The 114,153-nt window shown below is 66.3% G+C and carries 106 protein-coding genes, 1 tRNA gene and 2 riboswitches (1 of these 109 only partly in view); of the genes, 66 read left to right on the top strand and 41 right to left on the bottom strand.

The window, feature by feature from the left end:
- The 6 genes from IEX43_RS14670 to IEX43_RS14645 form a co-directional block, all read left to right on the top strand.
- Window positions 1-441 carry the 3' portion of an IclR family transcriptional regulator gene (locus tag IEX43_RS14670; protein ID WP_066279747.1) on the top strand. The gene continues 360 nt to the left of window position 1, outside the view, so only the last 441 of its 801 coding nucleotides appear in the window; its start codon lies off the left edge, out of view; the stop codon is at window positions 439-441.
- A gap of 144 nt (window positions 442-585) precedes the next feature.
- A complete protein-coding gene (locus IEX43_RS14665) occupies window positions 586-1,935 on the top strand; it encodes an MFS transporter (protein ID WP_188812093.1) in 1,350 nt (449 codons plus the stop codon).
- Window positions 1,936-2,032: 97 nt separating this feature from the next.
- A complete protein-coding gene (locus IEX43_RS14660) occupies window positions 2,033-3,016 on the top strand; it encodes an NAD(P)-dependent oxidoreductase (RefSeq protein ID WP_188812091.1) in 984 nt (327 codons plus the stop codon).
- Window positions 3,013-3,783 carry an SDR family oxidoreductase gene (locus IEX43_RS14655; RefSeq protein WP_188812089.1) on the top strand — a complete coding sequence of 257 codons (771 nt, stop codon included), beginning with the start codon at window positions 3,013-3,015 and terminating at the stop codon, window positions 3,781-3,783. Before IEX43_RS14660 ends, IEX43_RS14655 begins: the two co-directional genes overlap by 4 nt.
- The gene (locus IEX43_RS14650) at window positions 3,783-4,895 is read left to right on the top strand and encodes an L-idonate 5-dehydrogenase (RefSeq protein ID WP_188812087.1); all 1,113 of its coding nucleotides are present in this window, start codon (window positions 3,783-3,785) and stop codon (window positions 4,893-4,895) included. Before IEX43_RS14655 ends, IEX43_RS14650 begins: the two co-directional genes overlap by 1 nt.
- A 163-nt stretch (window positions 4,896-5,058) precedes the next feature.
- Window positions 5,059-6,468: an aldehyde dehydrogenase family protein gene (locus IEX43_RS14645; protein ID WP_188812085.1), complete on the top strand. Its 1,410-nt coding sequence runs from the start codon at window positions 5,059-5,061 to the stop codon at window positions 6,466-6,468.
- A 113-nt stretch (window positions 6,469-6,581) separates the two neighbouring features.
- Here the strand turns inward: IEX43_RS14645 and IEX43_RS14640 are convergent, their stop codons facing one another.
- Entirely contained in the window at window positions 6,582-6,839 is a 258-nt protein-coding gene (locus IEX43_RS14640) for a metal-sensitive transcriptional regulator (RefSeq protein WP_066279770.1), read from the bottom strand.
- A gap of 120 nt (window positions 6,840-6,959) precedes the next feature.
- Between IEX43_RS14640 and IEX43_RS14635 the strand changes: the two genes are divergently transcribed.
- The 6 genes from IEX43_RS14635 (at window position 6,960) to IEX43_RS14610 (ending at window position 12,144) form a co-directional block, all read left to right on the top strand.
- Complete coding sequence (locus IEX43_RS14635) at window positions 6,960-7,583, top strand: rhodanese-like domain-containing protein (protein WP_188731086.1); 624 nt, start codon at window positions 6,960-6,962, stop codon at window positions 7,581-7,583.
- A complete protein-coding gene (locus IEX43_RS14630; protein WP_188812083.1) occupies window positions 7,580-8,479 on the top strand; it encodes a sulfite exporter TauE/SafE family protein in 900 nt (299 codons plus the stop codon). The genes IEX43_RS14635 and IEX43_RS14630 overlap by 4 nt, the downstream gene beginning before the upstream one ends.
- A gap of 21 nt (window positions 8,480-8,500) precedes the next feature.
- Window positions 8,501-8,797: a rhodanese-like domain-containing protein gene (locus IEX43_RS14625; protein ID WP_188812082.1), complete on the top strand. Its 297-nt coding sequence runs from the start codon at window positions 8,501-8,503 to the stop codon at window positions 8,795-8,797.
- A 57-nt stretch (window positions 8,798-8,854) separates the two neighbouring features.
- A complete protein-coding gene (gene trxA, locus IEX43_RS14620) occupies window positions 8,855-9,217 on the top strand; it encodes a thioredoxin (protein WP_188812080.1) in 363 nt (120 codons plus the stop codon).
- Between the two features lie 109 nt (window positions 9,218-9,326).
- Window positions 9,327-10,739, top strand: a complete 1,413-nt coding sequence (locus tag IEX43_RS14615) for an MBL fold metallo-hydrolase (RefSeq protein ID WP_188812078.1) — start codon at window positions 9,327-9,329, stop codon at window positions 10,737-10,739.
- Between the two features lie 124 nt (window positions 10,740-10,863).
- Window positions 10,864-12,144 (top strand): MFS transporter, encoded by a 1,281-nt coding sequence (locus IEX43_RS14610; protein ID WP_188812076.1) that lies wholly within the window; start codon window positions 10,864-10,866, stop codon window positions 12,142-12,144.
- Window positions 12,145-12,172: 28 nt separating this feature from the next.
- Here the strand turns inward: IEX43_RS14610 and IEX43_RS14605 are convergent, their stop codons facing one another.
- Complete coding sequence (locus IEX43_RS14605) at window positions 12,173-12,523, bottom strand: ArsR/SmtB family transcription factor (RefSeq protein ID WP_229666476.1); 351 nt, start codon at window positions 12,521-12,523, stop codon at window positions 12,173-12,175.
- Between the two features lie 99 nt (window positions 12,524-12,622).
- Here IEX43_RS14605 and arsB point away from each other — a divergent pair, with 99 nt between their 5' ends.
- The 5 genes from arsB (at window position 12,623) to IEX43_RS14580 (ending at window position 17,287) form a co-directional block, all read left to right on the top strand.
- Window positions 12,623-13,717, top strand: coding sequence for an ACR3 family arsenite efflux transporter (arsB, locus tag IEX43_RS14600; RefSeq protein WP_188812075.1), 1,095 nt, complete (start codon window positions 12,623-12,625; stop codon window positions 13,715-13,717).
- 26 nt (window positions 13,718-13,743) lie between these two features.
- Window positions 13,744-14,166: an arsenate reductase ArsC gene (locus IEX43_RS14595; protein ID WP_188812073.1), complete on the top strand. Its 423-nt coding sequence runs from the start codon at window positions 13,744-13,746 to the stop codon at window positions 14,164-14,166.
- 68 nt (window positions 14,167-14,234) lie between these two features.
- Window positions 14,235-15,212: a thioredoxin-disulfide reductase gene (gene trxB / locus IEX43_RS14590; protein WP_188812182.1), complete on the top strand. Its 978-nt coding sequence runs from the start codon at window positions 14,235-14,237 to the stop codon at window positions 15,210-15,212.
- A 226-nt stretch (window positions 15,213-15,438) separates the two neighbouring features.
- Window positions 15,439-16,815: an FAD-dependent oxidoreductase gene (locus tag IEX43_RS14585; RefSeq protein WP_188812071.1), complete on the top strand. Its 1,377-nt coding sequence runs from the start codon at window positions 15,439-15,441 to the stop codon at window positions 16,813-16,815.
- Window positions 16,816-16,846: 31 nt separating this feature from the next.
- Window positions 16,847-17,287 (top strand): arsenate-mycothiol transferase ArsC, encoded by a 441-nt coding sequence (locus tag IEX43_RS14580; RefSeq protein ID WP_188812069.1) that lies wholly within the window; start codon window positions 16,847-16,849, stop codon window positions 17,285-17,287.
- A 67-nt stretch (window positions 17,288-17,354) separates the two neighbouring features.
- On the opposite strand, the gene IEX43_RS14575 is transcribed toward IEX43_RS14580, so the two are convergent.
- The 12 genes from IEX43_RS14575 to IEX43_RS14520 all read right to left on the bottom strand — a co-directional run bounded on the left by IEX43_RS14575 (window position 17,355) and on the right by IEX43_RS14520 (window position 29,915).
- On the bottom strand, window positions 17,355-17,741 hold the full coding sequence (locus IEX43_RS14575; protein WP_188812180.1) for a hypothetical protein: 387 nt from the start codon (window positions 17,739-17,741) through the stop codon (window positions 17,355-17,357).
- A 183-nt stretch (window positions 17,742-17,924) separates the two neighbouring features.
- Window positions 17,925-18,617: an urea ABC transporter ATP-binding subunit UrtE gene (urtE, locus tag IEX43_RS14570; RefSeq protein WP_188812067.1), complete on the bottom strand. Its 693-nt coding sequence runs from the start codon at window positions 18,615-18,617 to the stop codon at window positions 17,925-17,927.
- Window positions 18,610-19,419 (bottom strand): urea ABC transporter ATP-binding protein UrtD, encoded by an 810-nt coding sequence (gene urtD, locus IEX43_RS14565; protein ID WP_188812065.1) that lies wholly within the window; start codon window positions 19,417-19,419, stop codon window positions 18,610-18,612. Before urtD ends, urtE begins: the two co-directional genes overlap by 8 nt.
- On the bottom strand, window positions 19,416-20,576 hold the full coding sequence (gene urtC / locus IEX43_RS14560) for an urea ABC transporter permease subunit UrtC (protein WP_188812063.1): 1,161 nt from the start codon (window positions 20,574-20,576) through the stop codon (window positions 19,416-19,418). Before urtC ends, urtD begins: the two co-directional genes overlap by 4 nt.
- Entirely contained in the window at window positions 20,573-21,457 is an 885-nt protein-coding gene (urtB, locus tag IEX43_RS14555) for an urea ABC transporter permease subunit UrtB (protein WP_188731060.1), read from the bottom strand. Before urtB ends, urtC begins: the two co-directional genes overlap by 4 nt.
- 34 nt (window positions 21,458-21,491) lie before the next feature.
- Window positions 21,492-22,757, bottom strand: coding sequence for an urea ABC transporter substrate-binding protein (urtA, locus tag IEX43_RS14550; protein ID WP_188812061.1), 1,266 nt, complete (start codon window positions 22,755-22,757; stop codon window positions 21,492-21,494).
- 318 nt (window positions 22,758-23,075) lie between these two features.
- On the bottom strand, window positions 23,076-23,501 hold the full coding sequence (locus tag IEX43_RS14545; RefSeq protein ID WP_188812059.1) for a heat shock protein transcriptional repressor HspR: 426 nt from the start codon (window positions 23,499-23,501) through the stop codon (window positions 23,076-23,078).
- Window positions 23,502-23,516: 15 nt separating this feature from the next.
- Window positions 23,517-24,488, bottom strand: a complete 972-nt coding sequence (locus IEX43_RS14540; protein WP_188812057.1) for a DnaJ C-terminal domain-containing protein — start codon at window positions 24,486-24,488, stop codon at window positions 23,517-23,519.
- Window positions 24,489-24,566: 78 nt separating this feature from the next.
- Window positions 24,567-25,271 carry a nucleotide exchange factor GrpE gene (locus tag IEX43_RS14535; RefSeq protein WP_188812055.1) on the bottom strand — a complete coding sequence of 235 codons (705 nt, stop codon included), beginning with the start codon at window positions 25,269-25,271 and terminating at the stop codon, window positions 24,567-24,569.
- Window positions 25,272-25,273: 2 nt separating this feature from the next.
- Entirely contained in the window at window positions 25,274-27,163 is a 1,890-nt protein-coding gene (dnaK, locus tag IEX43_RS14530) for a molecular chaperone DnaK (RefSeq protein ID WP_188812054.1), read from the bottom strand.
- Between the two features lie 250 nt (window positions 27,164-27,413).
- Complete coding sequence (locus tag IEX43_RS14525; protein ID WP_188812053.1) at window positions 27,414-27,674, bottom strand: hypothetical protein; 261 nt, start codon at window positions 27,672-27,674, stop codon at window positions 27,414-27,416.
- 48 nt (window positions 27,675-27,722) lie between these two features.
- Window positions 27,723-29,915, bottom strand: a complete 2,193-nt coding sequence (locus tag IEX43_RS14520; RefSeq protein ID WP_188812052.1) for an MMPL family transporter — start codon at window positions 29,913-29,915, stop codon at window positions 27,723-27,725.
- A gap of 197 nt (window positions 29,916-30,112) precedes the next feature.
- On the opposite strand from IEX43_RS14520, the gene IEX43_RS14515 reads away from it, so the two are divergent.
- The 8 genes from IEX43_RS14515 (at window position 30,113) to pabB (ending at window position 36,296) form a co-directional block, all read left to right on the top strand.
- The gene (locus IEX43_RS14515; protein ID WP_229666475.1) at window positions 30,113-30,643 is read left to right on the top strand and encodes a MarR family winged helix-turn-helix transcriptional regulator; all 531 of its coding nucleotides are present in this window, start codon (window positions 30,113-30,115) and stop codon (window positions 30,641-30,643) included.
- A gap of 9 nt (window positions 30,644-30,652) precedes the next feature.
- Window positions 30,653-31,471, top strand: coding sequence for a methyltransferase domain-containing protein (locus tag IEX43_RS14510; RefSeq protein ID WP_188812051.1), 819 nt, complete (start codon window positions 30,653-30,655; stop codon window positions 31,469-31,471).
- Window positions 31,472-31,574: 103 nt separating this feature from the next.
- Window positions 31,575-32,198 carry a LysE family transporter gene (locus tag IEX43_RS14505; protein WP_188812050.1) on the top strand — a complete coding sequence of 208 codons (624 nt, stop codon included), beginning with the start codon at window positions 31,575-31,577 and terminating at the stop codon, window positions 32,196-32,198.
- Between the two features lie 114 nt (window positions 32,199-32,312).
- A complete protein-coding gene (locus tag IEX43_RS14500; protein WP_188812049.1) occupies window positions 32,313-32,852 on the top strand; it encodes a low molecular weight protein-tyrosine-phosphatase in 540 nt (179 codons plus the stop codon).
- Window positions 32,853-32,919: 67 nt separating this feature from the next.
- On the top strand, window positions 32,920-33,675 hold the full coding sequence (locus IEX43_RS14495; protein WP_229666474.1) for a CobW family GTP-binding protein: 756 nt from the start codon (window positions 32,920-32,922) through the stop codon (window positions 33,673-33,675).
- Complete coding sequence (locus IEX43_RS20320; protein ID WP_229666473.1) at window positions 33,672-34,049, top strand: GTP-binding protein; 378 nt, start codon at window positions 33,672-33,674, stop codon at window positions 34,047-34,049. The genes IEX43_RS14495 and IEX43_RS20320 overlap by 4 nt, the downstream gene beginning before the upstream one ends.
- A 53-nt stretch (window positions 34,050-34,102) precedes the next feature.
- Window positions 34,103-34,225: a type B 50S ribosomal protein L36 gene (gene ykgO / locus IEX43_RS14490; RefSeq protein ID WP_011693081.1), complete on the top strand. Its 123-nt coding sequence runs from the start codon at window positions 34,103-34,105 to the stop codon at window positions 34,223-34,225.
- A gap of 16 nt (window positions 34,226-34,241) precedes the next feature.
- Window positions 34,242-36,296, top strand: coding sequence for an aminodeoxychorismate synthase component I (pabB, locus tag IEX43_RS14485; protein WP_188812047.1), 2,055 nt, complete (start codon window positions 34,242-34,244; stop codon window positions 36,294-36,296).
- A 76-nt stretch (window positions 36,297-36,372) separates the two neighbouring features.
- Here the strand turns inward: pabB and cls are convergent, their stop codons facing one another.
- Window positions 36,373-37,845: a cardiolipin synthase gene (cls, locus tag IEX43_RS14480; RefSeq protein ID WP_188812176.1), complete on the bottom strand. Its 1,473-nt coding sequence runs from the start codon at window positions 37,843-37,845 to the stop codon at window positions 36,373-36,375.
- Window positions 37,846-37,944: 99 nt separating this feature from the next.
- Between cls and IEX43_RS14475 the strand changes: the two genes are divergently transcribed.
- From IEX43_RS14475 to IEX43_RS14460, 4 genes are all read left to right on the top strand, one after another.
- The gene (locus IEX43_RS14475) at window positions 37,945-38,886 is read left to right on the top strand and encodes an aminodeoxychorismate lyase (protein ID WP_188812045.1); all 942 of its coding nucleotides are present in this window, start codon (window positions 37,945-37,947) and stop codon (window positions 38,884-38,886) included.
- A gap of 66 nt (window positions 38,887-38,952) precedes the next feature.
- Complete coding sequence (locus IEX43_RS14470) at window positions 38,953-39,417, top strand: pyridoxamine 5'-phosphate oxidase family protein (RefSeq protein WP_104188559.1); 465 nt, start codon at window positions 38,953-38,955, stop codon at window positions 39,415-39,417.
- A gap of 242 nt (window positions 39,418-39,659) precedes the next feature.
- Complete coding sequence (locus tag IEX43_RS14465) at window positions 39,660-39,917, top strand: hypothetical protein (protein ID WP_188812043.1); 258 nt, start codon at window positions 39,660-39,662, stop codon at window positions 39,915-39,917.
- A gap of 166 nt (window positions 39,918-40,083) precedes the next feature.
- Window positions 40,084-40,674 carry a GNAT family N-acetyltransferase gene (locus IEX43_RS14460; protein ID WP_188812041.1) on the top strand — a complete coding sequence of 197 codons (591 nt, stop codon included), beginning with the start codon at window positions 40,084-40,086 and terminating at the stop codon, window positions 40,672-40,674.
- A 55-nt stretch (window positions 40,675-40,729) separates the two neighbouring features.
- Here the strand turns inward: IEX43_RS14460 and opgC are convergent, their stop codons facing one another.
- Window positions 40,730-43,138 (bottom strand): OpgC domain-containing protein, encoded by a 2,409-nt coding sequence (gene opgC / locus IEX43_RS14455; protein ID WP_188812039.1) that lies wholly within the window; start codon window positions 43,136-43,138, stop codon window positions 40,730-40,732.
- Between the two features lie 310 nt (window positions 43,139-43,448).
- Window positions 43,449-43,562: riboswitch (SAM riboswitch) on the top strand.
- A 13-nt stretch (window positions 43,563-43,575) separates the two neighbouring features.
- On the opposite strand from opgC, the gene IEX43_RS14450 reads away from it, so the two are divergent.
- From IEX43_RS14450 to IEX43_RS20570, 4 genes are read left to right on the top strand one after another with little or no spacing between them, the layout of a single operon-like run.
- Complete coding sequence (locus IEX43_RS14450) at window positions 43,576-43,854, top strand: DUF1737 domain-containing protein (protein ID WP_188812037.1); 279 nt, start codon at window positions 43,576-43,578, stop codon at window positions 43,852-43,854.
- Window positions 43,851-44,261 (top strand): rhodanese-like domain-containing protein, encoded by a 411-nt coding sequence (locus IEX43_RS14445; protein ID WP_188812035.1) that lies wholly within the window; start codon window positions 43,851-43,853, stop codon window positions 44,259-44,261. Before IEX43_RS14450 ends, IEX43_RS14445 begins: the two co-directional genes overlap by 4 nt.
- Window positions 44,262-45,470 (top strand): O-succinylhomoserine sulfhydrylase, encoded by a 1,209-nt coding sequence (locus IEX43_RS14440; RefSeq protein ID WP_188812034.1) that lies wholly within the window; start codon window positions 44,262-44,264, stop codon window positions 45,468-45,470. It abuts the gene before it with no gap.
- Between the two features lie 23 nt (window positions 45,471-45,493).
- Window positions 45,494-46,057, top strand: coding sequence for a methyltransferase family protein (locus tag IEX43_RS20570; RefSeq protein ID WP_188812032.1), 564 nt, complete (start codon window positions 45,494-45,496; stop codon window positions 46,055-46,057).
- Here the strand turns inward: IEX43_RS20570 and IEX43_RS14430 are convergent.
- Window positions 46,008-46,310, bottom strand: a complete 303-nt coding sequence (locus IEX43_RS14430; protein ID WP_188812030.1) for a DUF1905 domain-containing protein — start codon at window positions 46,308-46,310, stop codon at window positions 46,008-46,010. The genes IEX43_RS20570 and IEX43_RS14430 overlap by 50 nt on opposite strands.
- A 122-nt stretch (window positions 46,311-46,432) precedes the next feature.
- Between IEX43_RS14430 and IEX43_RS14425 the strand changes: the two genes are divergently transcribed.
- Entirely contained in the window at window positions 46,433-48,178 is a 1,746-nt protein-coding gene (locus IEX43_RS14425) for an HNH endonuclease signature motif containing protein (RefSeq protein WP_188812029.1), read from the top strand.
- Between the two features lie 163 nt (window positions 48,179-48,341).
- Here IEX43_RS14425 and IEX43_RS14420 read toward each other — a convergent pair whose 3' ends face one another.
- Both IEX43_RS14420 and IEX43_RS14415 read right to left on the bottom strand, forming a co-directional pair.
- Window positions 48,342-49,568, bottom strand: a complete 1,227-nt coding sequence (locus tag IEX43_RS14420) for a glutamate--cysteine ligase 2 (RefSeq protein WP_188812028.1) — start codon at window positions 49,566-49,568, stop codon at window positions 48,342-48,344.
- Between the two features lie 67 nt (window positions 49,569-49,635).
- A complete protein-coding gene (locus IEX43_RS14415; protein WP_188812027.1) occupies window positions 49,636-51,159 on the bottom strand; it encodes a UDP-N-acetylglucosamine 1-carboxyvinyltransferase in 1,524 nt (507 codons plus the stop codon).
- Window positions 51,160-51,443: 284 nt separating this feature from the next.
- Here IEX43_RS14415 and IEX43_RS14410 point away from each other — a divergent pair, with 284 nt between their 5' ends.
- Window positions 51,444-52,232 (top strand): glycoside hydrolase family 25 domain-containing protein, encoded by a 789-nt coding sequence (locus IEX43_RS14410; protein ID WP_409372350.1) that lies wholly within the window; start codon window positions 51,444-51,446, stop codon window positions 52,230-52,232.
- A gap of 13 nt (window positions 52,233-52,245) precedes the next feature.
- On the opposite strand, the gene IEX43_RS14405 is transcribed toward IEX43_RS14410, so the two are convergent.
- The 3 genes from IEX43_RS14405 to IEX43_RS14395 are packed head-to-tail and all read right to left on the bottom strand — an operon-like array spanning window position 52,246 to window position 55,222.
- Window positions 52,246-53,046, bottom strand: a complete 801-nt coding sequence (locus tag IEX43_RS14405) for an energy-coupling factor transporter transmembrane component T family protein (protein WP_188812026.1) — start codon at window positions 53,044-53,046, stop codon at window positions 52,246-52,248.
- Window positions 53,043-54,599 (bottom strand): ABC transporter ATP-binding protein, encoded by a 1,557-nt coding sequence (locus IEX43_RS14400; protein ID WP_188812025.1) that lies wholly within the window; start codon window positions 54,597-54,599, stop codon window positions 53,043-53,045. The genes IEX43_RS14405 and IEX43_RS14400 overlap by 4 nt, the downstream gene beginning before the upstream one ends.
- Window positions 54,599-55,222, bottom strand: coding sequence for an ECF transporter S component (locus IEX43_RS14395; RefSeq protein ID WP_188812024.1), 624 nt, complete (start codon window positions 55,220-55,222; stop codon window positions 54,599-54,601). The genes IEX43_RS14400 and IEX43_RS14395 overlap by 1 nt, the downstream gene beginning before the upstream one ends.
- A 64-nt stretch (window positions 55,223-55,286) precedes the next feature.
- Window positions 55,287-55,426, bottom strand: a riboswitch (TPP riboswitch).
- 73 nt (window positions 55,427-55,499) lie between these two features.
- Between IEX43_RS14395 and IEX43_RS14390 the strand changes: the two genes are divergently transcribed.
- The 6 genes from IEX43_RS14390 (at window position 55,500) to IEX43_RS14365 (ending at window position 58,613) form a co-directional block, all read left to right on the top strand.
- Complete coding sequence (locus IEX43_RS14390) at window positions 55,500-56,042, top strand: heme-degrading domain-containing protein (protein WP_188812022.1); 543 nt, start codon at window positions 55,500-55,502, stop codon at window positions 56,040-56,042.
- Window positions 56,043-56,064: 22 nt separating this feature from the next.
- Window positions 56,065-56,214, top strand: a complete 150-nt coding sequence (locus IEX43_RS14385; protein WP_188812020.1) for a hypothetical protein — start codon at window positions 56,065-56,067, stop codon at window positions 56,212-56,214.
- A 98-nt stretch (window positions 56,215-56,312) separates the two neighbouring features.
- On the top strand, window positions 56,313-56,828 hold the full coding sequence (locus IEX43_RS14380; RefSeq protein WP_188812017.1) for a DUF4383 domain-containing protein: 516 nt from the start codon (window positions 56,313-56,315) through the stop codon (window positions 56,826-56,828).
- Window positions 56,829-56,899: 71 nt separating this feature from the next.
- On the top strand, window positions 56,900-57,955 hold the full coding sequence (locus IEX43_RS14375) for an iron-containing redox enzyme family protein (protein ID WP_188812014.1): 1,056 nt from the start codon (window positions 56,900-56,902) through the stop codon (window positions 57,953-57,955).
- A 10-nt stretch (window positions 57,956-57,965) separates the two neighbouring features.
- A complete protein-coding gene (locus IEX43_RS14370; RefSeq protein ID WP_229666471.1) occupies window positions 57,966-58,259 on the top strand; it encodes a CDGSH iron-sulfur domain-containing protein in 294 nt (97 codons plus the stop codon).
- 90 nt (window positions 58,260-58,349) lie between these two features.
- On the top strand, window positions 58,350-58,613 hold the full coding sequence (locus IEX43_RS14365; protein ID WP_188812012.1) for a DUF4235 domain-containing protein: 264 nt from the start codon (window positions 58,350-58,352) through the stop codon (window positions 58,611-58,613).
- Window positions 58,614-58,688: 75 nt separating this feature from the next.
- Here the strand turns inward: IEX43_RS14365 and mnhG are convergent, their stop codons facing one another.
- From mnhG to IEX43_RS14335, 6 genes are read right to left on the bottom strand one after another with little or no spacing between them, the layout of a single operon-like run.
- Window positions 58,689-59,090 (bottom strand): monovalent cation/H(+) antiporter subunit G, encoded by a 402-nt coding sequence (gene mnhG, locus IEX43_RS14360; RefSeq protein WP_188812010.1) that lies wholly within the window; start codon window positions 59,088-59,090, stop codon window positions 58,689-58,691.
- Entirely contained in the window at window positions 59,080-59,358 is a 279-nt protein-coding gene (locus tag IEX43_RS14355; protein WP_104188512.1) for a monovalent cation/H+ antiporter complex subunit F, read from the bottom strand. The genes mnhG and IEX43_RS14355 overlap by 11 nt, the downstream gene beginning before the upstream one ends.
- Entirely contained in the window at window positions 59,355-59,900 is a 546-nt protein-coding gene (locus tag IEX43_RS14350) for a Na+/H+ antiporter subunit E (RefSeq protein ID WP_188812008.1), read from the bottom strand. The genes IEX43_RS14355 and IEX43_RS14350 overlap by 4 nt, the downstream gene beginning before the upstream one ends.
- On the bottom strand, window positions 59,897-61,501 hold the full coding sequence (locus IEX43_RS14345) for a Na+/H+ antiporter subunit D (protein ID WP_104188508.1): 1,605 nt from the start codon (window positions 61,499-61,501) through the stop codon (window positions 59,897-59,899). Before IEX43_RS14345 ends, IEX43_RS14350 begins: the two co-directional genes overlap by 4 nt.
- Window positions 61,498-62,130, bottom strand: coding sequence for a Na(+)/H(+) antiporter subunit C (locus tag IEX43_RS14340; protein ID WP_188812006.1), 633 nt, complete (start codon window positions 62,128-62,130; stop codon window positions 61,498-61,500). Before IEX43_RS14340 ends, IEX43_RS14345 begins: the two co-directional genes overlap by 4 nt.
- Window positions 62,127-65,198, bottom strand: coding sequence for a Na+/H+ antiporter subunit A (locus IEX43_RS14335; protein ID WP_188812004.1), 3,072 nt, complete (start codon window positions 65,196-65,198; stop codon window positions 62,127-62,129). Before IEX43_RS14335 ends, IEX43_RS14340 begins: the two co-directional genes overlap by 4 nt.
- A 195-nt stretch (window positions 65,199-65,393) precedes the next feature.
- Between IEX43_RS14335 and IEX43_RS14330 the strand changes: the two genes are divergently transcribed.
- The 7 genes from IEX43_RS14330 (at window position 65,394) to IEX43_RS14300 (ending at window position 72,452) form a co-directional block, all read left to right on the top strand.
- Window positions 65,394-66,797, top strand: coding sequence for an MFS transporter (locus IEX43_RS14330; protein WP_188812002.1), 1,404 nt, complete (start codon window positions 65,394-65,396; stop codon window positions 66,795-66,797).
- 108 nt (window positions 66,798-66,905) lie between these two features.
- Window positions 66,906-68,006, top strand: a complete 1,101-nt coding sequence (locus IEX43_RS14325; protein ID WP_188812000.1) for a Gfo/Idh/MocA family protein — start codon at window positions 66,906-66,908, stop codon at window positions 68,004-68,006.
- Entirely contained in the window at window positions 68,003-68,974 is a 972-nt protein-coding gene (locus tag IEX43_RS14320) for a DUF6807 domain-containing protein (RefSeq protein WP_188811997.1), read from the top strand. The genes IEX43_RS14325 and IEX43_RS14320 overlap by 4 nt, the downstream gene beginning before the upstream one ends.
- A gap of 23 nt (window positions 68,975-68,997) precedes the next feature.
- Window positions 68,998-69,732, top strand: coding sequence for a cupin domain-containing protein (locus tag IEX43_RS14315; protein ID WP_188811995.1), 735 nt, complete (start codon window positions 68,998-69,000; stop codon window positions 69,730-69,732).
- Window positions 69,729-70,775 carry a LacI family DNA-binding transcriptional regulator gene (locus IEX43_RS14310; protein WP_188811993.1) on the top strand — a complete coding sequence of 349 codons (1,047 nt, stop codon included), beginning with the start codon at window positions 69,729-69,731 and terminating at the stop codon, window positions 70,773-70,775. The genes IEX43_RS14315 and IEX43_RS14310 overlap by 4 nt, the downstream gene beginning before the upstream one ends.
- Before the next feature lie 9 nt (window positions 70,776-70,784).
- Window positions 70,785-71,267, top strand: coding sequence for a cation:proton antiporter regulatory subunit (locus tag IEX43_RS14305; protein WP_188811991.1), 483 nt, complete (start codon window positions 70,785-70,787; stop codon window positions 71,265-71,267).
- Between the two features lie 6 nt (window positions 71,268-71,273).
- Window positions 71,274-72,452, top strand: a complete 1,179-nt coding sequence (locus tag IEX43_RS14300) for a cation:proton antiporter (protein WP_188811989.1) — start codon at window positions 71,274-71,276, stop codon at window positions 72,450-72,452.
- Between the two features lie 49 nt (window positions 72,453-72,501).
- Here IEX43_RS14300 and dcd read toward each other — a convergent pair whose 3' ends face one another.
- On the bottom strand, window positions 72,502-73,077 hold the full coding sequence (gene dcd, locus IEX43_RS14295; RefSeq protein WP_188811987.1) for a dCTP deaminase: 576 nt from the start codon (window positions 73,075-73,077) through the stop codon (window positions 72,502-72,504).
- 248 nt (window positions 73,078-73,325) lie between these two features.
- Here dcd and IEX43_RS14290 point away from each other — a divergent pair, with 248 nt between their 5' ends.
- Window positions 73,326-74,984, top strand: a complete 1,659-nt coding sequence (locus IEX43_RS14290) for a CAP domain-containing protein (protein WP_229666470.1) — start codon at window positions 73,326-73,328, stop codon at window positions 74,982-74,984.
- A gap of 30 nt (window positions 74,985-75,014) precedes the next feature.
- On the opposite strand, the gene IEX43_RS14285 is transcribed toward IEX43_RS14290, so the two are convergent.
- The gene (locus tag IEX43_RS14285; protein ID WP_188811982.1) at window positions 75,015-75,494 is read right to left on the bottom strand and encodes an SRPBCC family protein; all 480 of its coding nucleotides are present in this window, start codon (window positions 75,492-75,494) and stop codon (window positions 75,015-75,017) included.
- A 241-nt stretch (window positions 75,495-75,735) separates the two neighbouring features.
- Here IEX43_RS14285 and IEX43_RS14280 point away from each other — a divergent pair.
- The 3 genes from IEX43_RS14280 to IEX43_RS14270 all read left to right on the top strand — a co-directional run bounded on the left by IEX43_RS14280 (window position 75,736) and on the right by IEX43_RS14270 (window position 77,205).
- A tRNA-Gly gene (locus tag IEX43_RS14280) sits at window positions 75,736-75,809 on the top strand.
- Between the two features lie 104 nt (window positions 75,810-75,913).
- On the top strand, window positions 75,914-76,054 hold the full coding sequence (locus IEX43_RS14275; protein WP_172801468.1) for a hypothetical protein: 141 nt from the start codon (window positions 75,914-75,916) through the stop codon (window positions 76,052-76,054).
- On the top strand, window positions 76,051-77,205 hold the full coding sequence (locus tag IEX43_RS14270; protein WP_188811980.1) for a N(5)-(carboxyethyl)ornithine synthase: 1,155 nt from the start codon (window positions 76,051-76,053) through the stop codon (window positions 77,203-77,205). Before IEX43_RS14275 ends, IEX43_RS14270 begins: the two co-directional genes overlap by 4 nt.
- A gap of 6 nt (window positions 77,206-77,211) precedes the next feature.
- Here IEX43_RS14270 and IEX43_RS14265 read toward each other — a convergent pair whose 3' ends face one another.
- Window positions 77,212-78,591 (bottom strand): MFS transporter, encoded by a 1,380-nt coding sequence (locus IEX43_RS14265; RefSeq protein WP_188811979.1) that lies wholly within the window; start codon window positions 78,589-78,591, stop codon window positions 77,212-77,214.
- A 143-nt stretch (window positions 78,592-78,734) separates the two neighbouring features.
- Between IEX43_RS14265 and IEX43_RS14260 the strand changes: the two genes are divergently transcribed.
- Together IEX43_RS14260 and IEX43_RS14255 are read left to right on the top strand one after the other, a co-directional pair.
- Window positions 78,735-79,589, top strand: coding sequence for a LysR family transcriptional regulator (locus tag IEX43_RS14260; protein ID WP_104188476.1), 855 nt, complete (start codon window positions 78,735-78,737; stop codon window positions 79,587-79,589).
- Window positions 79,590-79,746: 157 nt separating this feature from the next.
- Window positions 79,747-80,064, top strand: coding sequence for a hypothetical protein (locus IEX43_RS14255; protein WP_188811978.1), 318 nt, complete (start codon window positions 79,747-79,749; stop codon window positions 80,062-80,064).
- A gap of 112 nt (window positions 80,065-80,176) precedes the next feature.
- On the opposite strand, the gene IEX43_RS14250 is transcribed toward IEX43_RS14255, so the two are convergent.
- Together IEX43_RS14250 and IEX43_RS14245 are read right to left on the bottom strand one after the other, a co-directional pair.
- Window positions 80,177-83,683: a bifunctional proline dehydrogenase/L-glutamate gamma-semialdehyde dehydrogenase gene (locus tag IEX43_RS14250; RefSeq protein ID WP_188811976.1), complete on the bottom strand. Its 3,507-nt coding sequence runs from the start codon at window positions 83,681-83,683 to the stop codon at window positions 80,177-80,179.
- Between the two features lie 322 nt (window positions 83,684-84,005).
- Complete coding sequence (locus IEX43_RS14245) at window positions 84,006-85,469, bottom strand: amino acid permease (RefSeq protein ID WP_188730975.1); 1,464 nt, start codon at window positions 85,467-85,469, stop codon at window positions 84,006-84,008.
- A 155-nt stretch (window positions 85,470-85,624) separates the two neighbouring features.
- Here IEX43_RS14245 and IEX43_RS14240 point away from each other — a divergent pair, with 155 nt between their 5' ends.
- The 4 genes from IEX43_RS14240 (at window position 85,625) to IEX43_RS14225 (ending at window position 89,201) form a co-directional block, all read left to right on the top strand.
- Window positions 85,625-86,539: a LysR substrate-binding domain-containing protein gene (locus IEX43_RS14240; RefSeq protein ID WP_104188472.1), complete on the top strand. Its 915-nt coding sequence runs from the start codon at window positions 85,625-85,627 to the stop codon at window positions 86,537-86,539.
- Between the two features lie 108 nt (window positions 86,540-86,647).
- Window positions 86,648-87,073, top strand: a complete 426-nt coding sequence (gene panD / locus IEX43_RS14235; RefSeq protein WP_172801470.1) for an aspartate 1-decarboxylase — start codon at window positions 86,648-86,650, stop codon at window positions 87,071-87,073.
- Window positions 87,074-87,124: 51 nt separating this feature from the next.
- Window positions 87,125-88,051: an AEC family transporter gene (locus tag IEX43_RS14230; RefSeq protein ID WP_188811974.1), complete on the top strand. Its 927-nt coding sequence runs from the start codon at window positions 87,125-87,127 to the stop codon at window positions 88,049-88,051.
- Window positions 88,052-88,064: 13 nt separating this feature from the next.
- The gene (locus IEX43_RS14225; protein ID WP_188811973.1) at window positions 88,065-89,201 is read left to right on the top strand and encodes an FAD-dependent oxidoreductase; all 1,137 of its coding nucleotides are present in this window, start codon (window positions 88,065-88,067) and stop codon (window positions 89,199-89,201) included.
- A 78-nt stretch (window positions 89,202-89,279) separates the two neighbouring features.
- On the opposite strand, the gene IEX43_RS14220 is transcribed toward IEX43_RS14225, so the two are convergent.
- The 3 genes from IEX43_RS14220 to IEX43_RS14210 all read right to left on the bottom strand — a co-directional run bounded on the left by IEX43_RS14220 (window position 89,280) and on the right by IEX43_RS14210 (window position 94,662).
- Entirely contained in the window at window positions 89,280-90,764 is a 1,485-nt protein-coding gene (locus IEX43_RS14220) for an MFS transporter (protein WP_188811971.1), read from the bottom strand.
- A gap of 62 nt (window positions 90,765-90,826) precedes the next feature.
- Entirely contained in the window at window positions 90,827-93,457 is a 2,631-nt protein-coding gene (locus IEX43_RS14215; RefSeq protein ID WP_188811969.1) for a trehalase-like domain-containing protein, read from the bottom strand.
- Window positions 93,458-93,672: 215 nt separating this feature from the next.
- A complete protein-coding gene (locus tag IEX43_RS14210; RefSeq protein ID WP_188811967.1) occupies window positions 93,673-94,662 on the bottom strand; it encodes an LLM class flavin-dependent oxidoreductase in 990 nt (329 codons plus the stop codon).
- A 142-nt stretch (window positions 94,663-94,804) separates the two neighbouring features.
- Between IEX43_RS14210 and IEX43_RS14205 the strand changes: the two genes are divergently transcribed.
- A complete protein-coding gene (locus tag IEX43_RS14205) occupies window positions 94,805-95,677 on the top strand; it encodes an aldo/keto reductase (protein ID WP_188811965.1) in 873 nt (290 codons plus the stop codon).
- A 57-nt stretch (window positions 95,678-95,734) separates the two neighbouring features.
- Window positions 95,735-96,433: a type 1 glutamine amidotransferase domain-containing protein gene (locus IEX43_RS14200; RefSeq protein ID WP_188811963.1), complete on the top strand. Its 699-nt coding sequence runs from the start codon at window positions 95,735-95,737 to the stop codon at window positions 96,431-96,433.
- A gap of 101 nt (window positions 96,434-96,534) precedes the next feature.
- Here IEX43_RS14200 and IEX43_RS14195 read toward each other — a convergent pair whose 3' ends face one another.
- Window positions 96,535-98,868: a coiled-coil domain-containing protein gene (locus IEX43_RS14195; RefSeq protein WP_188811961.1), complete on the bottom strand. Its 2,334-nt coding sequence runs from the start codon at window positions 98,866-98,868 to the stop codon at window positions 96,535-96,537.
- A 219-nt stretch (window positions 98,869-99,087) separates the two neighbouring features.
- Here IEX43_RS14195 and IEX43_RS14190 point away from each other — a divergent pair, with 219 nt between their 5' ends.
- The 6 genes from IEX43_RS14190 to IEX43_RS14165 all read left to right on the top strand — a co-directional run bounded on the left by IEX43_RS14190 (window position 99,088) and on the right by IEX43_RS14165 (window position 107,795).
- Entirely contained in the window at window positions 99,088-99,684 is a 597-nt protein-coding gene (locus IEX43_RS14190; RefSeq protein ID WP_188811959.1) for a TetR/AcrR family transcriptional regulator, read from the top strand.
- 360 nt (window positions 99,685-100,044) lie between these two features.
- Window positions 100,045-101,541: an aldehyde dehydrogenase family protein gene (locus IEX43_RS14185; RefSeq protein ID WP_188811957.1), complete on the top strand. Its 1,497-nt coding sequence runs from the start codon at window positions 100,045-100,047 to the stop codon at window positions 101,539-101,541.
- The gene (locus IEX43_RS14180; RefSeq protein ID WP_188811955.1) at window positions 101,542-103,197 is read left to right on the top strand and encodes a GMC family oxidoreductase; all 1,656 of its coding nucleotides are present in this window, start codon (window positions 101,542-101,544) and stop codon (window positions 103,195-103,197) included.
- Between the two features lie 77 nt (window positions 103,198-103,274).
- Window positions 103,275-104,876 carry an APC family permease gene (locus IEX43_RS14175; protein ID WP_188811953.1) on the top strand — a complete coding sequence of 534 codons (1,602 nt, stop codon included), beginning with the start codon at window positions 103,275-103,277 and terminating at the stop codon, window positions 104,874-104,876.
- A 153-nt stretch (window positions 104,877-105,029) separates the two neighbouring features.
- Window positions 105,030-106,733 (top strand): helicase HerA-like domain-containing protein, encoded by a 1,704-nt coding sequence (locus IEX43_RS14170; RefSeq protein WP_188811951.1) that lies wholly within the window; start codon window positions 105,030-105,032, stop codon window positions 106,731-106,733.
- 69 nt (window positions 106,734-106,802) lie between these two features.
- The gene (locus IEX43_RS14165; RefSeq protein WP_188811950.1) at window positions 106,803-107,795 is read left to right on the top strand and encodes a hypothetical protein; all 993 of its coding nucleotides are present in this window, start codon (window positions 106,803-106,805) and stop codon (window positions 107,793-107,795) included.
- Window positions 107,796-107,842: 47 nt separating this feature from the next.
- On the opposite strand, the gene IEX43_RS14160 is transcribed toward IEX43_RS14165, so the two are convergent.
- From IEX43_RS14160 to IEX43_RS14145, 4 genes are all read right to left on the bottom strand, one after another.
- Window positions 107,843-108,724 (bottom strand): type IV toxin-antitoxin system AbiEi family antitoxin domain-containing protein, encoded by an 882-nt coding sequence (locus IEX43_RS14160; RefSeq protein ID WP_188811948.1) that lies wholly within the window; start codon window positions 108,722-108,724, stop codon window positions 107,843-107,845.
- Window positions 108,725-108,894: 170 nt separating this feature from the next.
- A complete protein-coding gene (locus IEX43_RS14155; RefSeq protein ID WP_188811946.1) occupies window positions 108,895-110,919 on the bottom strand; it encodes an NHL domain-containing thioredoxin family protein in 2,025 nt (674 codons plus the stop codon).
- Window positions 110,919-113,093: a cytochrome c oxidase assembly protein gene (locus tag IEX43_RS14150; RefSeq protein ID WP_188811944.1), complete on the bottom strand. Its 2,175-nt coding sequence runs from the start codon at window positions 113,091-113,093 to the stop codon at window positions 110,919-110,921. Before IEX43_RS14150 ends, IEX43_RS14155 begins: the two co-directional genes overlap by 1 nt.
- Window positions 113,094-113,209: 116 nt before the next feature.
- On the bottom strand, window positions 113,210-113,497 hold the full coding sequence (locus tag IEX43_RS14145) for an HU family DNA-binding protein (RefSeq protein ID WP_009358243.1): 288 nt from the start codon (window positions 113,495-113,497) through the stop codon (window positions 113,210-113,212).
- Between the last annotated feature and the right edge of the window lie 656 nt (window positions 113,498-114,153).

Genomic DNA, 114,153 nt, shown 5'->3' with positions numbered 1-114,153 from the left:
GACGGCCTGAACGTCATCTACCTCGCCCGCTACGAGGGCCATCCTGCCGTACGCCTGACATCGAACATCGGCGACAAAATGCCGGTTTCACTCTGTGCGGTGGGCAAAGCGCTGATAGCAAGGCTTCACGACCATGACATCGAGGAGCTTTTCCCTGATGATGCCGAGCTGCCGGTGCTGACGCCGAAGTCGCTGCGCACAGGTGCCGAATTCAAGGCGCAGCTGCAGACCATCCGCGAACAGGGCTACGCCTTTGAGGATGAGGAATCCACCACGGGCGTGGTCTGCCTGGCCGTTGCCGTACCAACCCGAGGAGCCCACGGCCCCAGCCTGGGACTTTCCGTGACAGCCCTCAAAGCCACATACACGCCCGAGCAGGGTGCCCAGATGGTCAAGGAACTCCAGGAGCTCGCCCACTCACTGGGCAACCCCATGGGGTAGCGGCGGCGCCTCCTTCACAAACGCACCCCCCCTTGCCGTCTGTTCAACTTGCTGTATTGTGTTCAGCATAGTGATCGACGCAACAGGTGTCGTTGCTATCCCACCAGGCCAACGAGGGTCTGGAGTGCGTTTAAGGGAGTTACTGTGACAACTCGTACTAAATCACCGCAGACTGACAGGAACGGCGATGTCGTCGAACCGGAGCAGCTGCGAAGGGCAACGCTTGCCAGCTCTGTAGGGTCAGCCCTCGAGTACTACGACTTTTACATTTATGGCCTCGCGTCAGCACTGATCTTTGGTCCACTGTTCTTTTCCCCCTTGGGTGAAAGCGGCGCAGTCATCGCCTCGTTTGCCACCTACGGCGTCGGCTTTGCCGCAAGGCCCTTCGGCGGGGTGGTCTTTGGCTACATCGGAGACCGCTTCGGCCGGAAAATGGTGCTGATCCTCACCATCGGCCTGATGGGCATGGCGAGCTTCGCCATTGGCCTCCTGCCCACCTTTGAACAGGCAGGAATGCTCGGGGCCGTTCTGTTGGTGGCCCTCCGCATCCTCCAGGGCCTCGGCGCCGGCGCCGAGCAGGCTGGGGCAACCACGCTGATTTCCGAGGTTGCTCCGCGACGCCGCCGCGGGTTCTTCGCCTCCTTGCCCTTCGTGGGCATCCAGCTGGGCACCCTGCTCGGAGCGGGCACCTTCGCCCTGATGGCCCTCGCGGACAGGGATGTGCTGCTGGGCTGGCTGTGGCGGGTACCCTTCCTCGCCAGCGTCATCCTTATTGTCATTGCCGTCTTTATCCGGCTCCGGCTGAAGGAAACCCCCGTCTTCCAGGAACTTGAAAAGCATAAAGCCGTGGTCAAGAACCCGGTGGGCCAAATCTGGAAGCACTCCAAGAAGAATGTGCTCGTCGGGATCGGCCTGCGCATGGGCGAGAACGGCAACTCGTCGGTTTACTCCGCGCTTCTGGTCTCATTCATCAGCCTTCCGGCCGGCGTCTTTCCGGGCGACAAGTTCATTGGCCCAACAGGCCTGCTGATCGCCGCAGGCTGCGCAGCAGTCATGGTGGTCGTCTTCGGCGCCCTGTCCGACCGGTTCGGCCGGGTTCCCGTGTACCGCTACGGGGCACTATTCCAGGCCCTCATCGCACTGCCCGCGTTCTACCTGGTTACGCTGGGCAACGTCACGCTGGTCTGGGCAGTGATGGCGGTGGGCATCGCCCTGGGCGTGCAGTCCATGCTCGGCCCGCAATGCGCCATGCTGCCCGAACTCTTCGGCTCGCAGCACCGGTTCACAGGCGTGGCCCTGAGCCGTGAACTCTCGGCAGTCCTCGCCGGCGGGTTCGCACCCATGATCGGCGTTGCGCTGCTCGCTGCGACCAACCACTCCTGGCTGGTTCCCGCGCTGTACTCACTGGTCCTGGCGGCAATCTCCTTTGTCACCACATTCTTTACTCCCGAAACCAATGGCCGCGACCTGGCGCTCGTGGAGGACGCTAAATAGAAGTCCCTTAACCCTGGGGGCGGCCCCTGCGGGGGCCGCCCCCAGGGTTCGTCAGCAGCCAAGCACCCCCAGCCCGTCCGGTCACCAAAGGTTGAACATGAACAACGCCACCACCTCCACCACTCCCCATTCCCGCGCCGAACGAACCCGTCCGCGTGCCGGGTTTGTCGGGCTGGGGCTGATGGGCGCACCCATGGCCGCCAACCTGCTGCGCGCGGGGTGGTCCGTCACGGGATGGAACCGCTCCCCCGCCGCTGTTGAAGACCTGCTGCGGCTGGGCGGGAGCGGCGCCGCCACGGTGGCAGACTTGAGGGACGAGCCGGTCATCATCTTTATGCTCCCCGATCTTTCCTTCATTGAAGATGCCGCGGCAGGGCTCCTCGACGCATGGCGGTCCTCGCCGCCTGAACCGGGAACGCTCATTGTGGTCATGAGCAGCGTTTCACCCGTGGGCGTCCAGGACTTCGGCCGCGCGGTTATCGAGGCAAGCGGCGGGAACGCCACAGTGCTGGATGCGCCCGTCAGCGGCGGCACGCACGGCGCACAGCAAGGAACCCTGGCCATCATGGCAGGCGGCCCGGAAGAGGACTTCGCGCGGATCCTGCCGGTACTGCAGGCCATGGGTGCAACGGTCCGGCGGCTCGGCGGCCTCGGGGCGGGCTCCCTGGCCAAAGCATGCAACCAGTTGGTTGTTGGCACCACGACGGCGGCACTCGCCGAAGCAGCCGAGCTTGCGGAACGCTCCGGCCTGGACGTCACGGCCCTCTTCGACGTGCTCTCCGGCGGGCTCGCTGCAAGCCGCGTGCTCGAAATCGTAGGCCCCCGCCTGGCAACAAAGGACTACACGCCCACAGGACCGGCCAAGTTCATGCACAAGGACCTGTCTTTTGTTGTGGAGAGCGCACGAAACGTCGGTGCCGCTGCGCCGATGGCGTCCGCCGGGAGAGAACTCTATGCGCAGTTGCTCACCCAAGGCCTGGGGGACCTCGACCTGGCTGTGGTGCGTCAGACCATTGCGAACCTCAGCACCACAAGCGCTTCCCACAGCGGAACCGAAACGGCCAAGGAGACTGCACCATGACTTCACTTTTCGACCTGACCGGGCGTACGGCCCTCATTACCGGCTCCAGCCGGGGAATCGGCAACGCCCTTGCCCGGGCCTTGGCGGATGCCGGTGCAACGGTGGTGTTGAACGGGATGGATGCGGACCGCCTCAAGGCTGCAGAAACGTCCATGTCCGCCGATTTCCCATCCGGCCGTATCCACAGCTGCGCATTCGACGTGACCAAGGACGCAGAAGTGGGCCGTGGGGTGGCGTGGGTGGAGGAGAACGTCGGTCCGCTGGAGATCCTGGTCAACAATGCCGGAATCCAGCACCGGGTGGCCATGCTTGACCTGGACGTCGAGGACTGGGAAAGGGTCATCACCACGGACCTCACCAGTGCTTTCCTCGTGGGCCGGGCGGCCGCGCGCTTCATGATCCCCCGCGGCCGCGGCAAGATCATCAACATATGCTCCGTCCAGGCCGACCTGGCCCGGCCCACTATCGCGCCCTACATTGCCGCCAAGGGCGGCCTGCGAAACCTCACCCGCGCCATGACGGCGGAATGGGCGGCTTCGGGCCTGCAGGTCAATGCCATCGCCCCTGGGTACATCCATACCGAAATGACCCAGAACCTGGTGGATGATGAGCAGTTCAACTCCTGGATCCTGGGGAGAACCCCCGCGCACCGCTGGGGCACCGTCCGCGACCTCGCCGGACCCGCAGTCTGGCTGGCCTCCAGCGGTTCGGACTTCGTGAACGGACAGACAATCTTCATTGATGGCGGAATGACGGTGGTGGTCTGATGCACGCCGTTCCTGATGCTCCTGCAGCCGGCCGGCGCTACCCGTCCGGACTTCCCGCGGCCAGTCCCGCCGTCGTCGCCCACGCGGCAGGCGACCTTCGCATTGACAACATTCCGCTCCCTTCACCCGCTCCGGACCAGGCCGTCGTCGAGATTGCCTACGGCGGCATCTGCGGCTCCGACCTGCACTACTGGCTGCACGGCGCCGCCGGAGAATCCGTCCTGAAGGCACCGATGGTGCTGGGACACGAGATTGTTGGCGTGGTGGTACGCGCGGCAGCGGACGGTGCAGGTCCACCTGAGGGGGCAGCTGTCGCCGTGCATCCGGCCACACCTGGCCCGGGAGCCGGTCCGGACCCTGCCAGGTATCCCCACGACAGGCCGAACCTGTCCCCCGACTGCACCTACCTGGGCAGCGCCGCAAGGTACCCGCATACGGACGGTGCCTTCAGCCGCTACGCCATCTTGCCATCGCGGATGCTGCGGGCCCTGCCCCCTGGCCTGGATCTGAAGACAGCGGCGTTGATTGAACCGGCCAGCGTTGCCTGGCACGCCGTTTCACGCGCCGGTGATATCAGGGGCAAGACCGCCTTGGTGGTGGGGTGCGGTCCCATCGGGGCGCTGGCCGTCGCCGTGCTTAAGCGCGCTGGTGCAGCCCGTATCGTGGCCACAGACCTGCACCGCAAACCCCTGGAGATAGCACAGGCAGTTGGCGCTGACGAAGTCCTGGAAGCAACAGACAGCGAAGCACTGGCAGAGGTCCAGGCCGATGTGGTGATCGAGTCCTCCGGCTCCCACCATGGACTGGCTACGGCCATCAAGGGAACGGTCCGTGGGGGCAAAGTGGTGATGGTGGGGCTGTTGCCGTCCGGTCCCCAGCCTGTACTTATTTCACTGGCCATCACACGGGAACTCGAACTTCTGGGATCATTCAGGTTCAACGACGAGATCGATGACGTCATTTCCGCGCTGGGCGACGGGTCACTTTTCGTGGACCCGGTCATCACGCACGTCTTCCCGCTGGAACGCGGGCTCGAGGCCTTTGAGACCGCCAGGAACTCGGCAGGGTCAGGCAAGGTCCTGCTGGACTTCGCTCCCGGCCGCCCCTCCTGACAGGGGCAGGGGCGAGGAGCTGACACTGGCTCCAGGCTGTTCCCTCCACGTCAAGGGCGCTGCGCCCAAAGACAAGAGGCCAGGACCGGGCGTCCAGCACACTGGAAAGCAACCCGCCAGGCCAACCGGCCGGCGTCCTTGCCTACTCGAAGTGGAGTACACCATGGAAACCTACGATGCGCTTCTGGCGTCCGTTTCTGCCGAACTCGGTACCGGCCGGACCATCCTGGACCCCGCCACGGGAGAGCCCGTAGGCGAAGCCCCCGTCCACAGCCTCGAGTACCTCGAGGCGGCAGTCTCCGCCGCACAGGAAGCGCAGCCGGCGTGGGCGGCGCTGGGCCACAGCGCGAGGTCGGCCGCGCTCCTCAAAGCAGCCGACGCCGTCGAACGTTCCGCCGAGGAACTCGCCCAGCTGCTCTCCCGCGAGCAGGGCAAGCCCCTGAACGGCCCCAACGCCCGGTTCGAAGTGGGTGCCTGCGTGGCCTGGCTGCGCGCCACAGCCAACCTGCCGCTTGAGCCCGAAACGATCGTGGACGACGGCCAGATCCGCGCCGAACTCCACTACAAGCCCATCGGGGTCGTCGCGGCCATCGGCCCGTGGAACTGGCCCATGATGATCGCCATCTGGCAGATCGCCCCCGCCCTGCGCATGGGCAACGCCGTGGTGGTCAAGCCCTCCGGCAACACCCCGCTCTCCGTCCTGGCGCTGGCCACCGTCCTGAACGAGGAACTCCCGGAAGGCATCCTCTCAGTGGTCTCCTGCGGCCGGGAAGTAGGAGCCCGGCTCACGGACCACCCCGCCATCGGCAAGATCATGTTCACCGGCTCCACCGCTGCCGGCCGCGCCATCATCAAATCCTCCGCCGACACCGTCAAGCGCCTCACCCTGGAACTGGGCGGGAACGACGCCGGCATCGTCCTGCCCGACGCCGACCCCAAGGCCATCGCCGAAGATGTTTTCTGGGGCGCCTTCCTGAACACCGGCCAGACCTGCGCGGCCCTCAAGCGCCTTTACGTCCACACCGACATCTACGATGCCGTCTGCGAAGAACTCACCGCCGTCGCCGCCGCAATGCCCATGGGCAACGGCCTCGACGAGGACAACGTCCTGGGTCCCCTGCAGAACAAGGCACAGTACGACGTCGTTGCAGGCCTCGTGGAGGCAGCAAAGGCTTCCGGCGCACGCGTCCTGCTGGGCGGAAATCCGGAGCCGGACCAGCCCGGCTACTTCTACCCCACCACCTTGGTCGCGGACATCGACAACGACAACCCGCTCGTTGCCGAGGAACAGTTCGGCCCCGCACTGCCCATCATCCGCTACAGCACCATCGACGAAGCGGTGGAAAAGGCCAACGCCCTGGAGGTCGGACTCGGCGCCTCCGTCTGGTCTTCGGATGTTTCAGCAGCCCGCGGGGTCGCAAGCCGGATCCAGGCCGGCACCGTCTGGATCAACAGGCACGGCGCCGTGGACCCGCGGATCCCCTTTGGCGGCGCGAAGCAGTCCGGGTACGGACTGGAGTTCGGCGTCGAGGGCCTCAAAGCCCTCGGTGTACCGCAGGTCATCAACGGCTGAAACCTGACACGGCAAGAGGGGCACTGCACGCCGACGCGTGCAGTGCCCCTCTTGCGTTTGCCCGCGGTGGCGGGGATCAGCCAGCCTAAAGGCCCGGGCCGGGGCCAGTGTGGTTACGCCAGGGAAAGGAAGAGCTTCTCCAACTCTTTCCTGTCCATGGTGCTGTCCTCGCGGACAATGCACTGCTCCAGGCCGCTGGCGATGATCGCGAAGCCAGCCCTGTCCAGCGCCTTGGATACGGCGGCGAGCTGCGTGACGATGTCCTTGCAGTCCCTGCCCTCCTCCAGCATCCGCGTCACAGCGGCGAGCTGGCCCTGGGCGCGCTTGAGGCGGTTGACCACTGGGGCCAGTTCAGTCGAGTCGAGTTCCATGAGGTCTCCGTAGGTGGGTTCGTGCCTCCAACTATATACCCCTCGGGGTGTTTTGACTACCCCCCGGGGTATCTGTAATACTCGGTGGGGTATTCACCTTCCCCCAACGAGAGGCCAGCAATGACTTCCCCTTCCACCGCACCTGCCGTTACCGCACTCGCCCCTGAAACCCTCCAGTCCTGGTTCAAAGAGCACCAGGACCTCGTGGTGATCGACGTGCGTTCGGCTGCGGAGTTCGAGTCCATGCATATCCGCGGCTCTTACAACGTGCCGCTGCCGTTGCTGTCCGAGCACACGGATGAGCTCGCCGCCCGGCTGGGGTCCCGCGTGGTCCTGGTCTGCCAGTCCGGCGTGCGCGCCGAGCAGGCCCGCCAGCGCCTTGCCAAGGCCGGAATCGATACCGCCTACGTCCTGACCGGCGGCGCACCCGGCTTCGCCGCTGCCGGCGGTGACGTGGTCAAGGGCAAGGACCGCTGGGACCTGGAGCGGCAGGTCCGCCTTGTGGCCGGCTCCCTGGTGGTCCTGGGCCTGGCCGGCGGCAAGTTCGTTTCCCCGAAGATCCGGACGCTTGCCGGGGTCATCGGCACGGGCCTGACCTTCTCCGCAGCCACCAACACCTGCGCCATGGGCCAGGCCATCTCGGCCATGCCGTGGAATAAGGCCGCCAAGGAGCCCACCCGCGAAAGCGCCATCCTTGCCCTGCCCGTCAACACCGAGGTGAATGCCGAGGCCAAGGCATCATGACCCTCACCCTCATCCTGGTCCTGGCCCTCTCGGTGGTCATCGGACTCTCGCTCGGTGTCCTGGGCGGCGGCGGATCGATACTGACAGTCCCGATCCTGGTGTACGTGGCCGGGTTCGAGGCCAAGGAAGCCATCGCAGCCTCGCTGTTCGTCGTCGGCGTCACCTCCGCGGTGAGCGTGTTCAGCCACGCCCGCGGCGGCAGGGTGATGTGGCGGACCGGACTGATCTTCGGCGCGGCCGGCATGGCCGGCGCGTTCGTGGGCGGCCTCCTGGGCGGGCACATCCCCGGCCAGATCCTGCTCATCGCCTTCGCGGTGATGATGGTGGCCACCTCCGTGGCCATGCTCCGCGGCCGGAAGAAGAAGTCCGACGACGGCGCGCCGCCGGTCAAGCACGAACTGCCCCTGGGCAGGGTGCTGCTGGACGGCGCCGTGGTCGGGCTCGTCACCGGCCTGGTGGGCGCGGGCGGCGGGTTCCTGGTGGTCCCGGCCCTTGCACTCCTGGGCGGCCTGCCGATGTCCGTTGCCGTGGGCACCTCCCTGGTGGTCATCGCCATGAAGTCCTTCGCCGGGCTCGCCGGATACCTCACCACGGTCCAGCTCGACTGGGGCATCACCCTCGGCGTGACCGCCGCCGCCATCGTTGGCAGCCTGGCCGGCTCCAAACTTGCCGGCCGCATCCCCGAAGCCGCCCTGCGCAAGGCGTTCGGCTGGTTCGTCCTGGTCATGGGAACCTTCGTCCTCATCCAGCAGGCCCCTGCCGACCTGCGGTGGTTCATCGCCGCCGGAGTCGCAGCCCTGACGGCAGCAACCGCGGGCGTCTGCTGGTTCTTCATCAGCTCGTGCCCCCTGCGCAACCGCACCGGCCGGCGCAGCAACGTCCCCTCACCCGCCTGACCCCGCCAAAGGAGAAACACCATGGCTGAAATCACCATCACCGAAGCAGAACAGCGTCGCTCCACCGCCCGCATCCTCGATGTCCGCGAGGACTTCGAGGTCGAGGAAGGCATGATCCCCGGCGCCCTGCACATCCCCATGGGCCAGCTGCAGACGCGCCTGTCCGAACTGGACCCCGCCGTCCCCGTCATTGCGGTCTGCCGCAGCGGCAACCGTTCAGCCCGCGTGGCCGACGCCCTCAACGGAGCTGGCTTCACCGCGGACACCATGGCCGGCGGAATGATCGCCTGGACCCGCGCCGGCCTCCCCACCACCTGACCCCTGCAGTTCCGTCAACCTTCACCCCAAACAACGCCCGAAAGGACACGAAAGACGATGGCAACCATCGACCTCACGGAACATAGCTTCGCCCAGACCCTGGAGAACAACGAGATCGTCTTCGTTGACTTCTGGGCGGCCTGGTGCGGCCCCTGCCGCATGTTCGCCCCCACCTACGGGAAGGCCGCCGAACGGCACCCGGACATCACCTTCGCCAAGGTTGACACGGAAGCCGAACAGGCGCTTGCCGCAGCAGCGAAGATCACCTCCATCCCCACGCTGATGGCCTTCAAGGACAAGACACTGGTCTTCTCCCAGCCTGGAGCCCTCAACGCCACCGGCCTGGAAGAAGTCATCCAGGCCGTCAAGAACTTGGACATGGACAAACTCCGGGCTGATGCAGCCCAGCAGCCCGCCTGACCCTGGCACGGATTGCCCGCGCACATCCGTCGTTGCGGTATACCCCCAGGGGTATTACACTTGAATCAACACCTCCCCCAAACACCTACTCCACGAAGGAGAGCACCAGATGCTTATCGAGCGTATTTACGATGAAGACCTCGCCCAGGCCAGCTACCTGATTGGCTGCCAGGCCAAGGGTGAAGCCATCGTGGTGGACGGCCGCCGCGACATCGCGGTGTACCAGGATCTTGCAGCAAAGAACGGCATGAAGATCGTGGCCGTCACCGAAACCCACATCCACGCCGACTACCTTTCCGGCACCCGTGAACTGGCCGCCGCCACCGGCGCGAAGATCTATGTCTCCGGCGAGGGCGGGCCGGACTGGCAGTACGAATTCGACGGCGAACGCCTCTACGACGGCGACGCCATCACCCTGGGCAATATCACCATCAAGGCCCTCCACACCCCCGGCCACACCCCCGAGCACCTGTCCTTCCTGGTGACCGACGGCGCCTTCAGCGACCAGCCTGGCTACCTGCTCTCGGGCGACTTCGTCTTCTCCGGCGACCTGGGCCGCCCGGACCTGCTGGACGAGGCAGCCGGCGGCATCGACACCCGCTTCGAAGGGGCCAAGCAGCTCTTCGCCAGCCTGCGGGACAAGTTCCTCACCCTCCCCGACTACGTCCAGGTCCACCCCGCCCACGGCGCCGGCAGCGCCTGCGGCAAGGCCCTGGGCGCCATCCCCTCCTCCACCGTGGGCTACGAGCGCCTCTACGCCTGGTGGGGCCCATACCTCGCCGCCAACGACGAACAGGGCTTCATCAACGAACTCCTCGACGGCCAGCCCGACGCCCACGCCTACTTCGGCCGGATGAAGCGCGAGAACCGTGAAGGCCCGGCCATCATGGGCGAACGCACCCCGCTGCCCGAGCTCGCGCCCGGCATCGTCGCTGCAGGCCTGGCGGAGGACACCCTGACCTTCATCGACACCCGTTCCAACAGCGAGGTCCACGAAGGCACGGTAGCCCGCTCCCTGAACGTGCCGGCAGGCAAATCCGTGGCCAGCTACGGCGCCTGGGTGGTCAACCCCGAGGCGGACAAGAACCCGCTGGTACTGCTGGCACCGGCCCAGGAAGCCGCCATGGACATGTGGGACCACCTGGTCCGCGTCGGCATCGACAATGTCGCAGGCTACCTCACCAGCATCGACGGGCTCCCCACGGCAACCCCCAAGCTCATCCAGCCGGAGGAACTCGACGGCTTTGACGCCGCCATGGTCCTGGACGTCCGCAACAAAACCGAGCACACCGCCGGGCACATCCCCGGCTCCCACCAGCTCAGCGGCGGCCGCGTCATGTGGCACCTGGACGAACTGCCGGCCAACGGAACAATCGTCACCTACTGCCAGTCCGGCGTCCGGAACTCCGTGGCAGCCAGCGCCCTGCGCCGGGCCGGGTACGACGTCGTCGAACTCGACGGCAGCTACGCCGCCTGGAACGCCTGGCAGCAGACGCGACAGAACGCCGTCTCAGCTAAGTAACCCCTAAGACCGCCCGGGCTGGTCCCCCCTCCGGCCCGGGCAGCCCGGGTGCGCGCCCCCGCGCGCACCCGGGCAACCTTATGTCCCCCCGAATTCTGTCCCCACGACGAACGGAGCACTCCGCATGGAGGGCAGCATCCTCCCGCGCCATGACCGGGGATCGGCCGGTACCGTGCTGGGCCTACGGCAAAACCTGGCCCAGTTCATGCTCCTGGTGGCAGTCAACGCCCTGGTGGGCGGCACGCTGGGCCAAGAGCGCACTGTGCTGCCGCTGCTTGCAGACCAGGTCTTTGGCCTGGGCCAGTACACGGCAGCCCTGACGTACATCGTTGCGTTCGGTGTGGCCAAAGCTGCCACCAACTACTTCGCCGGAACACTCTCGGACCGCTACGGCCGGAAACCTGTGCTTGTGGCGGGCTGGCTCATTGCGCTCCCGGTCCCGCTCCTGCTGATCTTTGGTGATTCCTGGGGCCTGATCGTCGCGGCCAACGTGGTGCTGGGCATCAGCCAGGGCCTCACGTGGTCCACCACGGTGATGATGAAGATGGACCTTGTGGGCCCCGAACGCCGGGGACTGGCCATGGGACTCAACGAAGCCGCCGGCTACCTCGGCGTTGCCGGCACGGCGCTGGCCACCGGCTACATCGCCTCAAGCTTCGGCCTGCGGCCCTGGCCGTTCCTGCTTGGCGCAGCCTTCATCGCCATAGGCTTGGGGCTGTCCGTACTGACAGTGCGCGAGACACACCACCACGCCAAGGCCGAAGCCGCGGGCCATGTCTCCATCCATGCGGAAGCAGGGGCCGGCCTGGGCACCCGGGAAGTCTTTACGCTCACCAGCTTCCGGGACAGGTCCTTGTCCTCCATCAGCCAGGCCGGCCTGGTGAACAACCTCAACGACGGCCTGGCCTGGGGGCTGTTTCCTGTCCTCTTCGCCGCGGCGGGACTCGGTATTGAACACATCGGCATCCTCGCCGCGGCCTACCCGGCCGTGTGGGGTGCGGGGCAAATGGTCACGGGCCCCCTCTCGGACCGCATCGGCCGCAAACCGCTCATCGCCGGAGGCATGCTGGTCCAGGCCGCAGCACTGGCCATGGTCGCCGTCGGACAGGATTTCGGAACCTGGCTGGCCGCGCTGGTCCTGCTCGGCGCGGGCACGGCCATGGTCTATTCCACGCTCCTCGCGGCGATTGGCGACGTCGCCCATCCACTCTGGCGGGCACGTTCCGTGGGAATCTACCGGCTGTGGCGTGACGGCGGTTTCGCTGTGGGGGCCCTGCTTTCCGGGGTGCTTGCCGATGCTTACGGCATCCCGGCGGCTGTGCTTGCGGTTGCTGCCATCACCGCAGCATCCGGCCTCCTGGTGGCCGTGCGGATGCGCCGGACGGACCACCACCGGCGCGGCTGAGTTCAGCGCAGTGCATCCGGAGGCGCCGTTACAGCGCCGAAAGGATGCCGGCGATGTCGTCCATAACGCCGGGCACCAGCGAGTAGTAGGCCCAGGTGCCGCGTTTTTCCCGGTGCAGGATCCCGGCTTCCACCAGGATTTTCAGGTGGTGCGAAACTGTGGGCTGCCCCAGGTCCAGGGGCTCCGTCAGATCGCAGACGCAGGACTCCCCCGATGCCTCCGCCTTGACGATGGACAGCAAACGCAGGCGGTTGGGATCGGCCAGGGCCTTGAAGACCAGGGCTTTCTGCTGGGCCTCTTCGCTGCCCAGCACCGGCTTGTCCGAGGGAACGCAGCATGAAGCGTCGACGGCGGGAGCAGCAGGGTGGAGGAGGTTCATGACACCCATTATGCACATAGATTGACATTCATCGATATAGCTGGCAATACTTCCTATATCGACTTTCATCAATCTATTACCGAGCAGCGCAGGAGACCCGTGAGCACCCGGACCGAGATACCGCCCACCCAAGGGGAAGAGGCCGTCGTCGGCAAACTCTCCACCCTTGACCGCTTCCTCCCCGTGTGGATCATTGCCGCAATGGCCCTCGGCCTCCTGCTCGGAAACCTGGTCCCCGGCCTCAACATAGCCCTGGAAGCGGTGAAGGTGGGCGAAGTGTCGCTGCCCATCGCCGCAGGCCTGCTGGTCATGATGTACCCGGTCCTGGCGAAGGTCCGCTACGACCAGACCCGCCGCGTGATCGGTGACCGGAAGCTCATGATCTCCTCACTGGTGATCAACTGGCTCCTGGCCCCGGCGTTCATGTTCGTCCTGGCCTGGGTGTTCCTCGCGGACCTCCCCGAGTACCGGACCGGTTTGATCATCGTGGGCCTGGCCCGGTGCATCGCCATGGTGATGATCTGGAACGACCTCGCCTGCGGGGACAGGGAATCCGCCGCGGTCCTGGTGGCCATCAACTCCGTTTTCCAGGTGGTGGCCTTCGGTGCACTCGGCTGGTTCTACCTGCAGCTCCTGCCATCCTGGCTTGGCCTGCCCACCACCAGCGCGGATTTCTCGTTCTGGGCCATCACCCTCTCGGTGCTGATCTTCCTGGGCATCCCGCTGCTCGCCGGGTTCCTCACCCGCACCCTCGGCGAAAAAGCCAAGGGCCGCGACTGGTACGAGGGCACCTTCCTTCCCAAGCTCGGCCCGTGGGCGCTCTACGGACTGCTGTTCACCATCACCCTCCTCTTCGCCCTGCAGGGCGAAACCATCACCGCCCGCCCGCTGGACGTTGCCCGGATCGCCCTTCCGCTGCTGGTCTACTTCGTGGTGGTGTTCGGTGCCGGCATGCTGATCGGCAAATGGCTGGACCTCGGCTACGCCAAAACCACCACGCTCGCCTTCACTGCCGCGGGAAACAACTTCGAGCTGGCCATCGCCGTGGCGATTGGCACCTTCGGCGTGACGTCCGGGCAAGCCCTGGCCGGCGTCGTCGGCCCCTTGATTGAAGTGCCGGCACTTGTTGCACTTGTATACGCCGCACTGTGGGCGCGAAAGCGTTTCTTCACCCCCGCCACCGCTTCCCTCTGACCACCGCCACACCCCGGGAGAACACCATGACCACCGAAACCGCCAAGAAGCCCTCCGTCCTGTTCGTCTGCGTCCACAACGCAGGCCGCTCCCAGATGGCCGCCGCCTTCCTCACCAGCCTCTCCAAGGGCGCCATCGAGGTACGCTCCGCAGGCTCCCAGCCTGCGGAGCAGATCAACCCCTCCGCCGTCGAGGCGATGGCGGAGGTGGGCATCGACATGTCCGCGGAGGTCCCCAAAGTCCTGACCACCGAGGCCGTGAAGGAATCCGACGTCGTCATCACCATGGGCTGCGGCGACGAATGCCTGTACTTCCCGGGCAAGCGCTACGAGGACTGGGTCCTGGAGGACCCGGCCGGCAAGGGCGTGGAGTCCGTCCGCCCCATCCGCGACGAGATCAGGGGCCGGATCGAGGACCTGATCGCTTCCCTGACCCCCGCCGCCAAATAACTTCCCAAGAGCATCAGGAGATTCCCGTGAGCGAGACCGCGAACGCAGAGAGCGTCAAGGCAGAGACCGTGACCACAGAACAGCTGATCATCATCGGTTCCGGCCCTGCCGGCTACACCGCCGCCATCTACGCCGCCCGCGCCGGGCTGGAGCCCCTGGTCCTGGCCGGCTCGGTCACCGCCGGCGGGGCACTGATGAACACCACGGAAGTAGAGAACTTCCCCGGCTTCCCGGGCGGCATCCAGGGCCCCGAACTGATGGACGGGCTGCAGCAGCAGGCGGAAAAGTTCGGCGCAAAGGTAGTGTTCGACGACGTCACGGAGGTTGCGCTGTCAGGCCACCTCAAGCGCGTGGTCACCGGCGGCGGCGACGTGCACGAGGCGCCCGCCGTCATCCTCGCCACGGGTTCCGCCTACAAGGAGCTCGGACTGCCCGAGGAGAAGAAGCTCAGCGGCCACGGTGTGTCCTGGTGCGCCACCTGCGACGGGTTCTTCTTCCGCGAGCAGGACATCATTGTGGTGGGCGGCGGGGATTCGGCCATGGAGGAGGCGATGTTCCTGACCCGGTTCGGCAAGTCCGTCACCGTCGTGGTCCGCAAGGGTGAACTGCGCGCCTCCCGCATCATGGCGCAGCGGGCCAAGGACAACCCCAAGATCAGCTTCGCATGGAACTCGGCCATCACCGCCATCCACGGTGACAGCAAGGTCACCGGCGTCACGCTCACCGACACCCGCACCGGGGAAACCCGGGAACAGGCCGCCACGGGCATTTTCGTTGCGATAGGCCACGTCCCGCGCACCGAACTGGTGGCCGGGCAGGTGGACCTGGACGAGGAGGGCTACATCAAGGTGGACGCCCCCACCACCGTCACCAACCTCTCAGGCGTCTTTGCGTGCGGGGACGCCGTGGACCACCGCTACCGGCAGGCCATCACCGCCGCCGGCACCGGCTGCGCCGCAGCCCTCGACGCGGAACGCTACCTCGCAGCGCTCGAGGACGCGGACAGTATCGCCACCGCCCTGGTGGAAGAACCTACTCACGCCTAGAAACACTCTCAGGGGAGGGGGTGAGCTGAATGAGAACAGGATGCTGCGGCGACTCCGGTTGCTGCGACGACGATTCCTGCACTGACCAGGACTGCTGCTAAACCCAGCACGCCCCCTCCCCCAACTAGGTAGCAGCAGGTGTCGTTATGAGCCCTCAAAACGACACTTACTGCTACCTAGTTGGGCCGCCCCCCCGCGCAAACCTACGGATGAAACAGAGGACACCATGGACGCAGCACAGAACCTTCCCGTAGCCGTGATCGGCGCCGGACCCGTGGGGCTGGCCGCGGCGGCCCACCTGCTGGAGCGCGGCCTTGAGCCGCTCATCCTCGAGGCAGGCACGACGGCGGGAGCGGCCATTGACCAGTGGCGGCACATCCGCCTGTTCTCGCCGTGGCGGTTCAACCTTGACGCCGCGGCTGTGCGCCTGCTGGAATCCTCCGGATGGGAGGCCCCCCGCCCCACCGCGCTGCCGTACGGCGGGGAACTCGTGGACAATTATCTGGCACCGCTGGCTGCGCTGCCGGAGATTGCATCCCGGCTGCAGACCGGAGCCCGCGTGGTCGCCGTGACCCGGGCGGGGATGGACAAGACCCACACCCGCAACCGGGACACCACCCCCTTTACCGTCCGGGTGGAGCACGCGGACGGTGAAACCCGGGACCACACCGTTGCCGCCGTCATCGACGCGTCCGGAACCTGGTCCCGCCGCAACCCGTTGGGCACCTCCGGCCTTCCCGCCATCGGCGAGGACACTGCAGCGGACCGCATCTCCGCTCCGCTGCCGGACGTTACAGGCCGGGACCGGGCGGCGTTCGCCGGACGCCGCGTCCTGGTGGTGGGCGCCGGCCACTCCGCCGCCAATACGCTGACCAGCCTCGCCGACCTCGCCAGGGAAGAGCCGGAGACCCGGATCCTCTGGGCCGTCCGCAGCGACTCGGCGGCGAAAGTCTACGGCGGCGGCGACGCCGACGGCCTTCCTGCCCGTGGACAGCTCGGCGGCCGCGTCCGGCGCCTGGTGGAGGCAGGAAAAATCGAACTCCACACCGGCTTCGGCACCAGCTCACTGAAGTCCCTCGACTCCCATGTGACGGTGGAAGCCGCAGATGGCCGGACCCTTGATGCCGACGTCGTGGTCCCCTGCACCGGGTTCCGCCCCGACCTGGACATCCTCCGCGAAATCCGGCTGGAACTTGACCCCGCCGTCGAGGCTCCCCGTGAGCTGGGCCCGCTGATCGACCCGGAATTCCACTCCTGCGGCACCGTCCCTCCGCACGGTGCCAGGATCCTCGCCCACCCGGACAAGGACTTCTATATCGTGGGCATGAAGTCCTACGGCCGGGCACCCACCTTCCTCCTCGCCACCGGGTACGAGCAGGTCCGCTCGGTGGTGGCCGCCCTGGCCGGGGACCGCGAGGCCGCCGACATAGTCCAGCTGGAACTTCCCGAGACCGGCGTCTGCTCCACGGACGCGGGCAGCAGCTGCGACGTCCCGGCCGCAGCAACAGCAGCCGGGCCAGATGCCGGCTGCTGCGCAGCCCCCGAGCCCGTCCTGGTGGGCTTTCCCACCGGGCTTTCCCACGGCCGCTCCGGCGGCAACTAGATCCCTGAACATCGACCTCCGGAGCAGCGCCATGTCCAACCCGAGCCACCAGGCACCCACGTCCAACAAACCCGCCGTCCTCTTTGTCTGCAGCAAGAACGGCGGCAAATCCCAGCTCGCCGCCGGCCTGATGAACCAGGTGGCCAACGGGAAAGTCACCGTGTACTCGGCCGGCACCAAGCCGGGAAAGTCCCTGAACCCCCAGGCCGTGGAGTCGCTCACCGAGCTGGGCATCGACATCAGCGGCGAACACCCCAAGCCTGTTACCGAGGACGTCCTGGACGCTGTGGACGCCGTGATCGTGCTGGGGACGGAAGCGAAACTGGAGCCCCGCGAGGGAACGCGTTTCGAGGTGTGGGAAACCGACGAGCCGTCGGAGCGCGGCATCGAGGGTATGGAGCGCATGCGCCTGGTGCGCGACGACATCAGGTCGCGCGTTCGTGACCTCTATGAAGAGCTGACTGCCGGCTAGCAGCAGAACGTTCCCCGGCAGCGGGGCGCCCGGCCGCTGCGGCCACCGTGCGGTACCTGCGGCCGGTTTACCCCATCGCGGGGGCGGCGGCGGTCCGTCCGGCAAACTGGCGGCGTGCCCAGCGGGCCAGCTTCTTGCCCTTGCCCTTCCACCAGTTGTCCTCGTCCTTGTCGTGGTGCAGGCGGAAGATGATGGCCACCAGCACGAACATGCCCATAACCACATCGATCCAGGACCACAGCACCAGGGCGATGAGCACCGTCAGTCCGTTCACGATGATGGACGGGACGGCCAGGGTGCGGAAGACCGTGCTGGCCAGGTAGCGCCGATGGGACCTCGGGACGGACAGTGCGCGCACCATATCAAAGCAGACACACACCACCACCACCGTCTGACCGATGGCCAGCAGCATCTGGCCGGGAAGCGAGCCGCTGAACGCTGCCACCGACTCCATCCCCGGGCTCATCGGTGCCCCTCAACGGCAGGGCGGCAAGAAGCGAAACCACACATGGAAAACCCCCAGAAACCTTGGAACCACTGCTGCTGATCCAGCAGTGGTTCCATTGAAGTTTCCGGGGGCTCCTGCGGTCACGAGTAGTGGGTACTCTATTTCCGGCCGGCTCACAGTTCCCGGTACTTAAATGAGCATTGCTTTCCGAACGTCAGCCGCGGATCCGGCGCCGCCGGCCCCTGATGACGAAACCCTTCCGGCTGAGAGGACGCAGTAGCTGTCCGCGGCCTGCAGTGCAAAGCCAATGTGCTGCTCCACCAGGAGGATACTCATTCCGTTGCGTTGGGACAGCTGGATAATGGTCGCTTCGATCTCGGCCACGATGTTCGGCTGGATGCCCTCGGTGGGCTCATCAAGGATCAGCAGGCGCGGATCCGTGATGAGTGCCCGGGCGATGGCAAGCTGCTGCCGCTGACCGCCCGAGAGCAGCCCCGCCCGCCGTGCCAGCAGTGGCCGCAGCGCCGGAAACATGTCCAGCGCCTCAGCCACGCGCTCGGCGCCGTTCCTGCGCCCGTCTGCTACGAGCTGCAGGTTTTCCATGACGGACAACTGCCCGAACGACTGCTGGCCCTGCGGCACATAGGCCATTCCACGGTCCACCCGCCGGTGCGGGGGAAGAGCCGAGATGTCCTCGCCGTCAAGGCAGATGCGCCCCGCCATGGGTTTGAGAAGCCCGACGACGGCGCGCATCAGCGTTGTCTTGCCGGCGCCGTTGTGCCCCAGGACAGAGACAACGGCTCCGTCCGGGACGGTCAGGCTGACCCCGGAGATTACCTGGGTGCGGCCGTACCCGGTCTGCAGATTTTCAATATCAAGCACCGGCGGCCTCCACTCCAGAGGACCCCAGGTAAACGTCCTGCACCTTTTTGTCAGCCTGCACCTGCGCCACGCTTCCTTCACTGAGGACCTTGCCCGCTGCGAGGACAGTGACCGACGTTGCGTACTCCCTGACGAAGTCCATGTCGTGTTCAACCACTACGGTGATTCGGCTGGCGGCGATCCGGCGCAGCAGCTCCCCGGTTTCCCCGCGCTCATCCTGGCTCATCCCCGCGATTGGCTCGTCCAGCAGGAGGACGTCCGAATTCTGGACCAGAAGCATCCCGATCTCCAGCCACTGCTTTTGTCCGTGGGCGAGGATACCCGCCATTTTCCCCGTCGCACCTTCGAGTCCAATGATCTCCAGCGCTTCTTCCACGGCCGGATCCACGGTCTTGCGGCGCCGGAGCATTCGAAGCGGCCCGCGGCCGGCGCCAGCAGCGATGTCAAGGTTTTGGAGTACGGAAAGATTCTCGAAAACACTGGCCGTTTGGAACGTGCGCCCCACGCCCAGCCGGGCGACCTGATGCACCTTGCGGCCAAGAATCTCCGTGCCGGTGTGGTTCACCGACCCCGTGGCAGGGACCAGCCCGGTGATCGCATCGATCACGGTGGTCTTCCCGGCGCCGTTCGGACCGATCAAGAACCGCAGGTCGCCCTGGACCACATCGAGGTTGACGTTGTCCACGGCGAGGAACCCGTCAAAGGAAACGGACAGACCGCGGACTTCCAGGTACTTCGGCCGGCCATGGCGAAGCCCTCCGGCGCGCGGCTCACCGTCAGGGAGCAGGGTGGGCGTGGTCATCTGCGGGCCTCCTCAGGCATGGCGGCTTCCTCTTCGGGTTTAAGCAGTGCTGCCGGGGACGCAGGTGCCGGGGCAACCGGCAGCGCCGGCGTTGATGCTGCCGTGCGGAACTTGCCCCGCCTGCCGATCAGAGACGGCAAAGAGGCCAGCCCGCCCGGCATGAAGCCGATGACCAGGATGAACAGCAGTCCCTGGAAGTACACCCAGAAGGAGGGAAAGGTAGAGGACAGGGCGGACTGGGCGGCGGCGACGCTCACGGCACCAAGCACCGGTCCGAGGAGCGTGGCCCGGCCGCCGATTGCCACGCCGATAAGGAATGCGATGGAAGGGATCACGCCTACATCCGCCGGGGAGATGATGCCGACGAGCGGTACGAACAACGCACCTGCAATGCCCGCCAGGACAGCGGCAACCACGTACGTGACCGTTTTGATGGTGGCCGGGTCATAGCCCAGGAAGCGGACACGTTCCTCCTGGTCCCGGACTGCAACGAGCAGCTCCCCGAACCTGCTGTGCATGAGCTGCCGTGCAAGGGCAATGGACAGCAGGAGCACTACTGCCGCGATCAGGTACAGCATTACCTTGTTGTTGGGGTCCTTCAGGTCAAAGCCGAAAAACGACCGGAACCCGCTGAGCCCGTTCGAACCACCGGTGGTGGCCTGTTGGCCGATCAGGAACACCGCGAAAGCGGCTGCCAGGGCCTGGCTGAGGATTGCGAAGTAGGCGCCTTTGACGCGGCGCTTGAAGACTGCAAGGCCCAGGACGAGGGCTACCAGCCCCGGTATCAGCACCACCGCCAGCAGCGTCACAACGGGGCTCCGGAACGGTTCCCACCAGCCCGGCACCTCGCCGCTGCCGTACAGGGACATGAAGTCCGGCACTCCGGACCCTCCGAAGAGCGAGGCGTCCGCCAGCTTCATGTGCATGGCCATGATGTAGGCGCCAAGCCCGAAAAACACCCCCTGGCCCAGTGTCAGCATCCCGCCCCGTCCCCACGCCAGGCCTATCCCCACTGCCACGATCGCGAAACAGAGGAACTTCCCCAGCAGGCCCAGGCTGAACACCGGAAGCACCGCGGGGGCAACTCCCAGCAACAGGAGCGCGCCGAGAGTGAATCCGGCCGCGGTACCCAACCGTCCGCGCAGCAGGCCCATCATGCCAGGCTCCTCGTCTTGAGGCTGAAGATGCCCTGCGGCCGAAGCTGGAGGAACACCACGATCACTATCAGGATGAGGACCTTGCCAATGCTTGCTGTCGTCGAATATTCGAAGACGGACTGCAGCACTCCCAGGGCGAACGCCGCGATGACAGCCCCCTTGACCTGGCCTATGCCGCCGGCTACTACCACCAGGAAGGCATCCACAATGTAGCTGGTGCCGAGGTAGGGGCTCGTTGAACCTATGAGGGTAACGGCCACGCCGGCTACTCCGGCCAGGCCGGAGCCGATGAAGAACGTCAACTGGTCGCTGCGCCGGGTTGAAATGCCGCTGGTTTCTGCCAGGTCCCTGTTCAGCACAACAGCCCGGATGCGGCGGCCTAGCGGCGTTCCCCTGAGGAGGAGGACCAGGCCGGCCAGGCACAACAATGAGAGCGCCAGGATAAAGAGCCGGGTCAGCGGGATCGGCGCGCCCAGCACCTCGATGTTTCCCTGCAGCCAGGCTGGTGCGCGCACATCAACGCTGGGTGCGCCGAAGATGTCCCGTGCTGCCTGCTGCAGGACGAGCGCCACCCCGAAGGTGACCAGGAGCGTGTCCAGGGGTCGGTGATACATGCGGCGCAACAGCACCGCTTCCAGAACCAGCCCCAGGACACCGCCCACCAGGAAACCCGCGGGAATTGAAACCAGCAGTGAAACGCCGGCGTCCGCGATGGCCTGCTGGACCACGAAGGCCGTGTAGGCCCCGGCCATCATGAACTCGCCGTGGGCCATGTTGATGACCCCCATCTGGCCGAACGTCAGCGACAGTCCCAGTGCCGCGAGGAGCAGCACGGAACCGAGGCTGAGCCCGGCGAACATCTGCCCTATCAGGAGTTCCATTCCAGCAGGCCTTTCTTCGCTATGTTCCCGGCTGCTACTTGGCCAGGTCCTTGGCCCAGTCATAGGTGGCCAGGAACGGGTCCGGTTCAACTGCCTCGGGCGAGGACCAGACCGTGTCGATGAGGCCCTCAGAATTGATCTTTCCGAGCCGGGGGGTCTTGGTGATGTGGTTGTTCTCCCCGTTTACCGTCACAAGGCCTTCGGGTGCTTCGAAAGTGACGCCGTCAGCAGCGGCCTGCACCTGGTCCACCTCAAATGACCCGGCCTTCTCCACCATGGCTTTCCAGAGGAACAGCGAGGTGTAAGCAGCCTCCATGGGGTCGCTCGTCACCCGCTCAGCGCCGAACTTCGCTTTGAAGGCGGCGACGAATTTTTTGTTGGCCGGGGTGTCCAGGGTCTGGTAGTAGTCCCATGCGGTCAACTGCCCTTCCACATTGTCCAGGCCGACCCCGGGGACTTCCTCCTCGGCAATGGAAACCGAGACGACGGGCATGGTGTCCGCTGTCAGGCCAACGCTTTTGTACTGGCGGAAGAACGCCACGTTGCTGTCGCCATTGAGGGTATTGAAGACTGCATCGGCCTTCGAATCCCGGACTTTGTTGACAATGGTGGAGAATTCCGTGGAGCCAAGGGGGGTGTACTCTTCCCCAAGGATTTCGATGCCCTTGGCGGCGGCGTAGGCCTGGATGATCTTGTTGGCGGTCCGCGGGAAGACGTAATCGCTGCCTACCAGGAAAAGCGACGTAGTTCCCTGCTCGGCCAGGTAGTCAAGGGCCGGAATAATCTGCTGGTTGGTGGTGGCCCCGGTGTAGAAGATGTTCTTCGATGACTCCAGGCCTTCATACTGCACCGGATAGAACAGCAGTGCGTCGTTGGCTTCGAAGACGGGAAGCATGGCCTTGCGGCTTGACGAGGTCCAGCCGCCGAATACGGCCGCGGTGCAATCCTGCTGGATCAGTTTTCCGGCGCGCTCGGCGAACTTCGTCGGTTCGCTGGCGCCGTCCTCACTGACCACTTGGAGCTGTTTGCCCAGGACGCCGCCGGATGCGTTTATTTCCTCGGCAGCCAGGGTCAGGGAGTCGAACACTGTGCTTTCGCTGATGGCCATGGTGCCGGACAAGGAATTGATGAAGCCCACTTTGATGCTGTCGCCCGAGGTGTCCACACAGGACGTACCGGTGCTGGCCGTGGAGCCCGCGGATGCCGGATCCGCAATTTGACTGCCGCAGCCCGCCAAAGCTGTGGCCACGGCTGCCGCCGCAAGGGGAAGGAAAGCGCGCTTGTGAACCGAAACCTTCATGTGTACCTGCTTCTCACTCCGCCGCTGCCTGGGGCAGCGGCTCGCCTCCGAGGTCCCGGGAAGAGACCACTTGCGATGAATGTAGGAGCGGATTGTTTCGGTTTCGCGGCGGTTGGTTTCTGAACCGTTTCGTCCCGGTTCATGGTGGCTGCCCAGATGCAGGTGTCCGCGGGAAAAGCGGCCTGATGGCACGGAATGGATGGAATGAAAGTTAACGTGGGGAAACGTTCCGGGCCGTAATCTTGGCTCGTTGGGCGGACATAAACCAGGGCACCGTTGATGGCCAGGGTCCACCGGCGGTTCCTTCAGGCGCAGTACCTACCTGCCGATGGCACGCGGCCGCCACAGCACCACGGCCTGCGACCGCGGGCGCGGGCGCTGGCCGCGCGCCAGGCTCACTACGTCGCCGGCAGCGCCCGCCGCGAAGATCCGGGCGTCCAGCGGCTGCCGGCGCCGGCCAAGTTCCTCGGTCAGTTCCGAAACCCTGCCCTGCAGGGCGGCCACCTGGTTCTCCAGTTCCAGGATCCGCTTGATCCCTTCCAGCGAGACGCCTTCCTGCGACAACCGCTGCACTTCACGGAGCATGTTGATATCCCGCTGCGAGTAGCGGCGGGACTTGCCGGGCGCACGGCTGGGCGAGACGATGCCCAGCCGGTCGTACTGCCGGAGCGTCTGGGGGTGCATGTCCGCGAGTTCAGCCGCGACCGAAATCACGAAGATAGGCTGGTCAGCACTGACGTCCACAGCACACCTCCCCTGTTACAACCGGGCCTTGGCGGCCAGGCCCTCACGGACATCGGCTCCGGCCGTGGCCTCGGCAAACGCCTTGACCGCGGCTTCGGCTTCCTTGTTCAGGTTCTTGGGAACGGCGACGTCGATGGTCACCAGCAGGTCGCCGGTTCCCTTGGACGTCTTCACGCCTTTGCCCTTGACCCGCAGGGTGCGGCCCGACGGCGTACCGGCCGGCACACGGACCCGCACCTTTTCGCCGTCGATGGTGGGCACCTCGATGTCCGCTCCCAAAGCAGCCTCTGGGAAGGTGACGGGGACGTGGATGCGGAGGTTGTCGCCGTCGCGCGTGTAGAACGCATGCGGCTGGACGGCGACGGACACCATCAGGTCCCCGTAACCGGCTGCGCCAGGCTGGCCCTTCCCCCGGACGCGGACCTTCTGGCCGTCCTTGATACCGGCGGGCACCCGGACGTCGATCACTTCGCCGCTGGGTTCCCGCAGGCCAATGGTGGTGCCGCGGATGGCCCCGGCGAAGGAAATGCTCGTGGAGGCCGTGCGGTCCGCACCCTTCTGCGGGGTCCGCTGGAATCCGGTCTGGCCGAAGCCGCCGCCGAAGAGGTCAGCGAACTCCGGCGGGATGCCGCCCGCGGACGGGTTGAACCCGCCAGCGTGCCGGCCGGTGTTGCCCGTAAACAGGCCACCGAACATGTCCTCGAACCCGGCGCTGCCCGCCCCGGTTCCGCCCGGCGCAAACCGCGCGCCGCCGCCCATGGCCCGGATGGCGTCATACTGCTGGCGCTCATCGGGATCCGAGAGCACGGAATAGGCCTCGGAGATGTCCTTGAACTTCTTCTCCGACGCAGCGTTGCCCGCATTGGTGTCCGGGTGGTGCTGCCTGGCGAGCTTCCGGTATGCCTTCTTGATGTCGGCGTCGGAAGCGTCCTTGGCGATACCAAGGATCGCGTAAAAGTCCTTGTCCACCCAATCCTGGCTAGCCAATGGCGTTTCCTTTCAAAAAGTTATGGGTCGGTGGTTGAGCCAACCGGAAACTGGCCGGCTCAACCACCGAAAGTAATGCTACGCAGGTACTGCGACGATGACCTGTGCTGCGCGGAGGACGCGTTCGCCTGACTTGTAGCCTGAGCGGAGCACCTGGCTGACGGTGTCAACCTCGATGTCCTCGCCGGGCTGCTGGATCAGGGCCTCGTGGATCGTGGGATCGAACTCCACGCCGGTCTCGTCGATGCGGACCAGGCCGTACGTCTTCAGTGCGTTCTCCAGCTTGGTGGCGATCGCGGCAAACGGTCCGTCGGCCAGGTCGCCGTGCTGGCGGGCTGCGTCGACGTCGTCCAGGACCGGAAGCAGGGAGTTCAGGACGCCGATGACGGCCATTTCCCCTGCCACGGCGCGGTCGCGTTCAACGCGCTTGCGGTAGTTGACGTACTCGGCCTGCAGCCGGAGGAGGTCGTTCCGCAGCTCGGCCGCCTCAGCGTTGGCCGAACCCGTTCCAGCGGAACCCTGCGCCACGGATTCTTCTGCCGGCACCTCGACGCCGTTGAGGATCTCCTCAGCCTGGGCCAGGGCGTCGCCGTCGGAATCCGTGCCGGAAGCCGAACCTGCACCGTGGGAGCTGCTGCCCCCTTCAGGGTGCCGGGCCTGCCCCGTCACCGGGTCAACCTTGCGGTTGTCCCGGATGACCGGCTCATGGCTGTCACCCTTCTGGCCCGCGCGATCGTGGTCGGTGGAAGTGTTGTGTTCTTCCTCGTTACCGTGATGGGGCATGGCTACTTCTTCGCTTCGTCTTCGTCGATGATCTCGGCGTCAACGATGTCCTCATCGCCCGCGGCTGAACCCGTCTTGTCACCGGCAGCGGACCCCGCAGCGCCTTCAGCACCTGCAGCGCCGGTGGCACCGTCCGGTGAACCGGCCTGGGCGTAGATGGCCTCGCCCAGCTTGCCCTGGGAAGCCTGGAGCTTCTCGAAGGCGGCCTTCACGGCGGCGTCGTCGGTGCCTTCGAGTGCCTTCTTGAGGTCGTCGACGTCGGCCTGGACCTCGGTCTTGACCTCTTCGGGCAGCTTGTCGGCGTTGTCCGCGATCAGCTTGTCCACGGAATAGGCGAGCTGCTCGGCGGTGTTGCGGGTGTCGGTTGCCTCGCGGCGGGCCTTGTCCTCGGCTGCGTGCTCCTCGGCATCCTTGACCATGCGGTCGATGTCTTCCTTGGAGAGGCTGGAACCGCCCGTGATGGTCATGGACTGTTCCTTGCCCGTGCCCTTGTCCTTCGCAGACACGTGGACAATGCCGTTGGCGTCGATGTCGAAGGTGACCTCAACCTGCGGAACGCCGCGCGGAGCCGGAGCAATACCGGTCAGCTCGAACGTGCCCAGCGGCTTGTTGTCGCGGGTGAAATCGCGCTCGCCCTGGAAGACCTGGATGGCAACGGACGGCTGGTTGTCGTCAGCCGTGGTGAAGGTCTCGGACCGCTTGGTGGGGATGGCCGTGTTGCGCTCGATCAGGTGCGTCATCACACCGCCCTTGGTTTCGATGCCGAGGGACAGCGGGGTGACGTCGATCAGGAGGACGTCCTTGCGCTCGCCCTTCAGGACACCGGCCTGCAGGGCTGCGCCAACAGCCACAACCTCGTCCGGGTTCACACCCTTGTTCGGCTCCTTGCCGCCGGCCAGTTCCTTGACCAGCTCGGAGACAGCGGGCATACGGGTGGAACCGCCGACCAGCACGATGTGGTCGATGTCGGAGAGCTTGATGCCGGCTTCCTTGATGACGTCGTGGAACGGCTTCTTGGTGCGCTCCAGCAGGTCCTTGGTGAGGTCCTGGAACTTGGCGCGGGTCAGCTGCTCGTCCAGGTGGACCGGGCCGTCGGGGGTGACGGACAGGTACTGGAGGGAGACGTTGGTGCTGGTGGAGGAAGAGAGTTCCTTCTTGGCCTGCTCGGCGGCTTCGCGGAGGCGCTGGAGGGCGATCTTGTCCTTGGAGAGGTCGATGCCCTTGACCTTGAGCTGGTTGAGCAGGTAGTCAACGACGCGCTGGTCCCAGTCGTCCCCGCCCAGGCGGTTGTCACCGGCGGTGGCGCGGACCTGGATGGTGGAGAAGTTGTCTTCGTCCTTGCCCACTTCCAGCAGCGAGACGTCGAAGGTACCGCCGCCGAGGTCGAAGACCAGGATGAGTTCGTCTTCCTTGCCCTTGTCCAGGCCGTAGGCCAGGGCTGCCGCGGTGGGCTCGTTGACGATGCGCAGGACGTTCAGGCCTGCAATCTCGCCTGCTTCCTTGGTTGCCTGGCGCTCGGCGTCGTTGAAGTACGCCGGGACGGTGATCACGGCGTCGGTGACCTTTTCACCGAGGTAGGACTCGGCGTCGTTCTTCAGCTTCATGAGCGTGCGCGCAGAGATTTCCTGCGCTGTGTACTTCTTGTCGTCAATGGCGACGGTCCAGGGGGTGCCCATGTGGCGCTTCACCGAGGCGATGGTGCGATCGATGTTGTTGACGGCCTGGCGCTTGGCGATTTCGCCCACCAGGACTTCGCCGGACTTGGAGAATGCAACGACGGACGGCGTGGTGCGGCCACCCTCAGCGTTGGCAATAACGGTGGGCTCGCCACCTTCGAGAACGGAGACGACGGAGTTGGTGGTTCCGAGGTCGATACCTACTGCACGTGACATGTGTTGCTTCCTTCTTTCCTTGGAAACTGGTTGGCGCCCGCTATTGAGCGTTCTGCACTCAACTTTACTCAGGGCATTTTTGATGTCAACACCGAGTTGAGTGAGGTACGCTCAACTTTGCGCCTTAGCTGCCCCATGGATCAGCTCTCACGCCAGCATTGGCGCGCCTAACAGCATTTAAACGCGGACGACGGCGGCTCTCCGATTTCGCTGTTGGAGAACCGCCGCCGTCCTGCTTTGTGTTGAGGTGCTACCGCTCGCTGTCGCGCCGGTCGTGCAGGGGGTCCCGCTCTTCCCGGACTGCATCGGCTTCGCGGGCTGTACCGGAAGTGCCGGCGTCACCGTAGTCCCCGTCCGGGTACTCGCCGTCCTCAAGGTTCCCGGCGGGCTCTCCCACCGCCCCGGCATCACCGTAGTCGCCGTCCACGTACTGCCCGCCCTCGCCTTCCAGCCCGGGGGCGGTGCTTCCCTTGCGGGGCTGCTCGGCCGGGGATTCCTGGTTCTCGGTCATGGTGCATCTCTCCTTTGAGTTCCGCGTCCATGCGGGCGCAAGTGCAGTCTATCCAGCAGGCGTTTTGGCCAACAGGGCTTCATCCCGGTCCGGCCGCTCCGCAACCTCCTGCCGCCCCAGCTTGCTGGGCCACCAGATGCGGGGGCCGATGTCGTACGCCAGGGCGGGCACCAGCAGGGACCTCACCAGCACGGTGTCCAGCAGCACCCCGAAGGCCACAATGAACGCCAGCTGCACCAGGAACATGATGGGGATGACACCCAGGGCGGCGAAGGTGGCAGCCAGGACCACTCCGGCGGAAGTGATGACCCCGCCGGTGACGCCCAGGCCGCGAAGGATGCCGGGGCGGGTGCCGTGCTTCAGCGATTCCTCACGGACCCGGCTCATCAGGAAGATGTTGTAGTCCACCCCGAGGGCCACCAGGAACACGAAACCGAACAGCGGAACGGTGGCATCTGCGCCCGGAAAACCCAGGATGTTGTTGAAGACGAAAGCCGAAACGCCCATGGCTGCCGCGTAGGACAGCACCACCGAGAGCACCAGCAGCACCGGCGCCAGGACGGAGCGGAGCAGCAGCATCAGGATGAAGAGGATGACCACCAGGACCACGGGGATGATAATCACCAGGTCACGCTGGGCGGTGGTGTTGGTATCCAGCGCCGTCGCGGTCACGCCGCCCACCAGGGCGTCCGGGTCCACGGCCTTGACGTCCTCGCGCAGGGCTTTCACCGCTTCCTCGGCTTCCAGGGAGTCTGCGGCGGAGTTCAGGGTGGCGTTGATGAGCACCTTGCCGTCGCGGACATCGGGGGCGCTGGGAGCGCCGGGGGCCCCGGTGATGGGTACGCTGCCCTGGGCCAGCAGATAGGCGTCCCCTACGCCGTCGGCCGCCTTGACTGTGTCAAGAACCTCCTGCGCCTTGCCCTGGTCCGCAACCACGACGGCGGGGCTGCCGCTGCCGGCGTCGAAGTGGCGCGCCAGGGCGTCCTGGCCGTCCACGGCGTTGGAGGCGGTGAGGATGACGTCTGTCTGCGGAACACCGTTGGCCTTGAGCTGCAGGACGCCGGCCGAGGCGACCAGCAACAGCAGGACCGAGGCGATCCACACGGCACGCGGACGCCGGGAGACCAGGGATCCGGTGGCGCGCCACAGCCCCTTCTGGCCCTCCAGCCCGGTCACCAGCTCGGGTTCACGGTCTTCCGCCGGGACCAGCTTGGGGCGGAACGGCCAGAAAGCCGCCCGGCCCAGGAGCGCCATCAGGGCCGGAAGCAGCGTGAGGGCCGCGAACAGGGAGCAAAGAATGCCGGCAGCAGCCACGGGGCCAAGGGCCTTGTTGGAATTCAGGTCGGAGAAAAGCAGGCACAGCAAGGCGATGATCACGGTGGCCCCGGAGGCCAGGATCGGCTCGAAGGATGCCTTCCAGGCGGTGAGCACGGCCGCGGTGCGGTTGGTGGTATGGGTCAGCGCCTCCCGGAACCGTGCCACGTAGAGGAGTGCATAGTCCGTTGCGGCGCCAATGACCAGGATGGACAGGATGCCCTGGCTTTGGCCGTTCAGCTGGATCCACCCGGCCTTGGCCATGCCGAACACCAGCAGGATGGCCGCGCACAACGCAAAGACGGAGGTCAGGAGCACCATGATGGGCAGCAGGAGGGAACGGTAGACGATCAGGAGGATCACAAACACCGCAGACAGGGCCACCAGGAGGAGGATTCCGTCAATCCCGGCGAAAGCAGCTGTAAGGTCCGCCGCGAGTCCGGCCGGGCCGGTCACAAAGGTCTGCATTCCTGCCGGCGCGGACTCGGCCACGGTGTCCCTCAGCTCCTGGACGGCCTCCTTGACCTCCGCGGACGAATCGATCGGCACGATGAACTGGACCGCCTTGCCGTCCTCGGAAGGAATCGGGCCCACAACTGCGCTGCCAAGCTGCAGCCCTTCCAGCTCCGCCTTGAGGCCCGCCACTTCGCCGAACTGGGCCGGGGTGAAGGCTTCGTTGCCCTCGATCACGATCACGCCGGGCACCTCGTCCGAGTCCCGGAACTTCGCCTGCCAGTCCTGGGCGGCCGTGGCCTCGGCACTGGCGGGAAGGAAGGAGGCCTGGTCGTTGGACGATACCTCTTCGAGGCGGCCGAAAGTGGGGCCTCCTACGCCGGCGAGCGCCAGCCACGTCAGGACCAGGATGACGGGGAGCAGCCAGCGCAGCCAGAACGGGACGCGTTCCGTTCCTGCGGATTTGTGTTTCATGATGCCTTCCGGACGACGGGCGGGGAGTAACATTGGTTCCATATTAGAGTATCTCCATCATGGAGATAAGCGCCTGGCTAGCTTTTTCATCATTCCGCGGTAATCAGGGGCCTCAGCCGCTGAATTAATATCCGTCAGTACGCAATGCGCGGTTTGCACTGCAAGCGGCCAAGCATCGGGACGACCAGGAGGTGGACATGGAAGACGGCACCGGCCCGGCACCGCAAGGCGGCCCTCCCGGGGCTGCCGGAGGGCCCCATCCCCTGGTCCGCCTCCTGCAGGAATTCACGCTCGAGGCCAACCGCTACGTGGACACAGCAGGCGGCCGCAAGGACATGCACCGGACAGACCTCAACGCGCTGGCCGTCATCATGCGCCACACCGCCAAGGGGAATGTGGTCACGCCGGGGCTCCTGCGGAAGGAACTGCACCTCAGCTCCCCCGCCACCACCGCCCTGATCGACCGGCTGGACCATTCCGGACACGTGACCCGTGAGCGGCACAGCTCGGACCGCCGGCAGGTCCAGCTCAGGATGACGCCCAAGGCATTCCAGGAAGGCGGCGCCATCTTCGCTCCGCTCGCCCGCCAGATGGGCAGCGCCATGGCCGGGTTCTCGGCTGACGAGCTCGATACTGTCACCCGGTTCATGACCGCCATGGTGGAGGCCACGGTTGCTGCGCGCGAAGAGTCTTCCGCTGGCCTGCCGGACACACCCGCCCCGGGGTAGCGTTTGGTTATGAGTGCGCAGCAGCCTGAAGACGACGTTTACACGCACGGCCACCACGAATCCGTGGTCCGCGCCCATGCCGCCAGGACCGCCGAGAATTCGGCAGCGTTCGTCCTGCCGCACCTCACACCCGGAGCCAGCGTGCTCGACGTCGGCTGCGGCCCGGGCACCATCACGTGCGACTTCGCCGTTCTGGTGGCGCCGGGGAAGGTGACGGGCCTGGACCGGTCACCGGACATCATCGCCCAGGCAAAGGCGCTCGCCATGGAACGCGAGGTTTCCAACGTGGACTTCGTGGCCGGGAATATCTACGACCTGGACTTCGAGGATGAGACGTTCGACGTCGTCCACGCCCACCAAGTGCTCCAGCACCTTACGGACCCGGTGGAGGCGCTGCGTGAGATGCGGCGGGTTGCCAAGCCCGGCGGCATCGTCGCCGTGCGAGACGCAGATTTCCACGGCATGAGCTGGTATCCCGCCATTCCGGAGCTGGACGAGTGGATGGAGCTTTACCAGCGCATCGCGCGGCGGAACGGGGCGGAACCCGACGCCGGCCGGAGGCTGGTCAGCTGGGCGCAGGCGGCGGGATTTACCGACGTGGCACCCTCCAGCAGCAACTGGCTTTATGCCACAAGCCAGCAGCGCCGGTGGCAGGCGCGCGTGTGGGGGGAACGCGTGCTTCATTCCGCCTTCGCGGAGCAGGCGCTGGAATACGGCTTCGCCAATCCCGCGGACCTGGCCCGGATCTCGGCCGGGTGGCACCGCTGGGGCTCCACCGACGACGGGTGGTTCCTGATCCCCAACGGTGAGGTCATCGCCAGGGCATGAGCCGGTACATGTCCAGGCGGCCGCACTCGCAGTAGGGCAGTTGTGGCCCGCAGGCAGGTCAAACAGGTGATTGAGCAGCGTCAACGGCCACTAAACTTGGATGGTGCAATTCTCCCTTTGGCTCGCCCTGGTGGGCGCCGGAGCCCTCATCAGCTTCACGCCCGGCGCCGGAGCCATCAACACCATGAGCAATTCCCTGAACGCCGGGTTCCGCCGGTCCATCTGGGGCATCCTGGGACAGCAGGCAGCACTGGTGATCCACGTGGTGATCGTGGCGCTCGGCGTGGGAGTGCTGGTGGCAAGCTCACCCGTCGCCTTCAACGTCATCCGCTTCGCCGGCGCCGCCTACCTCGTGTACCTGGGCATCAGGCAATTCCTGAGCAAACCCAATCTCGAAGAGCAACAAACCGCATCCCTCCGGAACGAACCTGCCTGGTCCATCTTCCGCCGGGGACTGTGGGTAAACCTGCTCAACCCCAAGGCCATCATCTTCTTCCTGGCGTTCATGCCCCAGTTCATCAGGCCTGAACAGCCGCTCCTCGCCCAGTACGCCGTACTGACGGCCACGATTATTGCAATCGACATCCTGGTGATGTGGTTCTTCTTCGCTGCAGCTGCCCGGTCCTTCCAGCGGTTTACGCATTCAGCCCGTGGACAGATGGTCCTCAGCAAGGTCTTTGGGGTGCTCTTCGTCGGCGTCGGCATCCTCCTGGCCGTCATGCACTAGGCCGCCCACGCAGCCAGCATCCGTGACGGAGCGGGAAAACTTCTTTACAAGCCTGTCACGCAATATGAATCACTCCTCTGGCCAATCGGGCCGATAGCGCGCATGCTTGGTTTCATGAACTCAGCGTCGAGCCCATACCGCGTCATCGCCGTCTGCACCGGCAACATCTGCCGGTCCCCCATGGCTGAGCTCATGCTCGCCGCGGCCCTTGAACGCGAGGGGCTGGACCACCTCGTGGCGGTGGACTCGGCAGGAACCACGGGCTACGAGGCCGGCCGCCCCATCGATCCCCGGGCCGCCCGCAGGCTCGCCGCCACCCAGCTTCTATCGGAGCAGCACGTCGCCCGCGAATGGGAGCTGGACTGGTTCCACTCCAGGGACCTGATCCTTGCGCTGGACATCGACCACTACGCCTGGCTCAGCGAAGCCGCCCCAGACCAGGAGTCGCTGGAAAAGATCCGCATGCTCCGCAGCTTCGATCCCGCAGTGGCGGGCCTGGACCTCCTGGACCAGGGCATCGAGGACCCCTGGTATGGCGGACACGCCGACTTCGACGCCGTCTGGCATCAAATCCACGCAGCACTCCCCGGCGTCGTGGACCACATCAAGTCAGCCGTGCTCCGCAGCGCGGAGCTGCAGCGGCAGGACCACTGACCCGAACCTGGGCCAAACTCCGAACCTCCATTTGTAGTTGAGAATGATTCTCAACTAGGCTGGGCATATGGAGCTCATCGTTGTCACTTCCCTGGATGCCCTTTGCCGCCAGCAGGCTTGCGAGGACCTGGCGGCCGCCCGCCCCGGAAGCCTCGTGGTCCTTCACGACCTGCTGGAAAACGGAATCGTGGTCCGGCGGACTTCCACCGGGGCCGGCGAGATTGAACGCGGGGAGTCCTTCCTGGAGCACGGGTGCCTGAGCTGCGCCGTCCGCCTGGACCTGGTGCCCGGCATTGAGCGTCTGATCCAGGACAGCCAGGGAAAGGGAACCCCGGGTCCCATCATCATCGGACTGGCACCGGCCACCCCTGCGCAGGCAGCCGTTACAGCGCTGAACGGCAAACTGGCGGACCGTGCCACCGTCTCTTCCGTGATCCTCGCGCTGGCTCCGGATGCGCTGGAGGACCACATCTGGGACTCCCATACGCTGTTCGAATCCGGCTTCACGCCCATGGTGGAGGATGAGCGGACTCCCGGCGAATGCCTCATCGGCGAGTTGGCCTTTGCGGATACCGTCCTGTCGACGGAACCGGACATCGTGCCAGCGCACCCGGCGGGCCGGGAGCGGGGCCTGCACCTGGTCCGGCAGCTTGCACCCACGCGGACCTGGCGTCCAGCGCAGGTGAGATCCGCCCGGGACGTCACCATTACCTGGAGTCGCTGGCCCGGACGGAACCCGGAACAGTGCCCTCCGGGCCAGGGCATGGGATGGGCGCAGAACGGACCGGGGGCGCAGAAACGAGCGATGCTTCACCGTTCATGACTGTTGTCCAGCGCGTTGAACGGCCGCTGCACCCCGGACGTTTCCGCCAGGCCCTGGCAACCTTGGCGGAAGGCTGCTGCGTGGTGCGCGGGCACCTCTGGATAGCCTCGGCGCCCGAATGCCGCATTGCGATCCAGGGCGTCGGCCCCCGGATCTGGCTCGAGAATACCGGGGCGTGGGACGACGTTCCTCCAATGGAGGTCCCTGCCGGCCGCGGAATGCCGGCGCCTGCCGCCACGGTTATCACGGCCACCGGCGAGGACCTCGACGCGGCGGAATTCGAGCACCTGCTCACTTCCTGCCAGCTCACCGACGAGGAACTGGCGTCAGGCAAGGGCCTGCACGACCCCTTCGGCCTCGAACAGGCCAGCTGAGCTTCAATCCCGCACCAGTACCAACAAAACAATCAACCCACAAGGAGCACACCATGAAGGTCCGCAACTCACTTCGCGCATTGAAGAAGATCCCGGGAGCCCAGATTGTCCGGCGCCGCGGCCGGACGTTCGTGATCAACAAGAAGAACCCGCGGATGAAAGCCCGGCAGGGATAAAGGTACGCTCTACTCCATGAGCCCAGCCCCCGTCATCATCGCCATTGACGGACGCTCCGGCGCTGGGAAGACGACGCTCGCCGTCGAACTGGCTGCCCGGCTGCGCGCCCACCACAAGGTGTCACTGTTCCACCTCGAGGACATATACCCCGGATGGAATGGACTGGCGGCGGGCATCGAGAGGTATGTTTCCACGGTGCTCACGCCCCTGGGCCGTGGGGAGGCTGCCTCCTGGGTCTGCTGGGACTGGGAGAACCATTACGACGGCGAACCCCGGGTGACGCTTCCGGCAGAGATCGTCATCGTGGAGGGCGTGGGGGCGGCAGCAGCAGCGGCCCGCCCCCTGCTGAGCGCGGTGATCTGGGCCGAGGCCCCGGACGACGTCCGCCGGACCCGGGCGCTGGACCGGGACGGCGAAACCTATGAGCCGTTCTGGGACCAGTGGGCGGCGCAGGAAGAGGAGTGGCTCGCGGCGGACAACGTCCCCCTCGATGCCGACATCCGCGTGCGTAACCCCGCCGACGGCTCGGCACCGGCCGACGTGCTGCAGGTCCTCCCCTACCTTCCGGCGCTGGCCCCCGCCCTGGCACCGGAGTTGTCAGCACGCCGGGGACTGCGCCTCCGCGCGGAACGGCTGGACGTCCGTCCGGACGCCGCGGGACTCTTCGACTCCCTCTACGGCCGCTCGTCCAACGCCGTCTGGCTGGACTCCTCGAACGCAGGAGCTGCCCCGGACACGGATGCCGGGGAGGCTGCGGCGCGCAGCCGCTTCAGCATCATGGCGGACGACGGCGGCACGTTCGGCCAGTCGGTAACGCACCGTTCAGGCCACAGCCTGCTCAGCGCGGGGTGCGCCACCGCCACCGTGCAGGGCCCCTTCTTCCGTTGGCTGGACACCGTATGGGGGCTTTCCGCCGTCGACATTCCCGATGCGTACCCAGGCGGCTTCGCGCTCGGCTGGCTAGGCTGCCTGGGCTACGAACTCAAGCGCGAGACGGGCGGGACCGACCTTCCCTCCCCCACCCCCGATGCCGCACTCATCTTCGCCGGAAGGGCCGTGGTCCTGGACCATGCGGAAGGAGCCGCCTGGCTCCTGGCACTCGACGCCCCCGATTCCGATGACTGGCTGGTCCACTCGCGGGCCGCCGTGGAAACCGTCGGGCCGGCAGCGCAAGCCGGCGGCAGCAACGGCGTCGTCCTCCCGGCAGCGCCGGCCTTCCGCAGCCGGGACACCCGCGCGGAGTACCTGGCCAAAATCTCTGCGGCACAGCACCAGATCGGCGAGGGGAACTCCTATGAGGTCTGCCTGACTACTGCCCTGTCCGCGGACATACCGGGTGATGCCCTGGATCCATGGACCACGTATCTGGCGCTGCGCCGCAGGAATCCCGCACCCTTCGCCAGTTACCTGCGCCTGGGCAGCCTCACGGTGGCCAGCACCTCGCCCGAACGGTTCCTGAAGATCGCGGCCGACGGCGGGATGCGCGCCGAGCCCATCAAGGGAACCCGCCGCCGGGGTGCAGACGCCGCCGAGGACGCCAAACTTCGAACCGACCTTGCCACCGCGCTGAAGGACCGCGCCGAAAACATCATGATCGTGGACCTGCTCCGCAATGACCTCAGCCACTTCGCCGTCCCCGGTTCGGTGACCGTCAGCAGGCTCTGCGCCATTGAAAGCTACGCCACCGTCCACCAGATGGTGAGCACCATCGACGCGCAACTGAAGCCCGGCTCCTCCCGCGCCGAGGCCGTGGCCGCCTGCTTCCCCGCCGGATCCATGACCGGCGCACCCAAGATCAGCACCATGGCCATCCTGGACGGCCTGGAAGGCGGCGCCCGCGGGGTCTACTCGGGAGCGATTGGCTACTTTTCGTTGAACGGGGCCACGGACCTCGCCGTCGCGATCCGGACCCTGGTGATCAACGCCCGGGGCGACGGAACAGCGGAACTGACGCTCGGCGTCGGCGGTGCCATCACCGCGGATTCAGATCCGGAGGACGAGTACCAGGAAATCCGCACCAAGGCGTTCGGTGTCCTCTCCACGCTGGGAGCGGACTTTCCGGACGCCTGATCCCCGGAGTTTTTGTCCAGATATGCAGGCTTCAGGACCGGCAAACCCTGCACAAGTGGACAAAAACTCCTAGGTTTTACTGGACGGTGGCGGTCAGCCTCGCCACGTTGTCCACGTAGCGGGCCGCCAGGGGCCGGTTGATCCAGTCCGTCAGTTTGAGCTCGTGGGAGATGTCCCGGTAGGTGTCCTCCACCGCCCGCATCTTGGTGACGATGTCTTCGCCCAGCAGCATCACGGATACCTCCAGGTTCAGGGAGAAGGAGCGCATGTCCATGTTGCTGGAGCCGAGGACCGCCACCTCGTCGTCGATGGTGAAGTGCTTGGCGTGGAGTACAAACGGGGCCTTGTAGAGGTAGATCCGGACGCCGGCCTCCAGCAGGGCCTCGTAGTAGGACCGCTGGGCGTGGTGCACCAGAAACTGGTCGCCCTTCTCGGACACGAACAGCTCCACCTCCACGCCGCGCTGGGCAGCTGTGGTGATGGCGTAGAGCAGGGAGTCGTCCGGCACAAAGTAGGGGCTGCAGATGGAAATCCGGTGCTGGGCCGAGTAGATCAGGGTGTTGAACAGGCGCAGGTTGTTCTCGGTGATGAACCCCGGGCCGCTGGGAACCACCTGGGCGGTGACGTTCCCCGGTTCCGTGTTGGCCGGGAGCTGCAGCTGGTGCTCCAGCGATTCGTCCGTCTCGCTGAGCCAGTCGGTGGCAAAAACAACGTTCAGCGTGGTGACGATGGGCCCGCGCAGGCAAGCCATCAGCTCCACCCATTCCCGGCCTGCCTTGCGGTGGCGGGGGTTGTTGTAGGAAGGCTCAATCAGGTTCTGTGACCCCGTGAAGGCGATTTCGCCGTCGATCACCATGATCTTCCGGTGGTTGCGGAGGTCCGGCCGGCGCCACTGGCCGTGGATGGGCAGCAGCGGAAGCATCCGCTTCCACTGGATCTTGCCGGCGCGCAGCCGCTTCAGCAGCTTCCGGTAGCCCTGCACCCGGAGCGTGCCGATGTGGTCGAACAGCACGCGGACTTCCACGCCCCGTTCCGCGGCTTCCTCCATGGCTTCCAGGAGCTCGTCGGTGATGTGGTCCGTGCTCATGATGTAGAACTCGGCGTTGACGAACTTCTTCGCCTTGCGGACGGCGTTCGTCATTTCAAGCAGGGAATCCGGGTAGCCGGGGATGAGGTCCACCGAGTTGCAGTCCACCATGGGCAGGGAGCCCAGCCTGCGGTTCAGTTCACCGGCAGACTTGACCCATTCAGGTCCCGGGTAGTCGCTTTCGACGTCGGCGAGGGAGGAGATCCCGGCCCGCACCCTTTCGTTGACCTGCTGCTGCTGCTCCCTCCGGCGGCTGGAAAGTTTGAAGTTGCCGAACAGGAGGAACAGGATGATGCCCACGAACGGGACGAAGAAGATACCCAGGAGCCAGGCCATGGCCGTGGTGGGCCGCCTGTTGCCGGGAATGATGCCCACAGCCAGCACCCTGATCACCAGGTCGGCGATACCCAGCACCACAACCAGCCAGCCTGGAGCGGTGCCGGCAAGCGAAAATGGCCACAACACGTGCGATAACCCCCGGAAAAATGAGCTCCGGCGGACGGTTTCCAGCCGGGGCACTCCGCCCAGCTTATCGGTGGGGCACCGCACTAAGCTGGACCCATGACCTCTCCTGCGCCCGTGGTTCTCGTTATCCTCGACCCCACCTTCCCTGACGGCCGGCTGGCCGACGCCTCGCAGCCGCAGCTGATGGTGACAGACCAGGGCGCCACCCGGGGCGACGGCGTCTTCGAGACCATGCTGGCGGTGGGCGGAAACGTCCGCAAGATCCAGGCCCACCTGGACCGCCTTGCCGGCTCCGCAGACGCGCTTGACCTCTCCATTCCGGGCCAGGACGAGTGGCGCCGCGCCATTGCTACCGCGCTGTCCGAGCACCGGGCCCAGAACCCTCCCGGGGCGGGGGCCGGGGACGGGGACGGGGATGAACTGGTGGTGAAACTCGTGGTGACCCGCGGCGTGGAAGGCGCAACTGCCCCCAACTGCTGGGTCCAGGTCTCGCCTGTGGGCGCAGGCGCCCGCCGCCAGCGCGAAACCGGGATCGACGTAATCCTCCTGGACCGCGGCTATGACAGCGACGCCGCCGAGCGCGCACCCTGGCTGCTGCTCGGCGCCAAAACACTCTCCTACGCCGTCAACATGGCCGCCCTCCGCCACGCCCACAAACAGGGCGCGGACGACGTCATCTTCATCTCCTCGGACGGCAGGGTCCTGGAGGGTCCCACGTCCACCGTGCTGCTGGCCCACGTGGAAAAGGCCGACGACGGCACGTCTGTGAAGCGCCTGATCACACCGCAGCTGGACAGCGGCATCCTGCCCGGAACGTCGCAGGGGGCGCTGTTCACCGCCGCCAAGGCAGCCGGCTGGGACCTGGGCTACGGCCCGCTGGAGCCCCAGGACCTGCTGGACGCCGATGCTGTGTGGCTGATTTCCAGCGTCCGCCTGCTGGCACCGGTCAACCACATCGACGGCAAGCAGGTAGGGACGCCGTCAGTGCAAAAGGAGCTCACTGCGGAACTGAACGGGCTGTTCGCGGGCATCCAGTAGGCCGGCCTGCGATTCGGGCCGTTGCACTCTAGGTTCCGCAGGGACAGTGGCCGTAAGGTGTGGTTCATGGACTCGCAGACGCAGCCGGATGGCACCCTGACCTTTGACGAATGCTGGGAACTCCTGGCCAATGACACAGTCGGCCGCCTTGCCGTGGTGGTTGATGGCCACCCGGAGATCTTCCCGATCAACTATGTGGTGCACCGCCGGAGCATCGCCTTCCGGACGGCCGGCGTCACCAAGCTCTGGAGCGCCCTGTCCGAACGGCCTGCGGCCCTGGAAATTGACGGCTACGATCCCCACACCGAAGAGGCGTGGAGCGTGGTGCTGCGCGGAGACACCCAGGTCATCGAGGACCAGGCGGACAAGGATGCCGTAGACAGCTTGGGTCTCGAGCCGTGGCAGCCGGGCGAAAAGGCGAACTACATCCGGCTCTCAGCCCGGGCGCTGACGGGCCGCCGCTTCAAGGTGAACCGCCCGGACGTCTGGGCAACCCGGGCGCAGGACAGGCGCCGCGCTTCCTTCGAATAGTGGTGTCCAAGGCTCTCCGGCGGCAGGAAATTTCCGACGCCGGATGGGCAGTTGGGGGCGGCGGCTGACCGGTGGGGATGGATAGTCCATACGCTTGCTTGATTGGTTGTCTACGGGTAAAGTCTACATTGTAGATGCGGCAGTGACACCTTCATCCACACTCCATTGCCCCGTGCACGGCATTGAGGTTAGCTGCTGTAGCCGAACGGCAGTACCACCGCACTTAGCGAAGGGAAGCCGTCTTGGCACATTCGCAGTTCGACCTCTTTCTCAAAGAAGCCACCTACCTCGACCAGGCCTCGGAATCCACGCTGGACCGCGACCGCCTGTACGGCCTGTACACCAGCTGGTGCTTTATCAACCAGCAGAAGCCCGGACCGGAATCCGAGTTTTGGGCAGCCATGAACCACCGCAGGATTGCTTCCGGCCACAACGGGCTGCGCATGAAGGGCCCGGCTGCCGCCGATTACATCCTGGCGAGCTACCCCGGACTCGTATAACAAGCCGCAGTAGACAGATAACGGCGTGGACCACGTGCTTTCGGCACCGGGGTCCACGCCGTTCCTGTATCCGGGGACTCCTACCTGCCGCCGGATGCCGAATCATTTCGGTCGCGTAAACGTTGCTCCGTCTGCGGAGCACCCGCCCTGAAAGGTGCCCTGGTACATGACTGGCAGCAGCGCTTATCTGCGCGGAGGACTCCTCATCCGGTTGCTCGAGGTCGCGGATGCCCCTGCCTTGGCCAGGGCCTATCAGCGCAATCTGGAGCACCTGGCTCCATGGGAGCCCAAACGCACGGACGCCTTCCTCACTACCGGGCATCAGGCGGACATCATCCGCGTCAAACTCGCCCAGCACGCGTTGGGCACCGAAGTCCCTTGGGTATTGGTCGAAGAAGAGGACGACGGCGGAGGCACAGTGTGCGCTGGCCACCGAGCCGGACGCGTGGTTGGGGCGGTCACGCTGACGGGAATCGTGCACGGCCCCTTCCTCAGTGCCAATCTGGGCTACTGGGTGGACCACGAACTCACCGGGCAAGGGATCGGCACAGCCGCCGTTCTCCACGCAGCCAACTACGCCCGGACGACGCTTGGGCTTCACCGTATCCAGGCGGCAACCCTGCCCCACAACACAGCGTCGCGGCGGATCCTGCAGCGCGCAGGGTTCCGGGAGATCGGGGTCGCGCCGGAATACCTGAAAATCGCGGGGCAGTGGCAGGACCACCTGCTTCACCAGCTGATCCTGCCGCACCCCTGAGTCCCGCCCGTCAGCCCCCGGCAAGAGCGCACGGGCTGCGCGCCGGGGCGCATCCTCAGGTGGGAATGATCTTGAAGAGGAACCGCGTCCGCACCATTACCCAGAGGAGCCCCAGCACCACGGCGTAGGCCAGGGTGTTGATGAGGATGTTCTCTTGCTGGACGGCGGGGATGTTGGCAATGACGGCGATAAGAACCACATGCATGATGAACACGTAAAGGGTGGCGCGGCCCAGGGGAACCAGGAACCAGCCCAGGGCCCGCTGGACCGGCTTCCAGTACGCGGTGAGGAAGGCGTAGGCCGCCACCACAAGGACCAGGACGTTGAGCAACCGGCCCGGGGCAAGGTAGGTGCGCCCGAAGAACAGGTCGTACATGGCCCGGTACGCGGTGTCCGGGATGATCGCCAGTCGCACGTCAAACCCGTTGGCCAGGTACGGGTTGCCCCAGGACATAAAAGCGAACGCGAAGGCCAGGGCAGTGCAGGCCGCCACCAGCCAGGTGTGCGATGAAAGCCATGCCACGATGCCCCGCCGGTGGAACCCGACCGCCAGGCCGATGACGAACAGCACCTGCCACACCAGCAAGGGGAATGAATCCTCGAACTGCGACGGCAAGAGCCGGAAACGCGTCACCGTACCCACCGCGTACACGGCCAGTGATGCCGCCAGCACCCAGACAGTTTTGCCGCGGTTGAGGGCGGCCAGGATCAGCGGGCTGGCCAGCAGCAGCACCACGTAGAGGCCCATCACGTTGAACTGCCACGGCCCGAACTGGAGCAGCAGGATGGCGGGAAGCACCTGCGCCGGCACAGGGAACTGGAACAGCGTTTCCATGCCCGCGTAAAGATCGTAGGTGCGTCCGGCTCCGTCGTGTCCTGCCCCGCCGGTGCCCTGGTCCACGAACGTTGTGAGCGCCTCGGTCCGGAAGAAAGGCAGCAGTGACAGGAGGAAGACGCCCACCAGCACCACGAGCGCCGTTACGTAGAGCTTGCCTGCCCGGCGCGAGGTGAGGTCCACCACCGTTCCAAAATCGTCCTTCGCCCTGGGCCCGTACACCATGCCCACCACCAGGCCGGAGAACAGGACGAACAGCTCGGCACCCGAAACGAAGCCCACCGCTTCCTGGGTCAGGAGCTGGAACAGCGACACCATGCCCAGGTGGTTCACCACCACGAACACGATGGCCAGGCCGCGGAGCAGGTCCACGCGTGAGTCCCTGCCGGACGGATCGCTGTAGCCCCACGCCGTGACCGCACTCAACCTGGCGGGGAGCTGCCACAGTGCCACCAGGAGGATGATGAGCGCGGCCCCAACGGTCCAGGCGGCAGCCCCCGAAAGCGTATTGGACCTGGCGAACCCGGGACCCGAGCTGACATCGGTAACGGGCCCCGTCTGCACAGGCGACTCCTCAAGCCGGGTGTGGGCAGCGTCCGCAATACCGGCGTTTCCGGTGAGCCGCCAGTCGATGCTGGCCACCCCCGTGTCCCGTGTGCTGGTGCGTTCGTCCCAGACCACTGCCCCAGTCAGTGCGAAGTCGGATGATGCGGCAACGCCCAGCACCTGATCCCACCAGCCGTTCTTGATCTCCCCTTCCGCGGCGCCTCCGGAGGACGGGCTGTAGAAGGCTGAAGTCTGCAGCATGAAGGGCTTGGCCCGCCCCGCGGCATATGTCCCGTAGAAGTTCTCCCCGCCGGAGGCCGTGAGCATCTCCTGCAGCTCACCGGTGCGGGGTACGGTATTGACGGCGGCGCCCCCTGCGGTGTCATCGTGGTAGGCCGTCAGGCCCACCCAGTCCACGGCGTCGTCTCCCGGGAAGTAGGGTTCGTAGGCTTTGTCCGAGCCATTCCAGGCGCCGTCCCCATTAGTGTCCAGCAGGGAGAATCCCTCAGTTCCGGGCCCGGGCGCATTCCGGTTCCGGTCAAAGGGGTAGTCCTTGCCCAGGTACGGTTCCCACACCATGACATAGCTGGCGCCGGCATCCCGAAACGCCGCCGTTACCGCCCGGAATGCCGGCCGGTAGTCGCCCGGCTGCTGGCCCCATTCCACCCAGCTGGCATTCATGTCCGGCGCAAAGCGGATGAGCAACTGGCCATTCAAATCCCCCTGCAACCGGCGCACTTCCCCAGCGAAGGCCGCGGCAGCGTCAGCGGTGACCTGGTCCAGCGGGACAGCAGGCCTCACCGTGAGCATCGCATGGGCACCCTGCCCGGCGGATTGCTCCAGGAAGCCCCGGATATCGTTCTCCTCCGCGGCACGGAACGGGAAGGAGATGTCGTGTCCGAAGATTGCGGGGGATGCCCCGAGCCGTTCGGAGAAGCCGCCGGCGGTGTCCTCTCCCCATTCGAGGACTGCCCCCAGCAGCGGCTTGCCTTCCTCCGGGAAGCTCCGCGCTGCCTGCGCTGACCCGGCGGGCACCACCACCGCCAGGACGGCCATCAGCACGGCGGCGAGGAGCGCAGCCATCCGGTGGAGGGGCCGCAGCCGGCGGCTCCGGGCGGGACGTGTGGACGCGGCAGCGGATTGCGTGCTGATGAAGACCCCCCAGGGACTGATTTCTCCAGTGGCGGGGCGGAGCGCCCCTGCAGAAACTTTATCGGGCTGACGGGGGCGGCAGGCACCTGGCGCCCGCGCACCCAAGGTGGCGTCGCCGTCGTAAGTTAAAGAGAGGCGGCGGACGCGTCTTTTGCGCCGCGGTCCGCCCTGCATCCTTCAGTTACGCAACATGACGACGACGGCGGTGCGGCGCCGCGCGGCAAGTGTTACGTTTTTGGGGAGTAATGAGTACCGGCGCCAAGCCCTGACTGGCCGGTCGGCAACCCTCCTTCCACGGCGGGGTGCCTCAGGTGAATACTCGGCATATCGACCATTCGAGCTGCAAGCGTGAGAGAAGGAGATCCGTCGTGTCTGACGCACCTGCCCCTGAAGAAAAACTGTCCTACCGCCTCATCAGCGGCCCGGACAACCGTGAATTCTGCGAGCGGATCTCGAACGCCCTGGCCGAAGGCTATGTGCTGCACGGCAGCCCGGCGGCAACCTTCAACGGCACCAGCGTGATCGTGGCACAGGCCGTGGTCCTGCCGGCAGCGATCGCCTCTGCGGACGCCGCAGTGGCGGACGCCGTGGACGACCTCGAGTCCGCCGGCGACGACCTTGAGTTCGACGGCGAGGGCCACGCGTGAGCTACGCAGGAGACCTGACGCCGCAGGAGGCCTGGGACAAGCTGGAACAGGGCGCCATCCTGGTGGATGTGCGCACCGAGGGCGAATGGGCCCACATCGGGATCCCGGAGACTAAAGCAACAGAAAACGATCCGCTGTTCATCCAGTGGACTTTCCCCGGCGGCATCCCCAACCCTGACTTCATCAACGACCTCAACCAGCAGGCGCCCGAGGACCGTTCAACCGAACTGGTGTTCCTGTGCCGCTCCGGCCAGCGGTCCATCGCGGCAGCCATAGCGGCCACCCAGGCCGGCTTCACCTCCTACAACGTGCTGGAGGGCTTTGAAGGCGACCCCGACCGCTTCGGCGAACGCACCGTCAACGGCTGGAAGAACCGCGGCCTGCCAACCAACCTGGGAAAGATCTAAGTGACCTTCAACGAGGATGCCGCCGGCTGGAGCCCCGATACCCAGGCCGTGCGTGGCGGGTTGGACCGCACCAACTTCCAGGAAACCAGCGAAGCCATTTTCCTGAACTCAGGCTTTGTCTACGAATCCGCCGCTGCCGCCGAGCGCGCCTTCACGGGCGAGGACGAGCGCTTTGTCTACTCCCGCTACGGCAATCCTTCCGTGGCCACCTTCCAGGAGCGTCTCCGCCTGCTGGAAGGAACCGAGGCGTGCTTTGCGACGGCGTCCGGGATGTCCGCTGTGTTCACCGCCCTCGGTGCCCTGCTGGCAGCCGGAGACCGCGTGGTTGCCGCCCGCTCGCTGTTCGGATCCTGCTTTGTGATCCTCAACGAGATCCTGCCGCGGTGGGGCGTGGAAACCGTCTTCGTGGACGGGCCGGACCTGGAGCAGTGGAGCGAGGCCCTGTCCAAGCCCACCACCGCCGTCTTCTTTGAATCGCCATCCAACCCGATGCAGGAGATCGTGGACATCGCCGCGGTCAGCGAATTGGCGCACGCAGCCGGGGCGACCGTCGTCGTCGACAATGTCTTCGCCACTCCCCTGCTGCAGCGCTGCGGGCAGTTCGGCGCGGACGTCATTGTGTACTCCGGAACCAAGCACATCGACGGCCAGGGCAGGGTGCTCGGCGGCGCCATCCTGGGCACCAAGGAGTTCATCGACGGCCCGGTGAAGCAGCTGATGCGGCACACCGGACCGGCGTTGTCCGCGTTCAATGCGTGGGTGCTCACCAAGGGCCTTGAGACCATGGCGCTGCGCGTCAACCATTCCTCGGCCACCGCGCTGCGGCTCGCAGAGTGGCTGGAGGAGCAGCCTGCTGTCAGCTGGGTGAAGTACCCGCTGCTGAAATCGCACCCGCAGTATGAGCTGGCGGCAAAGCAGATGAGCGCCGGAGGCACCGTCCTCACCCTCGAGCTTGCGCCCTCCGGGGGCCGTTCCGGGAAGGAAGCAGCGTTCGCGCTGCTGGACGGCCTGCGGATCATCGACATCTCCAACAACCTGGGCGACGCCAAGTCCCTCATCACCCACCCGGCCACCACCACGCACCGCGCCATGGGGCCGGAGGGCAGGGCGGCGATCGGCCTGAGCGACGGCGTGGTGCGGCTTTCCGTCGGCCTGGAGGATGTGGACGACCTCATCGGCGACCTGGAGCAGGCGCTCAAGCAGATCTAGCACTCCGGACGGTGGTGGTGGGCATGCCTGGAAAGGTCGCTGCTCCCGGCTGGCGGCTGCTGCTGTCCAACATCCCCCTGCCGGAGCAGAACCTGCTGGGCATCGCCGCCGGCGCGGCCCTTCAGCGCCTGGTTCCAATCAGGCTTTCGGGGATATCAAGCCGCTGGCAGAGGCGTCTGCGGACAGCGGGCGGCGCATCGCTCGCCGCAGGTGGCGTCCTCGTCACCTGGTCATGGTGGGCAGCCCACCGCACTCTCCTCACCCGGCCGGCTGAGCTTTTGACGTCCGGCCCGTATTCATTCTCGCGCAACCCTATGTATGTGGGCTGGACGCTGCTGCATCTGGGCATTGGGCTGGTACGGCGCAACGCGTGGAGCCTGGCCGCACTTCCGGTGGCGGCCGGTGCCGTCCATCGCCAGGTCTTGCGGGAGGAGGCCAGCCTCGCCGCTTCCTTCGGTGGGGCGTTCGCTGAGTACCGGAGGGCGGTGCCGCGCTATGTGGGAAGGCGCTGTGCGGGCATCAGGCGCTGTGTGGGCTTCAGGTGCCCTGGACGGAGAGGCGGACTTCGACGGCGTCGCCTTCGCTGATCCGTGCCTTGGCCCTGATGGCCTTCTTGACCGGCAGGAGGTACGTCCCTGTTTTGGTGTCCGGGAAGAGCGAGGTCTGCCAAGTGTGGCCGGCAATTTCTGCACTCACCTGGACTGAGCCAAACGCCTTGCTGCGCCCTGCATTTTGTGCGCGGACATCGTCCGCCACGTCCGGCGGCAGGGTGAGGAAATGCCAGCCAGCCTCGCCCGGGTACAGCCACAGCTCCGCTTTGAACGAGTACGACGACGTCACGCGCCGAGTATGGCATGCCTGCGGTAGTGCCGCCAGGGCTGTGGATGACCAGCAGCCCACTAGTTATCCACAGCCCCTGCCGCATGGCTCTTTTTGTCAGACCCCCGCAAGATGATGTTTGTATGGAAACGAACCCGGCGGTGGTGCAGGCGGAGGAAGCCGTTATGGCTGGCATCGCTGCGTTTACTGCTGCGTTGGATGGCAGGGACGGTGCCGCGGCTGGTGAGCCGGATCCTGCCGCAGAAGCGGGCCCAACTCCTGCTGCTGGTTTGGATGATGAGTTGCAGCGGGTTGCCGATGGGGCGTTGGATGTTCTTGCCGGGCTGGCCCGGTCTGAGGCGAAGCTGGCGGCGTTGAAGGCGCAGGCGGTTCAGGTTCTCGCGGCCGCCACGAGCCTGCTGAACGGTCCGCCGTCCTCGCCGCAGGAGGCGACGGCGCAGGACCGGAGCCTGGTGGCCGAGGTCGGGTGCGCGCTGGTGATCGGTGACCGCGCCGCCGGTGCCCTGTTGGCCGAGTCCCACGCCCTGACAACCACCCTGCCCCGCACACTCGCGGCCTTGCAGGGCGGTTTGATCTCGTGGCAGCACGCCCGGGGCATGGCGGAGGAGGCAGCCACCCTCGACGCCGCCGGCGCCGCGGCCCTGGAGGCCCACTTCCTCGACCCCGACACGGTCCGGCCTGCCGCCACGGCCATGATCGGGGAGATGCCCGCCTACCGGTTCAAGGCCAAGGCCCGTACCTGGCGCGAACGCCACCACCCCGAATCGATCGAGAAACGCCACGCCAAGGGCCTAGCGGACCGGCGGGTCGAGTACCGGCCGGACCAGGACGGCATGGCCTGGCTCTCGGCCTACCTCCCCGCCCATCAGGCAATGGCGGGCTGGAACCGGCTCAACGCCCTCGCCCGGGCCGCACAAGGACCCGACGAGTCCCGCACCCTCACCCAGATCCGGGCCGACGACTTCGCCGAAGCCATCCTCACCAGCGGCACCAGCCGCGGTAATGGAGACAGCTCCCGCCTTCATACAGGCGACAGCGAATGGGTGAGTACAGGCAACGGCGACGGGTTCGGTACCAACGACGGGGCGGGTGCCGGGATGGATCCCGCCGGGCTGTCGTCTGCGGTGCGGGCGCAGGTGCTCGTCATGGTCCCGGTAGTCGCGCTGATGGGCCTGACGGATGAGCCGGCCGTGCTGGACGGCTTCGGGCCCATCCCGCCGTCCATGGCACGGGACCTGGTCGCGAACGGTGCCGATTCGTTCCACCGGGTCCTTGTTGATCCGAGGGACGGGGCACCGTTGGAGATCGGGCGGACCAGCTACCGGGTTACCAAAGCGATGCGGAACTGGCTGCGGCTGCGGGACGGCACATGCCCCTTCCCCGGCTGCAACAACAGTTCTTTGGATAACGAGGCAGACCACCTCCTGGCCTGGCAGCACGGCGGGACCACCGGGATCAGCAATCTCGGACAGCCCTGCCCGAAGCACCACAAACTTCGGCACAGCAGCGGGTGGAAACCAACACCGGCCACCAAGGATGAACCACCCGGCTGGATCTCACCGTCCGGGCGGCACTACAAAAGCGAACACCAGGACTGGGAACCACCCCACTGGCCAGACTGGGTTACTGACATGTGGAGTACGGCAACGAAATCGGAAGGACAACCGAGTTTGTCTGCGATCGGAGGCCTGACCCTCCAGGGCTTTGTTGAGTACTTTGGGATGTCCCAGGACCTGGACCTGCCCGATGACTTCGATCCGCCAGACGTGGACGTGCCGGAAGACCCCGGACCCACCGAGGATGAACTTCCCCAGGATCCGTTCCCTGAGTGGCACCTACTGCTGGAAGCCTCCCTTGCTGTCCTTTAGGAGAGAGCAAACATCGCTCCTTAGGACAGAGCAAGGTCGCCGGACGCGGAGGTCTGCCCAGCGCCCCCGGGTATAAAGCTGGCCAGCCTCCCGTGGCATATGCCTTGCCGTACGCGCAGCCCCTGTCTGCTCAAGAGGCAGCCCCTCGTATGCCCAGGAGCGCCTAGGACTGCCGGACGCGCAGCAGGTCCGGGGCCGCTTCCACTTCCGAAAGGTCCATGGCCCCACGCATGGTGATATTCACCGCGTGGTTTACCACGGCGCCCAGGCCGAGATCTTCGGGTGAAGAACCTGCCATGGCCTTGTCACGGACCCGGCGCTGCTCAGCCGCCCCGGTGCCGCGGGCGATGATGTCCTCCACGCCCTGCCGCACGATGGCGAGCTCCCCCTGTTCGTCCAGGACGGGCGCGAGGTAATCCACCAGCGAACGCACCACATCCGTGGCCCGGGCAGGCCGGAAGGTACCGAAATCCAACAGTTCCCCGCTAAGCCCGCTGCTGCTCGCCTGCCATGCAGCCATGCGCAACAGCACAGTGGGCACCGGCGCGGGGTCCACCCCGTCCCGCCACTCCCGGCTGGCCGACTCCACCAGTGCACGCACCAGGAGTGCGATGAGCGCGGCATCCTCGGCACGGAGGCAGACATCGGCCACTCTCACTTCCACGGTGGGGTGGTTCCGCGAAAGCCTGGCGTCGAAGTAGAGCATCCCCTCGTCCAGCATCACCCCGCTGTCCAGCAGCCGCGTGACCACCCGCCGGTACGCGGGGTAGGTTCCGTAGATCCCCGCGGGTCCTGAGGTGGGCCAGCGGTTCCAGGCCTGGGTCCGGTAGCTCTCAAAGCCAGTCGGCACACCGTTCCAGAACGGGGAGTTCGCGCTCAACGCGGTCAGCACGGCAAGTTTGTCCCGGATCCGGTCCAGGACCGCCACGCCTTCTTCTGGCGATTCAATATAGGTATGCACATGGAAGCCACAGGTGAGCTGCTCCTGCGCCGTGAGGCCGAAGCGCTCCAGCATCCGGGCATACCGGGGGTCCGGTGTCGTATGGCTGGTGGAGGCCAAGGGCGAGGTGGCAAGCGCCGCCACCCTGGCACCGTTCTTTTGGGCAGCCCGGTCAGCAAGCGTCCGGCCGGCACGGATCTGGTCCAGCAGGACACCATACTCCAGGCAGGGCCGCGTCTGGGTCTCGATCTGCTCAAGCTTAAGCTCGGCACTCAAGCCCATCTCGTCGTCGTCGTAAACGGTCTTGTCTTCGGTTTCCAGCGCGCGGGCATCGGGAGCATCGTCGGCGGCCATCCTGTGCCCGGACAACAGGGCATCGGCCAGTGCAAGCGGCTCCCCTGTTTTCGGGTCAACAATCAGGAGCTCTTCCTCGACGCCGAATGTACGCATACTGTCATTCTGCGGCAGGCAGGAAGATTTTGGGGTGACCCCGCCTTTCATGACGAACCGTGAAAGGTCAGTCCTGGAAGTACTCCACCTTCGCGCCGATGGCGTTCAGCCGCTCCGCCAGGTCCTCGTAGCCGCGCTCAATGACGTAGATGTTCCGCAGCTCTGATACTCCCCGCGCGGCAAGCATCGCCAGCAGCAGGCAGGCTGCCGGGCGAAGTGCAGGCGGGCAGCCCACCTCGGCCGCACGCCATTTTGTGGGTCCGTTGACATAGATCCGGTGCGGATCCAGCAGCTGCACCTGGGCGCCCAGCCGGTTGAGTTCCGTAAGGTAGATCGCCCGGTTTTCGTAGACCCAGTCGTGGATCATGGTCTGTCCCTGGGCATTCGCGGCAATGACGGCGAAGAAGGGCAGGTTATCGATGTTGAGCCCGGGGAACGGCATTGGATGGATCTTGTCCTCCGGAGCGTGCAGCTCCGAAGGCTTGGTGGTGACGTCCACCAGGCGCGTCCGGCCGTTCCGGGCCATATACTCCCCGGAGATCTCCAGCTGCTGGCCCATCTGGCCCAGCGTTGCCAGCTCAATTTCCATGAACTCGATGGGCACGCGCCGGATGGTCACCTCGGAGTTGGTGACAATGCCCGCGGTGATCAGGCTCATCGCCTCGATGGGGTCCTCCGACGGGAAGTACTCGATGTCGGCGTCGATGGACAGGCGCCCCGTGATCTTCAGGGTGGTGGTGCCTACGCCCTCGATCTCCACGCCCAGCATCTGCAGGTAGAAGCAAAGATCCTGCACCATGTAGTTGGGGCTGGCGTTACGGATCACGGTTGTGCCCTCGCGGTGGGCGGCTGCCATGATGGCGTTCTCGGTGACAGTATCGCCCCGTTCGGTGAGGACGAACGAGCGGTCCCGGGTGTCCGCGGGCGGGGCCTGGACGCTGTAGAAACCTGCGGTGGCCTCCACCGAGAGTCCGAACTGGCGGAGTGCCTGCATATGCGGTTCAACCGTACGGGTCCCGAGGTCGCAGCCGCCGGCATAGGGGAGCCGGTATTTTGCAGATTCGTCCAGCAGGGGTCCCAGAAGCATGATGACGCTCCGCGTGCGGCGTGCCGCGTCAACGTCCATGGCGTCCAGGTCCAGCACAGCCGGACGCCGAAGCTGCAGGTCGGTGTCGTTAAGCCAGGTGCACTCCACGCCGATGCTGCTAAGGACCTCAACAATCCGGTTTACCTCTTCGATGCGCGCCAGGCGGCGAAGGATAGTAGTCCCCCGGTTGATCAGGCTGGCACAGAGCAGTGCCACTCCGGCGTTCTTGCTGCTGTTGACGTCCACAGAACCTGAAAGGGTATGTCCGCCCTCAACCCGCAGGTGCGTCATCTGCGGCTTGCCCACGTTCACGATGCTCCTGCCAAAGATCGCTTCAAGGCGCTGGATCATTCTGAGGCTCAGGTTTTGCTTGCCCTGCTCCATCCGGGCAACGGCGCTTTGGCTCGTACCCAGCTCGGAAGCCAGCTGGCCCTGGGTCCAGCCCTTCTCACTGCGGGCGTCCCTCAACATGGCGGCAACGTGTTCGGCGGTTTCCTGCGTCATAGTCAAGTTTATATCACACATGAGCTATCGGGCGGGACATGGACTCCCCAATGGGCCGTCATAACGATTCGTTACCCGTCCCATGCGATATAACCGGGGAATCGAGGCACCTTGACCTCTCCGTGCCAACGGCGGGACACTGGATGGGGACCTCTTCGTCCAGCGGCAACGGAGGCAGCATGCGCCGCACACCAGCCAGCAAGGCGCCGCCAAGCACCACCAAGCGGGGCAGGGCGCCGTCACACCGGGTACTGCACGCCGGAAACCCACGGGCCGTGCCGGCAATGTTTGGCCTGCTTCTTGCCGCGCTGTTCCTGGTCACCGGTGCCCCCGCCTACGCCGTTCCTTCACCCGGGGAGGGGCAGCAGTCATTTCTGGGTAACGACATCTCGTGGCCGCAGTGCAACGGAGATTTTCCCTCGGAACAGGCGTTTGCCATTGTGGGCGTCAACAATGGCCTGGCCAACACCACGAACCCCTGCCTGTCCGAGCAGCTCAGGTGGGCCGAAGATTCCGCCGGCCACCCCGGCCAGCCCACAGTCTCCCTGTACGTCAACACCGCCAATCCCGGCGCCGCCGGCTCCTGGTGGCCGGAAAACGACGAGTACCCGCCCGGCAAGGATGTCCACAACCCTTACGGCCCCTGCAAGGCCGGGGACTACGGCAAGGCCTGCGCTTATATGTACGGCTTCGCCAAGGCCTACGACGACGCGTACTTCCGCGGGATCATCAACCCCTCCTCATACTTCTGGTGGCTGGACGTTGAAACGGAGAACAGCTGGTCCCGGACCGACAAGGATGCCAACCGGACCGTCCTCGAAGGCATGACTGACTTCTTCCACAGCATCGGAGCCGAGGTGGGGATCTACTCGACCGGCCAGCAGTGGGACCGGATTGTCGGAACAGTCAGCAGCTCGAGCAACCTCTATTCGCTTCCCAGCTGGCTGGCCGGGTCCCTCAACGCCTCCGGCGCGGCGAGCGCCTGCTCACAGGAGCCGCTGACCGGCGGCGGCAGGGTGGTGCTGGCCCAGTTCGTGTCCAGGGGTTTCGACTACAACTATGCCTGCCCCTAGGCCGGCCCAGGTGTCAGCTTCCCAGCCACACCATGTTCCATGTCCCAAGGGACACTGCTGCAACCACCGCTGTTCCCGCCATCACTACGCCCCCGGCAAGCACCCAGGCATCCAGCGCGCTGAAGGTGGATTCGCGCGCCCACGTCCGGCGTCCGCCGCCGAAACCACGCGCCTCCATGGTCACTGCCAGCCGTGACGCCCGGCGGATTGCCTGCACCAGGAGCCCGAAGCTCTGCCCCAGCGTCGCCTTCAACCGCTGAACGGCACTGCCGCGCGAACCCACGCCCCGGGCCCGGCGCGCCATGCCGATGGTCTGCCACTCTTCCGCCATCAGGCCCACCAGCCTCATGGCGGCCAGGGTCCCCAGCACAAAGCGGTGCGGCAGGCGGGCCTTCTGTGCCAGGGCATCGGCCAGGTCCGTGGGGTCGGTGCAGCTCATGAGCAGCACCGCCGGAAGGGCGATGGCCAGCCCGCGCAGCATGAAGCCGATCCCCAGTTCCAGCGAGCCTTCGCTCATGGTCCAGATGCCGACGTCGATCAGCGTCCTTCCGCTGTCCGGAGCCAGGATTGAGGTACTCCAGCCCCCCACGGCCGCCGCGAGGATCAGCGGCCAGCCGCGCTGCCACAGCAGCGTCAGCGTCAGGCCTGCGAGCGGGAACAGCAGGAATTCGAAGGCCAGCGCCACTGACGCGGAAACCCAGTCGATCGAAAGCGCCAGCACTGCCGTGATGAGGAAGACAGCGGCGAACTTGCTCAGGGGATTGGCGCGGGTCAGCGGGGCCTGGTTGCCGCGCAGGTTCAGTTCCTGCCTCATGGCGCCACCGGTTCGGCGGCAGCCATCCGCAGCTCGGTTCCACCCAGTGCGGCGGTGAACTCGGCGTCGTGCGTCACGGACACCACGGCGGTGCCGCCATCCAGGAGCTCGGACAGGAACGAGGCCAGCTCCGCCCAGGTGTTGGCGTCCTGGCCGAACGTCGGCTCGTCCAGCACGAGCACGCGGGGATGGGCCGCCAGGACCGTGGCCACGGAGAGGCGCCGCTTCTCGCCGCCGGACAGCGTATAGGGGTTCGCGTCCACGAGGTGGGTCAGCCGCAACCGCTCCAGCAGCTCGTCCACGCGCTCCTCACCGTGCCCCAGGTGCCGCGGACCGAACAGGAGTTCGTCCAGCACCTTCCCGGTGACGAACTGGTGCTCAGGCTCCTGGAACACGGTGCCGATCCGCTCGATGAGCTGCTCGGCTTTCCACTTATAAGGGTCTATCCCGGCGCCGCGGCTGAGGTCCAGGGTGGCCGACACCTTTCCAGCCACCGGCTCCAGGAGTCCCGCGAGGGTCAGCGCAAACGTTGACTTGCCCGCCCCGTTGGGGCCCGTGATGGCCAGCGCCTGCCCTGCCCGGACCTGCGCGGAAATATCGTGTTGGACGGGCACCGTGGGGACCTTCCGAAAGCCGCTGCGGCGCGGACGTTCCCGGGAAACCGCAAGGTGTTCGGCCGCCAGCAGGAGATCGCCGGAGCCTGCCGCCGGGTTGCCCGACCTTGCACGTGTCTCAGGAACATACCCGGGCACCCACACACCTGCCGCCGCCAGCATGGTCCGCGCGTCCGCGAGCACCTGGTCCGGAGGACCGTCAAGCAGCACGGCATCATCGGTGGCGCTGCCCGGCTGCAGCACCACGATCCGGTCCACCAGGTCCTTCCACACGGACACCCGGTGCTCCACCACAACCAGCGTGGCACCGGTTTTGTCCAGGCAGCGGCCCACGGCGTCGCGGACTTCCAGCACACCGGCAGGGTCCAGGTTCGCCGTGGGCTCGTCGAGCAGGATCAGGCCGGGCCGCATGGCGAGGATTCCTGCCAGCGCCAGGCGCTGTTTTTGCCCGCCGGACAGGGCCGACGTCGGGTGGTCCAGCGGCAGGTGGGAAAGTCCGACGTCGTCCAGCGCCTCGTGCACGCGGGCCCAGATGGCGTCGCGGGGCACGGCGAGGTTCTCGGCGCCGAAGGCAACGTCGTCGCCGACGCGGGAGAGGACCACCTGCGTCTCCGGGTCCTGCTGCATCAGCCCGGCCCGGCCGCGCTGCCCGCGGGGCACGGCGCCGTCAACCAGCAGCGAACCCGTCTCGTCGGACTCGCTGGCGTCGCCGCCGTCGTCGTCTATGTCCCCCAGTACCCCGGCCAGGGCATGCAGGAGCGTGGACTTGCCGGCGCCGGAGGGCCCCAGGAGGAGCACCCGCTCCCCCGGGCGAATCTCCAGGTCGAGGCCACGGACGGCCGGCTTGGCGCGCCCCGCGTGCCGCCAGCCCCAGCCACGGGCTGTGACGGCAGCCGGACGCACCGCCACGGATTCCTCGTGCCGCGAAGGGGCGCCCATCAGGAGAAGACGGGCTCCGTTGCCGCCTTGCGTGATGCAAAGGAGCTCAGGACCCCGGTCCTGGCCAGGCCGCGGGTGGCAATCCAGGACAGTGCTCCGGCGATGATGGCGCCGGAGATGGCGGTGAAGATGATGTAGGCCAGCTTGTCGCCGGCGGCGTAGGCGATGTTCCAGCCCCACGGCGCGAAGGAGTCGTTCAGGCCGCAGAAAAGGCCGGCGGCGGCGCCGGCAAGCAGTGCCACGGGCAGGTTGAACTTCCGGTACACGAAGATAGCGAAGATGATCTCGGCACCCAGGCCCTGGACGAATCCGGAGAACAGTACGGACGCCCCGTACTGGGAGCCCATGAACAGTTCACCCGTGGCGGCCACCGTCTCGCAGAAGAGCGCGGCGCCTGGCTTGCGGATGATGAGCATGCCCAGGACGGCCGGGATCATCCAGCCGCCGGCGATCAGGCCGGTCAGGGGCGGGTAGACGGCGTTCATGGGTCCGGAGACTGCGGCGGCCCCCTGGGACCAGGCCCAGAAAATGACGCCGCCGGCGACGGCGATGAGGGCCGCCACCACGATGTCCACGACGCGCCAGGACTTGCCGGCGGGCTTCTTGACTGCTGTTGTTGCCATGTGGTCCTCCTGAGGAACAGGAGGGGAAAGTGGACGCGGCTACCGGCACTGCTGCCGCTGCGCGCACTTCGAGAACTCGACTCCCTTGCGCCGGTACTAACCGGATCAGGTTCGAGGGTCTGCGGCTGTCCGCACTCTCAGCGCCCACCTGCGGTCCCTGGCATGGCCAGTGATGCCGACGGCGGCGCTCCCCTGTCGTTGAATGATTCTGTTTGGTGAAATATCCGCCCTGTTGGGCGTGGTCCAGTTTACCGCAGGGAGGGGTAGATTGTGGGCCATGACTGCGAATCCACCAGATGTGACCGGGTATGATCCGGATTCCCGCGATGCCCAGCCGGCGGGATCCCTGGAGGCCTTGATCGTGCGGATTGAGGCGGAGGTCCGGGAACTCCAATTTCCCGGTTTCTCCCTGGACGACTCCCTGAACCTGGGGCTGCTCCTGGTGGAGCTGGGCAAAGAGCGCGGGCTTCCCATCGCCATCGACATCACCAAGGGCGAGCAGGTCCTCTTCCACGTTGCCTTGCCGGGGGCAACACCGGACAACGGGCACTGGATCCGGGCCAAGAAGCGGACCGCCGCCCGGTACGAGGTTCCTTCCCTGCTGGTGGGGCTGCGCGCCCGGCTCAGCGGCGGACGTATTGAAGACAATGCCTGGTTCGACCAGGCGCTCTACGCCGCGCACGGCGGTTCCTTCCCCGTGTACGTCACCGGGGTGGGCGCCGTAGCAACCGTCACCGTGTCCGGATTGCCGCAGGTGCAGGACCATGACCTGGTGGTCGAGGCTCTCCGCGATATCCTCCGGCCGGCCGGCGCGGAGTGAGGCCCTGAAAGCCTGGGACGAGATGATTTTCATCAGCCCGGACCACCCCTACTATTCCCTGCTGGCGGAACTGGTGTCCGCCGTCGGGAAGTCCTGGCAGCAACGCTACGACCACGGCCGCCGCGGAAGTCCGGACACAAACCCCTACTCGTGGGCCGGCCCGGAAGGCTAGTGACCGGCGCACAACGCCGGCAGAATACAAAGCCTGCTTAGCAATTATTTAGTAATCATGCTTACTATGTTGTCTCCAGGGTTTGAGGAGTACAGCACATGGCAGCCAGCATCCGCCGGGCAGGCGCCCGAACAGGCCTGCAGAAGGCGGCGCTCGCAACGGGCGCCGTGTTCTGCCTGGCCGGCATCCTGGGATTCATTCCCGGCATCACCTCACACTATGACGCGCTCCACCTGGCCGGGCACGCCTCAGGAGCGCTGCTGCTCGGGATCTTCCAGGTGTCCGTCCTCCACAACTCCGTGCACCTGCTCTTTGGACTTGCCGGCGTCCTGATGTCGCGCTCGCACCCGCAGGCACGGAACTTCCTCATCTACGGCGGTGTCATCTACCTGGTCCTCTGGCTGTACGGCCTCCTGGTCGGAGACACCACCCCGGCGAACTTCCTCCCCGCAAACGATGCCGACAACTGGCTCCACCTGGTCCTTGGCCTGGCCATGATTGCCCTGGCCATCATGCTCGCCCGTGGACCAGACCCGGCCGCTGCCGGAGACGGCTCCGGCGCCGTCACCTCCAGCACCGCCACGTCTTCAGCGCCCGGCACCCGCGGCCGCTGACCACCATCTTCCGGCCGGGCCCCCAGCGCAGGGGGCACGGACCCGGCACACGCCAGACCTGAAGGAGCACCATGAAAATCCCAGCAGCACGGGGTCCCGTCAGCACCGCCTTATTCAACGTCCTCAAGGAACTGCCGGGCATGGACGGGGCCGCCCTTGAGGCCCTGCACCGGACGGTGGCCGGCCATCTTCCCGAAACCCTGGACATCATTGGCGACGACGACCTCCAGCTGACGCTCTTCTGCCTCTACGAGCTCCACTACTCGGGCCTTGAGGGCGTGGGTGACGAGTGGGAGTGGGCCCCGGAACTGATCCGGGTGCGCCAGCGGCTGGAAAAGCCGTTCGAAGCCGCGCTCCGGGAGGCTGCCGCGGCGGCCGCCGGTAACCTGGACCTTCCGGCAGAACCCGGTGTCACCAGCGACGCAGTGGCCGACGTCCTGTTCGGCCTGGCCGCACGCGACACCGGCCCCAGCCTCTCCCGGTATGTGGCCCGGAAGGCCAGCCTGGGCCAGCTCAAGGAATTCCTGATCCACAAGTCCATCTACCAGCTGAAGGAAGCCGACCCGCACACCTTCGCCATCCCGCGGCTCTCCGGCAGGCCGAAAGCGGCACTGGTGGAAATCCAGGCGGACGAGTACGGCGGCGGACGGCCCGAGCGGATGCACAGCGCCCTTTTTGCCCGCACCATGCGGGGCCTGGGAATGGAGGACGGGTACGGGGCATACGTGGACGCCGTCCCCGCGGTCTCCCTCGCTGCTGTGAACCTGATGTCCCTGTTCGGCCTGAACCGCCGGCTGCGGGGCGCCATCACGGGGCATCTGGCCATCTATGAGATGACGTCCTCCCAGCCCAACCGCCTGTACGGCAGGGGCTTCCGACGGCATGGATTCGATACGGACGTCACCCACTACTTCGACGAGCATGTGGAGGCCGACGCCGTCCACGAGCAGATTGCCGGCCGGGACCTTGCGGGCGGGCTGGTTGAGGCCGAACCCCACCTGCTGGCGGACGTCCTGTTCGGAGCCACCGCGGTCATGGCCGTGGACGGCAGGCTGTCCGCGCACATCATGCAGTCCTGGGAAAATGGCGGGACCTCGCTGAGGCAGGCATTGCCTGCTGCGGCCTGAGCACCAGGGCATGAACTCTACTGACGGGCTCCACGCAGGCATCAACAACGACTTCCACCAAATTTCCCAGCGATCCGCAGGAGCAGAGATGAACCAGGAACCCACCGAGAGCTCCATTGTGGTTTGCCCCGACGGGCCCCTTATTGTGCGCGGCGACTTTGAGCTCGTCACGCCGTCCGGCGAACCGGTTCCCCGTGACCGCAAAACCGTGGCGCTCTGCCGGTGCGGCGCCTCAGCCATCAAGCCCTATTGCGACGGCACCCACAAGATGATCAAGTTCCGCACCGAACCCCCGTCAGACTGAACAAGCGACGCGGCACGCTGGGCAAGGGACCCGGCAAACGCCAGATAGGCTAGGAACAGCCCGTTTTCCGCCCGCAAGGAGTACTAAGGAATGAACCTTTTCATCAAGCTGCTCGGCACCGGCGTGAGCCTCGGCGCCGGCTTCGTCGGCACCAAGCTGGTCAACACCATCTGGGAAAAGTCCACCGGGCGTGAGCCGCCTACCGGCAAGGACGAGGACGTCCCCACGAGCCTGCAGTCCGCGCTGACGTTCGCGCTGATCTCGGCCTCTGTCAGCACCATCATCCAGGTCCTGGCCAACCGCGGCACCCAGCGGGCCATCACCCGGTTCGCCAAGAGCCAGGACATCGTCTAGCACGCAGTCCAGCCCCATAGCCCCGCCCAACCGGGATGTTTTGCACCACTCCCGGCTCCCCGGGGCCATCAGCACTCAGCCGTCGCCGGAACCGTCCTCACGGGCGGCTTTGGCGGCGGCTTTTTGCACCACGGCCTCCAGCTCGTCCGAGGTGAGGAGTTCGCGGTGCAGGTGCTTGGTGCGGTAGCCCGCACGCCCCACCATGTGCGCAGAGACCGGTACGGTGAGCAGCTGGAAGATCCAGGCCACCAGCAGCACGGGCCACACCCACAAGGTGCGCATCTGCAGTCCGATGGATGCCAGGAGCAGGAACAGGCCCAGTACCTGGGGTTTGGTGGCGGCATGCATGCGGCTCAGGAGGTCGGGGAACCGCAGCAGGCCGATGGCCGCCCCCAGGGACATGGTGGCCCCAACAATCATGAACACCGCGGACAGCACGTCCACCCAGGCATCCAGGCCAGTGGAATCAGGACTCATTGGGCTGCTCCCTCCGGTCTGCCACAAACCTTGCCACCGTCACGGACCCGATGAAGCCGATGATCGAGATGGCCACCACCAGCATCAGGTTGTTCAGGTGCCGGTTGACGGCCATGTCCACGCACAGGGCCCCACCCAGGATGGCCAGCAGGACATCCGTGGCCAGCACCCGGTCCAGCAGCGACGGGCCGCGGGAAATCCTGATGATGGCGCCGACGGCTGCGAGAGAGAAAATCACGGCGGTCACTGCCAGGACAACCTGCATCATGCGGCCGCCTCCGTTCGCAAAATCTCAAGCTCATCCCTGGTACCCATGATCCTGATCAGCCCCGCTTCGATGGACAGCACCTCGTTCTTCAGGTTTTCGACTTCCTGCGGGGAGCTGATGTTCAGCGCGTGCAGGTAGAGCGTTGATGTTGACCGGTCCACCTCGACCACCAGCGATCCGGGAATCAGTGAAATCACGTGGCCCGTGGCTGTGACCAGGAGGTCCTGGTGGCTGCGCAGGGTCACCGCCACAACAGCATTCTTCACCCTGGGACCCCGCCACACGGCAAGGAACAGGAGCTGCATACTGGCCATCACCACCTTGGCCAGGAACATCAGCGCAAACGGAATGGCATGCAGGATGTTGAAGCGTCCGCTGAGCTCCACCGGCGGAAGGTAGAACAGGCGTGCCACTGCTACTGACAACAGGGCCCCGAACAGGAGGTTGCCCGGGCTGAAGTCCTGCCACAGGGCCCCCCAGACAATGACCAGCCACACCAGGAGCGGAAGCTCCTGGCGCAGCGAAATGCGCCGGCGGCTCATTTCCCTCCCCCTGCGGTAAGGACCAGTGGGACGTCGGTGTCCTCGCCCAGGACTGCCTGGATGTAGGAGGACCTGTCGAGCATGTCGTGCGCGGCCTGGTCAGAGACCATGAACAGCGGCCCCGCGAACACAGTCAGCCCGACGCCCAGGACCACCAGCCCGATGGTGGAGCCCACCATGGTGCGCGGCAGCAGGGTGACGGTGTTCGGTTTGGCTCCCGGCCCGGTGACGCGGGCGGCAGGCGTGGCCAGCAGCACGGGATCCGGGTGTTCGGCGTCGGAAGGCCTGCGCCAGAACGCGCGGTTCCACACCCTGGCTACGGCAAGCAGGGTCAGCAGGCTGGTCAGCACCCCGCCGATCACCAGCACGTATGCCAGCGGTGTTCCCAGTTCAACGCCGGCCTGCATGAGCCCCACCTTCCCCAGGAATCCGGAGAATGGCGGGATCCCGGCCAGGTTCATGGCGGGCACGAAGAAGAGCAGTGCCAGCAGCGGGGACAGCTTGGCGAGGCCGCCCAGCCGGTCCACGGAGGAGCTGCCGCCCCGGCGTTCGATCAACCCTGTCACCAGGAAGAGGGAGGTCTGGATGGTGATGTGGTGCACCACGTAGAAGACAGCCGCACCGAGCCCCGCCACGGAGGACATGGCCAGGCCGAAAACCATGTAGCCGATGTGGCTCACCAGGGTGAACGAGAGCAGACGTTTAATGTCGCTCTGTGCCAATGCGCCAAGGATTCCCACCACCATGGTCAGTAACGCGGCAACCATCAGCGGGGTGTTCAGTGAGTCCCCTGGGAACAGCAGCGTCTCGGTGCGCACCATGGCGTACACACCCACTTTGGTGAGCAGGCCCGCGAACACGGCAGTGACCGGCGCCGGCGCCGTGGGGTAGGAGTCCGGCAGCCAGAAGGACAGCGGGAAAACGGCGGCCTTGATGCCGAACGCCACCAGGAGCATCACGTGCAGCAGCGTCCTGGTGCCCTGGTCCAGCTCACCGAGCTTAATGGCCAGGTCCGCCATGGTGATGGTTCCGGTGGCGCCGTAGACCATGGCGATCGAGATGAGGAACAGCACCGAGGACACCACGGACACCACCACATAGGTGACGCCTGCCCGGATGCGGGGTCCGGTGCCGCCGAGCGTCATCAGCACGTAGCTTGCCGTCAGCAGGATCTCGAACCCTACGTAAAGGTTGAAGAGGTCCCCGGAAAGGAACGCATTGGAGACGCCCGCCACCAGGATCAGGTAGGTGGGGTGGAAGATCGAGACGGGCGCATCCTGGTCGCCGTCGGCCATGCCCTGCCCGGTGGCGTACACCAGCACGGCAAGGCTCACCGCCGAGGAGACCACCAGCATCAGCGACGAGAACTGGTCCACCACCAGCACGATGCCCCACGGCGGCAGCCAGCCGCCCAGGGTTACGGCAAACGTGCCGCCGTCCCAGACGGAGGCAAGCAGGAGGCATTCCAGCAGAAGCGTGAGGGAGAGCAGGGCGATACTCACCGCGCGCTGGGCCCGTGAATGGCGGATCAGCATGAAGGTCAGGGCGGCGCCCAGGATGGGAAGTACGACGGCGAGCGGGGCAAGGCTTGCGAGGTTCACTTTCCGCCTCCTTCCGGGCCAGGGGCCACATTGGTGGAGCCGGGTTTTTCTTCGGAGGCTGCCTGCTCGGCCGCCATCTCGCGGCCGCCGGCCAGCAGCGTTGTCCCGGCAGCGCCGTCGTTCGAGGTGGACTCGCCGGGGCCGCCATGGCCCGTGCCGCCGTCGTTGGAGACACTGTGGTTGGAGACGCTGTGGCCGTCGGTGCCCAGCATGGTGAGCGGGAACTCTGAGGTCTCGGCAGGGACCTCGGAGTCGTCCTCTGCGTCGAAGCTCGGAGTCTCGGCAACGCGGAGGTCTTCTACGTCGTCCTGGATCTCGTCACGGCGTGCCAGCACCCACGTGCGGTAAATGATGCCCAGCATAAAAGAGGTGACGGCAAAGGAAATGACGATGGACGTCAGGATCAGGGCCTGCGGAAGCGGATCGTTGTAATCCCCGGCGGCAGTGTCCTTTGAGTACAAGGGTGCGAGCCCTGAGTATCCGCCGGTGGCCAAAATCAGCAGGTTGGTGGAATTGGCCAGGAGCATCAGCCCCAGCAGGACACGCGTGAGGCTGCGCTCCAGCACCAGGTAGATCCCGCAGGCGTACAGGGCCCCCATCACGATCAGGAGGGTCAGGTTTACGCTCATGGTTGGCCCTTTGCGGTGGTCTCGGAGGCGACGCCTTCAGGCTCCTGCTCCCGTGCGGACGGTGTGGCGGAGTCGTCGCCCGCGAATTCCTGCTCCTCGCCGGGAGTCCGGCCACCCACGGCGGAACGCTGTTCAAAGTGTTCATCGATTTCGGCGCCCAGGCTCCGCAGGACGTCCAGCACCAGGCCCACCACCACGATGTACACGCCGATATCAAAAATGGTGGAGGTGACGAATTTGATGTCGCCGAACACCGGAAGCCACAGCTCGATGATGGCGGTCTGGAACACCTGGCCGCCGAGCAGCAGCGGCACTGCGCCGGAGGCTGCAGCCACGGCCAGCCCTATTCCCAGCAGGGCACCGGCGCTGACCGGGGTGGCCTCGCGGAGCTCAAACCGTCCTCCGGCCAGGTACCGGATGGTCAGGGCCAGGCCGGCTGTCAGCCCTCCGGCGAAGCCGCCGCCGGGCAGGTTGTGGCCGGCCAGCAGGAGGTACAGCGAGAACATGATCATGGAGTGGAAGATCAGCCGGGTGACCACCTCGAAAATGATGGACCGGCGCTCGGGGGCCAGGGTCCGGCCGGCCACGATCCACGCATCCCGGGCAGACGCCGCGAACTTCCGGCTGACGGCCAGCGCCGCCGCGTCCCGGCTCCCCGGGTCAACTCCCCGGTGGCGGCCGACGGTTCCTTCCGCAACGGTGGCGGAGTTCAGGATCCTGTCGCCGCGGCCCCGGACGAAGATGAGGCTCGCCACGCCGGTGGCTGCCAGCGCCAGGACGGTGATTTCACCGAAGGTGTCCCAGGCCCGGATGTCCACGAGTGTCACGTTGACGATGTTCAGTCCTCCGCCGCCCTCGTACGCGAGACGCGGAAACTCCAGGGACACGGGCGTTGCTATCCGCGCCCCCATGGCGTAAATCGCGGCGAAGACCATCGTGACGCCGAAGCCCAGGCCGATGATCACGCGCACCACCCGGTACTTGCCGCCGGTCCGGTCGCGGAGCTCGGGCGGCAGGCTGCGCATCGCCAGCACGAAAGCCACCAGGATGATGGTTTCCACCAGCATCTGCGTCAGTGCCAGGTCCGGGGCACCCTGGAGCGCGAACATCAGGGCGATGCCGTAACCGGTGACGGAAACCATCAGGACAGCCAGGAACCGCTTGTTGGCCTTGACGGCTGCCAAAGCGCCGATCACAATGCCCGCACCCACCACGAGCTGGAGCGGGGAGCCGGGGTCAACCAGGTAGATGCCGTCCGGAAGCGGCTTTCCGGTCACCAGGATCACTGACAGTGGCAGGACAAAGGCGACACTGAGGATGACGGCCAGATAGTAGTACAGCGAACCGCGCTGCGTGCGTCCAGTGATCCACACCGCTGCGTCATCCAGCCCGCCGATGGTGTACTGGTACGCCTTGTCCCCGTCCACCCACGGCGGGACCAGGGACTGTGCCCGCGAGACCGCGTCCCGGCCAAAGTACATCGCCAGGCCCAGCGCGAACGTGAGGGCCGTCAGGCCCAGCGCCGGCGTGAAGCCATGCCACAGCGCAAGGTACCCGGCCTGCTCAGCGGCCGTTCCGGCGTCGGGAGCGGTGGAGGCAAACAGTGCGGCGTACGGCTGGATCCATGCATCAACGGGTGCCGGCCACAGCCCGTAGATGATGGTCATAAGGCTGAGGATGGCCGGCGCGGCGAGGAAAGAGGGCCTGATGGCCTTGAAGGGCGTGGGCTCCACGCCGGGCTTGACGGCAAACGCGCCCCACATGAAGCGCGCGCTGTAGGCAAAGGTGAGGATGGATCCCAGGACCAGACCGGCCAGGACCACCATGCCCCACGGCCCGGCTGCTTCGTCTCCCGCGTGGTGGACGAAGGACTCCAGCACCGATTCCTTGGCCACGAACCCGGCCAGCGGGGGAACTCCGGCCATGGAAGCAGCGCCAATTGCGGCCACCACTCCGAGCGCACGGGAGGAGCGGAACACGCCGGACAGCTTACGGACGTCGCGCGTTCCTGACTGGTGGTCGATGATGCCCACCACCAGGAACAGGGTGGCCTTGAACAGCCCGTGGGCCAGGAGCATTGCGAGCCCTGCAAGCGCCGCGTCCGGCGTGCCCAGGCCCACCACCATGGTGAGGAAGCCCAGCTGGCTGACGGTGCCGTAGGCGAGGATGAGCTTGATGTCGGTCTGGCGCAGCGCCCGGTAGCCGCCCACCAGCATGGTGGACAGGCCCAAGCCCAGCACCACCGGCTGCCAGTACGCCGTTTCGGAGAACCCGGGCGCCAGCCTGGCAACCAGGTAGATTCCTGCCTTCACCATCGCAGCGGCGTGCAGGTAGGCGCTGACCGGCGTGGGTGCGGCCATGGCGCCGGGGAGCCAGAAGTGGAACGGGACCAGGGCGGACTTGGTAATGGCGCCCACCAGGATCAGTACGACGGCGGCGCTCACCATGGCGCCGGAGGCTCCGCTCGTGAGGGCGGGCGCCTGATCCAGGATGCTTGAAATGCGGTAGGTGCCGGCCGTGTGGCCCAGCATGATGAGTCCCACCAGCATGGCCAGCCCGCCGGCAGTGGTGACCATGAGTGCCTGCAAGGCGGACCGCCGCGCAGCCAGCCTGGTGCGGGCGAATCCGATCAGGAGGTAGGACAGGATGGTGGTCAGTTCCCAGAAAATGAACAGCAGCAGCAGGTCATCCGCCGCAACCAGGCCGAACATGGCGCCGGCAAAGGCCAGCAGCTGCGCACCGAAGGCACCGAGGTCCTGGTCTTTTTTCTTGAAGTACCTGGCGCAATAAACCAGCACGAGCGACCCGACGCCCAGCACCAGCAGGGACATGACCCAGGCCAGCGCGTCCATGCGGAAGGCAAGTTCGAGCTGGAGCCCGGGAATCCAGGGGACCGTTTCGCTGATGGACCCCGTTCCGGCGTAGACCGGACCGTGCTGCAGCAGCAGCCAAATGAAGGATGCGGCAGGAACAGCTGCGAGTGCGTAGAACGCGTTGCGGCCCCAGGCCCGGAAGAGGAACGGAGCCAGCACAGCCACCGAAAAGTGCACGGCAAGGACTGTTATCACTGGTATCTCCGCAACGTCAGGGATTCGATTGTCAAAGTTGGAGCAGGCGGTTCATTCGTTAGGTCCGGGAGGCTCCAGTTTATCAAGGCCCCGGCACCCGCCCCGCCCCGCAGGATGCCGCGCCCGGCGCGGAGCCCGGTATCCCCGGGGGTTCGCTCCGCCTCCTGTTCGCCACGGGCGGATACGATGCATCCTATGAACAGCGCCAGCGCTCCAGGGGCAACGCAGCCGTCCTCGGAACTTGAGTCCGGGAACCAGCGCACCAGCACAGGCCGCATCCTGGCGTGGGCGTCATGGGATTGGGGATCCGCAGCCTTCAACGCCGTGATGACAACGTTCGTCTTCACCGTCTACCTCACCTCCAACGCTTTCGGCGGCGAAGACCAGGCCTCGGCGGTCCTGGGAGGTGCCCTGGCAGTTGCCGGCCTGGCGATTGCCCTGCTTGCTCCTGTCACCGGCCAGCGCTCCGACGCAGGCGGCCGGCGCAAGCTGTGGCTGGGAGTCAACACGGCCGCCGTCGCCATCCTCACTGCCCTGTGCTTCTTCGTCTTCCCGCGGCCGGAATTCCTGCTGCTCGGAGTGTCCCTGATAGCCCTGGGCAACGTGTTCTTCGAGTTCGCGGGTGTCAATTACAACGCCATGCTCGCCCAGATCTCCACGCCGCGGAACATCGGCAAGGTCAGCGGATTCGGCTGGGGAGCGGGTTACCTGGGCGGCATCGTTGCCCTGCTCATAGTCCTCCAACTGTTCGTCCAGCCCAGCTTCGACTGGTTCGGCGCGTCCACCGAGGACAGCCTGAACATCCGGCTGGTGGCTGTTTTCTCGGCCCTTTGGTTCTTCATTTTCGCCCTCCCCGTGCTGTTCGCCGTTCCCGAGCTTCCCCGCGCCGCCCCGGCGAAGCGGCTGGGCCTGCCAGCCAGCTACGGGCTGCTTTTCCGCCGGATCAAGGCCATCTACGCCACCAGCCCCCACACCATCTACTTCCTGCTGGCCAGCGCAGTCTTCCGGGACGGACTGGCCGCCGTCTTTACCTTCGGCGGAATCATCGCTGCGGGAACCTTTGGCTTTGAGCTGTCCGAGGTCATTTTCTTCGCCATCTTCGGCAACGTCGTGGCCGCAGCGGGTGCAGTGCTTGGCGGCCTGCTGGACGACCGGATCGGCCCCAAGAGGGTGATCATCGGTTCGCTGGTGGGCCTCCTGGTTGCGGGCAGCGTCATCCTGGTGCTCGGCAACGGCGACTACACCTTCCTGGGCATGGCCTGGGCCGGCAGCACCACCTTCTGGGTGTTCGGGCTTTTCCTGTGCCTGTTCGTGGGGCCCGCCCAGGCCTCATCACGCGCCTACCTGGCCAGGCTGGCCCCGCACGGCGAGTCCGGCGAACTCTTCGGCCTCTACGCCACCACCGGCCGCGCCGTCAGTTTCCTGGCACCAGCGCTCTTCACCCTCAGCATCACCCTTGCGGCCCCGCTGGTGGCGCCGGGCGAGGCGCAGCGCTGGGGCATCCTGGGCATCATGGTCGTGCTGCTGGCCGGACTGCTCGTCCTGCTGCCCGTCAAGTCGCCGGACCGGGCGCCCATCGCCGTCGTGCCTGCCGCCTGACAGCCCACACGTTTTACGTGGGGCTCCCCGCCGACCTCTTGACGCACGATGTTATCGATCACATAATTGTGATCGATAACATGAATCCTTTCAATGACGAGGAGCACCATGACACAGGCCCAACATCGTCCCCGCGTGGGAATCATCGGCACGGGCGGCATTGCCCATGCACATGCGGAAGCCCTGAAGCTGGCGGGCGCGGAGCTCGTGGTGGCGGTGGATATCGACCCCCACAGGGCAACAGAATTTGCGGAAAAGGTGGGTGTCGGCCAGACCGCCCCCACCCTGGCCGCCGCAGCGGAAACCGGACTGGACCTGGTCGCCGTCTGCACGCCGCCGTCGTCGCACGCCCCCGTGGCCCTGGAAGCCATGGCGCTGGGCATGGACGTGGTGTTGGAGAAACCGCCCGCCCTGTCGCTCCGGCAGCTGCGGGAGCTCCAGGAAGCGGAACGCGCCACGGGCAGGCGGGTGAGCTGCATCTTCCAGCACCGCTTTGGTACGGGCGCCCGCAAGCTGGCGGACCTGCAGGAGTCCGGAGCCCTGGGCAGCCCGCTCACTGGGTTCTGCAACACCCTCTGGTTCCGGGACCAGGCGTACTTTGACGTTCCGTGGCGCGGCCAATGGGACGTTGAGGGCGGCGGACCCACCATGGGGCACGGCATCCACCAGTTCGATCTCCTTCTCCACCTGTGGGGGCCCTGGCAGGAAGTGACGGCATTCGCCGGAAAGCTGGCCCGCCGGACGGAGACAGAGGACGTCTCCACCGCCATCGTGCGGTTCGAATCGGGCGCGCTGACCACCGTCATCAACTCCGTGATCTCGCCCCGGGAAACCTCCCAGCTGCGGTTCGACTACGAGCATGCCAGCGTGGAACTGGAACACCTCTACGGCTACGACGACTCGAACTGGCGCTTTACCCCGGCACCCGGCCAGGAGCACCTCGCCGCCGCGTGGACGGACGGCCCGGCCAGCGCACCCAGCGGCCACTCCGCGCAATATGCCCGGATCATCGAAGCCGTCAGCACCGGGACCGTTCCGCCGGTCACGCTCGCTGACGCCTACCCCACCATGGAGCTCGCCGCCGCAATCTACGCATCCGCGATCACCGGCAAAACCGTCCGCCGCGGCGACATCACTGAAGGAAACCCGTTCTTCGACCGTGCCGACGGCCGGCTGGAACCCTGGAAACTGGAAAAGAGCCACGCATGAGCACCGCCCCCGGAACAACTGCCGCCCCAGCCCCCGCCCACCAGCTCGGCTGGACGGACAATGGCGCCGCCGTCGAAATCTCACTGGACGGCGTGCCCGTCCTTACCTACACCTATGCTGCCGATGATCCCCAGGCGGAATCGCCCCGGCCGTACTTCCATCCGGTCCGCACCAGGGGAGGCGACCTGGTGAGCGCCTACCGCCCGCACGACCATGTGTGGCACAAAGGCATCGCCTGGTCCCTGCCGCACCTTGGCCCGGACAACTTCTGGGGCGGCCCCAGCTACCGGCGCGGCCAGGACTACCAATGGCTGCCCAACAACGGCGCCATGCGGCACCGGGAAACCACAACGGCAACGGACGACGACGGCACGTTCAATTTTGCGCACAGGCTGCAGTGGATGACCCAGCAGGGCTCGCTCGTGGTCGAGGAGGATCGGTCCTTCCAGGTGGTGCCGGGGGCGGACGCCAGCTACACCCTCGTCTTCGACACCGCCATGACCAACGTTTCCGGCGAGGACATCCACATCGGTTCCCCCACCACGGAGGGCCGTGAGAACGCAGGATACGGCGGACTGTTCTGGCGCGGCCCCCGCTCCTTCGCGGGCGGGACCATCATGGGACCCGGCGGCGCCACCGGCGAGGAGCTCCGCGGCCAGCGGGCCCCTTGGCTTTCCTTCGTGGGGCAGCACGATGAAACCTGCCGCTATTCAACGCTGGTGATGGTTGACGATCCCGGCAGCGTCCATCCGGAGCCGGAGTGGTTCGCCCGGTCCGAGCCGTTTGCCTGCATGGGCCCTGCCCCGTTCTTCAGCAAGGAAGTCCTGTTCCAGGCAGGTGCCACCCTCCGTTTCCGGTACGGCGTTGTGGTTGCGGACGGCGCATCGGACCAGGACAGGGCGGAAGCACTGGCAACGGCCGCCCGCGGCATCCTGGTGGCTGCCCCGGCGTCCCCGGCAGGGACATGAACGGCCGGCCGGTGGACAGCCGGATGGACCAGCTCCTCCCGGCGCCGGGCTTTCCCGGCGGCACTGCAGTTACCGGGCTTCGGGTGTACGACTGGGAATCCACCGACGGCTTGTGCGGCGGCTCCCCGCACCTCCACACGGTGTCTTCCGAGGCGTACGTGGTCACGGGCGGCACGGGAGAGGTGCACACCATTTCGATGGGAGGCGTCCAGGAACTTGGGCTGGCGGCCGGATCGCTGGTGTGGTTCAGCCCCGGCACCGTCCACCGGCTGGTAAACAGGGGCGGCCTCACGCTCAACGTGATCATGTCCAACGCGGGCCTGCCTGAGGCCGGAGACGCCGTCCTGACGTTTCCACGCCGCATCCTCCAGGACCCGGACCTGTACGCCGCGCACGCCCTGCTGCCCCGGGGTGCGGAGGAAAGCGACGTTGCAGCGGCAGCGCGGAGGCGGCGCGACCTCGCCCTGGAAGGATACGCCGAACTGCATACATCCGTGCTGCGGGACGGCACTCCGGCGCTCCAGGAGTTCCACCGCGCGGCCGCCCGCCTGGTCCGCCCGCGCGTCGGGCATTGGACTGAACTCTGGGCAGCGAACGTCCAAAGCCAGGTCCTGGCAACGGAGCAGGCACTCCGCGAGCTGGCAGACGGCTCGGCCGCGTCCCTGGCGGGGGCAGCGGTGGCCAGTTCCGAACAGCGCGCGGGTGAGGGGTTCGGCATGTGCGGGCGCCTCACCACGTGGGAGGATTCCAGGCTGTGACGCCGTCCCCCGCCGAAACCCGGCCGCCTGCCCGTGCAGCAACGATCTACGAAGTGGCGCGGTTGGCCGGCGTCTCCCACCAGACTGTCTCCCGGTACATGGCTGACCGCTCCAAGCTGAAGGCCTCCACATCGGAGAAGGTGGAACGGGCCATGGCGGAACTGAACTACTCGCCCAACCTCACCGCCCGATCGCTGCGGACCAAGGCCGCCTACCGGCTCCTGGCGCTGGTGCCCGGATCCTCGCCATACTTTCCGTCCCGGATGCTCAATGGCGCGGCCGCAACCGCCCGGAAAGCCGGATACCACCTGGACGTCGTCGCCCTGGAAGGTGCCGGTCCGGAGCGGACGGAGCGGCTCCGCCGCATCCTGGACGGCGGGCCTTTCGCGGGGGCACTGTCCTTCGTGCCCATTTCCGGGACGGATCTCCTGCAGGCGCAGGAACGCATCCCCGTGGTGGTGGCCGGCGAGTATGACGACAAGATGCGCGGCCAGGGCCGCATTTCGGACGGCTCTGCGGCGCAGGCTATTGTGGAGCACCTTGCCGGCCTCGGCCACCGGCGGATCGCCCATATCGCGGGCCCGCAGGAATGGCCCGCAGCCCGCAACCGCCTGGCCGTTTACCGCAAGGCGGTGCACGACGCCGGGCTTGAAGACGGCGGAGTGGCCGAAGCGGAGTGGAGCGCCGCCTCCGGATACGCCGCCGGGCAAATCCTCCTGGCCAAACCCTCCTTCACTGCCATCTTCGCCGCGAACGACCATCTGGCCATCGGGGCCATCCGTGCCCTGCACGACCATGGCCTCAGGGTTCCCGCCGATATCAGCGTCGTCGGCTGGGACGACCATCCTGAATCCGCGTTCCTGGTCCCGTCCCTGACCACCGTCCACATGGACCTGGAGGCCCAGGGCAGTCGGGCCATGGAGCAGTTGCTCGCAGCGTTGAACCCGGGACGCGCGCCCGCTCCGGAGCCCGGCCCTCCGGGCATGCGGCTGGTCCTGCGGGAATCCTCGGGCCCCGCCCCCAGCCCTGGCCAGGCAGACTAGTCTGGAACCATGAACGTGGACGAAACCAACCTTCCCGGTCTGGGCCGGCGCAAGGATTTCATGACCGCCTCAGGCCGCCGGATCGGCGTGGTGGAGCGGCGCGAGGGCCAGACCGAACTCATTGTCTCGGCCTGGGATGATCCGGACACATGCCAGGCATCCATCCCTCTCACCACCGAAGAAGCAGCCACCCTCGGCAACCTCCTGGGCGGGCAGCACCTGGCCATGAAACTTACAGAGGAGCACAAGGACGTCCCGGGAATCGTTACCCGGCAGTTCTCCATTGCCCCGGACTCCCCCTTCCAGAACCAGCCCATGGGTAAGGCGTGCATCCGCACCCGGTGCGGCGTCTCCATCGTGGCGATCATGCGCGAAGGCGAGGTGCTCCCGTCGCCGGGACCCGACGTCGTCCTCCATACCGGCGACCTGCTGGTGGCAGTGGGTACCCAGGAAGGCCTTGACGCGGCGGCTAATATCCTGCGTCACGGATAGGTCGCCATGGACCCGTTGGCCCTGACCCTCATTGAACTGGGGGCTGTTGTGTTCTGCCTTGGCCTGCTGGCCAGGGTGGCCGGACGGGTCGGAATGTCCCCCATCCCGCTCTACCTCCTGGGCGGACTCGCGTTCGGTGCCGGCGGCATCGTCAAGCTTGACGGCATGAAGGAATTTGCGCACGTCTCCGGTGAGATCGGGGTGATCCTGCTCCTGCTTATGCTCGGGCTGGAATATACCGCGACGGAACTCTTCACCGGACTGCGCCGCTCCTGGCAGGGCGGTGTGCTCGACCTGGTCCTGAACTTCCTGCCCGGTGCTGCCCTGGCCTACGTGCTGGGCTGGGGCGGGGTGGGCGCCATGGTGCTGGGCGGCGTCACCTACATCTCCTCATCGGGGATTGCAGCCAAGGTCATCACAGACCTGGGCCGGATAGGCAACCGGGAAACACCGGTGGTGCTGTCCATCCTGGTGTTCGAGGACCTGGCCATGGCCGTCTACCTTCCCGTGCTGACCACCATCCTGGCCGGCGTCAGCTTCCTCGGCGGTCTCACCAGCGTTGGCATCGCCTTGGCAGTGGTGAGTGTGGTGCTAATGGTGGCGCTGCGGCACGGGCACCACGTGTCCAAGGCCGTCCATAGCGAGAACTCGGAAGTGTTCCTCCTGAACGTGCTGGGCGCCGCGCTGCTGGTGGCCGGGATAGCCTCGGCCATGCAGGTTTCCGCCGCGGTGGGAGCATTCCTGCTCGGCATCGCTATTTCAGGCGCGACGGCGCACAACGCGACCCGCATCCTCGAGCCGCTGCGGGACCTGTTTGCTGCCATCTTCTTTGTGGCGTTTGGGCTTAATACGGATCCCGCATCCATCCCGCCGGTCCTTGGCTGGGCCCTGGTGCTGGCCGTCATCACGGCCGCCACCAAGATGGCGACGGGCATCTGGGCGGCCAAGCGCGCCGGCATTGCGCGGCCCGGCCGCCTGCGCGCCGGAGCCACGCTGATCGCACGCGGTGAATTTTCCATCGTCATTGCGGGGCTGGCAGTTGCTTCCGGGGCGGTCCCCGGGGAACTGGCGGCGCTTGCCACCGCGTATGTCCTACTGATGGCGGTCATAGGTCCGCTGGCGGCCCGGTTTGTGGGGCCTGTCAGGGCCGCCCAGCCGCCCGCTGGCGTGGCCGCCAACGCCTGAGGCCAGCGCCGCCCCTGCGTGGGGGCGGTGCGGGCGCTTCCGCTGCCTGCTAAATCTCCGTGCGGTGGAAGTTCAGGTGGCTGCGGCTTGCAGTGGGACCGCGCTGGCCCTGGTAGCGGTTGCCGTACTCGCCCGAACCGTAGGGATGCTCCGCAGAGGACGTCAGCCTGAAGAAGCACAGCTGGCCGATCTTCATGCCCGGCCACAGCTTGATGGGCAGGGTGGCCATGTTGGACAGTTCCAGGGTTACGTGGCCTGAGAATCCGGGGTCGATGAACCCGGCCGTGGAGTGGGTCAGGAGGCCCAGCCGGCCCAGGGAGGACTTGCCTTCCAGGCGCGCCGCGATGTCGTCCGGCAACGTGACGGTCTCATACGTGGACCCCAGGACGAACTCGCCCGGGTGCAGGATGAAGGGCTCGTTCGGCTCCACTTCCACAAGGCGCGTAAGCTCCGGCTGTTCCTCGGCGGGGTCGATGTGGGCGTACTTGTGGTTATCGAACAGGCGGAAGAACTTGTCGATCCGAACATCCACGGACGACGGCTGGACCATCGCGGAATTGTACGGTTCGAGCACGATCCGCTGGGAGTCTATTTCGGCACGTATATCGCGGTCAGAGATCAGCACCGTCCCAAATTACCGTACGGCCCCTCCTAGGCAGTTATCCACAGCAACATTTTTTCGTTGTTGCAGAGCGCTCGTGGGGCTACTGTTACAGCAGTGATTCAGGCGCCGGATGGTCTCCCGGATGGCCCAACAGAGCTGGGGATGTTGTGAATAGATTGGCCGCGCCCTCTTTTATTGGGGCGCTCTTGGCTTTAGCGCTGCTCTCCTCATCGGCGGGCACACCGCCGGTGCCGGCCGCAGGGCCGCCAGTGGGCGCAACGGGGCCCAGCAGCGTAAGCCTGGGCGCTCCGGCCGTAACCGAGGGCGCCGGGTCCCCCTCCGGCGCGGACTCCCGCGGGTCCCTGCTCGCCCCCGCGGTTGAACCGGACATCCGGCCGGCATCACCCACGGAACCCTTGGCGGCCGAACCAGTGGCGGTGGGACCTGTGGCGGCGGAACCCCTGGCACCGTATCCGGCAACCAGTCCGTCCGCCGGCACCGTTGAGGATTCCCCCGAGCCCGCAGCACCGGCACCCGTTCCGGCCTCCGAAGAGCCGGCACCCGACGTCCCGTCCATACCTCCCCTCTGGGCACCGGACGAGGAACTTGCCTCCCCTCAGGTGTCCCGCCAGGCGGCTCCGGAATCCCTTGCGGCCGTTCCCGCACCGGAAGCCCTCATCCCGGACAGCAACGCAGCCGCCATCCTCACGGTGTTCAACCGGATCAACGAGTACCGGGCGTCCAAGGGCCTGAACCCCGTGAAATACAACGCAACAGTGGCGGCCCTGGCACAGGAATGGTCGGACAGCATCGCAACCCGCGAGGTCATCGAGCACCGCGCCAGCTTCTGGACGGACCAGCGCGCCCTAAGCCCCAACAACGGCGCCGGCGAGGTCATCGCCATCCGCACGGACCGGGACGCAGCGCTGCTGGTGGAATGGTGGAAAGGCTCCCCCGGCCACAACGCCATGCTCCTCGATCCGCGCTTCAACGTCATGGGGGCCGGGATCAGCTTTACGGACCGCACGTACAAGATCTGGGGCGTGGTGAACTTCTTCGGCTACACCACCCTTCCCGCCGGTACCACCAATTCACCCGGCGGAACCGGGACGAGCACACCCTTCCCGGCGCCGCCGCCCACCGTGTGCGACGCCCCGGTACGGCACATGCCGCCCACGCTTGACCTCTCCGCAGCGGCCATCAAGGGGCCCGGAGACCTGGTGACCGTCGACTCCTCCGGCCAGCTCCTGGCACGCGCAGCCACCGGAGCGCGCACCTTTGCCGCTGCCAAGGTCATCGGCTCAGGTTTTGCCGGCGCCAAGGAAGTATTCACCACGGACTGGGACAGGGACGGCGCCTACGACCTCGTCACGCAGTGGAACAGCGGCACCCTGACGCTCCACCGCGGCATTGCCGCCGGCGGATTCCAGCCGCCCGCCACCCTGGGAAGCGGAGGGTGGGAAACCCTTACCCTCGCCGTCGGCGGATGGTGTGCCAACAACAGGCTCCCCCAGATTCTTGCCCTAGACGGGGCGGGAAACCTCTACCTGTATCCCAACAAGGGCCTGGGCGACCTCTCCGCACGGGCACTCGTCGGCTCCATCGGCGCCGCACGGAAGCTGTCCATGGTGGATTACGACGCCGACGGGTTCCAGGACATCCTTGCACTCCGGGCTGACGGCTCCGTCCAGCTGCACCGCGGCTGGGGCACCACCGCACTGCGCACCGAAGCCAGGGCTACCGTCGCCACCGGTTGGGGAGACGTCACGGGCCTCAGGCCGCTGCGGGACGTTACCGGACTCAACTCCACCGGGCTGGCCCTGCGAAGGGCGTCCGACGTCGTGCAGTACTGGGACCTGACCTCCGGAAGCCTCGCGTCGCCTTCGAACATTCCGGGCCCGTGGACCGGGCAACGGCTGGCGCAGTAGGCCCGCCGCTGCTGGAGGGGACGGGCCCTCCTAGATGGCCGGCTGGAGCTCCAGGACGTCCTTGAGCCGTTCGAGCTGGGCCACCTCGGTGGAGACACTCCGCTGAAGCATCCTGTTCAGGAATCCGATCCGGTTGAGCAACCTGAGCCTGTGCAGGACGCCGGCCGCCCCTTCTGCCCGGGCCTCGAGGGCAAACCTGACGCGAGTTCCTTCAGCCTCCGTGCTGAGGTAGTACCCGCCCGAACGGTGGGCCGGCCCGGAAATGGCTTGGAATTGGATTTCGGCTCCGGGCCGGGCGTGGGTGATTTCCAGCTCCGCGGGGATGCTCAGCCCGGACCGTCCGGCCACCATCTTCCGGTACACCGCTCCCTTGGAGGCCGATGCGCCTAGAAGCAGCTTGACGCTGCGCACCGAGTCGTTCCACGCAGGCAGGTTGGTCGCATCAAGCAGGTACAGATACACGGCCATGGCGTCCCGCCGGATAAGGACCTCGTGTTCTGCGAATGCCATGGGGGATCTTCCTGTGGTTGAGGTTCAACTGCCGCAGTAGCTGCAATCCCCCCGGCCCCGCAGCTACCCGGTTCAGGTTAGCCAGCGCTCCGCAGGCCCACCTAGCCACGGCAGGCGACGTTATTGAAGAGTTACTGGATGACGTTCCCCTGACCGGGACATGGGCGGCGCGCAGCGTGTGTGGGCAGGGCAGGCAAAGTTCTGCGCTAAGCTATGTTCTGCCCCTCTACGGCGGGGCAGCGCGGCTGTAGCTCAATGGTAGAGCGCTAGCTTCCCAAGCTTGATACGCGGGTTCGATTCCCGTCAGCCGCTCCACTGCTTGCAGCGGGACAGAAGACAAACCACCCCGGCGCCCATTAGGTACCGGAGTGTATCGTCAGAAGTCAGGAACCTCTTCGGTTCCGCTACAGGAGCAATTCATGGCTGACAAGTCCCCGCGTCAAACAGCATCCAAAAAATCCGGCAAGTCCATCAAGGAAAAGCGGGCCGACAAGAAAGCCGCTTCCGCCCCGGCCAGCTCCCTGGACATCACCTCCAGCAAGGCCGCCAAAAAGAAGTGACAGGGCAGCAGAAAAGACTGACCCTCGGCGTCCTGGCCTCAACCAAGAAGCCCGATGAGCGCCGGCTCCCCATCCATCCGCTGCATTTCGAGCGCATCGCACCCGACATCCGCGAGCACATCATCCTGGAAACCGGCTACGGCGAGCGGCTGGGCGTATCCGACGAACACCTCTCGCCTTTGGTGGGCAGGATGGCCGGCAGGGAGGCGCTGCTGGCGGAGGCCGACGTCGTCCTCCTGCCCAAGCCGCAGCCGGAAGACCTCGCCGACATGCGGGACGGCCAGGTCCTCTGGGGCTGGCCGCACTGCGTCCAGGACCGCGCCATCACCCAGCTGGCCATCGACAAGAAGCTCACGCTGATTGCCTTCGAGGCCATGAACCACTGGGCAAGCGATGGCGGCTTTGGACTGCACGTCTTCCACAAGAACAACGAACTCGCGGGGTACTGCTCCGTGCTGCACGCCCTCGCGCTGACCGGGTCCACCGGCGACTACGGCCGGAGGCTCAGCGCCACGGTCATCGGCTTCGGCGCAACAGCCCGCGGTGCCGTCACCGCCCTGAACGCCCACGGGATCCATGACGTCCAGGTGCTGACCAACCGGGGCGTGGCCGCCGTCGGTGCGCCGATCCACTCTGTGAACATCGTCCAGTTCGACCACGACGACGAAGCCCCCTTCCTGAGCCAGGTCATCAGCGAGCGCGGCAGGGTACCGCTGGCACCGTTCCTGGCCGAGAGCGACATCGTGGTCAACTGCACCCTGCAGGACCCCAACAACCCGCTGACGTACCTGCGCACGGAGGACCTGGCGGCGTTCAGTCCCGGGAGCCTCATTGTGGATGTTTCGTGCGACGAGGGCATGGGTTTCAGCTGGGCACGGTCCACCACCTTCGCCGACCCCATGTTTACGGTGGGCGACCACATCAACTACTACGCCGTGGACCACAGCCCGTCCTACCTCTGGAACTCCGCCAGCTGGGAAATCAGCCAGGCCCTGCTGCCATTCCTGGACACCGTCGTCAGCGGCCCCGGGGCGTGGGACGGCAACGACACCATTGCCCGTGCCATCGAGATCCGCGACGGCGTCATCCGCAATAAGGATGTCCTGGAGTTCCAGAAGCGCGAAGAGGCGTACCCGCACCTGGCGCTGTAGTCCTGGCTACGCGGCCGCCCGCCGGACAATCCGCACGGGCTGCCGCCGGTCCTTGAGGTCCACCCTCAGCGACAGCGAGCCCTTGCGCGCCAGGATCACTGCGACCGTCAGGGCCGCGAGGGCAGGCACGCCGCCGGACACCAGCAGCGCCACGTGCGGGTCGGCGTGCTCGGCGATCCAGCCCAGCATGGGCCCGCCGATTGCCTGGCCGCCGATCAGGACCATGATGTACAGGCTCATGACCCGGCCCCTGATGCCCATGTTGGAGCTGACCTGGACCAGCTGGTTGGACCCGGTGAGGAACATCAGGCACCAGAATCCCGAGAGCACCATGACCGCGCCGAACACCGGCATGGACGGCGCCAGCGCGGCAAGGCACAGCATGACCCCGTACATTCCCGCGCAGAACACCACGGAGCGCAGCCGGAGCCGGCGGCGCCGCGTGGATGCCACCGCGCCGGCCAGCGCGCCCAGCGCCACCAGGGCGTTCAGGAGGCCGTAGCCTGCGGCACCGGCATTGAACACGTTGTCAGCGAAGGCGGCGAGCACCACGGGCAGGCTCATGGCGAACACCGCGATGAAACCTGCCATCAGCCAGGGCCAGTAGATGGTGGGCTTGCCCAGCGCATACCGCAGTCCTTCGCGCAGCATCCCCTTGCTCTTCGGGGCGGGCTCGCTCACGAACAGTTGGTCCTTGCGCAAAAGAAGCAGCATGGCCACGGTGGAACAGCACGCCACGGCGTTGCCGGCGAAAGCCCACCCCGCACCCACGGCAGTAAGCATCCACCCGGCCAGGGCGGGGCCAATCAGGCCGCCCAACTGGAAGGTGGTGGAGTTGACGCTGATGGCGTTGCGCAGGTACGTGGGCCCCACGAGTTCATTGACGAAGACCTGCCGGGCCGGCTGGTCAAGGACCGTCACCAGGCCAAGCACCAGCGCGATGACGTAGACGTGCCACACCTCAACGGCCCCGCTCAGGGCGAGGGCCGCGAGCACGGCCGCCAGCACCGCCGCCATGCCCTGGCAGAGAATCAGGATCTTCCGCTTGGCGAACCGGTCGGCGACCATCCCGCCCCATGGTCCCAGGAGCAGGGACGGCAGGAATTGCAGCGCCACGGTGATGCCCACTGCAGTGACGGATCCGGACAGTTCCAGCACCATCCAGTCCTGGGCGATCCGCTGCATCCAGATGGCGACGACGGCGATGAAGTGGCCTATCGCGAAGATGCGGAAGTTGGGGACCCGCAGGGAGATAAAGGTGTGCTTCCAGGGCAGGCGTTCAGTGACGACGGCGAGCGGCTGGGTCTGGTGGTCCGGCGGCGCGGAGCCGGCGGTATCGATGACGGGTTGGGTGACGGTTGCCGATGACGGCGGTGGGGGTGCCACAGGTGTGTCCTCAAGTGCGTGCGGTCCGGGATGCCCTTAACGCTAGGCTGGGACTTAGGATTATGGAGACGTATCGTCCCTATAACTCGTATTGCAAACCGCAATGTCCGCGTTGTCCGCACCGATGTCCCACGGAGTCCATTGTGTTCGAACCGGCCCAGCTGCGCTCCTTCCTTGCCGTCGCGGAGACGCTGAGCTTCACCAAGGCGGCGGAGCGGCTGGGCCTGGCCCAGCCCACCGTCAGCCAGCATGTCCGCAAGCTGGAGGCGGCTGCCAAGAGGGTCCTGGTCAGCCGGGATACCCGCGATGTACGGCTGACGGACAACGGGGACGCCATGGCGGGCTTCGCCCGGAACATCCTGGCTGCCCACGATTCCGCTTCCCGCTACTTTTCCGGCTCTGCCATGCGTGGAAGGCTGCGGTTCGGCACGGCCGATGACCTGGCCATCACGGGCCTGCCGCGGATCCTGCGGGAATTCCGGCAAATCTATCCGCAGATCAACCTGGAGCTGACGGTGGGCCAAAGCGACCAGCTGTACCGGAAACTCAACGCGGGGCAGCTGGACCTGGTCTTCGTCAAGTGGGTGGCGGGAGCCAAGGACGGAACAGTGGTCCAGCATGATTCCTTTTCCTGGGTTGGGCTCGAGCAGACCACGCTGGACCCGGCGTCTCCCGTGCCGCTCATCGCCTACCCGTCACCCAGCCTGAGCCGGAAACTCGCCATCGACGCCCTCGAGTCCCACGGCAGGACCTGGCGGATCACCTGCACCACGCGCCAAATCAGCGGAGTGCTGGCGGCCGTCAGGGCAGGAATCGGCGTGGCCGTGATGCCGTCGTCGCTCGTCCCGGAAGACCTCAAAATCATCACCCGGCGGTTCGACCTGCCGGCAGTGGGCGACGTGGACTTCACCCTGATCCGCAACCCGCTGGCCAACGCGGAGGTCATTGACGCGCTGACGCAGTCCATTGTGGGCAGGACAATTAACCGGCAAGCATAACGCCGGCGGTTCCCCGATGGGCGCAGCCATTCCGCAGTTTCCATTGATTGCTGAAGGCAGCATCCCCTATGCTGACTTTCTAGGGTCAAGCAGCTGGCCGGTTCTCAAGCACGGGGGGCTCCTGCATGCCAGGATTTCCACCCGGGACAGGCAGCCAATGACGACAGCCAGGAACACCCATGCCAGCTCGGCCCATGCGCGCCCGCTCAACACTGCGCGGCCACCGGCCACCCGCCGCTCCACCCTCGGCGCCGGGATAGCAACAACCGATACCGGCTACGTAGGCAAACCCACCTGCGACACCTGCCGGACCGACGAATTCGTCTATCTGGAGTCCTACATCCCGCCTACGTACCGGCGTGACGGCACGGTCGCCGCCCTGGGCGAGGTGGCATACACATGCACCCGGTGCGAGGATTTCTCCGCCCACAGCGTGCCGGTGACCTGGACGCCGCCCGGGTGGTACCTGGGCTGACTAACGCGAGGTCTCCAGCCGCGCAACAGGCGCGGACACCAGGCATCAAAAAGGCTGGCCGGCCACCTAGTGGTGGTCGGCCAGCCTTTTTCTTGCCTCAGGGCCCCCGCTGCTAGATCAGGGCATCCGAGAGGTGGTTGGGGGTGCCGAAGCGGTGGGCGGTGATGCTGACGGCCTGTTCGTGCAGGAAGGGCAGCAGCTCAACGCGGCCCGCTTCGGTCACCGGGTGCGCGTAGATTGCCAGGTCGGGGCGTCCCCCGGCGGCCTTTGCCAGGGCCGCGGCGGTGCCGCCGATCAGGCGCACGCGGCCATTGGACAGCTTGCCCACCGCCGCGAGCCTGCCTGCCGAAACCAGCCAGTCGGTGTCGGACTCCACCGTCACCTCGATGTCCAGGGCAATCAGCACCGGGCGCAGCTGGGCGGGAAGCTCGACGGCGGTGGAGACGGTCAGCTCCGAACCCGCAAGCACGCCGGCCGCCACGGTCCGGACCAGGTGCGCCAGCGGCGCACCCTCGGACAGGCGCACCGTCACGGGAAGGCTGCGGTAGCGGAAGATGTTGCGTTCCGCGCTGAGTCCCGAGACGTCCTTCGCGGTACCGAACTCGTCTGCCCAGGCCTGCGCGTCGGAGGCGAGCGCACGCTGGACGGACTCGAGCTCAGCGGGTTCCAGGGCGGAGCCGGCCGCGTTGAGGATGCGGCGCACGCCCGCGTGGGTGATGCCGGCCTCCGCGGTGCTTGTGGCAGGGGCCCAGTCGCCCAGGCCTGCCAGGTAGTTGGGTCCGCCGGCCTTGGTTCCTGCACCGACGGCTGACTTCTTCCAGCCGCCGAACGGCTGCCGCTGCACAATGGCACCCGTGATGCCGCGGTTCACGTAGAGGTTTCCGGCCTGGATACTGTCCAGCCAGACGCCCAGTTCCTCGGAGTTCAGGGAGTGCAGCCCGGCGGTGAGGCCGTACTCGATCTGGTTCTGGAGATCGATGGCCTCTTCCAGGGTGTCGGCGGTCATCACGCCCAGGACGGGCCCGAAGAATTCGGTGAGGTGGAAGTAGGAGCCGCGTTTGACGCCATAGCGCACGCCCGGGCTCCAGAGCCGGCCGGTGCCGTCCAGCTTCTTCGGCTCAACGGCCCAGTTTTCCCCGTCGCCCAGGGTGGTAAGGGCGTTGAGGAGCTTGCCGCTGGCGGGCTCGATGATCGGCCCCATCTGGCTGGTGGGGTCCTCCGGGTAGCCCACCTTCAGGGAGGTGACGGCGTCGATCAGCTGGTTGTGGAAGCGCCTGGACTTGGCCACGGAGCCCACCAGGATCACCAGTGAGGCGGCCGAGCACTTCTGGCCGGCGTGGCCGAACGCGGAGTAGGCCACGTCCTTGGCTGCCAGGTCCAAGTCCGCGCTGGGGGTGACGATGATGGCGTTCTTGCCGCTGGTCTCGGCCAGCAGCGGCAGGTCCTGGCGGAAGGACCGGAACAGCTCGGCAGTCTCGTAGCCGCCGGTGAGGATCACCCGGTCGACAGCCGGGTGGCTGATGAGCTGCTTGCCCAGCTCCCTTTCACCGAGCTGCACCATGGTGAGCACATCCCTGGGAACGCCGGCCTCCCACAGTGCTTCGACCATCACGGCGCCGCTGCGGGCGGCCTGCCTGGCAGGCTTGATGACGACGGCGGAGCCGGCGGCGAGCGCGGCGAGGGTGGACCCGGCCGGAATGGCGACCGGGAAGTTCCACGGCGGCGTGACTACGGTGAGCTTCGCTGGGACGAACGTGGCGCCGTCGACCTTGTCCAGCTTCCGTGCGGACTCGGCGTAGTAGTGGGCGAAGTCCACAGCTTCGCTGACCTCCGGGTCGCCCTGATCGATGGTCTTGCCGGTCTCGCTGGCCATGACCTCGAGCAGGTCGGCGCGGCGGGCTTCGAGGACGTCGCCGGCGCGGTGCAGGATCTCGGCACGTTCGGCGCCTGAGAGCGCGCCCCAGGCCTTGCCCTTTTCGACGGCGGTAGTGATGGCGTCGTTCAGCTTTGCTTCGTCGTTGATGAACGCGGCTTCCACGGCAGCGCTGCCGAGCGTGGAGGACGGGACGCGCTCCAGGATGGCGCGGCCCCAGTCGCGGTTGGCCGGCAACGACGGGTCGGTGTCCGGGGTGTCCTTGAACGAGTCGTGCGGCAGGGGCTGCGGCGGGAGGTTGCGGTCCTGCTGGCGGTTGGCCGGCGGGACACTGTTGTCCAGCGCGTCGAGGGAGGACAGGAAACGCTGCTTTTCGCGCTCGAACAGCGATTCGTTCTCGCTGAGTTCAAACACGGCGGACATGAAGTTGTCCTGGCTGGCGCCCTCTTCGAGGCGTCGGATCAGGTAGGCGATGGCGACGTCGAACTCGGCCGGGTGCACCACCGGCGTGTAGAGCAGGAGCGAGCCGACGTCCTTCTTGACGGCCTCGGCCTGTCCCTGCGCCATGCCGAGCAGCATCTCAAACTCGATACTCTGCGGTGCGGTATCCGCAATGCCGCGCTGCTTGGCAAGGAGCCAGGCGAAGGCGATGTCGAACAGGTTGTGGCCGGCCACGCCAATCCGGATGTTCTTGATCCGCTCCGGGTGCAGGGAGTAGTTGATGACGCTCTTGTAGCTGGTGTCCGAGTCCTGCTTGGTTCCCCACGTTGCCAGCGGCCAGTCGTGGAGGGAGGCTTCCACCTGCTCCATGGGCAGGTTGGCGCCCTTCACCACGCGGACCTTGATGGCGGCGCCGCCGTTGGCGCGGCGCTCAGCGGCCCAGTCCTGCAGGCGGATCATGGCGGAGAGTGCGTCCGGAAGGTAGGCCTGAAGCACGATGCCGGCTTCAAGGTTCTTGAACTGGGGCTTGTCCAGGATCCTGGTGAAGACCGCGATGGTCATGTCCAGGTCCTTGTACTCCTCCATGTCCAGGTTGATGAACTTGGCCTTGGGAAATGACGCTGCCCGCTCGAACAGCGGGGTGAGCTTCTCGACGACGTGCTCAACGGCTTCGTCGAAGGCCCATGGCGAGTGCGGGGCCACCGTGGAGGAGACCTTGATGGAGACGTAGTCGACGTCGGGACGTGCCAGCAGCGTGTGCGTGCCCTCGAGCCGGCGGGAGGCCTCGTGCTCGCCCAGGACGGCTTCACCCAGGAGGTTGACGTTCAGCTTGATGCCGTCCTTGCGGATCTTGGCAATGGCAGGTCCCAGCTTGGCGTCGGTGGCGTCAACGATCAGGTGGCCCACCATCTCGCGCAGGACCTTTCGCGCGACCGGGATGACAACCTGCGGCAGGACCGGGGCCATGGTTCCGCCAAGTGCCACGGCGCTCCGCATGTACCAGGGCAGGAAGGCCGGGACTTTGGGGGCCAGAGCGGCGAGGTTTCGTGCGGCGACGTTCAGGTCCTCGGGGCGGACCACGCCGTCCACGAAGCCAACGGTGAACTCCAGGCCGTTGGGGTCCTTCAGGACGCCGGCGAGCTGCTGGGCAGAAGCGTCCACGGGAACCTTGGATGCCTCGGTCAGCCAATGGCGGACCAGTGCCACCGCTTCGTTGGCCAATGCCTTGGCCTGGGGCACGTCGACATCGACAGTCCGGGGCGCAGTTCCGGTGGCGACTGCCGGTTCCATTGCAATGTGGGTCATGGCTTTTCTCGTTCTTTCCTGGGGTTCAAGGAGGTCTTATCCACCAGTATGAGCTTCCAGTCACATAAGATAAAGCGATCTTTTCTAAGCAATACAGGTTAGAAAAGATGAACTATTGCACATCGCCGGATTGCCCCTTCCCCCACCCGACGCTCTCTCACTTAACGCCGCAAATTCCCGGACGCTCTCCCACTTGATGCGGGAAAAACGGAAACGCTCTATCACCCTCCACAGGAAGGTGATAGAGCGTCCGGGGGTAAAGCGACGTTAGGTGATAGAGCGTCCGGGGTAAAGCGACGTTAGGTGATAGAGCGTCCGGGAGTCAGACGAGGGGGCGGTGCATCTCCACGATCTCCTCATGCCGGGGGCTGTTGGGGTTCATCAGCGAGTGCTTCTTTCCGTAGAAGAAGTAGATCGCCAGGCCAACAAGGAGCCAGACGCCGAACCGCGCCCAGGTTTCCCAGTGCAGCTGGAACATCAGGAATGCCGACGCCAGGACACCGAAGGCCGGGATGAACGGCATGAACGGCAGGCGGAAGGTCCGGGGCGCATCCGGCTTCTTGTAGCGGAACACGATCACCGAGAAGCAGACGACGACGAACGCGGCCAGGATGCCGATGTTGGTCAGGTCGGCAACAGCCTTGATGGGGAACACGCCTGCCAGCAGGGCGGAGGCGACGCCGGCAATCCACGTGACGCGCTGCGGGGTGCCGTGGCGGTCCGTCTTGGAGAACCAGCCGGGCAGCAGGCCGTCGCGGCTCATGGAGAACCAGACGCGGGTAACGCCCAGGAGGAAGGTCAGCATCACGGTCAGGATGGACAGGACGGCGAACACCGAGATGATGGTGGCAATCACCGGCAGGCCCACACCCGTGAAAGCGGAGGCAAAACCGGCCGTGGGGTCAATGTCCTTGTAGTTCTGCATGCCGGTCAGCACCAGGGTGGCCGCCACGTAGAGCAGCATCGCAATAATCAGGGAAAGAATGATGGCCTTGGGCATGTGCTTCTTGCCGTCCTTGGCCTCTTCCGCCGCGGTGCTCATGGCGTCGTAGCCGAAGACGGCGAAGAAGACCGTGGCCGCGCCGGCCAGGACCGGGCCGAAGCCGCTGGGCATGAACGGGTTGTAGTTGTTGGTGTCGATGTAGAAGACACCCAGTCCGATGATAAAGAGGATGAGGATGACCTTGATGGCAACGGCCACGAGTTCGAACCGGCCGAAGGCCTTGGTGCCGCGGGACAGGATCCAGGTCACGATCAGGCAGACCACGATGGCCGGAATGTTGACGATGCCGCCCCGGCCTTCGTCAGCGGTGGACGTCATCCAGATGGGCATGTTGATGCCGATTCCCGAGAGGAAGGCGTCGAAGTAGCCGGAAATGCCGATGGCAACCACCGCCACGATGGCGATGTACTCCAGCAGGAGGTCCCAGCCGATGAACCAGCCGATGATCTCGCCAAGCGCCACGTATCCGTAGGTATAGGCGGACCCTGCGCGGGGAATCATGCCCGCGAATTCCGCGTAGGACAAAGCAGCGGCGGCCGACGCAAGGCCTGCCACCAGGAAGGAGATCAGCACCGCGGGCCCCACGCCGGGTGTGCTCTCGCTGCCGGCGGCCACCAGTCCCGCGAGGGAAAAGATGCCGACGCCGATAATGCCGCCTACGCCGATCGCCGTAAGCTGCCAAAGCCCGAGTGACTTAAAGAGGCCACTGTGTTTGTTCTCTTCTTCAATGTCGTCAATGGGCTTGCGCCGCATGATCGACTGGGTCATATCTCTAGTGCTCATCAGGAACTCCTGCTTGGGGTGCGACCCCGTCACGGCGCGCGCGAAGAATCGCTTGTGACGGGGGTAACTCGGTCCCAACAGTATGCAAGCGGGATTGCGTTAGATAAAGTGACTACTTCTAACCTATATTCGTTAGTTTCGGTAAGGATTTCCCTATGCTTGACGTCCGCCGGCTCCGTCTACTCCGTGAACTCAGCATCAGGGGGACCCTCGCGGAGGTGGCGGAGGCACTGCAGTACAGCCCGTCGTCGGTCTCCCAGCAGCTTGCCCTGCTGGAAAAGGAAGTAGGCGTCGAGCTGCTCCGCAAGACGGGGCGCCGGGTGCAGCTCACGCCCCAGGCCGAAGTCCTCGTGGCGCATACCGCAAGCCTGCTGGAAACCATGGAGCAGGCCGAGGCGGACCTGGCGGCATCGTTGACAACGGTCACCGGCACCGTCCGGATTGCCGTTTTCCAGTCGGCAGCCCTCGCCCTCATGCCGGAAACACTCACGCGCATGTCCCGCACCTACCCCGAGGTCCGGATCGAGATGATCCAGCGGGAGCCCGAGACCGCCCTCCACGAAACCTGGGCCCGCGATTTCGACCTCGTCATTGCCGAGCAGTATCCGGGCCATGCCGCCCCCCGTTATCCCGAGCTGGACAGGGTCAAGCTGACCACCGATGCCATCCGGCTCGCCGTTCCGCCGGCGTCCGACGGCGGCCCCGCCATCTCCTCGATCGAGGACACCGCGGAACTCGCCTGGGTGATGGAGCCGCGGGGTGCCGCGTCGCGGCACTGGGCTGAGCAGGCCTGCCGGAGTGCGGGGTTCGAACCCGACGTGCGCTATGAGACCGCTGATCTCCAGGCCCAGATCCGGCTCATCGAGTCGGGCAACGCCGTGGCGCTGATGCCGGACCTGGTGTGGACCGGCCGGGACACCACGGCCCGGCTCCTGGATCTGCCGGGGAAGCCGCGGCGCACCGTCTTCACCTCGGTCCGCCGCTCCAGCGCAAAGCGCCCCGCCATCCTGGCTGCCCGGGAAACCCTTGCAGCCACGGCAGGAGCAGTGGCGGGGGACGTCGCCGGGTGACCGGCCGCCGTCGAACGTGTCCTTGCACCCCGGAACTCCGGTCCTCCCTGCGCAAGTGTTTCCTGCGTCACTGCGCGGCAGGGCCCCCGCCGCTAGACTAAAGCCGTTATGAATCGAACAATGTTCAAGTCCAAAATCCACCGGGCCACCGTCACTCACGCTGACCTGCACTACGTAGGTTCGGTCACCGTCGACCTGGACCTGCTCGAGGCCGCCGACATCCTGCCGGGTGAGCTGGTGTCCATCGTGGACGTGACCAACGGCTCCCGCCTTGAGACCTACACCATTGCCGGCGAGCGCGGCTCCGGCGTCATTGGCATCAACGGGGCCGCGGCCCACCTGATGCAGGAAAACGACATTGTCATCCTGATTACCTACGCGCAGATGACCACCGAGGAAGCCAAGAGCTACGAGCCCAGGGTGGTCCACGTGGACGAAAACAACCGCGTGATCCAACTGGGGAACGACCCCGCCGAGGGCCTTACCCCGGGCTTGCTGCGCCCCCCTTTCGCACTTAACAACGCCGCACTGTAACCGGAGCGTGAGCCCCGGTCCCCTGCTCCGCCGCGCCCTGCGGGCTGTGCCATGCTAGGCGTGCTGGCCGGCTTCTTTGTGGTGTGGTGCATCATCCTGGTGGGCTGGTTCGTGGGCCGGCAGAAGATCCTGGGTGACAACGCCCGGCAGGTGCTGAGCTCCCTCACGTTTTTCGTCGCCAGCCCGGCACTGCTCTTTGAAACCCTCAGCAAGGCGCGCCTCGCCGAAGTCTTCGCGGCTCCGCTGCTGGTAGCGGCGGTGTCCGCCATCGCCACGGCCACGATCTTCTTTGCCATTGCCAAGTTCTGGCTCAAACGTTCGCTTCCCGAGTCGCTGATGTCCTCCATGGCGGCTTCGCTGGTCAACTCGGCCAACCTGGGCATTCCCATCGCGGTCTACGTGCTGGGCGACGCCAGCTACGTGGCGCCGCTCCTGATCTTCCAGCTCGCCTTCTTCACGCCGCTGTTCCTGATGCTCCTGGACTCAAGCACCAGCAGCCACCGCACCACGCCGCTGACCTTCCTCGTAATGATCGTGCGGAACCCCATGATCGTCGGCTCGGCGCTGGGCCTGCTGGTGGCAGGCACCGGCTGGCAGATCCCGGAACTGGTCATGGAGCCGATCCACCTGATCGGCGGCGCGGCGATTCCCGCCATGCTGATCGCGTTCGGCATGAGCCTGAACGGCACCCGCCCGCTGCAGGCGTCCGCGGGCCGCCGCATGGACACGCTCCTTGCCAGCGCCTTCAAACTCGGCGTCCAGCCGGTGCTTGCCTATCTCTTGGCCCGCTTCCTGCTGGGGCTGGAGGGCCACATCCTGTTCGCCGTCGTCGTGACCGCCGCGCTGCCAACCGCGCAGAATGTCTTTGTGGCCGCCAGCCGCTACAAGACCGGCCTTACCGTGGCCAAGGACACCGTTTTGATAACCACCGTGGTGGCAGTGCCGGCCATGATCGGCGTGGCGCTGCTGCTGACCTGACCCTGGAGGGCTGATGGAAACAGTTGTGGACACCGTGGTGATCGGCGGCGGGGCGATGGGCTCGGCGGCCGCGTGGGCGCTGTCGCGCCGCGGCCGGCAGGTGACGCTGGTGGAGCAGTTCGGGCCCGGGCACCGGATCGGGGCCTCCCACGGCACCACCCGCAACCTGAACCCGGGCTACCACCGGCCCGAGTACGTGGCCATGCTGGCCGAGGGGCTTGCCCTCTGGGACGAGCTCGAGGAGGAAAGCGGGGAACAGCTGCTGGCGCGCACGGGGGTGGTCAACCACGGGCCTGAGCCGCTGTTCGCCGACGTTGCCGCCGCCCTGGAACAGGCCGGGATCCGCGCGGAATTCCTCCACCCCGAAGAGGCCGCCGAGCGCTGGCGCGGCATCCGCTTCGACCAGCAGGTGCTCCACCTGCCCGACGGCGGCCAGCTCAACCCTGATGCGGCCCTCCCTGCCATGCAGCGGCTCGCCGTGGCCCGCGGCGCCGAGATGCGGCACCACACCAAGGTGGTGGACTTCCAGGTCATGGACGACGGCGTCCGGCTGGTTGTGGAGTCCGCAGCCGGAACGGAGGTGCTCGCCGCGGCGCAGGTGGTGGTGACGGCCGGCGGCTGGACGGAAAAACTCCTGGGCGGGGCGGTCACCAACGGCTCCGGGTTGCGGATTCCGCAGCTGCGCGTCACCCAGGAACAGCCGGCGCACTTCCGGGTCACGGACCCGGGAGCAGCATGGCCTGGTTTCAACCACTATCCGGGGGCGGGCGCGGACTACAAGGGCTGGTATTCCCCTGTGTACGGGATGCAGACTCCGGGTGAGGGAATTAAGGCCGGCTGGCACGGAGTGGGCCCCGTGGTGGATCCGGACCGGCGGTCCTTCCTTCCGGAGCCTGTGCAGCTTGCCGCCCTCCAGGAGTACGCCCGGACATGGCTGCCCGGGGTGGACGCGGACTCCTTCGAGGCGGTCAGCTGCACCTACACCACCACCCCGGACGAGGACTTCGTCCTGGACCGGATCGGCCCCGTGGTGATCGGCGCCGGATTCTCGGGCCACGGGTTTAAGTTCACCCCCGTCATCGGCCGGATCCTTGCGGATCTGGCCACCGGCACCCGGCCCGCTCCGGAGATCTTCCGCGCCGGTCGCTGATCGCCGGCTACGAGTTGCCGGCCACGGTTGCCGGCTGCTGGTTCCGGCCGCCGGTGCCGGAAGTCAGCGTGGGGCAGGCTATCGAGAGCTGTCCTCCGCGTCGGTGAGGACCGGCTCCCCGCTGCCCCCGCCGTCTTCGCCGCCGGCGTCCTTTGTGCCCGCCCGCACGGCAGGCATTGCCAGGACTGCTGCCACCGTCAGGACCCCGGCTGCAAGGGCAGCCACGAACACCGCACCGGAAGCGGCCACCACCGCCGGGCCGTTGCTGCCGCCTCCGGCCGTTTGCCCGTAGATGGCGTTGGCCACGGCGCCGAAAACGGCCACGCCCAGTGCGCTCCCGATGGACCGGGCGAACATGTTGGTGCTGGTGACCACACCCCGCTCATTCCAGGAAACGCTGGACTGGGCAGCGATCAGGGTGGGGGTGGCCACCAGCCCCAGGCCGAGTCCGACGACGAAGCAGCTGGCGGCGACCAGCGCCACGCTGGGAGCAGCCGCGGTGAGTGCAAGGACCGCGAGGCCGGCCACGGTGATGGAGATGCCGATGAGCGCTGTGGCCTTGAACCCGATCCGCAGGTAGAAGCGTCCGGCCTGCGAGGCACTGATCGGCCAGCCCAAGGTGAGTGCCGCCAAGGCCAGCCCGGCGACCAGTGGCGAGCTGGCCAACGCACCTTCCAGGAACGTGGGCACGTAGGACGTCAGTCCGATCATGACGGCACCGACGCCGAAGGACACGAGGGCTGTGGTGCCGAGGAGCCGGCGGGATATCACCCAGGATGGCAGCACGGGCTCCGCCGCGCGTCGTTCCACCAGGAGGAACAGGGCCAGCAGCACCCCTCCCACGGCAAAGATGCCAAGACTCACCGGTGAAGTCCAGGCCCAGCCCTGGCCGCCCTCGAGGGCACCAAGGATCAGCAGGCCAAGCGAAGCCGCCAACAGCCCCGCGCCGGCGTAGTCCACCCGGTGTTTGGCCCTTTCCACGTTCTCGTGCAGGGTCCGGACGAGCATCCATCCCGCCAGCAGGCACAGCGGGATGTTGACCAGGAAGATTCCGCGCCAGAAGCCCACGGCGGCAAAAATGCCGCCCAGGCTTGGTCCCACCACGGAGGAAACCGCCCACACACTCGCGAGGTAGCCCTGGACCTTGGCCCGCTCCTCCAGTGAGTAGATGTCCCCTGCGATCGTGATCGAGACGGGCAGCACTGCGCCGGCACCGAGCCCCTGCAGGGCACGGAAGGCGATCAGCGCGGGCATGCTCCAGGCGATGCCGCACAGCACAGACCCCAGGAGGAACAGCCCGATGCCCGCAAGGATGATCGGTTTGCGCCCCACCATGTCCGAGAGTTTTCCGTAGATTGGCACGGAGACAGCCTGAGCCAGCAGGTACGCCGAAAAGAGCCAGGGGAACGACTCGAACCCGCCGATGTCCCGGACAATCGACGGAACGGCCGTGGCCACGATGGTGGAATCGATGGCCACCAACCCGGTGGCGAGCATCAGGGCAATGAGGATGGGGCCCCGTTCAGAACGGAAGCCCACTCCCTGGGCGCGGGTGGCGGACATAAGTCTCGTTTCGGTTTCCGGGTGGTGTCACCTCCACTCTAGGTACCCAGGAAGAAGGCCGACTACCGTTTGTCCTGGTGTTCGTCCAGGATCCGGGCGCAGCGGATGAAGCCGAGGTGGGAGTAGGCCTGGGGGTGGTTTCCCAGATGGGTTTCGGTGCCGGGATCGTACTCCTCCGGCAGCAGCCCGGTGGGCCCGAAGAGGTTCACCAGCTGGTCGAAGAGGTCCCAGGCTTCCTCGATCCGGCCCGTGGCAACGTACGCCTCGATCAGCCAGGTGGTGCAGATGTGGAAGCCGCCCTCCAGCCCCGGCAGGCCGTCGTCGTACCTGTACCTGAACACGGTGGGCCCCACCCGGAGTTCCCGCTCCACGGCGGTGACGGTATCCAGGAACCGCTGGTCCGTGACGTCCAGGAGCCCGGAGAGCCCGATGTGCAGGACGGCGGCATCCAGGTCCGGGCTGTCATAGGCCACCGTGTAGGACTTCGCGGACTCGTCCCAGCCCTCCCGCAGGACTTCGTCCCTGATGGTGGCGGCCACCGGCGCCCAGGCTGCCTCGGGAACCCGGCCGTGGCGGGACGCCGTGCGGAGTGCGCGATCAAGGGTCACCCAGCACATCACTTTGGTGTAGATGTGGTGCCGCGGTGCCCGGCGGGCCTCCCAGATGCCATGGTCGGGTTCGTGCCAGCGGGCCAGGACGGCTGACGCCATCTGGACCATCAGCTCCCAGTGTTCGTCGGCGAGTGCCCCCTCCCGTTCACTCAGGGCAAGGATCAGCTCGGCGATGGGGCCAAAGACATCCAGCTGGACCTGGTGGTCAGCTGCGTTGCCGATCCTCACGGGACGGGACCCGGCGTACCCGGGCAGGCTGTCGATGACGGCTTCCGTGGAAAGGGGTGCGCCCGTCACGGAATAGAGGGGGTGCAGCCATTCGGGGCCGGGGGCGTGCTCAAGGATCCGGCCCAGCCAGGACAGGAAGCCCGCGGCCTCCCGGGTGGAGCCCAGGTCCACCAGCGCGTTGACGGTCATGGAACCGTCCCGCAGCCAGCAGTACCGGTAATCCCAGTTCCTCGTCCCGCCGATCCCTTCGGGCAAGGAGGTTGTGGGTGCCGCCAGTACCGCGCCCGTGGGTTCATGCACCAGGGCACGCAGGACCAGGGCCGACCGCCGGACCAGGGATGGTTTGACGCCCGGCAGGACGAGCCCCTGCACCCACTGCCGGGCATGCAGCGCCACCGCGGAGCGCCGGTCCGCCTCACTTTCGGGTACCGCGGGCTGGTGCTCCGTGTCTCCGCAGCGCAGGTTCAGCACCACCGGGCCGTCCTGCAGGTTGACGGCGGCGGTGGCCGTGGCGTGGCGCCCGTCCGAGGTGATGCTGAAGGTCACGCCGGGCGCCAGCAGGATGAACGGCTCCGACGTCCCCACCACGTGCAGTTCCTCGCCGCGGGCCTCCATGCTGAACGGGGCGTTGGCGTAGTCCGGCCTGGGGGCAAAGGTGATCCTGGCGGCGCCATTGCCGGAGAGCACCCGGACCAGGCTGGTGATCCCCTCAGGGGCCGGCTCAAGGTAGTCCGTTACCGTAACGTCCGCCCAGCGGGTTTCAACAATCATGGTGCTATCCACGTAGCGCTGCCCCAATACCTGGGAGGCCTTGACCGGCTCCACCGAAAAATGACCTGCGGCGTCTCCGCCCAGGATGTGCGCGAACAACGATCCGGAGTCAGGCAGGGGGTGGCTCATCCAGCAGATTTTCGCGTCCGGTGTCACCAGGGCTGTCGAGGATCCGTTGCCGATCAGGCTGTGCCGTTCCAGGCCCACGGCGTCCTCGCCGAAGAGCCAGGCACGCCGCAGCTCGAACAGGATCGCCAGCACCCGGGCGAAGGATTCCGGGTCGCGGAGCCGGTAGGAGGCAGAGGTCTCCCCCAGGCCCACCCGCAATCCCATGTCCGGCCCGCGCAGGGTGGCCATGGCCAGTTCATCGCTGTCCGCGTCACCCGCATACATGGCCGCGCTGGCTCCCAGCCTGGACCGCAGGCTTTCCAGGGCCTCCGCCTTGGACGGCTCCACCACGGACAGGTCCAGCACGGAGCCATCCACAATGAAGTGCAGTCCGTGGGCGCGGGCCACCTCCCGTGCGGTGTCCGTCACGGCCGCCACGATGTCCGGGGCTGCCGGCCGGGTGTGCACCGAAACGGCCACGGGTTTGCGCTCTATCCAGATGCCCTTCTGGAACCCCACGGCCTCGTTGAGCGCGGTGTGGACTTTTTGCAGGACAGACTCGGTGGCGAGGGTCTGCTGGTGCGCGAACCCCATATCGAATTCGGCGCCGTGCGAGCCCACCAGGTGCACCTCCGCCGGCAGGCGCGATACCGCGGCGAGGTCACGCAGCGACCGCCCGGAGATGACGGCGGCGTGGGTGTTGGGTAGCGCTGCCAGGGCGCGCAGCGCGATGGCGGCACTTCCCAGCGGGAGCGTCTCGGTGGAGATGCCTTCGGCGTCGCACAGGGTTCCACCGTAATTGCAGGCCACAATCAGCCCCGGTACCCGGGCCAGCACCTTCAGTTCCGCCAGCAGCGCAGGCGTGAGCCCTTCGTCGGCGGCGTCGGACTGGACGAATGTCCGGAGCATGCCCAGCGGCAGGGACCTGGTGAGCAGTGCGGAATCCGCGACGCTTTGGTTCAACGGCGTTGGCATCCATGTACCCCTTTGAGGCAGGACCGGGCCGGGACTACAGCCGCTGGATCTCCTGCGGGCTACCGGTTGGTGCCCCTCCCCGGGGTTCCCGGAACTCCGGAGGGGGCACTCCCATCGTCAGCCTCCGCGGTTACCCCCGAAAGTCCCCTGTATTGCGTATGTGTAAAAGTCTGCGGTCCCTGCGGCTGCACGCACAGCGGGCTATAACTGCCCGCTCAAACCCGTGCCAGCCCCGCGGCTTCGGCCAGGAGCTCCACGGACCGCAGCCGGGCGTCCGTGCCGGTGCTCTGGTGCGCCACGATGAGCTCGTCGGCGTCGGCGTGCCGGCCGAAACTGTCCAGGTAGTCCATGACGACGTCGGGCGTTCCCACCGCGGAATTCGTCATCATCTGGGAGACGTGCTGCCCCTGCGGCGAATCGAGGATCATGTCCGCCTCGTCGTCCGTGAACTCGCGGCCGCCGCCGAAGAACAGCGACACCCGTGCACGTTTGGTGGCCTGCATCATGGCCTGCGCTTCGGAGGCCGAATCGGCGGCAATGACGTTCACACCGGCGATGACATGCGGGGCATCCAACTGCGCCGAGGGCTTGAACTCCCGGCGGTAGAGGGCCACCGCGTCCTGCAGGGCGTTCGGGGCAAAGTGGGAGGCGAACGCGTACGGCAGCCCCAGCTGGGCGGCGAGGCGCGCGCCGAACAGGGACGAGCCCAGGATGTACAGCGGCACGTTCGTGCCCTTGCCGGGGGTGGCTTCCACGCCCTGGATCCGGGTGGGCCCGGTGAGATAGCCCTGGAGCTCCAGGACGTCCTGCGGAAAGCTGTCGGCGGACATCGGGTCCCGCCGCAGCGCGCGCATGGTGTTCTGGTCACTTCCCGGCGCACGTCCCAGGCCAAGGTCGATGCGGCCCGGATGCAGGGTTTCCAGCGTGCCGAACTGCTCGGCGATGGTCAGCGGTGAGTGGTTGGGCAGCATGACGCCGCCGGCGCCGAGGCGGATGCTTTCGGTGTGTGCGGCGACGTGGGCTATGAGCACGCTGGTGGCGGAGGAGGCGATCGAGGACATGTTGTGGTGCTCGGCGTACCAGACGCGGCGGTACCCCAGCTTTTCCGCGCTTTGTGCCATGGCCACGCTGCCCGCGAAGCTCTCCGCCGCCGTCTGGCCCTTCCCGATGGTTGCCAGGTCAAGGATGGAGAGGGGGAGAGTCACGTCGGGTGCCGGCCTTTCAAAGCTGTTCATTGGGTTCGCGCCCGCCGGATCGCGGCAGGCACTTGATGCATAACGACGGCGGGGGCCGGCTTATTTCAGCCCGTCCAGGAATACTCAGCAAACTTATGATGTTGCCGCCCCTATGAGCCTGAATACGTCGAACCAGCTGGAACTGTCCGCAACGATTGACCTGAAGGACCTGGGAACCGTTCACCGGCTTGGCTTTGGTGCCATGCGCATTGTCGGTGACGGTGTGTGGGGTGAGCCCGCTGACCGCAGCACCGCGGTCCGGGTGGTGCGCCGCGCCGTCGAACTCGGGGTGGACTTCATCGACACCGCCGACTCCTACGGCCCCAACATCAGTGAAGAGATCCTGGCTGAGGCGCTGCACCCCTACAAGGACGGACTGAAGATCGCCACGAAGGTGGGCTTCACCCGCACCGGCCCCAACCAGTGGATTCCCGTGGGCCGGCCGGAGTACCTGCGCCAGCAGACTGAACTCAGCCTGCGGAAGCTCAAGGTGGACACTTTGGACCTGCTGCAGCTCCACCGGATTGACCCCAAGGTGGACGCTGAGGAGCAGTTTGGTGTGCTCCGCGAGCTCCAGGACGAGGGCAAGGTCCGGGCGCTGGGCCTCTCGCAGGTCAGCGTTGAGGAACTCGAAGCCGCCGGAAGGCACTTCACCGTGTCCACCGTCCAGAACCGGTACAACCTCACGGACCGCAGCTCCGAGGATGTCCTGCGTTACTCGGAGGAAAACGGCATCGGCTTCATTCCGTGGGCCCCGATCTCAGCGGGCGAGCTTGCCCAGCCGGGCGGGCCGCTGGATGAGGCCGCGAAGCGCCTTGGTGCCACCACCTCGCAGGTGGCGCTGGCGTGGCTGCTGCGCCGCTCCCCCGTGATGATGCCTATCCCCGGCACCGGGTCCGTGAAGCACCTGGAAGAAAACCTGGCCGCGGCCAAGGTCACGCTGGACGAGGACACCTACGCTGAACTTGAAGCCGCAGCCGGATAACCGCGGCGGATGGAGAAGCAGCACGGCAAAACAGTCGCCAACGACAGGAGCAACACCATGGCAAACATTCTGATGGTTGTATCCGCAGCCGATTCCCTCACCATGAAGGACGGCAGCGAACACCCTACCGGGTTCTGGGCCGAGGAGCTGGTGGTGGCGCACCAGACCCTGCTCGACGCCGGCCACACCGTCCACCTCGCCACCCCGCGTGGAGCGAAGCCAACGGTGGACCAGGTCAGCCTGGCCGCGGAATCCGCGGGCGGCGAGGACCGCGCGAAAGGCTTCCGGGACTACCTGGCGTCCATCGACGGCGAGCTCTCGAACCCGCTGGTGCTTGCCGGCGTCGACCCTTCCGCCTATGACGCCGTGGTGATGCCGGGCGGGCACGGACCCATGGCCGACCTGTACAAGGACGCCGACCTGGGCCGGCTGCTGGTGTCAGCCAACAAGGACGGCAAGATCATTGCCCCCTTCTGCCACGGTCCCGCCGGGCTGCTCAGCGCAACGGACGACGACGGCACGTTCGTTTTCGCCGGACGCCGCCTCACAGTCTTCACCAACGAGGAAGAGCTGGGCGGCGGCACGGGCGAGAACACGCCGTGGCTGGTGGAGGACGCGCTGAAGGAGAAGGGCGCGATGATCGAGAACGGGGCCGCCTGGACCTCCAACGTGGTCCGCGACGGCAACCTCATCACCGGGCAGAACCCGCAGTCCAGCGAGGACGTCGCCAAGGAAGTCATCAAGGCACTGGGCTGACTCTGGACCCAGGCAGCTGACACACGGAGGGCCAGGTCATGGTGACCTGGCCCCTCCGCTGTGTCGCACTTCCTGGGGCGTCCGGCGCCTCAGTCCGGACCTCAGACGGCGCAGCCGCCGAGGGCGATCGTTCCGTCGATGGCCTTTATCTGGATCTGAATCTCGCCCATGTTTGTTATCAAGGCCGTGACCGTCGACTTCTGCGCAGTGATTGCGTCCTTGTTCTGCTTCTTTTGCGCCTCCAGCGTACGCAGCGTTGCCTGGGCGTCGGTGACCTGCTTGTCCAGGGCTGTCAGCTGCAATTGCAGTGACGCCAGGTTTGCCTCGACGGCGCTGATCTCGCCGTTCAGCTTGCTAAGCTGATCCGCCAGTGGCGCCACCCGCTCCTGCAGGGAAACGATTTCAGCTTCCTTGGCCGTTATCCTGGCGTTCGCGGCGGTGACTTGCGCGGCCAGGCTTTCCGCCAGTGTGTTCAGCGAAGCAACCTCGGCTTCCTTTGCCGCGGCGGCTTTGTCCGCGTCATCCAGGGCTGCCTGGAGCACAGAGAGTTCGTCCTGCAGCGCCCGGATCTCGGACTCCTTGCCGTCAACTGCAGTGTCCGCCGCCGCAAAGTCGTCCTGGGCCTGGGCCAACTCCAGGTTCCTTGTGGCCAGGACCGCTTCCTGGTCGGCGATGGCCTGCTGGACGTTCTGCGCGGCGGACTCCAGCCCCTGCAGGGTGGCCTCAAGGTTTGCCACGATTTCCTCTTGGGCCGCGACCGCATCTGCTGCGTCCGCGGCCGCCTGCTCAGCCACGGCACGCTGTTCCTCCAACGCTGACAGCTCCGCCTGCTTGGCACTCACCGCCGACTCCGCCTCGTCGAGCGCGTCCTCAAGGCCGGGAACCTGGGCCTCAAGGTCGGCAATGTCAGATTCTTTTGCCGTGACGCCGGCATTGGCTGCCGTCAATGCCGCCTGGAGCGGCGCAGCGTTCTGCTGCAGCGTGCTGCTTTCCTGCTGCTTGGCCAGCAGTTGGGTGTTCAACGTGTTGACCTGGGTGTTGAGGGCCGCCAGGTCACCCTGCAGGCCCGAGATTTGCGCCGTCTTGTCGGTGATCGCGGTATTGATGGGGGTGAGCTCTGCCGCCTTGCGGTCACGCTCCGCGATCAGATCGCGCTTCTTTTGCGAGTTGCCGTTGATCGCGTTGATCTGGGAGGTCAGGGCGGCAATCTCGGCATCCAGCGCCGCTTTCTGGTCCTGAAGCGCCGTGAGCTCCTCCTTGGCGTTGCTGATCGCCGCCCGCTTGGCCGTGATAGCAGCGCCGGTGGCCGAAACCTGGCCCTCCAGAACTGTGATTTCACCGGTGACCGCAGCGATCCTGTCATCGTTCGCCGTCACTGCAGCTGCCGCTTCTGCTGCCGTCTGCTGAAGTGTGGCCAGTTCGACGAACGCGGCTTCGATCGCGGCGTTTTTGTCATCCAGGGCGGCTTGGGCATCGGCGGCAGTTGACTCCAGTACCGTCAGTTCGCCCTGGGCAGCAGCGATATGGGTTGCCTTGTCCGTAACAGCATCGTCCGCTTCTTGTGCTTGGGCTACCATGCCGGCAAGCGTCTCCTGGGCCTCGGTAACCAGAACCTCCTGCGCCTTCACCGCCCCATCTGCGGTGATACCGGCGGCCTCGAGTATGGCGAGTTGCGCTTCGGCGTCGACAACAGCCGTCTCCGCCACGGTGACGGCATCGGCGGCCTGAACAGCCTTGCCCGTCAGTATGGTCAGTTCCTCCTGAGCCAGCACAATTTGGGCTTCCTGGCCAGCCACGGCGCTGGCCGCGTCAACAGCTGCCTGTTGCAGGGCTTCACGTTGACCCTGTGCCACGGCAATGGCTGCATCATTGGTGTCCCGAGCAGTAATCAACTTGTCAGCCTCGACCTTTAACACATCCAACGCAGCCACGGCTGCGTCAAGTTCTTCCTCCAGCGGGGCCAGTTCGCTCGCCACGTCCAGCTGCTGGCCGTCAAGCCTGGCCAGCTCAGCCTTTGCCTCGACGATGGCGGTCGACTTGAGCTTCGCTTCCGCTTCCACCCTGGCCAGCTCAGACTTCGTGCTGGCGATGTCCTTATCGAGTTGCTCTTCCTGGGCCGCAAGGCCGTCCAGCGCCTCTTGAACTGCCGCCATGTCACCGGACACCACGTCTGCCTGGCCCTGGAGCTTTTCCTTCTCCGCCTGCAGCGCGGCGATGGCATCAGCATTCCTCTTGGACGCTGCCTTCAGCAGGTTCTCCTGGACGGGGCCGCGGTGCGCCAGCTGGTTCACCACCCCATTGCAGATCCCGGCGTTAGCGCTGGTACCTGCGGCGGCCGGCTGGATCAGCACGAGGCTGCTGGTGAGCAGGCCCGGCAGGACGACGGCCGCCGCGAGCCGGCGTGAGAGGACAGACGTGGACGGGGAAGTGCGCATGCGAGCTCCTGTTGAGACCATCGGGCGGCCCACTCTGGCCGCTGCCTGGACTAACCGTAGGTGGCGGCAGGGGCGGAGCACACGCGTAGTCCCCCACCCGTCTTTCCGCTTAAGTACTCGTTTTCCCAAGCCAGCCGAAATTTCAACTACTTGGTGTACCTGGCCCGGCGGGACCCTGCGTAAAGTGCACTCCTCCAGCTTTGGCAATAGTGTGGCCGGATGGGGATAAATACCGTGAACTCCGGCGAACAGATCGACCGGCAGTCGCGCATTCTCGAAGCGGCGCTGGACCTGCTGTCGCGCCACGGCATCTCGGGCGTCAGCATGCGGGCCGTGGCCCGTGAAGCCGGCGTCGCGCTGGGCCTCGTCAACTACTACTTCGACGACAAGATGAGCTTGGTCCGGGCGGCACTGCACAGCGTGGACGAACACGATCTGCGGCTGGTGGCACCGGACCCGTCATTGGCCCCGGATGAGCAGCTCCGCAAGGCCCTGCATCGGGTTGCCGGCGCAGAGCTGCTGACCACGCGGTATCTGTCCCTCCGCCTGCACCTTTGGGCCCTGGCACAGGCCCACGAGGATTTCGCCCTGATCAATGCCGCAGCCTTCGACCGGTACCTCGACGGGCTTGCGGCGCTGGTCTCCAATGCCAACCCCGCGCTGCCCCCGGAGGAATGCAGGGATCGCGCGGCGGACATCGTCGTGGTCCAAAACGGCATGTGGCTCACAGCCCTTCTCGGGATCGACAAGGCAGCCATCCAGCGGAGCATCGCCCGCACCGAGCAGATAGCCTTCGCCCCGCCGCGGGACAACTGACCCCCACCCTGGGCTCCCGGGACCGGGCACCACACGCCGGCCCTAACGCGCACCCCAGCGCTTCATATTGAACAGTTGTTCAAGAAATGTATTGAACGCCCGTTCAACCTCGGTTACTCTCCTTCGTATGACATACGCCACAACACGCCACGGCGTCACTCCCGGCCCCTGGGGCCCCGCTCCTCTCGCCGGTCCCCGATAAAGCGTCCGGACAGCGCACGGCCCACCGTGCCGCCCGTTCCCGCGCACGCCAAGCCTTGCCCCGGGCTACGGGGCGTCAGCACAAGCTGCAGCACAGCGCCCGCAGCGGCCCCCGGCCCCGCCCCAGGGCCGCCACAGTCCTACACCCCAGGAGACAGCATGACCGAAACAGCCTCCACCCTTTTCATCAACGGCGCATGGGAGCCGGCGGCATCCGGCGCCGTACGCCACATCCGCAACCCGGCCGACGGCGAGCTGGCGGCCACAGTGTCCGAGGCCGGCCGTGAAGATGCCGGGCGGGCCATCGCCGCAGCCCGCGCGGCCTTCGACTCCGGCACCTGGTCCTCGGTCCCGGCCCCCGAGCGCGGAACCTTCCTGCTCAAGGTCGCTGCTGGACTGCGCGAACGCCGCGAAAAGTTTGCCCGCGCCGAGTCGCTGGACACCGGAAAGCGGATGGTGGAAAGCCGCATTGACATGGACGACGTCGCCGCCTGCTTTGAGTATTTCGGCAGGCTCGCCGGGCAGCAGGCGGGCCGCATGGTCGACGCCGGGAACCCCGCCGTCGCCAGCAAAATCGTCTACGAACCCGTGGGCGTCTGCGGCCTGATCACGCCCTGGAACTATCCCCTGCTCCAGGCCGCGTGGAAGATCGCCCCGGCGCTGGCCGCCGGCTGCACCTTCGTCCTCAAACCGTCCGAGCTGACGCCGTCCACCGCCATCCTGGCCATGCAGCTGCTGCAGGACCTCGGCCTGCCGGCGGGCGTGGCCAACCTGGTGACCGGACCGGGTGCGGAGGCGGGCGCACCGCTCTCGGAACATCCCGACGTCGACCTCGTCTCCTTCACGGGCGGGCTGGAAACCGGCAAGCGTATCGCGGCCGCCGCCGCCGGAACCGTCAAGAAGGTGGCACTGGAGCTTGGCGGCAAGAACCCCAACGTGGTGTTCGCGGACGCGGACTTCGACGCCGCCGTCGACAATGCCCTGAACGGCGCGTTCGTCCACTCCGGGCAGGTCTGCTCCGCCGGTGCGCGGCTGGTGGTGGAGGAATCGATCGCCGAACGCTTCGTGGACGAGCTGGTCCGCCGTGCCGGGGACATCCGGCTGGGCGGCCCCTTTGACGATGACGCCGAAACCGGGCCGCTGATTTCCGCGGCCCACCGCGACAAGGTCCACGCCTACGTCCAGCGCGGCATCCAGGAGGGTGCCCGGCTGCGGACCGGCGGTGCGGCACCTTCCGGGGAGAAGTACGACGGCGGGTTCTACTACCAGCCCACCATCCTGGACCGCGTCCAGCGGGGCATGTCCGTGGTGGTGGACGAAGCCTTCGGCCCCGTGGTCACCGTGGAAACCTTCACCACCGAGGACGAGGCCGTGGCCACGGCCAACGACACCGTCTACGGCCTGGCCGGCGCGGTCTGGACCCAGGACGCCGGCAAGGCGCAGCGTGTGGCCGGCCGGCTGCGGCACGGCACCATCTGGATCAACGACTACCACCCCTACCTCCCCCAGGCTGAATGGGGCGGCTTCGGCCAGTCCGGCGTAGGCCGTGAACTCGGCCCCACCGGCCTGGCGGAGTACCAGGAAGCCAAGCACATCTACCAGAACACCAGCCCGCAGGTAACCGGCTGGTTCGCTGACCACAGCAAGGAGAACTAGATGCACGTCGACAACATCGAGGACCTCACCGGGCACGCATTCGACTACATCGTGATCGGCGGCGGATCCGCCGGCGCCGCGGTGGCCGCCCGCCTGAGCGAGGATCCGGACGTGACCGTGGCCCTGGTTGAAGCCGGCCCGGATGACCGGAACCTTCCCGAGATCCTGCAGCTGGACCGCTGGATGGAGCTGCTCGAATCCGGCTACGACTGGGACTACCCGGTGGAACCGCAGGAAAACGGCAACTCCTTCATGCGCCACGCCCGGGCCAGGGTCATGGGCGGCTGCTCCAGCCATAACTCCTGCATCGCCTTTTGGGCGCCGCGCGAGGACCTGGACGAGTGGGAATCCAAGTACGGTGCCACCGGCTGGAATGCCGATGCCGCCTGGCCGCTCTACCAGCGGCTGGAGACCAACGAGGACGCCGGTCCGGACGCGCCGCACCATGGGGACTCAGGCCCGGTGCACCTGATGAACGTGCCCCCGGCGGATCCTGCCGGCGTCGCGCTCCTGGAGGCCTGCGAGCAGGCCGGCATTCCGCGCGCGAAGTTCAACACCGGCAACACCGTGATCAACGGTGCCAACTTTTTCCAGATCAACCGCCGCGCGGACGGCACCCGGTCCTCCAGTTCCGTCTCCTACATCCATCCGATCATCGAGCGCGAAAACTTCACCCTGCTGACCGGCCTCCGCGCCCGCCAGCTGGTGTTCGACGCGGACAAGCGCTGCACCGGCGTGGACGTGGTGGACTCAGCCTTCGGCCGGACCCACCGGCTCTCCGCGCACCGCGAGGTGATCCTGTCCACCGGCGCCATCGACTCCCCCAAGCTGCTGATGCTCTCCGGCATCGGCCCGGCAGCCCACCTCGCCCAGCACGGGATCGAGGTACTGGTGGACTCCCCCGGCGTGGGCGAAAACCTGCAGGACCACCCCGAAGGTGTGGTCCAGTTCGAAGCCAAACAGCCCATGGTCCAGACCTCAACGCAGTGGTGGGAGATCGGCATCTTCACCCCCACCGAGGACGGCCTGGACCGCCCCGACCTGATGATGCACTACGGCTCCGTCCCGTTCGATATGAACACGCTGCGGCACGGTTACCCCACCACGGAGAACGGCTTCAGCCTCACCCCGAACGTCACGCACGCCCGCTCCCGCGGCACCGTCAGGCTGCGCAGCCGCGACTTCCGCGACAAGCCCATGGTGGATCCGCGCTATTTCACGGATCCGGACGGGCACGACATGCGGGTCATGGTGGCGGGGATCCGCAAGGCCCGCGAAATCGCCGCCCAGCCGGCCATGGGGGAATGGGCCGGTCGGGAACTCTCGCCCGGGGTCGAGGCGCAGACGGACGAGGAACTGCAGGACTACATCCGCAAGACGCACAACACCGTGTACCACCCCGTGGGCACTGTCCGTATGGGACCGGCCGACGACGACATGTCGCCGCTGGATCCCGAGCTGCGCGTCAAGGGCGTCACCGGCCTGCGCGTCGCCGATGCGTCCGTGATGCCGGAACACGTCACGGTCAACCCGAACATCACGGTCATGATGATCGGCGAGCGCTGTGCTGATTTAGTCCGGGCGGACCTCACCCGCGCCGGCCGGAACAGCGAAACCACGACGGCGGATCTGGAACTCGCCGCCTCCCTCGCCTGAGTTTCAGGCCACCGGCCGTCCGTACGCCGCAGTGCGGACGGCCATCACTATCGTGCTTTTTTGATTGAGGAGTCCACATGGCGGAACCCAGCAAGAGTATTGATTCAAGCGGCATGGACGAGTTTGGCTACGCGCAGACCCTGGACCGGAGCATCGGCAAGTTCGCCAGCTTCGCAGCTGGTGTCAGCTACATCTCCATCCTCACCGGTGTTTTCCAACTGTTCTACTTTGGTTTTTCCATGGCCGGCCCCGCCTACGCGTGGTCCTGGCCCCTCGTCTTCGCCGGCCAGCTGATGGTGGCCCTGTGTTTTGCCGAACTGGCGGGCCGCTACCCCGTGGCGGGATCGGTGTACAACTGGGCCAAACGGCTCGCGTCCGGCACCTCGGCCTGGCTGGCCGGCTGGCTGCTGATGCTCTCCTCCATCGTGGCGCTGGGCTCCGTGGCACTTGCCCTGCAGCTCACCCTGCCCCAGCTCTGGTCCGGCTTCCAGTTCGTCGGTGACGGCACCGGCCCCTACGATTTCGCCATGAACGGCGTGGTGCTGGCCAGCATCATGATCACCATCTCCACCCTCATCAATGCGTTCGGCGTGAAGCTCATGACCCGGATCAACAGCATCGGCGTTTTCGTGGAGCTGAGCGCGGCCGTGCTCCTTATCCTCGCGCTGGGCTGGCACGTGGTGCGCGGGCCTGGGGTCCTTTTTGACACCGCCGGCTTCGGGGAAGGCCACGACCTCGGCTTCTTCGGCGTTTTCCTTATCGGCGCCATGGCATCGGGCTACGTCATGTACGGCTTTGACACGGCCAGCTCGCTGGGGGAGGAGACGAAAGACCCCAAGCGCACGGCACCCAAGGCCATCCTGCGGGCCATCACGGCCTCGTTCGTGCTGGGTGGCCTGATCCTGCTGTTCGGCATCCTGGCCGCACCGGACCTTGCGGACCCCAAGGTGGGCTCGGCCGACGGCGGGCTGCAGTACATCGTGCTGTCCGTCCTGGGCGGACCGTTCGGCAAGGCCTTCCTTGCGTGCATCGTTGTGGCCGTGGTGGTCTGCACCCTGGCCGTCCATGCCGCCGCCATCCGCATGATGTTCGCCATGGCCCGGGACAACAACCTGCCGTTCAGCCGGCAGCTGAGCAAAGTGGACCCTGTCCGCAGGACCCCGACTGTTGCGGCGATCGTGATCGGCATCCTGGCCGTGATGCCATTGCTCATCAACGTCACGCAGCCCGCGATTTTCACGATCATGTCCAGCATCAGCATCGTCCTGATCTACCTCTCCTACCTCCTGGTCACCGTGCCCATGCTGCGCAACCGCCTCCTGAAGAAGTGGCCGCTCGCCGCAGACGGCTCCGAGCCCGGCTTTTCCCTGGGCAAGTGGGGGCTGCCGGTGAACATCCTGGCGGTCCTGTGGGGCGGTGCCATGACGCTGAACCTGGTGTGGCCGCGCCCGGAGATCTACAACTCGGTGCCGCCGTTCGAGTGGTACCTGCAGTGGGGCGGGGTGATCTTCGTTGCCGCCGTCACCGTTGGCGGGGCCCTGCTCTACCGGCTGAAGATCCGCCACCAGACGGGCGTGCTCGCCGAGCATGCCGCGGCCGTCGCGGCCCATCCATCATCGGGTGCCGCGCTGCAGGCCGCTCCTGCTGAGCTGGACGCGGTGGACGCCAAAGTGTCCTAGAACAACCGCTCCCAGACTGGCAGCTGCACCCTGGCAGTTCCCATGGAAAGGTCGACGGCGGCACCCACCTGAGTGCCGCCGTCGACCTTACTCGCGGAGATGGAACTGACGGCATACCCGCTCCGGAAGCGCACGCGCCGCTAAGCTAACGCCATGGCCAACAAAACCACAGCAGAGAAGCTCGCCACCCTCCAGAAGGGCTACACGCTCGAAGGCGCCACCATCGAATTGGGGGCCGCCATCATCGATGGCGAACTCCACAAGGACGCGCCGGTGCGGCTGCCGCTTTCGATGATGAACCGGCACGGACTGGTGGCCGGCGCCACCGGCACGGGCAAGACCGTCACGCTGCACATGATGGCCGAGCAGCTTTCCACCGCCGGGGTGCCGGTCTTCCTGGCCGACATCAAAGGCGACCTGTCCGGCCTGGCCACGGCCGCCACCGGCAGTGAAAAGCTCACCGCACGCACCGAGGGCATCGGGCAGGCCTGGCAGGGCCGGACGTTTCCGGTGGAGTTCCTGGCCCTGGGCGGCGACGGCAACGGCGTCCCGGTACGCGCCACGGTGTCCTCGTTCGGGCCCATCCTGCTCTCGCGGATCATGGAGCTGAACGACACGCAGGAATCGAGCCTGCAGCTGGTGTTCTACTTCGCCGACAAGAACGGCCTGGAGCTCATCGACCTGAAGGACCTCCGCGCGGTGATCCAGTTCCTCACCTCGGCTGAAGGCAAGAACCAGCTCGAGGAACTCGGCGGGCTGTCCAAGGCCACTGCCGGCGTTATCCTGCGGGAGCTGGTGAGCCTTGAGGCGCAGGGCCTGGAGAAGTTCTTCGGCGAGCCGGAATTCGACACCGCGGAGCTGCTGCGGACCGCCCCGGACGGACGCGGGGTGATCACCTGCCTGGAGCTGCCCACCCTGCAGACCAAGCCCATGCTGTTCTCTACCTTCCTCATGTGGCTGCTGGCCGACCTTTTCGAGGACCTGCCCGAGGCCGGCGACCTCGACAAGCCCAAGCTGGTGTTCTTCCTCGACGAAGCCCACCTCCTCTTCAACGACGCCTCCAAAGCCTTCCTGGAAGCCATCACCACCACGGTCCGGCTCATCCGGTCCAAGGGCGTGGGGATCTTCTTCGTCACCCAGACCCCCAAGGACGTCCCGGCGGAGGTCCTCGGCCAGCTGGCCAACCGGGTGCAGCACGCCCTCCGCGCGTTTACTCCCGAGGACGCGAAGGCCCTCAAGGCGACGGTGTCCACGTTCCCCATGAGCGACTACGACCTCGAGGAGACACTCACCTCCGCAGGCATTGGCGAGGCCGTCATCACGGTCATGAACGAGAAGGGCGCCCCGACACCTGTGGCGCTCACCAGGCTCCGCGCCCCCGAGTCCGTGATGGGCCCCAGCGACGAAGCCCTGGTCCGGAGCACCGTGGCAGGCTCTGCCCTGCTGGAGAAGTACGGGACAGCCGTGGACAACCACTCGGCCTTCGAAAAACTGGCAGGGAAGGCCGCCGCGCCCACCGGACCCGCAGCAGCTGGAGCGCCGCCGGTGCCCGGCGGATCCGTTCCGGGCGGGGCACGCCAGGACGACGTCGACGCTGAGGCACGCCGGATCGAGGAGGAGATCCTTGGACGGCCCAGCAGCAGGCCCGCCCCGTCAGCCGAAACAAGGCGCCGCAAGCCCGCCGAAACCGCCCCGCGCCCGGGTGCGGGAGACTCGATGGTGGGCGACATCGGCGGAGTGCTCGGCGGCGCCCTGGCCGGTGGTATGAAAAGCATGGCCAGGTCCATCGGCACCCAGCTCGGACGGGAACTGCTGCGCGGCGTGTTCGGCACGTCGTCCCGGCGCCGCCGCCGCTAAAAGGTACCGCATCCAGCTGACTCAACTGCCGCCGTCGGACGCATGGCAGGTAACGTATGGAACGTGCAGATGAGTCAAGCGTTGGTGAGGATCGCGGCCGGATGGCTGCTGGGACTCATGCTTGCCATCGCCGGCGCCGTGGTGGCGGTGAACCTGGTCAACAACACCGTGGCCAGCCCGCAGCAGCCCGTGCGCGAATATCTGGACGCGCTGCAGAGCGGCGACGGCGGGAAGGCGTTGGGGCTGCTCCGCGCCACTGTCCCGCCCAGCAACGCCGCCATGCTCGATGGCACGGCCCTGCAGACCGCGACGTCCCGGTTCACGAACGTGGATATCGGTGACGCCGAGGAACGCCCGGACAGCCAGGTCATGGTGCCCTTGGAGTACACCATTGACGGCAGCCGGCTCCGCACGGAATTCCTGCTGCGCAAGACCGGGACCGAGTGGATCTTCTTCAACACCTGGGCTTTCGTTCCGTCCAGGCTGCCGACGGTAGACATCACGGTGGTCAACTCCAGTGAGGCCACCGTCAACGGCGTGCCCGTCAACATGCCCAATGGCCGGAACTCCTTTGCGGTCTTCTACCCCGGCGAATACGAGGCCTCCGTGAACGGGGAGTACTTTTCGGCGGCCCCCACCCGCGCCACGGTGACGGCACGGGACGCCCCGGTGGCGCCGCTCAACCTCCTCACGCAGGCCACGGACAACCTGAAGAAGGACGTGTCTGCGAAGGTTCGGGAATTCCTGGACGGCTGTGCCGCCGTCGCCGCCAAGGAGCAGAAACTCCAGCCGGACTGTCCGTTCTACTACGCCAGCAACAACACGGTGCAGGACGGCAGCATCAAGTGGACCGTGACGGAATACCCCAACGTGGCCATTGAGCCCTTCGACGGGCGCTGGGTGGTGGCTCCCCTGGACGGCAAAGCCAAGGTGGAAGCCCTCCAGCAGAACCTGTTTACCGGAGCCTGGTACCCCCTCAACGAGGAAGTGGACTTCAGCTTCACCACCCGCCTGGACGTCACTGGGGACACGGTCAAGGTCACGCCGGTACTGAGCTTCTAGGGCCGGTCCCGCCACACTGGCCCAGTTTTGGTGGCCAAACAGCAGGTCTACCAGCCGTTGTTGCGCCAGCTGGGCGAATAACCGGGCCGGTTTGGTTGCGGCCACCGAAGCGAACCCCGGGCAAGAACCTCGCGGACCTGCGCCAGGACAGCTTCAGGTGAATGAACCACGTCGTCGTAGAAGAATCGCAGCACGGGAAGGCCCTGCAGTATTGCGGAGTTGTCCCTGCGGCGGTCCTTCTTGAACTGCCTGGCTTCAAGATGGAAGGCCAGCCCGTCAATCTCCACGATGAGGAACCCCTCCAACAGGAAGTCAACACGGCCGATGCCATCGATCCACACTTGGGTTTCGGTAAGAATGCCTGCGTCCCGGAAGAGCACCCGGGCCAGGGTCTCCAGGAGGGAATCCGCGCCCCGGTCAACCTTGGACACTACATTCCGCGCTTTGCCGCACCGGGGTCCGTCCAAGTGGCGGAACAGGTACGGCGGATCGATGTCTCCGCGGTTGTACGCACACTCCACCATTACCAGGGACTCGAGTTCCGGCAGGCAGAGCAGGGCATGAAGCAGGACATCAGGTAGGGCTGCAAGCGTCCGATGGCGGGGCGGCTGCGTCAAGTCGGTACGGTGGCTGACACACCGTACTGCGCTTCGGCCATTGCTCTGCCAGTAGTGGGGCTTGGCAGGAGGGCGGAGCCGCCAGAGGCTGTATGCAGGGGCGGCGGAAACGCAGGTGACCAGACCGCGGGCGCGCCCCGCAGCCACCAGCTCAGCGTCTGCGTCAGCCACGGCCAGGAGTCCCCTGTCCAGCCGAAGCACCTGGCCGCTGCGGACCGCACGGCGAAGCTCCGTATCCGTGGCACCGGCAGCCAGCACATCCCGCCGCAGCGATACTCCACCAGCTGATCTAAGGATTTCCGTCGGGTCCATCAGGCCAGAATGTCTGCCATCCTGGCCCGGCGTCAGCCTCGAGCGGTGCTATGTGAACAAGACGGCCCCAAGTTGGCCCACTTTTGTGGGGAAGCAGCAACAAAAAGGCCCGGTTCCCACTCCTCATGGGGTGGAAAACCGGGCCACTCTGGTCATCAAGGTGCGGCGCGTCAGTCCATGCCGCGCAGGTCCAGCACCAGCTCGGTATCGCCGTCGCCCTGCAGCACCACGGGGATGCCCCAGTCCTGCTGGTAGAGGTGGCAGGCGGCGTGGTCCGGGATCTCGCCGTTCTCGGTCTCGGGGCCGTCGCAGGCGGCGGCCCGTGCGGTGATGTGCAGGATGCCCTCCGGCACATCCGGTGAAAGCTCCAGGGTGCGGAGCAGCCCCACCGAGGTTCCGCCGCCGGAGGCCAGCAGCTCCGGCGGTGTTGAGGAAATCTTCAGCTGGGTGGGGTCACCCCAGCGGTCATCCAGCTTCTGCCCTGTGGGGGCGGTGAAACGGACCGTCAGCTCCAGGGGACCGGGCGCAACGGGGCTCTTGGGCCGGTGAGTCTGGACCGCGCCTTCGTCCACCTGCTGGGCTTCCTTGGGGATGGGAACGAACACCACCTGGTGCTTGTTCGCCTCCACCACCACCAGCAGCGGCTCGGAACCGGCCGAGTGCGTGTGGTCCACAATCACGTCGGACGGCTCCAGGAGGCCGCGCGCCAGGGTGGACACTGTGCGGGTGGCGGGGTCATAGCGGCGGACGGCGCCGTTGTAGGTGTCAGCCACCGCAACGGACCCGTCCGGCAGGACAGTAACGCCCAGGGGGTGCTGCAGGCGTGCCTCTGCAGCCTCGCCGTCCCGGAAGCCGAAGTCGAACAGCCCCTTGCCGATCGCGGACTCCACGGTGACCGTGCCTTCGTCGTCAATGGCCAGCTTGCGGAGGGCGGACGTTTCGGAGTCGGCCACCCAGATGTTGCCCTCAGCGTCCTCGGCCAGGCCGGAAGGCTGGGCGAACCACGCCTCGTGCGCGGGGCCGTCAAGCAGGCCTTCAAGACCGTTGCCCGCCACGATGGCCACCGCCCCGGTGAGGGGGTCGAAACTGAAGATCTGGTGCACGCCGGCCATGGCCACCACCACGGCGTTAAGCTTCCTGGACCAAACGACGTCCCAGGGCGAGCTCAGTGCCACGTCCAGCGGGTGCCCGCCGAGCTGGCCGGTGAACCCCGCTGCGTCCTCGTCCACGCGCGCCGGACCGGACTCCAGAAGCCGCTGGACGCCGCTGCCGGCTAGGGTGGAGGCCTTACCGTCCGCGAGGGACAGCCCACGGAGCCGGTGGTTGACGGAGTCGGCAATCACGACGTCGTAACCGGCCTTGGCTGCCACGTCTTCCGGCAGCAGGACCAGGCCTTGGGGCTCGTTGAACTGGGCCACGGGGGAATCCCCGGCAGCGGGGCCATCCGCATGGCCCCTTACACCGGAACCAAAGGTGCCCAGGACGGTATGGAAGTCCGTGCCGAGTTCCACCAGCCGGTGGTGTCCCGTGTCGGTGACCAGCCACGAACCCTTGCCGGCAGCACCGTTTCCTGCGGCACCTGCCGCTGCGCCGTCGTCGGACGTTCCATCCACGGCGGTGGAACCGCGGCCCGGCGGAAGGAAAAGCGCCTTGCCGGGGAAGCGCAGGGTGCCGGAGGTGGGCTCCGGGGCTACGTACGGGCCGGAGCCCCGGTGCAGCGTCCCCTTGGCTTCATGTTCGGCGATGAGCTCGGGAATCAGCACCGCCAGGCCGTCCGCGTGGCCTTCGCCGGAGAGGTGCGCCACGATGTAGCCCTCGGGATCGATGACCACCAGGGTGGGCCAGGCGCGGGCAGTGTAGGCCTTCCAGGTCTCCAGCTCGGGATCGTCCAGAACCGGGTGGTGGATCTCGTAGCGCTCAACAGCGGCGGCCAGCGCCACCGGATCGGCCTCGTGCTCGAACTTGGGCGAGTGGACGCCTACCGTGACCAGGACGTCGGAGTACTGTTCCTCCAGCGGCCGGAGTTCGTCCAGCACATGCAGGCAATTGATGCAGCAGAAGGTCCAGAAATCCAGCAGCACGATCTTGCCGCGCAGGGCTTCGAGGTCCAGGGTCTTGCCGCCCGTGTTCAACCAGTTGCGGCCCACCAGTTCGGAGGCCCGGACCCGGGCATGCGTGCGTACGGTTTCGCTCATCAGCGTCCTTCCAGCTTGTTGCGTTCAGCCAGCCTGGCGTCGCGTTCGGCCAATTTGGCAAACATATCGTTGTAAGCGGTGAGATCGGCGTCGTTATTCCTGTCCGCCGCCCGGTCCACGCGTTTGGTCTCCCTCTGGTCAGACCGGGACCACATGATGGCGACGCCGAGCGCCACCAGCAGCGTGGGGACCTCGCCGATGCCCCAGGCCACGGCGCCGCCCTTCTGCTGGTCCAGGAGGGCGGAGGGGCCCCACTCCCTGCCCAGGTTTCCGAAGTAGTCCGCGGCAAGGAGGTTGGTCCCGCCCATGATGGCGACGCCGAAGAAGGCGTGGAAGCCCATGGTGGCCAGGAGCAGCAGGAGCCGCATGGGGTACGGCGCCCTGCGCGGCAGCGGGTCGGTGCCGATCATGGTCAGCACAAAGATGTACCCGGTGAGCAGGAAATGCACAATCATCAGCTCGTGGCCCACGTGCTCGCGCATGGCGAAGCCGAACAGGTCCGAGTAGTAGAACAGCACAATGGAGCCGGCAAAGTTGGCTGCCGCAAAGAGCGGGTGGGTGACCAGCTGGGAGAACTTCGAGTGGATGAACACCAGCAGCCATTCCCGGGCCCCTCTGGAGCCGTCGCCCCGGGCGGGCAGGGCCCGCAGGGCGAGCGTCACCGGCGCACCCAGGACCAGGAAGATGGGCGCAACCATGGTCAGTGCCATATGGTCCACCATGTGTGCCGAGAACAGTATGCGGCCATAGACCGACGGCGGGCCGGACGTGATGTAGGTCAGGACCAGGAGGCCGATGACCCAGTTCACCGAACGGAACCACTGCCACTTGTCACCGCGCCGGTGGACCTTTGCCACGCCCAGGAAATAGGCCACTAGGCCGAACAGAGCCGCGGCGATCCAGAGCCAGTCCAGGCGCCACTCCGTGAGCCACCGCTCAGGCGTCAGTTCAGGGGGAAGCTCGTAGCCCGTGAGGATAAAAGCGGGCGAGGCATCGGGGGCGAAGCTGGTGGGCTCCGGCGGGGCGGAACGGCCCAGGGCGACGGCGACGCCGGACGTTGCGCCCATCACCAGGAATTCAGCCAGGACCAGCTGCCAGAGCACGCGCCGTGAAGACATTGTGGAGCCCTTACGGCCCAGCTGCGGGATCACCCACTGCCGGTGCATGAACCCGATTCCGCCCAGGACAAGGGTGGCCGCGGACTTGGCCAGGATCAGCTGGCCGTAGGGAGAACCAAAGAGGTCTGCCCAGTTGGTGATCCTGATGCTCGCGTTAATGATGCCCGAGGCGAGCACCAGCACGAAGGCGAAGCCCGCGAGCGAGGAAAACCGGCGGAGCGTGGGTTCCGTGATGTCGGCGGAGGCTGCTGCTTTGGGGCCGGTCAGGATTCCGGACAGCAGGGCCAGCATGATGATGCCGCCCACCCAGGTGCTGACCCCCACCAGGTGCAGGCCCAGGGAATTGATGGCACCCTCATGGTCGGCGGAGCTCGACGAGTGGCCGATCAGCGCGGTGGGGACCAGCCCCACCAGGGCCAGGACCAGCGTCAGAGCGAGTCCCCCAAGAGATCGCACCCCGAACAGCGCCGTTGTCACAATTGCCGCGATGATGGTGACGGCCAGCCAGGCCCGCCCCGTCTCGATGTCCGTCATGAAGAAGACCAGTGCCTGCGTGAACTCCGCGTCACCGGAGAGTCCCTGCCCCGCAACATCAGAGTAGGTGAGGACCAGGACGGCGATGGCGGACAGCGTCCACGTGGCACCTGCCGCGGACGCCACGGCCAGGGCGCGGCTGAAGGCGGGATGCTCCGGCGCTTCGCCACCGGACGCCTCCTTGGCCCGGCTGCGGGGCCCGGCACTCCGGGGAAGGATACCGACGGCGAAGATCAGGCCGCCGATGACAGTCGCCAACGAGACGTTATGGATGGCCTTGCTGACGGGGAGGCCCCAGCGGACCAAGGCTCCAGGGTCAGAGACCGCCCGGGCGCCTGCCGCGCCGGAGAAAACCAACGCCGCTGCAAGGCCCAGGAACAGGGCCGCCAGCCCGGCCAGCTGCCAGCCCCGGGGGATCCCCAGGGCGCTGCTGTCTTGACCCGGCGCACCGTTGCCCCGCGCTCCCTTGACGGAAACGGGCTGGGGGGTGGTGGAACGTGGTTTTGCGGCAGAAGACACCATTCCATTGTCCGCTACGCCTGCCCGGCCCGCGAATCGGCCTTAAAAGCAAAAGGAGCGGCAACCGTGTGGTTGCCGCTCCTTTTCCTGCGCCGGCTACGTGCCGGGGAGGAAGAAGCTTACTTCTTGTTGGAGACTGCAGCCTTCAGCTTGGAGCCGGCGGTCAGCTTGACGCTGTGGCCTGCCGCGATCTGGATGGTCTCGCCGGTCTGCGGGTTGCGGCCGGTACGTGCTGCACGGTCGGTGCGCTCGACGGCGAGCCATCCCGGGATGGTGATCTTCTCGCCCGCGGCGACAGAAGTCTCGAAAACCTCGAACAGTGCGTCGAGGACGGAGTTGACGGCTGCCTGGCTGGTGCCGGCCTTGCCTGCTACCTCTGCAACAAGTTCACTACGGTTCTTAGCCATTTATGTCCTCCTGGACGGTCATGATTCTGGAGCCTGAACGCGGCATGCGCACAAGCCACTGTTCGAAAACTTACCAGCTTGGGCCCCCGGGTTCCGCAAATTCCGCGTGTTTCCGGCACTTTTTGAGGTTAATCACCGCATTTTCGGGGTTTTCGGTCCCGGATTCAGCCACCAGCGGACGTCCTTTGACTCATTTGCCGGCTCATCCCCTGGGACGCTCTCTCACTCGATGTGAGGTTTCCCGGGACGCTCTCTCACTCGATGTCCGGTTTCCCGGGACGCTCTCTCACTCGATGTCCGGTTTCCCGGGACGCTCTCTCACCTGATGTGGGGTTTGTCGGGATGCTCTCTCACCTGATGCGGGGGTGGGGGGTATTGCTGGTAGGAAGTGGGTGAGGATCGTCCGGGAAGCGGCATCTACTGAGAGAGGGTGCCCCGGTGCCTGCATTAAGTGCGAGAGGGTCCGTCCCGGGGCCTTCACAAGGTGGAAGGGGATGCCGGGAAGGGGTGCATTAGGTGCGAGAGGGTTTGGGTGGGTGTTAAATGTGGGAGGCCCCAACCGTGGTGGTTGGGGCCTCGACCCTTTTTAGTGTGTGTCCGGCGGTGACCTACTCTCCCACACCCTCCCGGGTGCAGTACCATCGGCGCTGTGGGTC

The sequence above is a fragment of the Pseudarthrobacter polychromogenes genome (assembly GCF_014644495.1).
Lineage (GTDB): Bacteria > Actinomycetota > Actinomycetes > Actinomycetales > Micrococcaceae > Arthrobacter > Arthrobacter polychromogenes.
This window is presented reverse-complemented; position numbering and strand designations above follow the sequence as displayed.

Coding starts and splice junctions, on each gene's coding strand:
- IEX43_RS14660 (WP_188812091.1), top strand. CDS start 2,033: ATGAACAACGCCACCACCTCCACCACTCCCCATTCCCGCGCCGAACGA.
- IEX43_RS14655 (WP_188812089.1), top strand. CDS start 3,013: ATGACTTCACTTTTCGACCTGACCGGGCGTACGGCCCTCATTACCGGC.
- IEX43_RS14650 (WP_188812087.1), top strand. CDS start 3,783: ATGCACGCCGTTCCTGATGCTCCTGCAGCCGGCCGGCGCTACCCGTCC.
- IEX43_RS14645 (WP_188812085.1), top strand. CDS start 5,059: ATGGAAACCTACGATGCGCTTCTGGCGTCCGTTTCTGCCGAACTCGGT.
- IEX43_RS14640 (WP_066279770.1), bottom strand. CDS start 6,839: ATGGAACTCGACTCGACTGAACTGGCCCCAGTGGTCAACCGCCTCAAG.
- IEX43_RS14635 (WP_188731086.1), top strand. CDS start 6,960: ATGACTTCCCCTTCCACCGCACCTGCCGTTACCGCACTCGCCCCTGAA.
- IEX43_RS14630 (WP_188812083.1), top strand. CDS start 7,580: ATGACCCTCACCCTCATCCTGGTCCTGGCCCTCTCGGTGGTCATCGGA.
- IEX43_RS14625 (WP_188812082.1), top strand. CDS start 8,501: ATGGCTGAAATCACCATCACCGAAGCAGAACAGCGTCGCTCCACCGCC.
- trxA (WP_188812080.1), top strand. CDS start 8,855: ATGGCAACCATCGACCTCACGGAACATAGCTTCGCCCAGACCCTGGAG.
- IEX43_RS14615 (WP_188812078.1), top strand. CDS start 9,327: ATGCTTATCGAGCGTATTTACGATGAAGACCTCGCCCAGGCCAGCTAC.
- IEX43_RS14610 (WP_188812076.1), top strand. CDS start 10,864: ATGGAGGGCAGCATCCTCCCGCGCCATGACCGGGGATCGGCCGGTACC.
- IEX43_RS14605 (WP_229666476.1), bottom strand. CDS start 12,523: ATGAACCTCCTCCACCCTGCTGCTCCCGCCGTCGACGCTTCATGCTGC.
- IEX43_RS14595 (WP_188812073.1), top strand. CDS start 13,744: ATGACCACCGAAACCGCCAAGAAGCCCTCCGTCCTGTTCGTCTGCGTC.
- IEX43_RS14585 (WP_188812071.1), top strand. CDS start 15,439: ATGGACGCAGCACAGAACCTTCCCGTAGCCGTGATCGGCGCCGGACCC.
- IEX43_RS14580 (WP_188812069.1), top strand. CDS start 16,847: ATGTCCAACCCGAGCCACCAGGCACCCACGTCCAACAAACCCGCCGTC.
- IEX43_RS14575 (WP_188812180.1), bottom strand. CDS start 17,741: ATGGAGTCGGTGGCAGCGTTCAGCGGCTCGCTTCCCGGCCAGATGCTG.
- urtD (WP_188812065.1), bottom strand. CDS start 19,419: ATGACCACGCCCACCCTGCTCCCTGACGGTGAGCCGCGCGCCGGAGGG.
- urtC (WP_188812063.1), bottom strand. CDS start 20,576: ATGATGGGCCTGCTGCGCGGACGGTTGGGTACCGCGGCCGGATTCACT.
- urtB (WP_188731060.1), bottom strand. CDS start 21,457: ATGGAACTCCTGATAGGGCAGATGTTCGCCGGGCTCAGCCTCGGTTCC.
- urtA (WP_188812061.1), bottom strand. CDS start 22,757: ATGAAGGTTTCGGTTCACAAGCGCGCTTTCCTTCCCCTTGCGGCGGCA.
- IEX43_RS14535 (WP_188812055.1), bottom strand. CDS start 25,271: ATGCCCCATCACGGTAACGAGGAAGAACACAACACTTCCACCGACCAC.
- dnaK (WP_188812054.1), bottom strand. CDS start 27,163: ATGTCACGTGCAGTAGGTATCGACCTCGGAACCACCAACTCCGTCGTC.
- IEX43_RS14525 (WP_188812053.1), bottom strand. CDS start 27,674: ATGACCGAGAACCAGGAATCCCCGGCCGAGCAGCCCCGCAAGGGAAGC.
- IEX43_RS14520 (WP_188812052.1), bottom strand. CDS start 29,915: ATGAAACACAAATCCGCAGGAACGGAACGCGTCCCGTTCTGGCTGCGC.
- IEX43_RS14515 (WP_229666475.1), top strand. CDS start 30,113: ATGGAAGACGGCACCGGCCCGGCACCGCAAGGCGGCCCTCCCGGGGCT.
- IEX43_RS14510 (WP_188812051.1), top strand. CDS start 30,653: ATGAGTGCGCAGCAGCCTGAAGACGACGTTTACACGCACGGCCACCAC.
- IEX43_RS14500 (WP_188812049.1), top strand. CDS start 32,313: ATGAACTCAGCGTCGAGCCCATACCGCGTCATCGCCGTCTGCACCGGC.
- IEX43_RS14495 (WP_229666474.1), top strand. CDS start 32,920: ATGGAGCTCATCGTTGTCACTTCCCTGGATGCCCTTTGCCGCCAGCAG.
- IEX43_RS20320 (WP_229666473.1), top strand. CDS start 33,672: ATGACTGTTGTCCAGCGCGTTGAACGGCCGCTGCACCCCGGACGTTTC.
- ykgO (WP_011693081.1), top strand. CDS start 34,103: ATGAAGGTCCGCAACTCACTTCGCGCATTGAAGAAGATCCCGGGAGCC.
- pabB (WP_188812047.1), top strand. CDS start 34,242: ATGAGCCCAGCCCCCGTCATCATCGCCATTGACGGACGCTCCGGCGCT.
- IEX43_RS14475 (WP_188812045.1), top strand. CDS start 37,945: ATGACCTCTCCTGCGCCCGTGGTTCTCGTTATCCTCGACCCCACCTTC.
- IEX43_RS14470 (WP_104188559.1), top strand. CDS start 38,953: ATGGACTCGCAGACGCAGCCGGATGGCACCCTGACCTTTGACGAATGC.
- IEX43_RS14460 (WP_188812041.1), top strand. CDS start 40,084: ATGACTGGCAGCAGCGCTTATCTGCGCGGAGGACTCCTCATCCGGTTG.
- opgC (WP_188812039.1), bottom strand. CDS start 43,138: ATGGCTGCGCTCCTCGCCGCCGTGCTGATGGCCGTCCTGGCGGTGGTG.
- IEX43_RS20570 (WP_188812032.1), top strand. CDS start 45,494: ATGCCTGGAAAGGTCGCTGCTCCCGGCTGGCGGCTGCTGCTGTCCAAC.
- IEX43_RS14425 (WP_188812029.1), top strand. CDS start 46,433: ATGGAAACGAACCCGGCGGTGGTGCAGGCGGAGGAAGCCGTTATGGCT.
- IEX43_RS14420 (WP_188812028.1), bottom strand. CDS start 49,568: ATGCGTACATTCGGCGTCGAGGAAGAGCTCCTGATTGTTGACCCGAAA.
- IEX43_RS14415 (WP_188812027.1), bottom strand. CDS start 51,159: ATGACGCAGGAAACCGCCGAACACGTTGCCGCCATGTTGAGGGACGCC.
- IEX43_RS14410 (WP_409372350.1), top strand. CDS start 51,444: ATGTTTGGCCTGCTTCTTGCCGCGCTGTTCCTGGTCACCGGTGCCCCC.
- IEX43_RS14405 (WP_188812026.1), bottom strand. CDS start 53,046: ATGAGGCAGGAACTGAACCTGCGCGGCAACCAGGCCCCGCTGACCCGC.
- IEX43_RS14400 (WP_188812025.1), bottom strand. CDS start 54,599: ATGGGCGCCCCTTCGCGGCACGAGGAATCCGTGGCGGTGCGTCCGGCT.
- IEX43_RS14395 (WP_188812024.1), bottom strand. CDS start 55,222: ATGGCAACAACAGCAGTCAAGAAGCCCGCCGGCAAGTCCTGGCGCGTC.
- IEX43_RS14390 (WP_188812022.1), top strand. CDS start 55,500: ATGACTGCGAATCCACCAGATGTGACCGGGTATGATCCGGATTCCCGC.
- IEX43_RS14385 (WP_188812020.1), top strand. CDS start 56,065: ATGATTTTCATCAGCCCGGACCACCCCTACTATTCCCTGCTGGCGGAA.
- IEX43_RS14380 (WP_188812017.1), top strand. CDS start 56,313: ATGGCAGCCAGCATCCGCCGGGCAGGCGCCCGAACAGGCCTGCAGAAG.
- IEX43_RS14375 (WP_188812014.1), top strand. CDS start 56,900: ATGAAAATCCCAGCAGCACGGGGTCCCGTCAGCACCGCCTTATTCAAC.
- IEX43_RS14370 (WP_229666471.1), top strand. CDS start 57,966: ATGAACTCTACTGACGGGCTCCACGCAGGCATCAACAACGACTTCCAC.
- IEX43_RS14365 (WP_188812012.1), top strand. CDS start 58,350: ATGAACCTTTTCATCAAGCTGCTCGGCACCGGCGTGAGCCTCGGCGCC.
- mnhG (WP_188812010.1), bottom strand. CDS start 59,090: ATGAGTCCTGATTCCACTGGCCTGGATGCCTGGGTGGACGTGCTGTCC.
- IEX43_RS14355 (WP_104188512.1), bottom strand. CDS start 59,358: ATGATGCAGGTTGTCCTGGCAGTGACCGCCGTGATTTTCTCTCTCGCA.
- IEX43_RS14350 (WP_188812008.1), bottom strand. CDS start 59,900: ATGAGCCGCCGGCGCATTTCGCTGCGCCAGGAGCTTCCGCTCCTGGTG.
- IEX43_RS14340 (WP_188812006.1), bottom strand. CDS start 62,130: ATGAGCGTAAACCTGACCCTCCTGATCGTGATGGGGGCCCTGTACGCC.
- IEX43_RS14330 (WP_188812002.1), top strand. CDS start 65,394: ATGAACAGCGCCAGCGCTCCAGGGGCAACGCAGCCGTCCTCGGAACTT.
- IEX43_RS14325 (WP_188812000.1), top strand. CDS start 66,906: ATGACACAGGCCCAACATCGTCCCCGCGTGGGAATCATCGGCACGGGC.
- IEX43_RS14320 (WP_188811997.1), top strand. CDS start 68,003: ATGAGCACCGCCCCCGGAACAACTGCCGCCCCAGCCCCCGCCCACCAG.
- IEX43_RS14315 (WP_188811995.1), top strand. CDS start 68,998: ATGGACCAGCTCCTCCCGGCGCCGGGCTTTCCCGGCGGCACTGCAGTT.
- IEX43_RS14305 (WP_188811991.1), top strand. CDS start 70,785: ATGAACGTGGACGAAACCAACCTTCCCGGTCTGGGCCGGCGCAAGGAT.
- IEX43_RS14300 (WP_188811989.1), top strand. CDS start 71,274: ATGGACCCGTTGGCCCTGACCCTCATTGAACTGGGGGCTGTTGTGTTC.
- IEX43_RS14285 (WP_188811982.1), bottom strand. CDS start 75,494: ATGGCATTCGCAGAACACGAGGTCCTTATCCGGCGGGACGCCATGGCC.
- IEX43_RS14275 (WP_172801468.1), top strand. CDS start 75,914: ATGGCTGACAAGTCCCCGCGTCAAACAGCATCCAAAAAATCCGGCAAG.
- IEX43_RS14255 (WP_188811978.1), top strand. CDS start 79,747: ATGACGACAGCCAGGAACACCCATGCCAGCTCGGCCCATGCGCGCCCG.
- IEX43_RS14250 (WP_188811976.1), bottom strand. CDS start 83,683: ATGACCCACATTGCAATGGAACCGGCAGTCGCCACCGGAACTGCGCCC.
- IEX43_RS14245 (WP_188730975.1), bottom strand. CDS start 85,469: ATGAGCACTAGAGATATGACCCAGTCGATCATGCGGCGCAAGCCCATT.
- IEX43_RS14240 (WP_104188472.1), top strand. CDS start 85,625: ATGCTTGACGTCCGCCGGCTCCGTCTACTCCGTGAACTCAGCATCAGG.
- panD (WP_172801470.1), top strand. CDS start 86,648: ATGAATCGAACAATGTTCAAGTCCAAAATCCACCGGGCCACCGTCACT.
- IEX43_RS14230 (WP_188811974.1), top strand. CDS start 87,125: ATGCTAGGCGTGCTGGCCGGCTTCTTTGTGGTGTGGTGCATCATCCTG.
- IEX43_RS14225 (WP_188811973.1), top strand. CDS start 88,065: ATGGAAACAGTTGTGGACACCGTGGTGATCGGCGGCGGGGCGATGGGC.
- IEX43_RS14220 (WP_188811971.1), bottom strand. CDS start 90,764: ATGTCCGCCACCCGCGCCCAGGGAGTGGGCTTCCGTTCTGAACGGGGC.
- IEX43_RS14215 (WP_188811969.1), bottom strand. CDS start 93,457: ATGCCAACGCCGTTGAACCAAAGCGTCGCGGATTCCGCACTGCTCACC.
- IEX43_RS14205 (WP_188811965.1), top strand. CDS start 94,805: ATGAGCCTGAATACGTCGAACCAGCTGGAACTGTCCGCAACGATTGAC.
- IEX43_RS14200 (WP_188811963.1), top strand. CDS start 95,735: ATGGCAAACATTCTGATGGTTGTATCCGCAGCCGATTCCCTCACCATG.
- IEX43_RS14195 (WP_188811961.1), bottom strand. CDS start 98,868: ATGCGCACTTCCCCGTCCACGTCTGTCCTCTCACGCCGGCTCGCGGCG.
- IEX43_RS14190 (WP_188811959.1), top strand. CDS start 99,088: ATGGGGATAAATACCGTGAACTCCGGCGAACAGATCGACCGGCAGTCG.
- IEX43_RS14185 (WP_188811957.1), top strand. CDS start 100,045: ATGACCGAAACAGCCTCCACCCTTTTCATCAACGGCGCATGGGAGCCG.
- IEX43_RS14180 (WP_188811955.1), top strand. CDS start 101,542: ATGCACGTCGACAACATCGAGGACCTCACCGGGCACGCATTCGACTAC.
- IEX43_RS14175 (WP_188811953.1), top strand. CDS start 103,275: ATGGCGGAACCCAGCAAGAGTATTGATTCAAGCGGCATGGACGAGTTT.
- IEX43_RS14170 (WP_188811951.1), top strand. CDS start 105,030: ATGGCCAACAAAACCACAGCAGAGAAGCTCGCCACCCTCCAGAAGGGC.
- IEX43_RS14165 (WP_188811950.1), top strand. CDS start 106,803: ATGAGTCAAGCGTTGGTGAGGATCGCGGCCGGATGGCTGCTGGGACTC.
- IEX43_RS14160 (WP_188811948.1), bottom strand. CDS start 108,724: ATGGACCCGACGGAAATCCTTAGATCAGCTGGTGGAGTATCGCTGCGG.
- IEX43_RS14155 (WP_188811946.1), bottom strand. CDS start 110,919: ATGAGCGAAACCGTACGCACGCATGCCCGGGTCCGGGCCTCCGAACTG.
- IEX43_RS14150 (WP_188811944.1), bottom strand. CDS start 113,093: ATGGTGTCTTCTGCCGCAAAACCACGTTCCACCACCCCCCAGCCCGTT.
- IEX43_RS14145 (WP_009358243.1), bottom strand. CDS start 113,497: ATGGCTAAGAACCGTAGTGAACTTGTTGCAGAGGTAGCAGGCAAGGCC.